This is a genomic window from Mesorhizobium vachelliae, from assembly GCF_033977325.1.
Lineage (GTDB): Bacteria > Pseudomonadota > Alphaproteobacteria > Rhizobiales > Rhizobiaceae > Mesorhizobium > Mesorhizobium vachelliae.
Genome location: NZ_JAVIIR010000007.1, coordinates 113,231 through 226,380 on the forward strand (window position 1 = coordinate 113,231; position 113,150 = coordinate 226,380).

General features: G+C 64.0%; 108 protein-coding genes and 1 riboswitch (2 of these 109 running past the window's edge). Of the genes, 46 read left to right on the plus strand and 62 right to left on the minus strand.

What is annotated here, in order from left to right:
- The 3 genes from RFM41_RS16435 to RFM41_RS16445 all read right to left on the minus strand — a co-directional run.
- Positions 1 to 1,392, minus strand: partial view of a prolyl oligopeptidase family serine peptidase gene (locus RFM41_RS16435; protein WP_320248407.1) — the 5' portion only. The gene continues 678 nt to the left of window position 1, outside the view; 1,392 of the gene's 2,070 nt are visible here — the first part of the coding sequence; its start codon is at positions 1,390 to 1,392; the stop codon falls past the left edge of the window.
- A gap of 73 nt (positions 1,393 to 1,465) precedes the next feature.
- The gene (locus RFM41_RS16440; protein WP_320248405.1) at positions 1,466 to 2,620 is read right to left on the minus strand and encodes an MFS transporter; all 1,155 of its coding nucleotides are present in this window, start codon (positions 2,618 to 2,620) and stop codon (positions 1,466 to 1,468) included.
- 93 nt (positions 2,621 to 2,713) lie between these two features.
- A complete protein-coding gene (locus RFM41_RS16445) occupies positions 2,714 to 3,886 on the minus strand; it encodes an MFS transporter (protein WP_320248404.1) in 1,173 nt (390 codons plus the stop codon).
- A gap of 201 nt (positions 3,887 to 4,087) precedes the next feature.
- On the opposite strand from RFM41_RS16445, the gene RFM41_RS16450 reads away from it, so the two are divergent.
- The 5 genes from RFM41_RS16450 (at position 4,088) to RFM41_RS16470 (ending at position 12,060) form a co-directional block, all read left to right on the plus strand.
- Complete coding sequence (locus RFM41_RS16450; protein WP_320248403.1) at positions 4,088 to 5,665, plus strand: trimethylamine methyltransferase family protein; 1,578 nt, start codon at positions 4,088 to 4,090, stop codon at positions 5,663 to 5,665.
- Between the two features lie 387 nt (positions 5,666 to 6,052).
- A complete protein-coding gene (locus RFM41_RS16455) occupies positions 6,053 to 6,493 on the plus strand; it encodes an endonuclease domain-containing protein (protein WP_320248402.1) in 441 nt (146 codons plus the stop codon).
- 32 nt (positions 6,494 to 6,525) lie between these two features.
- Positions 6,526 to 9,108 (plus strand): GcvT family protein, encoded by a 2,583-nt coding sequence (locus RFM41_RS16460; protein WP_320248400.1) that lies wholly within the window; start codon positions 6,526 to 6,528, stop codon positions 9,106 to 9,108.
- 66 nt (positions 9,109 to 9,174) lie between these two features.
- Complete coding sequence (locus RFM41_RS16465) at positions 9,175 to 10,704, plus strand: ArnT family glycosyltransferase (RefSeq protein ID WP_320248398.1); 1,530 nt, start codon at positions 9,175 to 9,177, stop codon at positions 10,702 to 10,704.
- Between the two features lie 15 nt (positions 10,705 to 10,719).
- Positions 10,720 to 12,060: a M24 family metallopeptidase gene (locus tag RFM41_RS16470; protein WP_320248397.1), complete on the plus strand. Its 1,341-nt coding sequence runs from the start codon at positions 10,720 to 10,722 to the stop codon at positions 12,058 to 12,060.
- On the opposite strand, the gene RFM41_RS16475 is transcribed toward RFM41_RS16470, so the two are convergent.
- Entirely contained in the window at positions 12,028 to 12,864 is an 837-nt protein-coding gene (locus RFM41_RS16475; protein WP_320248396.1) for a phosphate/phosphite/phosphonate ABC transporter substrate-binding protein, read from the minus strand. The genes RFM41_RS16470 and RFM41_RS16475 overlap by 33 nt on opposite strands.
- 77 nt (positions 12,865 to 12,941) lie before the next feature.
- Positions 12,942 to 13,943, minus strand: coding sequence for a fatty acid desaturase (locus RFM41_RS16480; protein ID WP_320248395.1), 1,002 nt, complete (start codon positions 13,941 to 13,943; stop codon positions 12,942 to 12,944).
- A gap of 248 nt (positions 13,944 to 14,191) precedes the next feature.
- On the opposite strand from RFM41_RS16480, the gene RFM41_RS16485 reads away from it, so the two are divergent.
- From RFM41_RS16485 to bmt, 3 genes are all read left to right on the plus strand, one after another.
- Positions 14,192 to 15,049, plus strand: coding sequence for a helix-turn-helix domain-containing protein (locus RFM41_RS16485; RefSeq protein WP_320248393.1), 858 nt, complete (start codon positions 14,192 to 14,194; stop codon positions 15,047 to 15,049).
- Between the two features lie 63 nt (positions 15,050 to 15,112).
- Positions 15,113 to 15,715 carry a DUF1989 domain-containing protein gene (locus RFM41_RS16490; protein WP_320248391.1) on the plus strand — a complete coding sequence of 201 codons (603 nt, stop codon included), beginning with the start codon at positions 15,113 to 15,115 and terminating at the stop codon, positions 15,713 to 15,715.
- Between the two features lie 82 nt (positions 15,716 to 15,797).
- Positions 15,798 to 16,814 carry a betaine--homocysteine S-methyltransferase gene (bmt, locus tag RFM41_RS16495; RefSeq protein ID WP_320248389.1) on the plus strand — a complete coding sequence of 339 codons (1,017 nt, stop codon included), beginning with the start codon at positions 15,798 to 15,800 and terminating at the stop codon, positions 16,812 to 16,814.
- A gap of 10 nt (positions 16,815 to 16,824) precedes the next feature.
- Here bmt and RFM41_RS16500 read toward each other — a convergent pair whose 3' ends face one another.
- From RFM41_RS16500 to RFM41_RS16525, 6 genes are all read right to left on the minus strand, one after another.
- On the minus strand, positions 16,825 to 17,103 hold the full coding sequence (locus RFM41_RS16500) for a hypothetical protein (protein ID WP_320248387.1): 279 nt from the start codon (positions 17,101 to 17,103) through the stop codon (positions 16,825 to 16,827).
- 142 nt (positions 17,104 to 17,245) lie between these two features.
- Positions 17,246 to 19,432, minus strand: coding sequence for a vWA domain-containing protein (locus RFM41_RS16505; RefSeq protein WP_320248385.1), 2,187 nt, complete (start codon positions 19,430 to 19,432; stop codon positions 17,246 to 17,248).
- Positions 19,433 to 19,434: 2 nt separating this feature from the next.
- A complete protein-coding gene (locus tag RFM41_RS16510; RefSeq protein ID WP_320248383.1) occupies positions 19,435 to 19,998 on the minus strand; it encodes an RNA polymerase sigma factor in 564 nt (187 codons plus the stop codon).
- Positions 19,999 to 20,177: 179 nt separating this feature from the next.
- A complete protein-coding gene (locus RFM41_RS16515) occupies positions 20,178 to 20,909 on the minus strand; it encodes a dienelactone hydrolase family protein (protein WP_320248381.1) in 732 nt (243 codons plus the stop codon).
- A gap of 105 nt (positions 20,910 to 21,014) precedes the next feature.
- Positions 21,015 to 21,704, minus strand: coding sequence for a 4Fe-4S dicluster domain-containing protein (locus RFM41_RS16520; protein ID WP_320248379.1), 690 nt, complete (start codon positions 21,702 to 21,704; stop codon positions 21,015 to 21,017).
- An 89-nt stretch (positions 21,705 to 21,793) separates the two neighbouring features.
- The gene (locus RFM41_RS16525) at positions 21,794 to 23,368 is read right to left on the minus strand and encodes a trimethylamine methyltransferase family protein (protein WP_320248378.1); all 1,575 of its coding nucleotides are present in this window, start codon (positions 23,366 to 23,368) and stop codon (positions 21,794 to 21,796) included.
- Positions 23,369 to 23,638: 270 nt separating this feature from the next.
- On the opposite strand from RFM41_RS16525, the gene RFM41_RS16530 reads away from it, so the two are divergent.
- Positions 23,639 to 24,337 carry a cobalamin B12-binding domain-containing protein gene (locus RFM41_RS16530; protein WP_320248376.1) on the plus strand — a complete coding sequence of 233 codons (699 nt, stop codon included), beginning with the start codon at positions 23,639 to 23,641 and terminating at the stop codon, positions 24,335 to 24,337.
- Between the two features lie 102 nt (positions 24,338 to 24,439).
- Here RFM41_RS16530 and RFM41_RS16535 read toward each other — a convergent pair whose 3' ends face one another.
- Positions 24,440 to 24,574 (minus strand): entericidin A/B family lipoprotein, encoded by a 135-nt coding sequence (locus RFM41_RS16535; RefSeq protein ID WP_041003961.1) that lies wholly within the window; start codon positions 24,572 to 24,574, stop codon positions 24,440 to 24,442.
- A 53-nt stretch (positions 24,575 to 24,627) separates the two neighbouring features.
- On the opposite strand from RFM41_RS16535, the gene RFM41_RS16540 reads away from it, so the two are divergent.
- Positions 24,628 to 25,260, plus strand: coding sequence for a DUF1638 domain-containing protein (locus RFM41_RS16540; protein ID WP_320248373.1), 633 nt, complete (start codon positions 24,628 to 24,630; stop codon positions 25,258 to 25,260).
- Positions 25,261 to 25,272: 12 nt separating this feature from the next.
- Here the strand turns inward: RFM41_RS16540 and RFM41_RS16545 are convergent, their stop codons facing one another.
- Positions 25,273 to 26,181, minus strand: coding sequence for an NAD-dependent epimerase/dehydratase family protein (locus RFM41_RS16545; protein WP_320248372.1), 909 nt, complete (start codon positions 26,179 to 26,181; stop codon positions 25,273 to 25,275).
- A 123-nt stretch (positions 26,182 to 26,304) separates the two neighbouring features.
- Between RFM41_RS16545 and RFM41_RS16550 the strand changes: the two genes are divergently transcribed.
- The 6 genes from RFM41_RS16550 (at position 26,305) to RFM41_RS16575 (ending at position 31,298) form a co-directional block, all read left to right on the plus strand.
- The gene (locus RFM41_RS16550) at positions 26,305 to 26,880 is read left to right on the plus strand and encodes a DUF4893 domain-containing protein (protein ID WP_320248370.1); all 576 of its coding nucleotides are present in this window, start codon (positions 26,305 to 26,307) and stop codon (positions 26,878 to 26,880) included.
- 88 nt (positions 26,881 to 26,968) lie between these two features.
- Positions 26,969 to 27,751, plus strand: a complete 783-nt coding sequence (locus RFM41_RS16555; protein WP_320248368.1) for a formyl transferase — start codon at positions 26,969 to 26,971, stop codon at positions 27,749 to 27,751.
- A gap of 453 nt (positions 27,752 to 28,204) precedes the next feature.
- The gene (locus tag RFM41_RS16560) at positions 28,205 to 28,507 is read left to right on the plus strand and encodes a virulence factor (RefSeq protein WP_041003951.1); all 303 of its coding nucleotides are present in this window, start codon (positions 28,205 to 28,207) and stop codon (positions 28,505 to 28,507) included.
- Entirely contained in the window at positions 28,500 to 29,090 is a 591-nt protein-coding gene (locus tag RFM41_RS16565) for a methylenetetrahydrofolate reductase C-terminal domain-containing protein (protein ID WP_189343108.1), read from the plus strand. Before RFM41_RS16560 ends, RFM41_RS16565 begins: the two co-directional genes overlap by 8 nt.
- On the plus strand, positions 29,087 to 30,178 hold the full coding sequence (locus RFM41_RS16570; protein ID WP_320248363.1) for a methylenetetrahydrofolate reductase: 1,092 nt from the start codon (positions 29,087 to 29,089) through the stop codon (positions 30,176 to 30,178). The genes RFM41_RS16565 and RFM41_RS16570 overlap by 4 nt, the downstream gene beginning before the upstream one ends.
- Positions 30,179 to 30,320: 142 nt before the next feature.
- A complete protein-coding gene (locus RFM41_RS16575; protein ID WP_320248361.1) occupies positions 30,321 to 31,298 on the plus strand; it encodes a methyltetrahydrofolate cobalamin methyltransferase in 978 nt (325 codons plus the stop codon).
- 79 nt (positions 31,299 to 31,377) lie between these two features.
- On the opposite strand, the gene RFM41_RS16580 is transcribed toward RFM41_RS16575, so the two are convergent.
- Complete coding sequence (locus tag RFM41_RS16580) at positions 31,378 to 31,620, minus strand: hypothetical protein (protein ID WP_320248360.1); 243 nt, start codon at positions 31,618 to 31,620, stop codon at positions 31,378 to 31,380.
- A gap of 89 nt (positions 31,621 to 31,709) precedes the next feature.
- Here RFM41_RS16580 and RFM41_RS16585 point away from each other — a divergent pair, with 89 nt between their 5' ends.
- Positions 31,710 to 33,779 carry an ASKHA domain-containing protein gene (locus RFM41_RS16585; protein ID WP_320248358.1) on the plus strand — a complete coding sequence of 690 codons (2,070 nt, stop codon included), beginning with the start codon at positions 31,710 to 31,712 and terminating at the stop codon, positions 33,777 to 33,779.
- Positions 33,780 to 33,806: 27 nt separating this feature from the next.
- On the opposite strand, the gene RFM41_RS16590 is transcribed toward RFM41_RS16585, so the two are convergent.
- Positions 33,807 to 34,829 carry an acyltransferase family protein gene (locus tag RFM41_RS16590; RefSeq protein ID WP_320248356.1) on the minus strand — a complete coding sequence of 341 codons (1,023 nt, stop codon included), beginning with the start codon at positions 34,827 to 34,829 and terminating at the stop codon, positions 33,807 to 33,809.
- Between the two features lie 294 nt (positions 34,830 to 35,123).
- Here RFM41_RS16590 and RFM41_RS16595 point away from each other — a divergent pair, with 294 nt between their 5' ends.
- Both RFM41_RS16595 and RFM41_RS16600 read left to right on the plus strand, forming a co-directional pair.
- Positions 35,124 to 35,309 (plus strand): hypothetical protein, encoded by a 186-nt coding sequence (locus RFM41_RS16595; RefSeq protein ID WP_320248355.1) that lies wholly within the window; start codon positions 35,124 to 35,126, stop codon positions 35,307 to 35,309.
- A gap of 310 nt (positions 35,310 to 35,619) precedes the next feature.
- Positions 35,620 to 36,582 (plus strand): alpha/beta hydrolase, encoded by a 963-nt coding sequence (locus RFM41_RS16600; RefSeq protein ID WP_320248354.1) that lies wholly within the window; start codon positions 35,620 to 35,622, stop codon positions 36,580 to 36,582.
- Between the two features lies 1 nt (position 36,583).
- Here the strand turns inward: RFM41_RS16600 and RFM41_RS16605 are convergent, their stop codons facing one another.
- Positions 36,584 to 37,483: a LysR substrate-binding domain-containing protein gene (locus tag RFM41_RS16605; RefSeq protein ID WP_320248351.1), complete on the minus strand. Its 900-nt coding sequence runs from the start codon at positions 37,481 to 37,483 to the stop codon at positions 36,584 to 36,586.
- Between the two features lie 219 nt (positions 37,484 to 37,702).
- Here RFM41_RS16605 and RFM41_RS16610 point away from each other — a divergent pair, with 219 nt between their 5' ends.
- The 3 genes from RFM41_RS16610 to RFM41_RS16620 all read left to right on the plus strand — a co-directional run bounded on the left by RFM41_RS16610 (position 37,703) and on the right by RFM41_RS16620 (position 39,611).
- Complete coding sequence (locus tag RFM41_RS16610) at positions 37,703 to 37,888, plus strand: hypothetical protein (RefSeq protein ID WP_217569058.1); 186 nt, start codon at positions 37,703 to 37,705, stop codon at positions 37,886 to 37,888.
- 347 nt (positions 37,889 to 38,235) lie between these two features.
- Positions 38,236 to 38,370 (plus strand): hypothetical protein, encoded by a 135-nt coding sequence (locus tag RFM41_RS16615; RefSeq protein WP_112099240.1) that lies wholly within the window; start codon positions 38,236 to 38,238, stop codon positions 38,368 to 38,370.
- 302 nt (positions 38,371 to 38,672) lie between these two features.
- The gene (locus tag RFM41_RS16620) at positions 38,673 to 39,611 is read left to right on the plus strand and encodes a GlxA family transcriptional regulator (RefSeq protein ID WP_412177120.1); all 939 of its coding nucleotides are present in this window, start codon (positions 38,673 to 38,675) and stop codon (positions 39,609 to 39,611) included.
- Positions 39,612 to 39,640: 29 nt separating this feature from the next.
- On the opposite strand, the gene RFM41_RS16625 is transcribed toward RFM41_RS16620, so the two are convergent.
- The 13 genes from RFM41_RS16625 to thiC form a co-directional block, all read right to left on the minus strand.
- A complete protein-coding gene (locus RFM41_RS16625; protein ID WP_320248348.1) occupies positions 39,641 to 40,423 on the minus strand; it encodes an ABC transporter ATP-binding protein in 783 nt (260 codons plus the stop codon).
- On the minus strand, positions 40,420 to 41,196 hold the full coding sequence (locus RFM41_RS16630) for an ABC transporter permease (RefSeq protein ID WP_320248347.1): 777 nt from the start codon (positions 41,194 to 41,196) through the stop codon (positions 40,420 to 40,422). The genes RFM41_RS16625 and RFM41_RS16630 overlap by 4 nt, the downstream gene beginning before the upstream one ends.
- 165 nt (positions 41,197 to 41,361) lie before the next feature.
- On the minus strand, positions 41,362 to 42,312 hold the full coding sequence (locus RFM41_RS16635; protein WP_320248346.1) for an ABC transporter substrate-binding protein: 951 nt from the start codon (positions 42,310 to 42,312) through the stop codon (positions 41,362 to 41,364).
- Positions 42,313 to 42,540: 228 nt separating this feature from the next.
- Positions 42,541 to 43,383 carry a DUF1194 domain-containing protein gene (locus tag RFM41_RS16640; RefSeq protein WP_320248345.1) on the minus strand — a complete coding sequence of 281 codons (843 nt, stop codon included), beginning with the start codon at positions 43,381 to 43,383 and terminating at the stop codon, positions 42,541 to 42,543.
- A 79-nt stretch (positions 43,384 to 43,462) separates the two neighbouring features.
- Positions 43,463 to 44,404 (minus strand): phosphoribosylaminoimidazolesuccinocarboxamide synthase, encoded by a 942-nt coding sequence (locus tag RFM41_RS16645; protein WP_320248343.1) that lies wholly within the window; start codon positions 44,402 to 44,404, stop codon positions 43,463 to 43,465.
- Between the two features lie 58 nt (positions 44,405 to 44,462).
- Positions 44,463 to 45,230: a site-2 protease family protein gene (locus RFM41_RS16650; protein WP_320248342.1), complete on the minus strand. Its 768-nt coding sequence runs from the start codon at positions 45,228 to 45,230 to the stop codon at positions 44,463 to 44,465.
- 104 nt (positions 45,231 to 45,334) lie between these two features.
- Positions 45,335 to 47,896, minus strand: coding sequence for a GcvT family protein (locus tag RFM41_RS16655; protein ID WP_320248341.1), 2,562 nt, complete (start codon positions 47,894 to 47,896; stop codon positions 45,335 to 45,337).
- Between the two features lie 145 nt (positions 47,897 to 48,041).
- Positions 48,042 to 48,821, minus strand: a complete 780-nt coding sequence (locus RFM41_RS16660; RefSeq protein WP_320248339.1) for a hydroxymethylpyrimidine/phosphomethylpyrimidine kinase — start codon at positions 48,819 to 48,821, stop codon at positions 48,042 to 48,044.
- Positions 48,812 to 49,417, minus strand: coding sequence for a thiamine phosphate synthase (locus RFM41_RS16665; RefSeq protein ID WP_320248338.1), 606 nt, complete (start codon positions 49,415 to 49,417; stop codon positions 48,812 to 48,814). Before RFM41_RS16665 ends, RFM41_RS16660 begins: the two co-directional genes overlap by 10 nt.
- The gene (locus tag RFM41_RS16670) at positions 49,414 to 50,187 is read right to left on the minus strand and encodes a thiazole synthase (RefSeq protein ID WP_320248337.1); all 774 of its coding nucleotides are present in this window, start codon (positions 50,185 to 50,187) and stop codon (positions 49,414 to 49,416) included. The genes RFM41_RS16665 and RFM41_RS16670 overlap by 4 nt, the downstream gene beginning before the upstream one ends.
- A 3-nt stretch (positions 50,188 to 50,190) precedes the next feature.
- Positions 50,191 to 50,388 carry a sulfur carrier protein ThiS gene (gene thiS, locus RFM41_RS16675; RefSeq protein ID WP_320248336.1) on the minus strand — a complete coding sequence of 66 codons (198 nt, stop codon included), beginning with the start codon at positions 50,386 to 50,388 and terminating at the stop codon, positions 50,191 to 50,193.
- Entirely contained in the window at positions 50,357 to 51,364 is a 1,008-nt protein-coding gene (thiO, locus tag RFM41_RS16680; protein ID WP_320248335.1) for a glycine oxidase ThiO, read from the minus strand. Before thiO ends, thiS begins: the two co-directional genes overlap by 32 nt.
- A 3-nt stretch (positions 51,365 to 51,367) precedes the next feature.
- Positions 51,368 to 53,212, minus strand: a complete 1,845-nt coding sequence (gene thiC, locus RFM41_RS16685) for a phosphomethylpyrimidine synthase ThiC (RefSeq protein ID WP_320248334.1) — start codon at positions 53,210 to 53,212, stop codon at positions 51,368 to 51,370.
- 104 nt (positions 53,213 to 53,316) lie between these two features.
- Positions 53,317 to 53,433, minus strand: a riboswitch (TPP riboswitch).
- Here thiC and RFM41_RS16690 point away from each other — a divergent pair.
- Positions 53,429 to 53,611 (plus strand): hypothetical protein, encoded by a 183-nt coding sequence (locus tag RFM41_RS16690; RefSeq protein WP_320248333.1) that lies wholly within the window; start codon positions 53,429 to 53,431, stop codon positions 53,609 to 53,611. (Overlaps the previous riboswitch by 5 nt.)
- 6 nt (positions 53,612 to 53,617) lie before the next feature.
- Here RFM41_RS16690 and RFM41_RS16695 read toward each other — a convergent pair whose 3' ends face one another.
- The 8 genes from RFM41_RS16695 to RFM41_RS16730 all read right to left on the minus strand — a co-directional run bounded on the left by RFM41_RS16695 (position 53,618) and on the right by RFM41_RS16730 (position 61,996).
- A complete protein-coding gene (locus tag RFM41_RS16695; protein WP_320248332.1) occupies positions 53,618 to 54,376 on the minus strand; it encodes an FkbM family methyltransferase in 759 nt (252 codons plus the stop codon).
- Positions 54,373 to 55,605 (minus strand): hypothetical protein, encoded by a 1,233-nt coding sequence (locus RFM41_RS16700; protein ID WP_320248331.1) that lies wholly within the window; start codon positions 55,603 to 55,605, stop codon positions 54,373 to 54,375. The genes RFM41_RS16695 and RFM41_RS16700 overlap by 4 nt, the downstream gene beginning before the upstream one ends.
- An 11-nt stretch (positions 55,606 to 55,616) precedes the next feature.
- The gene (locus RFM41_RS16705; protein ID WP_430691525.1) at positions 55,617 to 57,092 is read right to left on the minus strand and encodes an aspartate aminotransferase family protein; all 1,476 of its coding nucleotides are present in this window, start codon (positions 57,090 to 57,092) and stop codon (positions 55,617 to 55,619) included.
- A 22-nt stretch (positions 57,093 to 57,114) separates the two neighbouring features.
- Complete coding sequence (locus RFM41_RS16710; RefSeq protein WP_320248330.1) at positions 57,115 to 58,122, minus strand: NAD-dependent epimerase/dehydratase family protein; 1,008 nt, start codon at positions 58,120 to 58,122, stop codon at positions 57,115 to 57,117.
- Positions 58,119 to 58,568 (minus strand): EamA family transporter, encoded by a 450-nt coding sequence (locus tag RFM41_RS16715; protein ID WP_320248329.1) that lies wholly within the window; start codon positions 58,566 to 58,568, stop codon positions 58,119 to 58,121. Before RFM41_RS16715 ends, RFM41_RS16710 begins: the two co-directional genes overlap by 4 nt.
- A 122-nt stretch (positions 58,569 to 58,690) precedes the next feature.
- Positions 58,691 to 60,043, minus strand: a complete 1,353-nt coding sequence (locus RFM41_RS16720; RefSeq protein WP_320248327.1) for an FAD-binding oxidoreductase — start codon at positions 60,041 to 60,043, stop codon at positions 58,691 to 58,693.
- Positions 60,043 to 61,476, minus strand: coding sequence for a UbiA family prenyltransferase (locus tag RFM41_RS16725; RefSeq protein ID WP_320248326.1), 1,434 nt, complete (start codon positions 61,474 to 61,476; stop codon positions 60,043 to 60,045). The genes RFM41_RS16720 and RFM41_RS16725 overlap by 1 nt, the downstream gene beginning before the upstream one ends.
- A 256-nt stretch (positions 61,477 to 61,732) precedes the next feature.
- Complete coding sequence (locus RFM41_RS16730) at positions 61,733 to 61,996, minus strand: hypothetical protein (RefSeq protein ID WP_027167119.1); 264 nt, start codon at positions 61,994 to 61,996, stop codon at positions 61,733 to 61,735.
- Between the two features lie 201 nt (positions 61,997 to 62,197).
- On the opposite strand from RFM41_RS16730, the gene RFM41_RS16735 reads away from it, so the two are divergent.
- Both RFM41_RS16735 and RFM41_RS16740 read left to right on the plus strand, forming a co-directional pair.
- Complete coding sequence (locus tag RFM41_RS16735) at positions 62,198 to 63,016, plus strand: helix-turn-helix domain-containing protein (RefSeq protein WP_320248325.1); 819 nt, start codon at positions 62,198 to 62,200, stop codon at positions 63,014 to 63,016.
- A gap of 100 nt (positions 63,017 to 63,116) precedes the next feature.
- Positions 63,117 to 64,013: an NmrA family NAD(P)-binding protein gene (locus RFM41_RS16740; protein WP_320248324.1), complete on the plus strand. Its 897-nt coding sequence runs from the start codon at positions 63,117 to 63,119 to the stop codon at positions 64,011 to 64,013.
- A gap of 58 nt (positions 64,014 to 64,071) precedes the next feature.
- On the opposite strand, the gene RFM41_RS16745 is transcribed toward RFM41_RS16740, so the two are convergent.
- Positions 64,072 to 66,561 (minus strand): mechanosensitive ion channel family protein, encoded by a 2,490-nt coding sequence (locus RFM41_RS16745; RefSeq protein ID WP_320248323.1) that lies wholly within the window; start codon positions 66,559 to 66,561, stop codon positions 64,072 to 64,074.
- Positions 66,562 to 66,755: 194 nt separating this feature from the next.
- Between RFM41_RS16745 and RFM41_RS16750 the strand changes: the two genes are divergently transcribed.
- The 5 genes from RFM41_RS16750 (at position 66,756) to RFM41_RS16770 (ending at position 73,552) form a co-directional block, all read left to right on the plus strand.
- Positions 66,756 to 68,015 carry a sarcosine oxidase subunit beta gene (locus RFM41_RS16750; RefSeq protein WP_320248322.1) on the plus strand — a complete coding sequence of 420 codons (1,260 nt, stop codon included), beginning with the start codon at positions 66,756 to 66,758 and terminating at the stop codon, positions 68,013 to 68,015.
- Positions 68,016 to 68,083: 68 nt separating this feature from the next.
- A complete protein-coding gene (locus RFM41_RS16755; RefSeq protein WP_320248321.1) occupies positions 68,084 to 68,362 on the plus strand; it encodes a sarcosine oxidase subunit delta in 279 nt (92 codons plus the stop codon).
- Positions 68,359 to 71,352 (plus strand): sarcosine oxidase subunit alpha, encoded by a 2,994-nt coding sequence (locus RFM41_RS16760; RefSeq protein ID WP_320248319.1) that lies wholly within the window; start codon positions 68,359 to 68,361, stop codon positions 71,350 to 71,352. The genes RFM41_RS16755 and RFM41_RS16760 overlap by 4 nt, the downstream gene beginning before the upstream one ends.
- 7 nt (positions 71,353 to 71,359) lie before the next feature.
- A complete protein-coding gene (soxG, locus tag RFM41_RS16765) occupies positions 71,360 to 71,947 on the plus strand; it encodes a sarcosine oxidase subunit gamma family protein (protein WP_320248779.1) in 588 nt (195 codons plus the stop codon).
- A gap of 222 nt (positions 71,948 to 72,169) precedes the next feature.
- On the plus strand, positions 72,170 to 73,552 hold the full coding sequence (locus RFM41_RS16770) for an MFS transporter (protein WP_320248316.1): 1,383 nt from the start codon (positions 72,170 to 72,172) through the stop codon (positions 73,550 to 73,552).
- 22 nt (positions 73,553 to 73,574) lie between these two features.
- On the opposite strand, the gene RFM41_RS16775 is transcribed toward RFM41_RS16770, so the two are convergent.
- Complete coding sequence (locus RFM41_RS16775; protein ID WP_320248314.1) at positions 73,575 to 74,279, minus strand: nitroreductase; 705 nt, start codon at positions 74,277 to 74,279, stop codon at positions 73,575 to 73,577.
- Between the two features lie 235 nt (positions 74,280 to 74,514).
- On the opposite strand from RFM41_RS16775, the gene RFM41_RS16780 reads away from it, so the two are divergent.
- The 4 genes from RFM41_RS16780 to RFM41_RS16795 all read left to right on the plus strand — a co-directional run bounded on the left by RFM41_RS16780 (position 74,515) and on the right by RFM41_RS16795 (position 81,441).
- Positions 74,515 to 75,102, plus strand: coding sequence for a helix-turn-helix domain-containing protein (locus tag RFM41_RS16780; protein WP_320248312.1), 588 nt, complete (start codon positions 74,515 to 74,517; stop codon positions 75,100 to 75,102).
- A 95-nt stretch (positions 75,103 to 75,197) separates the two neighbouring features.
- A complete protein-coding gene (locus RFM41_RS16785) occupies positions 75,198 to 77,651 on the plus strand; it encodes a GcvT family protein (protein WP_320248310.1) in 2,454 nt (817 codons plus the stop codon).
- Between the two features lie 164 nt (positions 77,652 to 77,815).
- Entirely contained in the window at positions 77,816 to 78,997 is a 1,182-nt protein-coding gene (locus tag RFM41_RS16790; protein ID WP_320248308.1) for a pyridoxal phosphate-dependent aminotransferase, read from the plus strand.
- The gene (locus tag RFM41_RS16795) at positions 78,994 to 81,441 is read left to right on the plus strand and encodes a GcvT family protein (protein ID WP_320248306.1); all 2,448 of its coding nucleotides are present in this window, start codon (positions 78,994 to 78,996) and stop codon (positions 81,439 to 81,441) included. The genes RFM41_RS16790 and RFM41_RS16795 overlap by 4 nt, the downstream gene beginning before the upstream one ends.
- Positions 81,442 to 81,482: 41 nt before the next feature.
- Here RFM41_RS16795 and RFM41_RS16800 read toward each other — a convergent pair whose 3' ends face one another.
- The 8 genes from RFM41_RS16800 to RFM41_RS16835 all read right to left on the minus strand — a co-directional run bounded on the left by RFM41_RS16800 (position 81,483) and on the right by RFM41_RS16835 (position 88,382).
- Positions 81,483 to 81,716: a hypothetical protein gene (locus RFM41_RS16800; RefSeq protein WP_320248304.1), complete on the minus strand. Its 234-nt coding sequence runs from the start codon at positions 81,714 to 81,716 to the stop codon at positions 81,483 to 81,485.
- Between the two features lie 77 nt (positions 81,717 to 81,793).
- On the minus strand, positions 81,794 to 82,381 hold the full coding sequence (locus tag RFM41_RS16805; RefSeq protein ID WP_320248302.1) for an NAD(P)H-dependent oxidoreductase: 588 nt from the start codon (positions 82,379 to 82,381) through the stop codon (positions 81,794 to 81,796).
- On the minus strand, positions 82,381 to 82,962 hold the full coding sequence (locus RFM41_RS16810; protein ID WP_320248300.1) for an NAD(P)H-dependent oxidoreductase: 582 nt from the start codon (positions 82,960 to 82,962) through the stop codon (positions 82,381 to 82,383). Before RFM41_RS16810 ends, RFM41_RS16805 begins: the two co-directional genes overlap by 1 nt.
- Entirely contained in the window at positions 82,962 to 84,365 is a 1,404-nt protein-coding gene (locus RFM41_RS16815) for an FAD-binding oxidoreductase (protein WP_320248778.1), read from the minus strand. The genes RFM41_RS16810 and RFM41_RS16815 overlap by 1 nt, the downstream gene beginning before the upstream one ends.
- Positions 84,365 to 85,666, minus strand: a complete 1,302-nt coding sequence (locus tag RFM41_RS16820; protein ID WP_320248298.1) for a cytosine deaminase — start codon at positions 85,664 to 85,666, stop codon at positions 84,365 to 84,367. The genes RFM41_RS16815 and RFM41_RS16820 overlap by 1 nt, the downstream gene beginning before the upstream one ends.
- Before the next feature lie 36 nt (positions 85,667 to 85,702).
- Complete coding sequence (locus RFM41_RS16825; protein ID WP_320248296.1) at positions 85,703 to 86,554, minus strand: ABC transporter permease; 852 nt, start codon at positions 86,552 to 86,554, stop codon at positions 85,703 to 85,705.
- Positions 86,541 to 87,362 (minus strand): ABC transporter ATP-binding protein, encoded by an 822-nt coding sequence (locus RFM41_RS16830; protein ID WP_320248294.1) that lies wholly within the window; start codon positions 87,360 to 87,362, stop codon positions 86,541 to 86,543. Before RFM41_RS16830 ends, RFM41_RS16825 begins: the two co-directional genes overlap by 14 nt.
- A 15-nt stretch (positions 87,363 to 87,377) precedes the next feature.
- Positions 87,378 to 88,382, minus strand: a complete 1,005-nt coding sequence (locus RFM41_RS16835; RefSeq protein WP_320248293.1) for an ABC transporter substrate-binding protein — start codon at positions 88,380 to 88,382, stop codon at positions 87,378 to 87,380.
- A gap of 252 nt (positions 88,383 to 88,634) precedes the next feature.
- Here RFM41_RS16835 and RFM41_RS16840 point away from each other — a divergent pair, with 252 nt between their 5' ends.
- Together RFM41_RS16840 and RFM41_RS16845 are read left to right on the plus strand one after the other, a co-directional pair.
- Positions 88,635 to 89,018, plus strand: a complete 384-nt coding sequence (locus RFM41_RS16840) for a RidA family protein (RefSeq protein ID WP_320248292.1) — start codon at positions 88,635 to 88,637, stop codon at positions 89,016 to 89,018.
- A 61-nt stretch (positions 89,019 to 89,079) separates the two neighbouring features.
- Complete coding sequence (locus RFM41_RS16845; protein WP_320248291.1) at positions 89,080 to 89,877, plus strand: creatininase family protein; 798 nt, start codon at positions 89,080 to 89,082, stop codon at positions 89,875 to 89,877.
- A 9-nt stretch (positions 89,878 to 89,886) separates the two neighbouring features.
- Here RFM41_RS16845 and RFM41_RS16850 read toward each other — a convergent pair whose 3' ends face one another.
- Together RFM41_RS16850 and cobD are read right to left on the minus strand one after the other, a co-directional pair.
- Positions 89,887 to 90,396: a tyrosine phosphatase family protein gene (locus RFM41_RS16850; protein WP_320248290.1), complete on the minus strand. Its 510-nt coding sequence runs from the start codon at positions 90,394 to 90,396 to the stop codon at positions 89,887 to 89,889.
- Positions 90,393 to 91,448, minus strand: coding sequence for a threonine-phosphate decarboxylase CobD (gene cobD / locus RFM41_RS16855; RefSeq protein WP_320248289.1), 1,056 nt, complete (start codon positions 91,446 to 91,448; stop codon positions 90,393 to 90,395). The genes RFM41_RS16850 and cobD overlap by 4 nt, the downstream gene beginning before the upstream one ends.
- Here cobD and cbiB point away from each other — a divergent pair.
- Complete coding sequence (gene cbiB, locus RFM41_RS16860; RefSeq protein WP_320248288.1) at positions 91,447 to 92,454, plus strand: adenosylcobinamide-phosphate synthase CbiB; 1,008 nt, start codon at positions 91,447 to 91,449, stop codon at positions 92,452 to 92,454. The genes cobD and cbiB overlap by 2 nt on opposite strands.
- Here the strand turns inward: cbiB and cobO are convergent.
- The 3 genes from cobO to RFM41_RS16875 form a co-directional block, all read right to left on the minus strand.
- A complete protein-coding gene (gene cobO, locus RFM41_RS16865; RefSeq protein WP_320248287.1) occupies positions 92,451 to 93,065 on the minus strand; it encodes a cob(I)yrinic acid a,c-diamide adenosyltransferase in 615 nt (204 codons plus the stop codon). The two genes, cbiB and cobO, sit on opposite strands and share 4 nt — an antisense overlap.
- A gap of 1 nt (position 93,066) precedes the next feature.
- Positions 93,067 to 93,612: a bifunctional adenosylcobinamide kinase/adenosylcobinamide-phosphate guanylyltransferase gene (cobU, locus tag RFM41_RS16870; RefSeq protein ID WP_320248286.1), complete on the minus strand. Its 546-nt coding sequence runs from the start codon at positions 93,610 to 93,612 to the stop codon at positions 93,067 to 93,069.
- Positions 93,613 to 93,744: 132 nt separating this feature from the next.
- The gene (locus RFM41_RS16875) at positions 93,745 to 94,431 is read right to left on the minus strand and encodes a gamma-glutamylcyclotransferase (RefSeq protein WP_320248285.1); all 687 of its coding nucleotides are present in this window, start codon (positions 94,429 to 94,431) and stop codon (positions 93,745 to 93,747) included.
- Positions 94,432 to 94,637: 206 nt separating this feature from the next.
- Here RFM41_RS16875 and RFM41_RS16880 point away from each other — a divergent pair, with 206 nt between their 5' ends.
- Complete coding sequence (locus RFM41_RS16880) at positions 94,638 to 95,816, plus strand: aromatic ring-hydroxylating oxygenase subunit alpha (RefSeq protein ID WP_320248284.1); 1,179 nt, start codon at positions 94,638 to 94,640, stop codon at positions 95,814 to 95,816.
- A gap of 138 nt (positions 95,817 to 95,954) precedes the next feature.
- Complete coding sequence (locus tag RFM41_RS16885; RefSeq protein ID WP_320248283.1) at positions 95,955 to 96,560, plus strand: TetR/AcrR family transcriptional regulator; 606 nt, start codon at positions 95,955 to 95,957, stop codon at positions 96,558 to 96,560.
- 14 nt (positions 96,561 to 96,574) lie between these two features.
- Here the strand turns inward: RFM41_RS16885 and RFM41_RS16890 are convergent, their stop codons facing one another.
- The 8 genes from RFM41_RS16890 to RFM41_RS16925 form a co-directional block, all read right to left on the minus strand.
- A complete protein-coding gene (locus RFM41_RS16890) occupies positions 96,575 to 97,147 on the minus strand; it encodes a cysteine hydrolase family protein (protein ID WP_320248282.1) in 573 nt (190 codons plus the stop codon).
- Positions 97,148 to 97,178: 31 nt separating this feature from the next.
- The gene (locus RFM41_RS16895) at positions 97,179 to 98,069 is read right to left on the minus strand and encodes an MBL fold metallo-hydrolase (protein WP_320248281.1); all 891 of its coding nucleotides are present in this window, start codon (positions 98,067 to 98,069) and stop codon (positions 97,179 to 97,181) included.
- Positions 98,066 to 99,139 carry a branched-chain amino acid ABC transporter permease gene (locus RFM41_RS16900; RefSeq protein ID WP_320248280.1) on the minus strand — a complete coding sequence of 358 codons (1,074 nt, stop codon included), beginning with the start codon at positions 99,137 to 99,139 and terminating at the stop codon, positions 98,066 to 98,068. Before RFM41_RS16900 ends, RFM41_RS16895 begins: the two co-directional genes overlap by 4 nt.
- Positions 99,139 to 100,026 (minus strand): branched-chain amino acid ABC transporter permease, encoded by an 888-nt coding sequence (locus tag RFM41_RS16905; protein WP_320248279.1) that lies wholly within the window; start codon positions 100,024 to 100,026, stop codon positions 99,139 to 99,141. Before RFM41_RS16905 ends, RFM41_RS16900 begins: the two co-directional genes overlap by 1 nt.
- Positions 100,023 to 100,787 (minus strand): ABC transporter ATP-binding protein, encoded by a 765-nt coding sequence (locus RFM41_RS16910; protein WP_320248278.1) that lies wholly within the window; start codon positions 100,785 to 100,787, stop codon positions 100,023 to 100,025. The genes RFM41_RS16905 and RFM41_RS16910 overlap by 4 nt, the downstream gene beginning before the upstream one ends.
- Complete coding sequence (locus RFM41_RS16915) at positions 100,784 to 101,503, minus strand: ABC transporter ATP-binding protein (protein ID WP_320248277.1); 720 nt, start codon at positions 101,501 to 101,503, stop codon at positions 100,784 to 100,786. Before RFM41_RS16915 ends, RFM41_RS16910 begins: the two co-directional genes overlap by 4 nt.
- A gap of 30 nt (positions 101,504 to 101,533) precedes the next feature.
- Positions 101,534 to 102,709, minus strand: coding sequence for an ABC transporter substrate-binding protein (locus tag RFM41_RS16920; RefSeq protein WP_320248276.1), 1,176 nt, complete (start codon positions 102,707 to 102,709; stop codon positions 101,534 to 101,536).
- Positions 102,710 to 102,840: 131 nt separating this feature from the next.
- Positions 102,841 to 104,040 (minus strand): MFS transporter, encoded by a 1,200-nt coding sequence (locus tag RFM41_RS16925; RefSeq protein ID WP_320248275.1) that lies wholly within the window; start codon positions 104,038 to 104,040, stop codon positions 102,841 to 102,843.
- A gap of 227 nt (positions 104,041 to 104,267) precedes the next feature.
- Here RFM41_RS16925 and RFM41_RS16930 point away from each other — a divergent pair, with 227 nt between their 5' ends.
- Both RFM41_RS16930 and RFM41_RS16935 read left to right on the plus strand, forming a co-directional pair.
- A complete protein-coding gene (locus RFM41_RS16930) occupies positions 104,268 to 105,269 on the plus strand; it encodes a heparan-alpha-glucosaminide N-acetyltransferase (protein ID WP_320248274.1) in 1,002 nt (333 codons plus the stop codon).
- Positions 105,266 to 105,745, plus strand: a complete 480-nt coding sequence (locus tag RFM41_RS16935) for a methyltransferase family protein (RefSeq protein WP_320248273.1) — start codon at positions 105,266 to 105,268, stop codon at positions 105,743 to 105,745. The genes RFM41_RS16930 and RFM41_RS16935 overlap by 4 nt, the downstream gene beginning before the upstream one ends.
- Positions 105,746 to 105,754: 9 nt before the next feature.
- Here RFM41_RS16935 and RFM41_RS16940 read toward each other — a convergent pair whose 3' ends face one another.
- Together RFM41_RS16940 and mgtE are read right to left on the minus strand one after the other, a co-directional pair.
- Positions 105,755 to 106,141 carry a MerR family transcriptional regulator gene (locus RFM41_RS16940; protein ID WP_027168973.1) on the minus strand — a complete coding sequence of 129 codons (387 nt, stop codon included), beginning with the start codon at positions 106,139 to 106,141 and terminating at the stop codon, positions 105,755 to 105,757.
- Positions 106,142 to 106,294: 153 nt separating this feature from the next.
- Positions 106,295 to 107,713, minus strand: coding sequence for a magnesium transporter (gene mgtE, locus RFM41_RS16945; RefSeq protein ID WP_320248271.1), 1,419 nt, complete (start codon positions 107,711 to 107,713; stop codon positions 106,295 to 106,297).
- Between the two features lie 463 nt (positions 107,714 to 108,176).
- On the opposite strand from mgtE, the gene RFM41_RS16950 reads away from it, so the two are divergent.
- From RFM41_RS16950 to sucD, 5 genes are all read left to right on the plus strand, one after another.
- On the plus strand, positions 108,177 to 108,848 hold the full coding sequence (locus RFM41_RS16950; RefSeq protein WP_320248270.1) for a LuxR C-terminal-related transcriptional regulator: 672 nt from the start codon (positions 108,177 to 108,179) through the stop codon (positions 108,846 to 108,848).
- Positions 108,849 to 108,983: 135 nt separating this feature from the next.
- On the plus strand, positions 108,984 to 110,174 hold the full coding sequence (locus tag RFM41_RS16955; protein ID WP_320248269.1) for an aminotransferase class V-fold PLP-dependent enzyme: 1,191 nt from the start codon (positions 108,984 to 108,986) through the stop codon (positions 110,172 to 110,174).
- Between the two features lie 10 nt (positions 110,175 to 110,184).
- Positions 110,185 to 111,150 (plus strand): HpcH/HpaI aldolase/citrate lyase family protein, encoded by a 966-nt coding sequence (locus tag RFM41_RS16960; protein ID WP_320248268.1) that lies wholly within the window; start codon positions 110,185 to 110,187, stop codon positions 111,148 to 111,150.
- Between the two features lie 20 nt (positions 111,151 to 111,170).
- A complete protein-coding gene (locus RFM41_RS16965) occupies positions 111,171 to 112,358 on the plus strand; it encodes a malate--CoA ligase subunit beta (protein ID WP_320248267.1) in 1,188 nt (395 codons plus the stop codon).
- A 13-nt stretch (positions 112,359 to 112,371) separates the two neighbouring features.
- Positions 112,372 to 113,150 carry the 5' portion of a succinate--CoA ligase subunit alpha gene (sucD, locus tag RFM41_RS16970; protein WP_320248266.1) on the plus strand. It continues 121 nt past the right edge of the window, so 779 of the gene's 900 nt are visible here — the first part of the coding sequence; its start codon is at positions 112,372 to 112,374; its stop codon lies beyond the right edge, outside the window.

The window sequence follows — 113,150 nt, forward strand, 5'->3', positions numbered from 1 at the left end:
ATAGCCGTAGAGCAGCGCCGGCACCGGCCCTTTCTGGTCGCGGCGCCGCACGACGAAATACGGGATCATCGTCCCGTCCTTCGACCGCGCCTCGAACTGCTCCGAAACATAGGGCGAGGCGTTGAAGCGCGCCGGCTGCGATTTCACCGTCTGCAGCGTCTCGCCATTGTCATCCGACCAGATGATAGAGCTCGGCGTCAGGAAATCGGTGAAGGAGAAGGAGACGCTCGAACCGAAATGCTCGACATGGCTGATGCCGACATTACCATTGTCGGGCAGCGCGATCTTTTTCAGCGACCAACCATCGGCGGTGCGGTCGCAGGCGATGACCTTGCCGCGCACATTGTCCATCAGGTTGATGAACAGCCGGTCCTTGGTCCTGGCGAGCCCGGCGATCGAGACGCGACGTGCCGGCGCAAGCACGGTCTGGAACGGACCGAACGCGCCGCTCTCGATCCAGCGGTCGAAATCGAGGGAGTAAAGCCCATCGGGCAGGCATTGCGTGCCGTCTGGCGCCGTCCAGGGGCTGCGCACACCGAAGATCAGTTGGCCCTTGAAGACCGCCGTGTCGGTAGCGTCGTCCGGCAGCGGAATGCGCCGGTTCTCGCCCGAAGTCAGCCGCAGGAAGCTATGCGAGGTGAAGAAGTCGAGCGTCTTGCCGAGCAGCACATGCCGCTTGTCGCCGTCATATTCCACGCCACCGCCGACCGCGAGATGCTGCTTCTCGCCTTCGAAGATCGGCGTCGCATCCTCCAGCTTCGTGCCGCGCCGCCAGAGTTTTATGATGCGCGGATAGCCGGACTGAGTCTTGTCGTCTTCCGCGAAAGCTGCCGAGACGATGACGGTATCCTTGTCCAGCCATGAAAACCCAGACTTGGAGGCCGGCGCTCGGAAACCGTCCTCGACAAAGGACTTCGTCGCGATGTCGAATTCGCGCATCTCGCTGGCATCGCCGCCATCGGGCGACATGTAGAGCAGGCAGCGGTTGAAATCCGGATAGAGCCGGCTGGCACCGCCAAACACCCATTTGATGCCTTCCTTCACCGAGAGCTGGTCGAAATCGATGATCGTCTCCCATTCCGGCTTGTCGGTCTTGTAGGAAGCGACAGGCGTGCGCCGCCACAGGCCCAGCGCATTGGTCTTGTCCTGCCAGAAATTATAGACGTAACCGGCAAGTGCGGCCCCGACCGCGATATTGTCCTCGGCCGTCATCAGGTCGAGCGCGGTCTCGAAGGTTGCCTGATAGGAAGGATCGCCCTGCAGTTCGGCGGCCGTCAGCGCATTCTGGCGATGAACCCAGTCCAGCGCCTCCTTGCCGTTGCGATCTTCCAGCCACAGGAACGGATCGTCAGCCGTCAATTCGGGCTGGGTTTTGGTCATCGTGCTGGTCATGCGGATCTCCATCTGACGGCTCCGCCTACATCGCGTTCGCTGCGTCTATATTCAAGAGCCGTGGCGGGATCGATTACAAAACCCGCCTGCGCGCGACGGTGGCCGCCGCCAGCGCCGCGCAGATCGCACCCAACGTCAGCGGGAGGCCGGCGGCGCCGATGACATCCATCACGCTGCCGGTCAGCGGCGGCACGATGATGCCGCCAAGGCCCCACATCAGCGAGAAGGCCGCATTGCCGGCGACCAGCGCCGAGCCGGTGAAGCGCTCGCCGAGCTCGATGATCGACATTGTGTAGATGCCGTAGGAAACCGCGCCCCAGACAAAGACACAGACCCAGATCAGCGGCGTCTCGATCAGCGCCGGCAAAAGCACGCAGCCGAGGATGGTCACGGCCACACAGCCGAAGCGCACCAGGCGCGCCGTCAGCCTTTCGGCAAGCAGGCCGAGCGGCATCTGCATGGCGATGTTGCCGGCGATCATCACCGACAACAGCGCCGACATGCGCGCCTCGGCAATGCCGTGGTGCGTTCCATAGACCGGCAGCAGCGCCAGGATCGCCTGCTCGAAACCTGCCGCGACGATCACCGCCGACATGAGCAGCCAGGCCATCGGTATGAAGCCCAGCACCGAAACCTTGTTTTCGGCCTCGTCGACCTTCGGCAGCCGCTTCAGCACCACGGCCAGGCAGGCCCCGCAGAAGACAAAAGCAAGGATGCCGACCAAGAAAGGCGGCCAGCCTTCGGTGCCGACGGCAAGCAGGCAGAGCGGCCCGGCCGCGAAGCCGGCCGAGATGATGGTCGAATAGATGCCCATGACGCGGCCGCGGCGCGACGGCGGCGCAAGCGCGATCACCCAGATTTCGCTCAACACATAAAGCGGGTTGGTGACCACGCCGATCAGGAAGCGCAGCGGAAACCACAGATAGACATCCTGCGTCCAGCCGATCAGCGCCAGCACCAACGCCGAGAGCGCGGCGCAGGTCAGCGCGGTGCGCCCTGCCCCGAAGCGGCGCGCCAGTCCCGGGATCAGCGGCGAGGACATGATGAAGCCGACCGGCGTCATAGCCGCCGACAGCCCGATCACCGCCGGCGAAACGCCTTGCCGCTGCAGGATGAAGCTGAGCAGCGGATAGGAAAGCCCTTGCGCGATAGCGAACACCGAAACGGTCGCGATCACGCCGGTGATCGCGGCCCATTGCACCGTCTCGTCGCGCTCAGCCAGAGCCATCGGTCCTCCTCCAACCGCCCGGAGGCTTAGCCGTTGTGGCCGGGTGTCGTAAGGCCCACTGGAGACGAAAGCGGATATTCCAGCCAAACCCTGTCAGGTACGCTTGCGTTGCAGGGAGCGATACAAGGCGAACGCCACCAGCAGCACATCGAGCCCGATGATAACGGCGGGCAGCCCGAGCGGCCCGATCGCCTGCATCAGGGCTCCGGCGCCGGGCGGGCCGACGATGCCGCCTACGCCCCACAGCAGCGCGAAGGCCGCATTGCCGGTGACCAGCAGCGAGCCCTTGAAGCGGCTGCCGAGCTCGACCAGCGCCATCGTATAGACGCCGTAGCCGACCGCGCCCATCACCAGAAGCACGCCCCAGATCAGCGGCGTGGTGATCAAGAGCGGCAACAGGATCGCGCAAACCGTCGTCGCCATTGCGCAGAAGAGGATCATCGGCCGTCCGCCGAAGCGTTCGGCGAGCAGGCCGAGCGGGATCTGCAGCACGATGTTGCCCAAGGAGAGCATCATCACCAGGGCGGCAAGCATCGCCTCGGGCAATCCATAGCCAGCACCGAAGACGGGCACCAATGCGTAGGTGCTTTGTTGCACGGCGGCAGACACCAGCACGGCCAGAAGCAGCGCCGGCGCCAGCCTGGCGAAACCGAAAAAGCTTCCGGCGGGCTGCCCGTCATCCTCGAAACCGGTGAGCTTCGAGGAGACGAGCCGCAGAATGATCGCGCAAAGGGTGAAGCCGGCAATCCCGACGCTGAACGGAGCCCAGCCGGTGGTTCCGACCAGGGTCAGGGTAAACGGCCCGGCCGCGTAGCCGGCGCCCATCAGCGTGTTGAACACGCCCATCACGCGCCCGCGCCGCGATGGCGGCGCCAGCGACAGCGCCCAGACCTCGCCAAGCACATAGAGCGGGTTGATGACCACGCCGATGATGAAGCGGACGACGTACCAAGCCACCCAGTTCTGCAGGTAGAAGATGGCCAGGAAGCACAGGGCGCCGATCAGCGAGCAGCCGACCGCCAGGTTCCGCGCGCCGGCCAGCCGCACGGCCGCCGGCACGAAGGAAGCCGACAGGATCAACCCGACCGGCATCATGGCCGCGGAAAGACCGATCAGCCCCGGCGAGAAACCCTGCTTTTGCATCAGCAAGGTGAAGAGGGGCGAGCTCAAACCCTGCGCGGCACCGAACATGGCGAGCGCGGCCGTGACGCCGGCAAGGGCCGCCCATTGCGTTCGATCTCCAGCGGTCTGGGCGGAAGCGGTCATTGTAGCTCGCGGTTGAACAATCACAGCACCCATATCAGCGGCGAAAGCCGCTCTGATGCCTCAGCGGAAGCAATTCGGCGAGCCAGCAAGCTCCCCTTCCGTCATGTCGCTTCCCTCGCCCTAGTGGTCGCCGCCTCCTCACCGGCGGCATTGCCGGCGGTCCATTATGCCGGCCAATTTCGCATTTTCACGAGGCTCCTCATGACCGCTGCCCTTCATCCTGCCGAGCCCGCACTGGCAACCGATCGCGCCCGCCGTGGCGGCCGCGCGGGCAAGCGCGCCGGCGGCTCGGCCGCCTTCGAGCAGCCTGCCTTCCGGCAGTTGAAGAACCCGCTGACGCCGACCAAGCTGGTGTCCGACGACGAACTGGAATCGATCCACCTCGCCTCGCTGCGCGTGCTGAAGGAGATCGGCGTCGACGTCCTGCACGAGGAAGCCCGCCGCATCATGAAGGCGCATGGCGCTGATGTGCGCGAAGGCTCGGAGCGCGTGCGCTTCGACAGCGACGTGATCCTCGAGCTTGTCTCGCACTGCCCGTCGGAATTTACCCTGCATGCCCGCAACCCGGCGCACAATCTGCGTTTCGGCGGCAACAACGTCATCCTGTCGATGATGGCTTCGGCGCCGAACTGCTCCGACCTCGATCGCGGCCGCCGACCCGGCAACCAGGCCGACTACCGCAATTTCCTGCGCCTGGCGCAGATGCACAACATCCTGCACTGCACCGGCGGCTATCCGGTCGAGCCGATCGACATCCACCCGTCGGTCCGGCACCTGGAATGCATCCGCGACCTCGCCATGCTGACCGACAAGGTCTTCCACATCTATTCGCTCGGCAAGGAGCGCAATGTCGACGGCATCGAGATCACCCGCATCGCCCGCGGCATCAGCCGCGAGCAGCTGATGGCCGAACCCTCGGTCTTCACCATCATCAACACCAACTCGCCGCTCAAGCTCGACGTGCCGATGATGGAAGGCATCATCCAGATGGCGAGCATGGGCCAGGCGGTGATCGTCACGCCGTTCACCTTATCGGGCGCCATGGCGCCTGTCACCGTCGCCGGCGCGCTGGTGCAGCAGAACGCCGAGGCGCTTTCCGGCATCGCCTTCGCGCAGATGGTGAAGAAGGGTGCGCCGGTCGGCTATGGCGGTTTCACCTCGAATGTCGACATGAAATCCGGTGCGCCGGCCTTCGGCACGCCCGAATATATGAAGGCGCAGCTCGTCGGTGGCCAGCTTGCCCGCCGCTATAATATCCCTTACCGCACCTCCAACACCTGCGCCGCCAACACGGTCGACGCGCAGGCCGCCTATGAAAGCGTGTTCTCGCTCTGGGGCGCCATCCAGGGCGGCGGCAATCTGATGATGCACGGCGCCGGCTGGCTGGAAGGCGGCCTGCGCTGCTCCTACGAGAAGACCATCCTCGACATCGACCTTCTGCAGATGGTGGCCGAATTCCTCACCCCGCTCGATCTTTCCGAGGATGCGCTCGGCTTCGACGCCATCCAGTCGGTAGGCCCCGGCGGCCATTTCTTCGGCACCCAGCACACGCAGGAGCGCTACAAGACCGCCTTCTATTCTCCGATCGTCTCCGACTGGCGCAACTTCGAGACCTGGACCGAGGCAGGCTCTCCGACGGCGATGGAACGCACCAACAAGGTCTGGAAGGAGCGCCTTGCCTCCTACGAGGAGCCGTATATGGATCCGGCCATCCGCGAGGAGCTCAACGACTTCGTCGAGAAGCGCCGCGCCGAAGGCGGCGCGCCAACGGATTTCTGATCATCTGTGTTGAGGATGAATAGTCGACCCCCACTCCGTCGAGCTTCGCTCGACACCTCTCCCCCGATCGACGGGGGAGAGGAAAGGCGCGAGGCGATTCCAGCCAGCTCCCTTCCTCTCCCTCCGGAGGGGGGAGAGGTGGCGCCGCAAAGCGGCGACGGAGTGGGGGAAGCCCTCCGCGAGACGCGTAGTCGCTGCAAACCGGACGCGACCCAGCAAGTAGAAAATCAAGCGGCTTTGGTACACAGTCGACCCCCACTCCGTCGAGCTTTGCTCGACACCTCTCCCCCGATCGACGGGGGAGAGGAAAGGCGCGAGGCGATTCCAGCCAGCTCCCTTCCTCTCCCTCCGGAGGGGGGAGAGGTGGCGCCGCGAAGCGGCGACGGAGTGGGGGAAGCCCTCCGCGACACGCGAAGCCGCCGCAAACAAGGCACGACTGAGCGAGCAAGAAATCTCAGGCAAGCCGGCAATCAGGCGGAAGCATTGCTTTGGCTTGAACTGAAGGCTCGCAAGCTCGGCGGCTACCGCTTCACTCGACAGTTTTCCATCGGACCGTTCTTCGCAGACTTCGCTTGCCGCGAGCGTTGGCTCGTCGTGGAGGTCGATGGATCCCAACACGCCGACAGCTCATACGACCGGCGCCGCGACGACTTCATGCAGGCTCAGGGTTACTCGATCTTGCGGTTCTGGAACCACGATGTCCTGAAATACCGCGCTTCCGTCTGTGAAACGATCCTTGCGGCGCTTGATGGCAAACTGGCCGAGAACATCGCAGTGGCCGATCTGCGCTTTGTTTTTACGCCTCGTCCACTTAATTCAGCCTCTTAAAACCCAGTCTCTGTAAAAACGGACCTATCTTCATGAAATCCCACGTAAAAGCGGTTGTCATCGGCGGCGGTGTCGTCGGCTGTTCGGTGCTCTACCACCTCGCCAAGGCCGGCTGGACCGACATCATGCTGATCGAGCGCTCGGAGCTCACCTCTGGCTCGTCCTGGCACGCGGCGGGCGGCTTCCATACGCTCAACGGCGACCCGAACGTCGCCAAGCTGCAGGCCTATACGGTGCAGCTCTACAAGGAGATCGAGGAACTCTCGGGCCAATCCTGCTCGCTGCATCTCACCGGCGGCGTCATGATGGCCGATACCCCCGAGCGCATGGACTTCCTGCGCCTCGCGCATGCCAAGGGCCGCTATCTCGGCATGGACACCGAGCTCATCACGCCTTCGGAAGCGAAGGCCATGTTCCCGCTGATGGACGAGAAGAATTTCGTCGGCGCCATGTGGGATCCGGTCGAAGGCCATCTCGATCCGTCCGGCACGACCATCGCCTATTCGAAGGCTGCCAAGAAGCTCGGCGCCGAGATCGTGCTGCGCAACCGCGTCGTCGACCTGACGCAGCAGCCCGACGGCACCTGGAACGTCGTCACCGAGCAGGGCACCGTTCACGCCGAGCATGTCGTCAACTGCGGCGGCCTGTGGGCGCGCGAGATCGGCCGCATGGTCGGCGTCGAGCTGCCGGTGCTGGCCATGGAGCATATGTACCTGCTCACCGAGCCGATGCCGGAGGTCGAGGAATTCAACAAGTCGACCGGCCGCGAGATGATCGGCGTGCTCGACTTCAAGGGCGAGATCTACACCCGCCAGGAGCGCAACGGCATCCTGCTCGGCACCTATGAGAAGGCCTGCAAGCCGTGGTCGCCGGTCAACACGCCGTGGGATTTCGGTCATGAGCTTCTGCAGCCCGACATCGACCGCATCGCGCCGTCGCTGGAGATCGGCTTCAAGCATTTCCCCGGCATCGAGAAGGCCGGGATCAAGCAGATCATCAACGGCCCCTTCACCTTCGCGCTCGACGGCAACCCGCTGGTCGGCCCGGTCCAGGGCCTGACCAATTTCTGGTGCGCCTGCGCCGTCATGGCCGGTTTCAGCCAGGGCGGTGGCGTCGGCCTCGCGCTGTCGAACTGGATGGTGCATGGCGATCCGGGCTTCGACGTCTGGGGCATGGACGTCGCCCGCTTCGGCGAATGGGCGACGCTGCGCTACACCAACGCCAAGGTGCGCGAGAATTATTCGCGCCGTTTCTCGATCCGCTTCCCGAACGAAGAGCTTCCGGCCGCACGCCCGGCGCAGACGACGCCGCTCTACGACACCATGCTAGCCAACAACGCCGTCATGGGCGATTCGTGGGGCCTCGAGACGCCGCTCTGGTTCGCGCCGAAGGGTACGGAACCCAAGGACATCGTTTCCTTCCACCGCTCCAACGACTTCGGCCCGGTCGGCGAGGAAGTGCGCGCTACCCGTGACAAGGTCGGCGTCACCGAGATCGCCAACTTCGCCAAATACGAAGTGTCCGGTCCGGGTGCGGAGGATTTCCTCAACCGGCTGATGACCAACCGCATGCCTAAAGTTGGCCGCATCGTGCTCACCCCGATGGTCAACGAGTTCGGCAAGCTGATCGGCGACTTCACCATCGCCAAGACCGGCGAGGACCGCTTCATGATCTGGGGCTCGTCGGCCGCGCAGAAATATCATATGCGCTGGTTCGAGAAGCACCTGCCGAAGGACGGCCCAAGGGCATCGGAGGTGCGCATCCACCGGTTCGACCAGACGCTGGTCGGCCTCTCCATCGCCGGGCCGAAATCGCGCGATCTCCTGCAAAAACTGGTCGATGTCGACGTCTCCACCAAGGCGTTCCGCTTCATGGATTTCCGCGAGATGGCCGTCGGCGGCGCGCCCTGTATGGTCAACCGCATCACCTATACCGGCGACCTCGGCTACGAGATCTGGATGGCGCCCGCCTATCAGCGCCTCGTCTACAAGGCGATCAAGGACGCCGGTGCCGAGTTCGGCATCGTCGATTTCGGCATGCGCGCGCTGCTCTCCATGCGCCTGGAAAAGAACTTCCCGACCTGGTTCCGTGAGCTGCGTCCCATCTACGGACCGTTCGAAGGCTCGATGGATCGCTTCATCAAGCTTGAGAAGAACGACTTCATCGGCCGCGAGGCCTCGGCCAAGGAGCATGCCGAGGGTCCGAAGCTGCGCCGCGTTTCCTTCATCGTCGATGCCATCGATGCCGACGTGATGGGCGACGAGCCGATCTGGGCCAAGGTCGGCAAGGACTACGGCACGGTCGAGAAGCCGCATGGCTACGGCGCGCCGCGTTTCGACGAGACGGGCAAGGAAGTGCGCGGATCGAAGGCCGCCGAAGGCGCTTCCGCCGTGCGCGGCATCGTCGATGGCGAATGGCGCGTCGTCGGCTGGGTCACCTCGGGCGGCTATGCCCATTACGTGCAGAAGTCGATGGCGCAGGGCTATGTGCCGGCCGCGCTTGCCGAGGACGAAAGCGCCGGCCTGTTCGAGATCGAGATCCTCGGTCATCGCCGCCCGGCACGCATCAATGTCGAGCCGCCCTTCGACCCAAGCGGTGAAAAGATGCGGACCTGACCACCCGGATTTGTTGGATTGCGCCGGTCGCCATGGCATGGTTAAGCCCGCTACCGGCGCATCAGCATGAGAAGACCACCCCCCTTGCGGCAGCTTGAGAAATGGACCGATTGGCTCTGCGATGAACGGGTCGGTTCCTTCAGCGCCGCGGTCGCGCTCGCCCTCCTCTACTGCCTGACCCAGATCGTCGTGATGGCGCTGCTGTCCCATTTTGCGGGCACCGGCGTCGGCGTCGACGATTCCGAGCAGTTGATGGAAATGCGCTTCCTCGCCGCCGGCTACGGCAGTTCGCAGCCGCCTCTATACACATGGCTGGCGATGCTTGCGGCCTCGGTGGTCGGAACCAGCGTCCTTGCCCTCAAGATCGTCAAATACGGCTTGCTGGCCGCGGGGCTGGCCGCATATTTCACCGCCATACGCCGCCTCGGCTACTCGAACCGCGCCGCTGCCGCCGGCATGTTCGGATTGCTTCTGTTTCCCCAGATCTTCTGGGAGATGCAGCACGCGCTCACCCACTCGGTCGCCATATTCTGCTTCACCTCGGTGTTGCTTCTGGCGCTGGTCGAGGTGGAGAAGCGGCGATCGGCAATTGCCTATGCGTTCTTCGGCTTGGCGACGGCAGCCGCGATGCTGTCGAAATACAACATCGTCATCTTCCTTGCCGCCTTGTTCCTGGCATCCCTCTCGGTTCGCGAGACGCGTGAGGCGATCTTCGACCGCCGTTTCGCAATCAGCGTGATAGTAGCGGTCCTTGCCTGCCTGCCGACGCTTTATTGGAGCCTGACGCATCTGGAAGATCTGCTCGCGCACCAAGGCGGCTTGGGCGTCGCCGAAGGCGGCAGCGTCGCAAAGACGGCACTTCTCGGCATCCGCAGGTTGGCCAATGCGATCGTCAATTTCGCCGGATTGCCGGTCGTGATTTTTGCCCTCGCCTATGTCCTGGCGAGGAGAAAACGGACGGAGCCGTCAGAAGCTGTAAGGTGGCCGGAGAAGCTGTTGTGGCGGACGATCGTCCTTGGTCTTGTGGTCACGGTCGTCATCGTGCTGGCGGCCGGCATCACCCAGTTTCGCGACCGCTGGATGCTGCCCATCTTCGTCCTGTTGCCCGCGGCCCTTGCCATGCGCTTCGACGCCATGGGCCAGAGGGGCCGAGAGATGCAAGCCACCATCGTCTTCGTCGGCGCTCTCCTTGCCGTCCTTGTGCTGCCGCTGAGCTGGTACATGCACCTTGAGGGCGGCGACGGCCGCGGCAGTATCGTGCGCATGGATTACCGGTCGCTTTACGACCAGATCAACGCCGACGGACCGGTCAAGACCGTGGTCTCGAGCTGGTTCTGGGTCGGCAATCTGCGCCTGGTCGATGCCGATCTCATCGCGCTCGATGACGAGACACCCGACTTCGCCCGGTCGATCCGCGAGCCGGCGGTGCTTGTCCTGACCGACGACAGGGAATCGTCCTCGGATGTCTTCGAAGAGCTGGCGAGGGCCGGTTACGCAATGGACACCGTGCACCGCACGATCGAAGTGCCGCAGGCGCTCGGCTTCCCGCCGCGCAAGGTGACCATCACCAAACTTCTCAAGAAGGCCGTGCAGTAGGTTTCAGGGGGACGAATGGACAAGCTAGGCTTTGGCCGCCATCGCAAGATCATGCCCTTCGAACCCGGCTCCATCGAAGCGCTGCGCGAGGCCTCCCGCGAGAAAGCGGCCGCGCTCAACCAGCATGTGCTGGGCTATGGCGCGACAGCCGAAGCGGAATGGGCGGCGGCAGGCATCGCCGCGCCCGACCTGGCCGAAATGCGCAGATACCGGCTGGAGCGCATCCGCGCCGAGCTGAAGCGCCGCGACTATGCCGGCGCCCTGCTCTACGACCCGGTCAACATCCGTTACGCGACAGACTCGACCAACATGCAGCTCTGGGTCGCACACAATCCGACCCGCCACTGCTTCGTCGCCACCGAGGGTCCCGTGGTGCTGTTCGATTATTTCTCCTGCGAGCACCTGTCCGACCATTCGGGTGTCGTCGACGAGGTGCGCCCCGCGGTGTCGTGGATGTATCTCTACAGCGGCGAGCTCACCGAGCAGAAGGTCCGGCGCTGGGGCGCCGGTATCGCCGAGCTCGTTGCCGCGCATGGCGGCGACAATCGCCGCATTGCCGTCGACCACATCAATCCGGAAGGCGTCGAGGAACTCGCCCGCCGCAGCATTTCCGTCGGCAATGGCGAGGCGGTGATGGAGAGTGCGCGGCTCATCAAATCGCCGGACGAGATCCTCGCCATGCGCCGCGCCATTGTCGCTTGCGAGGCGGCGATGAGCGAGATGGAAGCTGTGCTCAAGCCCGGCATCTCCGAAAACGAGCTCTGGGCGGAACTCCATCGCGGCAACATCGCGCGCGGCGGCGAGTGGATCGAAACGCGGCTTCTGTCGTCCGGCCCGCGCACCAATCCCTGGTTCCAGGAGTGCTCCTCGCGCGTCATCGAGAATGGCGACCTCGTCGCTTTCGACACGGACCTGATCGGTCCCTACGGTTTCTGCGCCGATCTTTCGCGCACATGGCTTTGCGGCGACAGGCAACCGTCGAACGAGCAGCGCGATCTTTTCCGCATCGCCGCCGATCAGATCGCCCACAACACGGATCTGATGCGGCCGGGCATCTCCTTCCGCGATCTCGTCGAGCGCTCGGCGGTGCCGCCGGGCGATTGCTATCCGACGCGCTACGGCGTGCTCTATCATGGTGTCGGGCTGGCCGACGAATATCCGACGTTGCCGCATGCCGGCGATTGGACCGATGATACGCCGGATGGCACGCTCGAGCCAGGCATGGTGCTTTGCGTCGAAAGCTATATCGGCAGGCTTGGTGGGCGCGAGGGTGTCAAGATCGAGGAGCAGATCCTGATCACCGAGACCGGCAACGAGAAGCTTTCAGCCTACCCGCTGGACGAGCGGCTGCTCTGACCCGCGTTCGACAGCCACGACGGCGTCGCGCATCGCGGCAATGATTTTTTCCGGCGTCGTCCTTGCGGTGATGTAAGGCAGGCCCTTGCGCCGTGCCGTCCAGCCAACCACCTTCACGCCTTTCGCGGCCGGCTCGAAATGCTGCGCCAGCGCCCAGCTTTCGCAGTCGATTGCCGCGATATCGGCCCTGCCTTCCGCGACCGCCACGATCGACGACCGGTGGCCGCCGCTCTCGCCGCGTGAAGCGAAGATATCAAGGCTTTCGCCCATCGCCTCGAGGTCGCGCGTCAGCCCGATCAGTCCGGACATCGAGTCCGGATTGTTGAAGGTGAAGCGCTTGGCGCGAATGAGATCGATCGGGATGAGGGCCTTGCCGTCCGCCGGCGAGGCGACCGACGGTCCGCCGTCCACAGCCATCACCAGCGCGCTGGAATAGAGCTCGCCCTGCCCGCCTTCATAGGCGTCGTAATTTGGCTGGGCGACCACCTGCACATGCTTCGCCAAGCCAAGTTCCATCGGCCCCCAACAGGTCTGGGCGAAGAGCAGCGCCGGGCTCAGCCAGAGCTGGTGAAAATCAAGTTCGTTCGGGGGCAGCGTCGCCGGATCGGGCGCGACCGGTTTTCCGGCGCCATCGCGAATGCCGCCGGGCACAGCCGGCAGTTCGCGATTGCTGCGTATGACTGCATCCGGCGCATCGATGCCCCTTTGCCGGAAGGCGTCACGCAACCGCGCCCATTGCGCGTCGATCTCACCACGGGCCTCAGGCCAGTCATACATCGGCAGAGCCGCAACGAACTTGCTCATGTCGAATAGCTTTCAAAGGCAGGCGATCTTCGGCGCCTGCGTTCCGCCGCGAAAAAAGCGGTCGCGGAAAGTCGAAATTACTCTTTCGGCGGCTCGGCCGGAACCGGCGCTGTGCCGAGCCCGCTGACATTGCGCGCCCTGACGCGCGGCTTGAAGGCGCGGCCCGGCTCCGGCGTGCGACGCAGCACCGGATGGATGACCGGCTCCTTGGCCTTGAAGGCATAGGATTTGATCAGCGCCAGATAGTTCGGATAGACATAGCCATTGTTCATCCGCAGCCATTCTTCGCGTCGGTCGCGAAACAGCTTGGGCAATCTGTACCAGGCAACCGTCGGGCTCTTGTGGTGCACGAAATGCAGGTTGTTGTTGAGGAACAGGAAGGACAGCGGCGAGCGTTCGACGATGATGGTGCGCCCTTCCGGATGCTCGGACCACTGATGCTCGGCATAGGTGCGCACCGAAATCAGCGACTGTCCGAGCCAGACCGGCACCAGCACATAGAGCCAGAGCGGAATGCCGAAGCCGAAGGTCACGATCGGCGCCACGACGGCAATGCCGATGGCATGCAGAAACCAGGCCCTGCGGATCGCCTTGTCGCCGGCGGCGATCTGCCTGGCGTCGTCGATGAAGAAGCCGACCGACGACAGCCACGGCCCGAGGATGAAGCGGCCGAGCATGGTGTTGTTGACCTTGAGCAGGAACTTCATCGCCGGCGGCAGTTCCTCATGCATCCAGAGCGCCTGGTAATAGCTCTCGGGGTCGTCCAGCGGATCGGTCAGCCGCTCATCGGCATGGTGGCGAAGGTGGATGGCCTTGAAGCGCCGGAACGGCCAGACCAGACCGATCGGCAGGAAGACGAAGGCTTCGTTGATCCTGGCGCTGCGGGTCGGGTGGCCATGCAGCACCTCATGCATCAGCGACGATTGCAGGGCGAGGATCAGCGCCAGGGCGATCAAAGCGATCAAGGGGTAGGATGGCCAGAGCAACAAGCCGATCGCGAACCATGCGCCGTAGCAGAAGAGTGCGAGGAATACCGTCGGCCATTCGATTGCCGGCGCGTTGCTGCGTCTCTTGTTCATGCCGGTATTCATGCTTGCCATGCTATCGACCACTGCCTTCCAGTCGCCGGAACCCCTCGATTCCTGACAGCATTGTGTCAGGAGCCTGCCGTTACATCAACGCGACAAAGCGCACAAACTGTTGCGAATGCGCATTTTTGGCGGCAGATGTTATACATTGTAAACAAATATGGGGATTCATTTCCGCCTGAGCCACGTTCACATCGGCTCCGGCGCAAATTTATCCTCTCGCACGCAGGAGCGGTCTGATGGACAAGCGAGATCTGTCGACGATCTTCCGGGAGCGGCTGAAATTGCTCTTGACACGGTCCGACCTGAACCAGTCGGCCTTCGCGACGGCGGTCGGTATCGACCGTTCGGCGCTGTCGCAACTGCTGTCCGGCGCCTCGACGCGCCTGCCGCGCGCCGAGACGCTGCTCAACATCGCCGCCGAGTTCAAGGTGTCGCTCGACTGGCTGCTGGGCTTGAGCCACGACGAAGGCGTGACCGGCGAAATCCGCGAGAGCCTGGAGATCGAGGAAGCGCCGGACGGCTTCGACCGCACGCTGCTCGCCAAATGGCATGCCGAGGCCGCCGGCACCAAGATCCGCTATGTGCCCGCCGGCATTCCCGACCTTCTGCGCACCGAGGCGCTGATCGACTATGAGGCCGGCATCTCCAACAAGAACCGTGAGGCGCAGGCCGGCGAAACGCAGTACCGCATCGACTACACAAGGCGGCCGGAGACCGACATGGAGGTCTGCATGCCGCGCCACACGCTGGAGATCTTCGCGCGCGGCCTGGGCGTCTGGGATCGCTTTCCGGAGGCCGAACGGCGCAAGCAATTGCTGCACATGGCGGCGCTGCTCGACGACCTTTACCCGACCTTCCGCCTGTTCCTCTATGACGGGCGCATGCGCTACTCGATCCCTTACACGATCTTCGGCCCCTATCGCGCCGCGATCTATGTCGGCGACATGTATATCGTGCTGAGCGCGACCCAGCCGATCCGCACGCTCACCAGCCATTTCGACAATCTGATCCGCGCCGCCGACATCAACGCGCATGAGGCGGCAAGCTTCACGCAGAAACTGGCCGCAATGACTTTCCCATCAGGCTCTGTCTGATCGCCTGCCTCCATATCACCTTGGCGGCCGGCCTAGGCGCCGCCCATCATTCCAGGGAAACCCATGCAAGAACCGCGTCACATCGTTGTCCCTCCCCAGTCGGGCCGTTCTATGCGCGTCAGGCGCGGCGATCTCATCCGCATCATCGATCCCAAGGGTCAGCAGGTTTCCGACCTCTGGGCCTTCTCGACCGAAGACAGGCTCGACTGGCTGAGCACGTCGCAGACCCGCGACATCACCGAGCGGCTGTTCCCGAAACCCGGTGACCATTTCTACAGCGCCGCCGGCAAGGTCATGCTGACGCTGGTCGAGGATGCCTCGCCCGGACCGCACGACATGCTCTACCCGGCCTGCGACAGCGCGCTCTACGAACGCGCCGGCCTGCCCGGCCACCCGAACTGCCGCGACAATCTGATGAGCGCGCTTGCCGCGGAAGGCATCGACCTGCCCTTCGCGCCCGACCCGGTCGACCTGTTCCAGAACTCCTTGCCGCAGCCTGACGGGACTTTGGTGGTGGAAGCCTCGATCAATCCGCCGGGCGGTTACGTCACGTTGCGCGCCGAACAGGACCTCCTGCTTGTCGTCACCGCTTGCTCCGTCGATCACCATCCGACCAATGGCGGCGTCTGCACCGAGATCGAGGTCGAGATCGCTCCGGTTTCGTGAAGCCTTCCAGCTGCAAGCTCGTTGACTGGATATAAAGACTTCTTTATATCGTTATTTGAATTCGAACACGAAAGCTAAAGCCATGACCGCGACCAATCCCATTGACGCATTGCTTGCCGAAAAGGGCGTGCTTTTGGCCGACGGCGCCACCGGCACCAATCTGTTCGCGATGGGTCTGCCCGCCGGCGAAGCGCCGGAGCTGCTCAACGAGACGGCGCCCGAGACCATTGCCAGCCTGCATCAGAACTTCGTCGACGCCGGCGCCGATATCATCCTCACCAACTCCTTCGGCGGCACCCGTCACCGGCTCAAGCTGCATCACGCGCAGGACCGCGTGCACGAGCTGAACAAGCGTGCCGCCGAGATTGCCCGATCCGTCGCCGACAAGGCCGGCCGCGAGGTCATCGTCGCCGGCTCCGTCGGCCCGACCGGCGAATTGCTGGTGCCGCTCGGCGCGCTGACCTATGACGACGCCGTAAATGCCTTTGCCGAGCAGATCGAGGGTCTCAAGGCCGGCGGCGCCGAAGTCGCCTGGATCGAGACGATGTCGGCGCCCGACGAGATCCGCGCCGCGGCCGAGGCCGCCATCCGCGTCGGTCTGCCCTATACCTATACCGGGTCCTTCGACACGGCCGGCCGCACCATGATGGGCCTGCTGCCGAAGGACATCCACGCCGTCGCCGACGGCCTGTCGCAGGCACCGCTGGGCGTCGGCGCCAATTGCGGCGTCGGCGCTTCCGATATCCTCGCTTCGCTGCTTGACATGACCGAGGCGAAGCCGGGGGCCACCGTGATCGTCAAGGGCAATTGCGGCATCCCGGAATTCCGCGGCAGCGAGATCCACTATTCCGGCACACCGGAACTGATGTCCGATTATGTGCGGCTGGCGGTCGATGCCGGCGCCAAGATCGTCGGCGGCTGCTGCGGCACGTCGTTCGCCCATCTCGCCGCCATGCGCAAGGCGCTCGACGCGCACACCAAGTCGACGCGCCCGACCGTCGAGACGATCGTCGAGCGCATTGGCCCGATGCGCAACAAGACGGCAAGCTCCGGTGATGCGGGCGAAGGCCGTCGCGAGCGCAGGCGCAGCCGCGTCTGACAGGCCCCGGTTAATTGCTGTTTTCGGCGTAGCGCGACTGCGCCGTATTGAAATCGACGACGTTCTGGCTGTCGGAGTTCATCGTCGCCAGCGCGCCCGATGCGCCCGGATCGCTGATCTGTTCCAGCATCACGCGAAACCGGTCGTTGTTGAGCGCCGAACGCGCCGTGTTGCGGGCCGCATCGACATCGCTCCTGATCCGCGCGGATTCCGCCGAAGCCGCGGACGATCCCCGCACCGGTGCATTGGCCACCGTGGCGTTCGCACTGCCGATTGTCGTGATATGCACTGCTGATCCCTCAAAACGCTATCAGCACGAACTAACAAAAGTTAATTGCGACGAGGTTCCGGAAAAGCCACGCAATTTAACAATCGGAAGGCCGGCGGGATTTGTCCCGCCGGCCTTCGCCATTCGATCCCGCCCTTCAGCTCTACTTGTTGCTATCCAACGATGAGGCCAGGCGCACCAAGGACAGGAATTCCGCCCTGTAGCCGAACGGATCGGCGCCGCGCGCGGCATTGGCAATCTCCGCGATCCGGTCATAGCCGAAATTCGCCGTCTGGTCCTCGTCGCGCAGCTTCTGCCCGAAGGCCGCGACCGCGACCGAGAAGCGCTGGTCGGCGCCGGCCTCGTCGAAGGACTTGACCTCGTTGGCCGGTGTCACCGGCGTGGTGATCAGCTTCGAGACGTTCTCGTTCGGCAGCTTGTAGCGGATCTTGACGAAGGCATATTCGTCGGCATTGGCGACGCCGCCATTGTCGACCTTGGCCTGGCCGTAGCGCAGCGGATCGACCTGCTCGCCGCCGCTCCCTTTCGGCGTGATCTCGTAGACCGCCGTCACCGAATGGCCCGAGCCGATATCGCCGGCATCGACGCGGTCATTGTTGAAATCCTCGCGTTTCAAGGCCCGGGTCTCGTAGCCGACCAGCCGATATTCCGAAACTGTGGCTGGGTTGAACTCGACCTGGATCTTGACGTCCTTGGCAATGGGGAACAGCGTCGAGGAAGCATCGTCGACCAGCACCTTCTGCGCCTCGGCGAGCGTATCGATATAGGCGGCCGTGCCGTTGCCGTTCTGGGCGATGGTCTGCATCATCTGGTCGTTGAGATTGTCGTGCCCGAAGCCGAACACCGACAGGAACACGCCGGTCTTGCGCTCCTTCTCGATCAGTTGCTTGAGATCGTCATCGCTGGTCTGGCCGACATTGAAGTCGCCATCGGTGGCAAGCATGACCCGGTTGACGCCATCCTTGACGAAGGATTGTTGGGCAAGCTTGTAGGCTTCGCGAATGCCTTCCTCGCCGGCCGTCGAGCCGCCGGGCTCAAGATTGTCTATGGCTGCAAGGATCTTCTGCTTTTCCACCGCCTTGGTCGGCATCAGCACCGTGCCGGCATTGCCCGCATAGGTGACGATCGAGACCGTGTCGTCCGCCTTCAACTTGCCGACCAGCATCCGGAAGGCCGATTTGAGCAGCGGCAGCTTGTCCGGCTCGTCCATCGAGCCCGAGACGTCGATCAGGAAAACCAGATTGGCCTTGGGCTGCTCGGCCGGCTTCACGTCGAAACCCTTGATCGCGACATGCATGAGCTTGGTGTGCTCGTTCCACGGCGTCGGCATCACGGTGACGGTCGAGTTGAATGGCGTTGACGCCGAATCCGGACCCTTCCAGTCGTAAGGGAAGTAGTTGATCATCTCCTCGACGCGCACCGTATCCGGCTCGGGCAGAGTGCCTTCCTTCAGCGAGCGCCGCACGAAGGAATAGGATGCCGTGTCGACATCGATCGAGAAGGTTGAGACTGGATCCTGCGCCGTCTCATGCACCGGGTTGGTCTTGAAGGCCTCGATGCGATCGCGGTTTTCCTCCTGCGGACGCATCTGGTCGGCCGGCATGGGCGCGGGCTGCACCATCAGCTTGGAATCGGCAACGGCGGGCGGAGGCGCCGGAATGGCGGCCGCGCTGCCTGCCGGCGCCTGGTCGGCCCTCGCGGCCTCATCTTTTGACGGCGGCGAAAACTGCATCATCACCCGGCCCGGCGAACCAGCCTTGCCGCCGGCGGCGAGCCGGCCGCTCTCGGCGGGCGCGGGCCTGGCCTCCGGCGCAGCTTCCTGCTTGAGCAGGCTGTCGACCTCGGCTGCCGGCTTGGTCGGCGTTGCCGGTGCCATCTGTGAATTGGCCCGGGTCTCGGCGTCCGCGTCGGTCTTCTTCTCTTTCGCTGGCGCAGCCGCCAGCGGCTCGTTGATCGCCGGCTGCTCCGGCGCGGGCTTTTGCGCCACCGGCTTGTCGGCCACCGTCTCGGTGACCTTGCCGTTATTGCCGCCAGTTAACGGCGGCTGTTCCTTCAGCATCTCGAAAGCGGCATAGCCGGCGATAGGCAGCGCGACCAGCGCGGTGATGGCCGGCGTGGCGATGAGTTTCTTTTGCATGATGTCTCTCCAGAGCTTTCTTGCTCGCTCCGTGAGACGAAGGCCTGCGGGCGTTCCTTGGGGGATCGGCGAAATTTTTTCGTCCATGTCGAAGGCCTGCATCGCGGCGGCGAGCGCGCGCGCCTTCGCCTCGCGGTCAGGCGCCGGTATCGCGAGATCGCGCAGCCTTTCGAGTTCGTTGTCGTCGACCATGGTCACACTTCCCCGGCTGAACGCATCAGCACCTTCAGCCGTTTCTTCGCTTCATGGATGTGCCAGGAAACCGTCGCCTCCGAGATCGCCATCACCTCCGCCGCCGCCGCGTGGTTGAGACCTTCACCATAGACGAGCAACACCGCGTCGCGCTGCTTGTCCGGCAGCATCCGCACCGCCGCCCACAGCGCTTCGGCCGGATCGCCGGCCTCGACCGGTGCTTCGCCCGCGATCAGCGCATAGGCGCCATAGGCATCGGTCTTGGCGGTGTCGCGGGCGCGCTTGCGCAGCATGTCGCGGGCCGCGTTCAGCGTCATGGCATAGAGCCATGTCGTGAAGGCGCCACTGCCTTGGTAATCACGGATCGCGCGGCCGAGCCGCACGCAGACATCCTGGGCGATGTCCTCGGCGTCGGCCTTGCGGCCGCACCAGCGATAGGCGGCGCGATAGACGAAGCCATAGTGCCTTTCGAGCAGTTTGCCGAAAGCCCCCCTGTCTCCGCCCCTCGCCCACCCGATCAATTCGGCATCGGAGGCTTCGCTGTCGTCCAGCATCATCGCCGTCATTTGCCTGTTGGACGAAGGCTAATGACCAATCCTTGGGGCGATGAAAAGATTTTTTTGCAGCAGCGCCTTTTCCTTCTCCCCGTTCAACGGGGAGAAGGTGCCCGAAGGGCGGATGAGGGGCCGCGCAGGCATTCGAAGGCTCGTACTAGGCCACGCGCATTACAATCCGAGACCGAAACTCAGCCCAACGTCTCTTTGAAGAACGTCGTCAACCGCTTCCAATGCCTCTCGGCACCCGCCTCGTCATAGACGCTGTGATCCTTGATGCACCAGCCATGGCCGACGCCGACATAATTCTCGATCGTGTGGTCGACTTCGGCCACGCGCAGGGCTTCCGCCAGCCGCGCCGACTGCTCCGGCGGGAAGCTGCGGTCGACGCCGGCAACCCCGACATAGACGCGCGCCTTGATCGAGGCAGCCTTGCGGTGCGGACTGTCGGGCGCATCGCTGGCCAGATTGCCGCCGTGGAAGCTCGCCGCCGCGACGATGCGGTCGGGATGGGTCGCCGCCGCGTTCAGCGCCCGCGCGCCGCCCATGCAATAGCCGACGACGCCGACCGGCCCGTCAATGCCTTCGGCCGTGAGCGCGTCGAGGAAGGCGCTGCCGTCGCGGATGGTCATGCCCTGCGTCGTGCCGCCGCTCAGCATCAACAGCAGGGCCTTGGTCTTTTCCTCGGCGAAGGCGGTTTTGGGATCGAACGGGCCGTAGGGCGCATAGCGGTAAAAGAGATCAGGCACCAGCACGGCATAGCCATGCTCCGCGAGGCGCTCGGCCATCTGGTCGAGCACTGGACGCGGACCGAAAATGTCCATGTAGAGGATGACGCCGGCCTTGGCCGGCGCGGCTGGACGAAACAGCCGAGCCTTCGCCGTGCCGTCCTGGGTCTTGATCTCGAGGTCCTGCTTCGTCACTTGCACGCTCCGCCGGTTGTCAGGCGATAGATATCTGCGCCGCCCGTCCGGGCAAGCCACGACATCTCAATCGTGGTCAAGTTTCCGTGCGGTTCGGAAGAATGCTTACGCCCCGGCGAACGCAGCCATATGGAAAGCCTGAACATCGGCCGCATAGCGATATTCAGCGCCATACGGACAGGCGTTACGGTCGAGGCAGCCGCCGTTCCGGCAGGCCTTGCCATCCGCCCCCCGCACATGCGCCAAGCAAGCCTGGTACGCGAAACCTTCCGTCGAGTAGGCATCGACCGGACAGGATTTCAGGCAGGGTTTTTCGACACAGGTGTCGCAATGATGAATCGCTTCATGAACTTCGGGAAGAGAGAGCTCGTCCTCGAACAGCAATGCGCCGCGATAGGCATGCCAAAGTCCATAGGTTGGATGCATGAGGATGCCGAGCGGCGACGGCTTCAGCCCCTCCGCCCGCATCGCCCATTGCTGGAACGGCAGATAGGGCCGGTCGGAAGGCGACACGGCGCGGGCGCCGAATTCCTGGGCGACTGCGCCGATCACCTCGCGCGACCAGCTGTCGAGCGGATTGGCGATGTCCCTCGCCTGCCGTTCCAGCCAGCGCTGGAAATGCGGCCAGGGCGCCGCGCCGGCCTGCCCGACCAGCAGCACCGATCTGGTTGGAGCGCCAGAAGGTCCGGCTGGCGCCACTTCGTCGTCGCCGAAGCTGAAACCGCCGCGAAGGATCAGGCCATTGGCCGCGAGCGCGGCCGCGATCTCCTCGACCGCGTCGCGGGAAAAAGTCATCCCTTCCGGTCCGGGTCGGAGAACGCGCTCCGCCAGACTTCCTTGTGAATGATGTTGGCGACTTTAGCCCGGCCTGATTCGGGCTCCTTTCACGTGAAGGCGTCGGCCATCGAGCCCTTCTTCTTGGCGATGAAGTCCTTTAGCGCCTCGTCAATGGCCGGATCGAGATGCGGCGCCTCGTAGCTCTCCAGCCAGCGGCGGGCAAGCTCGTTGGCGCGCTGCGGCGCGGTCTTCTCGCCTTCGGCCAGCCACTGCTCGTAGGAATTGTTGTCGGCGATGTTGGAGCGGTAGAAGGCCGTCTGGAAATTCGCCTGGGTGTGGTCGCAGCCGAGATAATGGCTGCCCGGACCGACCTGGCGGATCGCATCCATCGCCTGGCTGTTTTCCGACAAGTCGACGCCTTCGCAGAACTTCTGCTGCATGCCGAGCTGGTCGATGTCCATCATGAATTTTTCATAGCAGGAGGCGAGACCGCCCTCGAGCCAGCCCGCCGAATGCAGCACGAAATTGGTGCCGGCAAGGATCGTCGAGTTGAGCGTGTTGGCGCTCTCATAGGCCGCCTGCGCATCCGGGATCTTCGAGGCGCAGAGCGAGCCGCCGGTGCGGAACGGCAGGCCGAGCCGCCGGGCGAGCTGCGCGGCACCATAGGAGACCAGCGACGGCTCGGGCGTGCCGAAGGTCGGCGCGCCGGACTGCATCGAGATCGACGAGGCGAAGGTGCCGAACAGCACCGGCGCGCCTGGCTTGATCAACTGCGTGAACGAGGCGCCGGCGAGCACCTCGGCCAGCACCTGCGTCAACGTGCCGGCGACCGTCACCGGGCTCATCGCGCCGGCCAGGATGAAGGGCGTGACGATGCAGGCCTGGTTGTGACGCGAATAGACTTTCAGCGCGCCAAGCATGGTCTCGTCGAACACCATCGGCGAGTTGGCGTTGATCAAGCTGGTCAGCACCGTGTTGTTCTCGACGAAGTCGTCGCCGAACACGAGCTTGGCCATAGCCACCGTGTCCTCGGCCCGCTCCGGCGCCGTCACCGAACCCATGAACGGCTTATCCGAGTAGCGGATATGCGCGTAGATCATGTCGAGGTGGCGCTTGTTGACCGGCACGTCGACCGGTTCGCACACCGTGCCGCCCGAGTGGTGGATCGACGGCGCCATATAGGCGAGCTTCACGAAATTCTGGAAATCCTCGATGGTCGCGTAGCGGCGGTTACCGTCGAGATCACGCACGAAGGGCGGGCCGTAGACCGGCGCGAACACGGTCGCATTGCCGCCGATCTGCACCGAGCGCTCCGGGTTGCGCGCATGCTGGGTGTAGATGGAAGGCGCGGTCTTGAGCAGCGAGCGGCAGAGCCCCTTGGGGAAATGCACGCGCTCGCCCTTGACGTCGGCGCCTGCCTCTTTCCACAGCGCCAGCGCCTCGGCGTCGTCGCGGAAGATGATGCCGGTTTCTTCCAGCACCGTGTCGGTGTTCTTCTCGATCAGCGCCAGGCCTTCCTCGTTGAGGACCTCGTACACATTGATCTTACGCTTGATGTAGGTGAGCTGCGTGCCCGGACCGCCGCCCGAACGGGCCGCCCGGCGCGCCGCCGCGCCGCCGCTCGCGCCGCGTCCACGCCGTCCGCCTGACGCTTCCTGCTCGACTGCCGCGTTATCGCTCATGATCGTTCTTCCTATAAATCTGGCCTGAACTGGCTTGCGGCCCGTCGCTGCCGCTTCTCGCCTGGATCGTAGCCATGCACCCTATTGGAAACGGCCAGCCAGCGCCAACGCCTGTCGCAAAATCGACAAGAAAAGCGCTAATTTTTCAGTCGCTTTCCTTTTGCGGGAAGTCGCAAATCAGCTATGGCTAGCTTGCCCTCGCGGGTTAGGTATTGGCGCATCGATTTTTAGGCTGCCGCAGTCACTCCGAGCAGCAAGGAGCCCGAGAAAATGTCCGACGACGAGATCATCCTTTCCGAGCTTTCCGACGACGAGCTCGTGCAGCAGATGCATGACGACCTCTATGATGGTCTGAAGGAAGAGATCGAGGAAGGCACTCATATCCTTCTGGAGCGCAATTGGGCGCCTTACAAGGTGCTGACCGAAGCGCTGGTCGAAGGCATGCGCATCGTCGGCGAGGACTTCCGCGACGGCATCCTGTTCGTGCCGGAAGTGCTGCTCTCGGCCAACGCCATGAAGGCCGGCATGGCCATCCTGCGTCCGCTGCTCGCCGCCACCGGCGCGCCGAAGCAGGGCAAGATGGTGATCGGCACCGTCAAGGGCGACATCCACGACATCGGCAAGAACCTCGTCGGCATGATGATGGAAGGCGCCGGCTTCGACGTCATCGACCTCGGCATCAACAACGCGGTCGAGAAATATCTCGATGCGATCGAGCAGCACCAGCCCGACATCATCGGCATGTCAGCACTGCTGACCACCACCATGCCCTATATGAAGGTCGTCATCGACACGATGAAGGAAAAGGGCATCCGCGACGATTATGTCGTGCTGGTCGGCGGCGCGCCGCTCAACGAGGAATTCGGCAAGGCCGTCGGCGCCGACGCCTATTGCCGCGACGCCGCGGTTGCGGTCGAGACGGCCAAGGATTTCATGAAGCGCAAGCACAACGTTCGCGCTTCCGCCTGACCCCGCTTCAGCCTGGCACAGGGCATCAGGATGGACCGAGAAGAAAAAGCCGCGCCTTGCAGCGCGGCTTTTTTGTTCCCAGATGAGAGGTGAGGCTGTCGATCAGTTGACAGTATCTTTGACCGCTCGTGCCGTCGATTTGACGTCCTTGCCGACGCCCCGGATGGTGTTGGCGCAGGCGGTGAGTGCAAGCGCGCAGGCCAGGATGGCGATCGGCGCGATGCGTAGCAGTTTCATGGACGGTGTCTCCCTCGACAGATATTAAGCCCCGCAGCGAAAGCCGGCCCGACTTGGTCAAGACGCAAAAAACGGAACCGAATCAAACAGACAGGCTGCTCGTCATCGCCTGCGGGATGATTGCGCGCGAAGTTTTGGCCGTCAAGCAACAGCTAAAGCTCGACCATCTCGAGCTGACCTGTCTGCCGGCCGAGTTCCATTTCTATCCGGACCGCATCGCGCCCGCGATGGACAAGGCGATCGAGAAAGCCAAGGCGGAAGGCTACCAGCACATCTTCGTCGGCTATGCCGACTGCGGCACCGGCGGCCTGCTCGACCGCGTCATCGAGAAGCATGGTGTCGAGCGCATGGCCGGCCCGCATTGCTTTGCCTTCTACCAGGGCATGGACGCCTACGCGAAGGTCGCTGACGACGACATGATGTCGTTCTACATGACCGACTTCCTCTGCCGTCAGTTCGACTCCTTCTTCATCAAGCCGCTCGGCCTCGACCGGCATCCCGAGCTGATCAAGGATTATTTCGGCAACTACGAGAAGCTGATCTATCTCGCCCAGACCGACGATCCGGAGCTCGACAAGGTCGCCGAGAAAGCCGCTGCCATGCTCGGCCTCGTCTATGAGCGCCGCTCGACCGGCTATGGCGACCTGACCAGCGAACTGGCGCAGGCGGCACAGAGCACTGCCTGAGAAGACCGGCCTTCAGGCCTCCAGCGCGGCAAGCACATCGGCGAAGCTGGTCCTGCAGCCGAAGCCCAGCTTCTCCCTTGCCCGCGACGGATCGTAGACGCGGTCGATCGACGAAAACATCGTCCAACCTTTCCTGGTATAAAGGCGCGGATAATCCGGGAAATAGCGTGCGACGACGGACGGCGCGTCGGCGATCAATTCGATGCAATCCTCCGGTCTGAACAGCGTCGGCGCCGAGACGATGAAAACGTCGAAGCCCAGGCTCGGCGCCTTCTCCAACGCCGCGACATGGGCCTCGGCCGCATCCTCCACCGTCAGCCGCCGGAACAGCAATTCGTTGGCCTTGGTGTTGGCGTCCGATTGCTCGATCGCATGCGCCATGTCGTCGGCCTCGGGAAAGAAGCGCGCGGTGCGCAGCACCACCACCGGCAGTCCATGCTGAAGGTTGTAAAGACGGCACAGATGCTCGGCGGAAAGCTTCGTCACGCCATAGATGTTGCGAGGCTCCGGCGACATCTCTTCCGTCAGCCAGGCGGCCTTGCGCGCGCCGCCCCGGAAACCGGCGCGGATCGCCTGCGAGATCATCAGCGACGTCGTCGAGGTGAAGACGAAGCGCGACACGCCGCAACCCACGGCCGCGTCGAGTAGGTTCAGCGTCCCTTGCACATTGGTTGCGATGAAATCCGTATTCTCGAAATGCTCGATGTTCGGTTTGTGCAGCGCGCCGCTGTGAATGACGGCCTCGATTCGATTGTCGCGGACAGTTCCGAAGACCAGCTCGCGGTCCGCGATCGAGCCGACGATCTGCGTGCGCGCCGAGGCAACCGGATCAAGGCCGATAACTTGATGGCCGAGCGCTTCGAGCCTTGGCTGAAGCGCGCTGCCCAGCCATCCGGACGATCCTGTGAGCAATATCCGCATCGATCAACCGACATTTTCCAAGCTCACGCTGTAAAGCACGGATGACAGGCGAGCGCGAACCGGTAAGTTGTGCGCCAGTGACGAAAAGAACTGTTCCAGCCATCGATTTGAGGAAACGATTTGATGACCCCTCGCCTGCTTTTTGCCGTCATCGGCCTCATTGCCCTTACTTTGCCTGCCCATGCCGACGGCGAGGTGCAAAAGCTGATCACCGCCGCCGACAAGGGACGACTGGATAAGTATGGCGAAACGCGCAAGGCGGCTCTCGAGGAGGCAAAGGCCGGCAATCCGTCGGAGGTCAAGCAACTGGACGAATTGCTCGCCAAGCCGCTTGTCGCCTTTTCCGACAAGGACCTCACCGGCAACTGGAAGTGCCGCACCATCAAGGCAGGCGGCATCAGCCCGCTCGTCATCTATGGCTGGTTCAAGTGCAAGGTGACCGACGACGGCTCCGGCTGGCGGCTCGCCAAGATCAGCGGCTCGCAACGTACCACCGGCCGCTTCTTCGACGATGGCAAGAAACGCGCCATCTATCTCGGCTCGTTCTCGGTCAATGACGACAAGGCCAAGCCCTATGGCAGCGGCCCCGAAAGCGACCAGGTGGGCTACGCCTTCCGCAACAGCGCCACCGAATGGCGGATCGAATTCCCCGCGCCCTATTACGAATCGAAGCTCGACATCATGGAATTCAAGCGCTGAACCGAACCGGCCGACGCCTGACGGCAGGCCACACCAAGGATTAACCCGCACCGCATAGCATGCGCCCGTTTTCAGAGTGGGTGCTGCCATGGCGACGTCGGAATCGAGCACGCGACCGATCGTGGTCGTCACCGAAGGTGGCCCGCATATCTGGGCCATCGTCAACGCCGTCGCCGATCGCGTCGGCCCCGTCAGCGTCGTCCTTGAAAACCCTGAATCCAAAAAGCGTTTGCTGATCGGCCGTGCGCGGCGCCAGGGCTGGGTCTCGGCCATCGGCCAGCTCGGCACGATGGTGCTGACCAGGCTCGGCAAGCGCTTCCTGGCCAGCCACGCCGAGCGGCTGATCGCCGAGGAGAAGCTCGACACCGATCCGCGGCAAGGCCAGACGATCCTCCATGTGCCTTCAGCCAACGGGCCGGAATGCCTGAAGGAAATCGCGAGCATCGAACCGGGCGTTGTCCTGCTGGCCGGCTGCAGGCTGCTGTCGAAGGATACGCTGGCCAAGATGCCGTGCCCGGTGCTCAACTACCATGCAGGCGTCGCGCCAAAATATCGCGGCATGAATGGCGGCTACTGGGCGCTGGCCTCCGGCGATCAAGGGAATTTCGGCACAACCGTCCATCTGGTCGATGCCGGCGTCGACACCGGCGGCGTGCTGAAGCAGGCGCGCGGCAGGCCCAAGACGGGCGACACGATCGCCAGCTATGCGCTGCGCCAGGCAGCCTTTTCGCGTGATATCTGCGCCGAAGCTGTCGGCAATGCGCTGGCCGGCAAACTGGAAACGATCGATCCCGGCCTGCCGTCGAAGCAGTGGTATCACCCGACGATCTGGTTCTATCTCTGGACCGGCCTGACCAAGCGCGTCTGGTAGATACCGTTCCCTGCACATAGATATTCAGCTATTCCATCTGTCAAAAGCGGGATTTGCAGATGTCCAACGAAGTTCCTTCAACGCCCATCGCATTTGACGCCGCCGAAACAGAGCCACAGAACGGACGCATGATAACAATTCCCGTGGCGGATTGGGACAGGTTCATGGAATGGGCGAAATCCCCACCGAAGGCATTGCGTAGGCTGAGCCGGCTTGCCGCGTCACAACGCTTTTGGCACGACTGATTCCTTCAAGCCTATTCCAGAACATCGTCGTGTCTCGGCTTCTACACACCAAGCCTTGGTGCGCCGCATCCACGTACGATCCGGAATTGCCCGTCCTCCCGTTTGCGACCTCCGCCAGCGTCGCTTTTGAAGGCGCGCGCGTCGTCCCATAACAAGCGGCCCCATGGCGCTTGCGGCAATGCTCGCAGCATCAAGGAGCAAGAGTTTCATGGCCGATCTGATCGTCGTCTATTGGCGCGACATCCCTGCCCAGGTCATCGTCAAGAAGGGCCGGCAGAACGCCAAGCGCGAGCTGCCGCTGCGCTTCACCGAGGCGATCGACATGTGCGCCATGCGTACCGGCGCCGGCGGCACCGATGATTATCTGGCGGAATGGCGCAAGGCCGACCCCGTTCCGGTCGGCGACGACATCGAGGCCGAGGTCGAGAAGGCCTATCAGGAACTCGACGCGAAATATGACCGCGAGCGGCTGGTCGCTCTGGTCAAGGCTGGCGGGAAAGAAAATGTCTGAGAAGCAGCCGGCTGTTACCCAGGCCACATTGGTCAAGAAGGCAGCACCGAAATCCGACTACAAGCCTGCCGACGTGTCGCCGCAGCGCCGCGTCCAGCGCACTTTTGCCGTCCGACTCTGGTCCATCCGGCACTCGCGATTGCTCGAATGGTTCTATAGCCGGTTCGCCGACGCCTTCCTGCTCCTGCACCCTCTGTGGAAGGGCATCGGCTACGGCCGTGTCGAAGCCCCGGTGAAATTCGTCGAGAAGCGCGTCAAGGGCTTCATGTTCGACTGCCGCATGTGCGGTCAGTGCGTGCTCTCCTCCACCGGCATGTCGTGCCCGATGAACTGCCCCAAGCAATTGCGCAATGGCCCGTGCGGCGGCGTGCGCGCCAACGGCAATTGCGAGGTCGAGCCGGATATGCCCTGCGTCTGGGTCAAGGCCTGGGAAGGTTCGCGCAACATGGTGCATGGCGACAAGATCCTGACCGTGCAGAAGCCGGTCGATCAGTCGCTGCGCGAAACCTCGGCATGGCTGAGAGTGACCGCGCAGGCCGCCGCCGCGCGTGAAACGGCACAGAACCCTGGAGCTTCGGCATGACCGCGCTTCAGCGTGACGAGAACCCGGCCGGCATCCACCTGCCGCTCGATCCCCTGCCCGGCCACACCTCGCGCGGCCGGCTGGAGCGCGTGCTGCGCCGCGGCGAGTTCGCCGTGACCACCGAGCTTAACCCGCCAGACAGCGCCGATCCCGAAGACGTCTACAACCGCGCCAAGATCTTCGACGGCTGGGTCGACGCCATCAACGCGGTCGACGCCTCGGGCGCCAACTGCCACATGTCCTCGGTCGGCATCTGCGCGCTGCTCACCCGCATGGGCTATGCACCGATCATGCAGATCGCCTGCCGCGACAAGAACCGCATCGCCATCCAGGGCGACGTTCTGGGGGGCGCCGCGATGGGCGTCGCCAACATGCTGTGCCTCACCGGCGACGGCGTGCAGGCCGGCGACCAGCCCGGCGCCAAGCCGGTGTTCGACCTCGATTCCATGTCGCTGCTCGAAACCATCCGCATCATGCGCGACAACGGCAAGTTCCTGTCCGGCCGCAAGCTGACGACGCCGCCGCAGGTTTTCCTCGGTTGCGCGGTCAATCCCTTCGCGCCGCCCTACGACTTCCGCCCGATCCATCTCGGCAAGAAGATCGCCGCGGGCGCGCAATTCGCGCAGACTCAGTACTGCTTCGACGTGCCGATGTTCAAAACCTTCATGCAGAAGGCTCGCGACCTCGGCCACACCGAAAAGCTCTTCCTGCTCTGCGGCGTTGGCCCGCTCGCCTCCGCCAAGACGGCGAAGTGGATCCGCTCCAACGTGCCGGGTATCCACATCCCCGATGCGGTGATCAAGCGGCTGGAAGGCGCGCAGGACCAGAAGAAGGAAGGCAAGCAGCTCTGCATCGACATCATCAACGAGGTGAAGGAAATCCCGGGCGTCGCCGGCATCCATGTGATGGCCTACCGCCAGGAAGAATATGTCGCCGAGATCGTCGATGAATCCGGCGTGCTGAAAGGCCGCCAGCCCTGGAAACGGGAGATCCGCCGCGACGACCAGATCGTTGCGCAGCGGCTCGACCACATACTGCACGACGAGATTACCGAAACCCAGGTGGATATGGTGAAGACCGCGCACTGATGTATGTCACCCAAAACCGGGAACCAGTTTTGGGACAACGACATGCATTTACTGAGAGTCCAGGGCGCGACCGGCACGCATTCGCTTGAACCAAATCAGATAACGATATAAAGAACTCTTTATATCCCGACGGAGAGATCGCATGACCCGCACCATCGTCGCCTCGGCGACCCGAGAAATCGTCATCGGCTTCGATCAGCCCTTCTGCGTGATCGGCGAACGCATCAACCCGACCGGCCGCAAGAAGCTTGCCGCCGAGATGGTGGCCGGCAACTTCGAGACCGTCATCAAGGACGCTCTGGAGCAGGCCGCCTGCGGCGCCACCATGCTCGACGTCAATGCCGGCGTGACTTCGGTCAATCCGAATGAGACGGAGCCGGGCCTGCTGATTCAGACGCTGGAGATCGTGCAGGGACTGGTCGATCTGCCGCTGTCGATCGACTCTTCCGTCACCGCCGCGATCGAGGCCGGACTGAGGGTCGCCAAGGGCCGCCCGCTGGTCAACTCCGTCACCGGCGAGGAAGAAAAGCTCGAGGCCATCCTGCCGCTGGTCAAGAAATACAACGTCCCGGTCGTCGCCATCTCCAACGACGAGACCGGCATCTCGATGGACCCGGACGTCCGCTTCGCCGTGGCCAAGAAGATCGTCGAGCGCTGCGCCGACCACGGCATTCCTTCCCATGACGTCGTCGTCGACCCGCTGGTGATGCCGATCGGCGCGCTGGGCGATGCCGGACGCCAGGTGTTCGCGCTGCTGCGGCGACTCCGCGAGGAGCTCAAGGTCAACACCACCTGCGGCCTCTCCAACATCTCCTTCGGCCTGCCGCACCGTCACGGCATCAACGCCGCCTTCATCCCGATGGTGATCGGCGCCGGCATGACGAGCGCCATCATGAACCCGGTCCGTCCGCAGGAAATGGAAGCCGTGCGCGGCGCCAATGTGCTCAACGGCACCGACGAGAACTGCACCAACTGGATCCGCACCTATAAGGATTACAAGCCGGCCGAAGGCGGCCATGCTGTCGCGGCCCCGGCGGCTGTAACCACTCCCGGTGACGGCGCCGCTGCTGCCGGCGGCCGTCGCCGCGGCGGCCGTGAAGCCCGGATGGCCAGGGGGTAAGCGCGCAATCGTGAGCCGCACCGCAAACAAGGCTGGTCCGATCGCATCGCGGATGCGTTCGGACAGCTCTGCTTTGCGTTCAGGCCACGCCCAATATGGCGTCGAACAGCGCCATTCCCGCCCACGATCCGAAGATGCCCGTCACGCCGCCGACGATGAAATCATCGTCATAGGCGGGCCAGTACGCGTGCAGCAGCAGCGCGCCGACGATCGCGCCGACAATCCCGGTGGCGAGGTATTGCGGATTGCGCAGCCACGAGCCCTTGATCACGCGCACCATGGTGAACGCGGTGAAGATGGCGGAGAGCAGCAGATCCGACATGGTTGGCCCCTGGACCAACGGACTCTCCGCCCAATAGTAAAACGATCCGTTAAACGGCATCGGCAATTGCCATCGAGACACGTGCCAGCATGAATCCTCCTCCCAACATCACCGATCCGCTCGTCCTGTTCATGCCGTCGGGCAAGCGCGGCCGGTTCCCCGTCGGAACGCCGGTGCTCGATGCCGCGCGCCAGCTCGGCGTCTATGTCGAAAGCGTGTGCGGCGGCCGTGCCACTTGCGGGCGCTGCCAGATCGAGGTGCAGGAAGGCAATTTCGCCAAGCACAAGATCGTCTCGTCCAACGACCACATCTCGCCCAAGGGCGCCAAGGAAGAGCGCTACGAGCGCGTGCGCGGCCTGCCCGAGCGGCGTCGCCTCTCCTGCTCGGCGCAGATCCTCGGCGACCTCGTCGTCGACGTGCCGCAGGATACGGTCATCAACGCCCAGACCATCCGCAAGGAAGCCGACACCAGGGTGATCGCCCGCGATACGGCGATCCGCATGTGCTATGTCGAGATCGAAGAGCCCGACATGCACAAGCCGCTCGGCGACCTCGACCGGCTCAAGATCGCCCTGATGAAGGACTGGGGCCTCAAGAACCTCGAATTCGACTTCTATCTGCTGCCGCAGGTGCAGGGCATCCTGCGCAAGGGCAACTGGACGGCCACCGCCGCCATCCATAAGGATGCCGACAGCGACATCGCGCGTGTCATCGCGCTGTGGCCTGGCCTGAAGAACGAAGCCTATGGCCTTGCCTGCGACATCGGCTCGACCACGATCGCCATGCATCTGGTGTCGCTGCTCTCGGGCCGCGTCGCCGCATCATCCGGCACGTCCAATCCGCAGATCCGCTTCGGCGAGGATCTGATGAGCCGCGTCTCCTATGTGATGATGAATCCGGACGGCCGCGAGGGCATGACGGTTGCCGTGCGCGAGGCGGTTTCCGGCCTCGTCGACAAGGTCTGTGCCGAAGGCAATGTCCAGCGCGCCGACATCCTGGATTCCGTCTTCGTCGGCAATCCGATCATGCACCATCTGTTCCTCGGCATCGATCCGACCGAGCTCGGCGGCGCGCCCTTCGCGCTCGCCGTCTCCGGCGCGGTGCGCATCAAGGCTTCCGACATCGGCCTGAAGCTCAACCAGGGCGCCCGCCTCTACATGCTGCCCTGCATCGCCGGCCATGTCGGCGCTGATGCTGCCGCCGTCACCTTGTCGGAAGGCCCGCATCGCCAGGACGAGATGATGCTGATCGTCGATGTCGGCACCAATGCCGAGATCGTGCTCGGCAATTCTACGCGCGTGGTGGCGGCCTCCTCCCCCACCGGCCCGGCCTTCGAGGGCGCGGAAATCTCCGGCGGCCAGCGCGCGGCGCCTGGCGCCATCGAGCGCGTGCGCATCGACCCGGACTCGTTGGAACCACGCTATCGCGTCATCGGCTCGGAACTGTGGTCCGATCAGCCGGGCTTCGCCGAAAGCGTGCAGGCGACCGGCGTCACCGGCATTTGCGGTTCGGGCATCATCGAAGTGATCGCCGAGATGTATTTGTCGGGCATCATTTCCGAGGACGGCGTCGTCGACGGATCGCTCAGCATGCGCTCGCCACGCATCGTGCCCAACGGCCGCACCTTCTCTTACGTGCTGAAGGAGGGCGAGCCAAAGATCACGATCACCCAGAACGACGTCCGCGCCATCCAGCTTGCCAAGGCGGCGCTTTATGCCGGCACCAAGCTTCTGATGGAAAAGCAGCACACCGAGCATGTCGACCGCATCCATTTCGCCGGCGCCTTCGGCTCCTTCATCGATCCGAAATACGCCATGGTGCTCGGCCTGATCCCGGACTGCGACCTCGACAAGGTCTCGGCCGTCGGCAACGCCGCCGGCGCCGGTGCGCGCATGGCGCTGCTCAATCGCGGCTACCGCCGCGAGATCGAGGATACCGTGAGCAGGATCGAGAAGATCGAGACGGCGCTGGAGCCGAAGTTCCAGGAGCACTTCGTCTATGCCATGGCGCTGCCGAACAAGGTCGATCCCTTCCCCAAGCTGGCAGCGGCCGTAAAGCTGCCGCCGCGCAAGGCGATGAGCGAGGATGGCGCCGCAGGCGATGCCACCCCGCGCCGGCGTTCGCGCGAGGAACGCGCGGCACGGCGTGGCCGCGACTAGCCTAGGGCAAGTTCAAGTTTTTCGGCCTTATTCCGCGGCCCCTGCGGCCGCGGCGCTTCTTGCCTTCACGGCGCTCTTGGGACGTTGCGGGTGCAACAGCGTGATCAATGGCTTTTCGACGATCAGATAGAGCATCGCCGAGAGCGCAAGCGTGGCGACCAGGATCGTCGCCGGCTGCAAGGCCGCGGGGATTCCGATTCTCAAGACGACGCCAGTCGTCAGGACGCCGACCACGACATGCCACAGATAGATCGAATAGGACGCGTCGCCGAGAAAGTTAGGCAAGGCCGCCGGCTTGAACGGCCGCGCCCGCTCGGCAAAAACCGCGCCCGCCACGATCAATGCGGCCGGAAGACCCCAGCGTAAGGCCCGAGGCAAATCGGCATCGAACAGCGGGCCAGCCGCAAGCAGAAGGAATCCCGCGCCGACCATCGCCAGCGCCACCAGGAGCGGCAGCCTGGCGCCCTGCAACCACAAGCGACCCACAGCGACACCGGCCGCGAACTCGATCACGACCGGATCGGTGAAGGCATGCGCATATCCGGCGGGAAAGACGAAATGCAGCGCAACGATGGCGACAAGCGCGCCCACGAGAACGCCGAACCGCCAACGCTCGCCCAGGAACAGGACCAGCGTGAAAACGAGATAGAACATCATCTCATAGCAGAGCGTCCAACCCTGTATGACGATGGGATGCAGCGCGCCCTCCTGCAGGACCGGTACGAAGAACAGTGAGCCCAGAAAATTCGGGACACTGAAGAAATGGCCGTAGAAGAATTGCGGCTTGAGCAGGATGCCCGCCGCAGTCAGCAGCGTGACGATCCAGTAGAGAGGCACGATGCGGGTGATCCGGCGCCCCATGAAACGCCAGGGATCAGCCGGTCGGCCGGCCGTCGTCACCCACATGATGAAGCCGCTGATGACGAAGAAGACGTCGACGCCGGCTGCTCCGACGTCGAACGGACCGCCGAACTGCTCGCTGATATGAAAGCAAACGACCGCGCACGCGGCGAGGCCGCGCAGATATTGAATACTATGTATGCTCGTCACGATGCCCTGACCCGTATCGCATCATGCTGCGGTGCACATACCCCCACGCCGCATTGCACAATAACAATGCAGCCGCCCGCCTCTGTCAACCGCCGATAACAGCTATTCGGGCCGGAGCCGACACGTCGGCCCGCTCAATTCATTTGTATGCAAATGTTTCCGGATCCGCGCGATCCGGATACCGAAACGCTGTTTTCGCGAAATCGATCCGATACATGCGTGAGCGATTTAGCCGGCATCGAACGGCGGCCGCGGACGATCCTCGGCCGCCGCCGCTCTTCAAGGGAGAAGAAAATGTCGATGTTCGGAAATCTCAGCCGCTTCGGTGTCACCATCAGGCAGGCCCATTCACGCAACAAGGCGATCCGCGAACTGAACAGCCTGCTGGCGCATGTCCAGAAGGATATCGGCTGGCCGGCCTCGCCGCCGAGCGACCCGCAGGCTGCCCTTCACAAGCTGCTTCTGGGCACGCCGCGCTGATGACCTTCGCCGACAAGTGCAAGCTGCTCGGCAAGCGCCGGGGCCCGAACACGGCCTCGGCGACCGCCGACAACAAATTGCGCGCGGCGCTGCTGCCGAAGCGGCGCTAGAGCAATTCCAGGAAAAGTGTGACGCGGTTAGGCTCGGCCACTTGCCGTAGCCTTCCGTCCGGAATTGCTCAAACAAGAAACTGGCGCCATCGGATCACGCCGATGTGCCGGCGTGATTCCTTGACATTTCAAACTGAGGTACAATCTTCGCAGAGCGGGGGAATTCTCTTAGTCGGCTCTGCCGAAGTCCGTGTATCCGCATGCCCAGTTTGAAAAGCCATCTCGTTTCGTTCGTTCTGCGGCACAGTCGCAAGAAGGCGTTTTCCAGTCCCGAGAACCTGCAGCGTTGGATCGCCTACGCCCGCAAGACCGAGGACTATCATCCGCCAGCCTTGCACATGGCACGGCTGGACATCACCGAGACCGAAATCGACGGCTTTCCCGTCTATGAGATCGCCCCGAAGGCGGGCGAACGCCGGCGCATCCTCTACATGCATGGCGGCGCCTATGTTTTTCAGATCACCTCCTATCACTGGGGGCTGATCGCCGAGATGGCCGAGCGTCTCGGTTTCGGCGTCACCGTGCCGATCTATCCCATCGCGCCCGAGCACGATTTCCATGACATGTTCGGCATGGTCGGCGACGTCTACCGGCGCATGCTCGAGGGGACCGACGCCGAGGACATCGTCTTCATGGGCGATTCCGCCGGCGGCAACATGGCGGTCGTGCTGACCATGATGGCTGCCGAGGATGGCCTGCCCTCGCCGTCGCGTCACGTGCTCATCTCGCCCGGCCTCGACATGTCGCTGTCCAATCCGGAAGTGTTCGAGGCCGAGCGCGACGATCCCTGGCTCGGCATTCCGGGCGGGCTGGAGGCGATCCGCCTCTACAGCGCCGGCTTCGAACGCTCCGATTGGCACATCAGCCCGCTCTACGGCGACCTCTCGGTGCTGCCGAAGACGCTGTTGCTCACCGGCTCGCGCGATCTGCTCAGCCCCGACAATCTGATCTTCGCCGAACGCGCACGCGCCGCCGGGGTCGAGGTCGACGTCGTCTATGAGGAGGGTATGTTCCATGTCTGGCCGCTGATCGAGATGCCTGAGGCGCGCCGCGCGCGCGACAGCATCGTCGACTTTCTCAGCCTGCCGGCACCGCGGCGTGCTCGGGCGCGACGCAGGACAAGGGCTGCCCTCGCAGCCCGCCCTGCGCCCGCGGCCGAATAGCTCAGAACTTGCCGGTCTCGCGGAACAGTTCGAACGTCGCCCGAATATGGTCGGCCACGGCCTTCACCGGCGCGCTAGCGTCGGGCGCCACCACCATGGCGAGATTGTAGGTGCCGATCTCGGGCATGCCGTCCTTGGCGCCCAGCGAGACCATCTCGTCGCCGAGGAAAGACTTCGGCAGCGGCGCCACCGCAAGGTCCGCCATGATAGCGGCGCGCTGGCCGGCCGTGTGGGCGCTCATATAGGCGATGCGGTAATTGCGGCCCTCGCGTCCAAGCGCTTCCAGGGCCCCGGCCCGCCAGGCGCAGCCCTCCTCCCACAAAGATACCGGCAAGGGTTCGCGCAGATGCGCGCAGCCGCCCTTGGCGCCCGCCCATACGATCGGCTCGGTCAAGAGCACCTCCGCGCCGATCGCGCTGGCCTTGTAGGAATTGGTGAGCAGCGTGATGTCGAGCGCGCGGTCGTCCATGCGCCGGCGCAGATTGATGCTCTGGTCGATGGTGACGTCGACGGCGATCGAAGGATGCGATTGCGCGAAGCGCTTCAGCACATGCGGCAGCACGCGCTCGCCATAATCGTCGGGGGAGCCGAGCCGCACCACGCCGACGATGTCGGGGATGATGAACTTCGACACCACCTCGCGGTTGATCGACAACAGCCGGCGCGCATAGCCGAGCAGCATCTCGCCATCCGTGGTCAGCGTCACCGAACGCGCGTCGCGCGCGAAGACGGACCGGCCGAGGATGTCCTCCAGCTTCTTGATCTGCATGGAGACGGCAGAGGGCGTGCGGAACACCGCATTGGCGGCCGTGGTGAAGCTGCCGGTCTCGGCGATCGCCACGAAGGTGCGCAACACATCGAGATCAAGCAGCGGCAAGGGATGATTGAGCGGGGCGTTCATGGGAGCCTGCCTTCAATTTTTCTGATGCAATCCATCATTCCATTTCGTTTGATTGAACATCAGTCAAGGCGCATAGTCAACTCAATCGATGCGGGATGCTGCCAAAAGCAGCCATGAAACGACCCTGACACAGTCCTGCAATCGACATGAAATGAAGCTGAAACAGACCTGATTTAACGCAATGACGGGCGCCTCCCTGCCCGCATAGAGGAGAGAGAAATGTCTATCCTGTCGTCCATCGGTCGGCTTGCGACCGAATTCAGCGCGGCCCGTGCCCGCTACCAGACCGAACGCGCCATCCATGCGCTGCCGATCGAACTGCAGAAGGATATCGGCTGGCCGGAAGCCGCGGATGCCAAGAGTGGCTTGCGCCTCGGTGTCGGAAGCTGGGCCGGAGCGAAGTAATCAAGTGTGTATGGAGTTCTGAAGGCCTGCCGCGTCAGCTCGGCAGGCCTTTTGTTTGTTTACGGCCTTTGTTTGCATTCAAACGACTTTTCCAGCCATGCAACTGCCGCATGACGCATATGAACCACTCGCATAGCGGGTTAACAGGTCAGCTAAAGCACTGTAAGTAATATGAAATTGTGGGCACATTGCCCAAAAATGCCGCAAATCATGTCGCTTTTCATATCAAGCGCTTCGTTTTTGCGATTTAGTTTTTGCTGAAGCGAGCTTATATCACCCACAGCAAAAACGAGCTGCCCCACTCCTTAAGCGAAGGCGACCCGTCTGAGCAACCAATGGAGATGATGATGAAGCTCTTTGCCCGCCTGTTTGCCCGCCGCGAAATGAACCTGACGACCGCTTTGGAGCGTCAGCGCCTCGCCAAGACCATGCCTGGCCAGACCGGTGCCGTGGCCGCTGCCCGTCTCGGCTTTATCGCCTGAGACAATTCGGCATACTGAATTCAACGCCGCCCGGCTTGCCGAGGCGGCGTTTTCATTTGGGCGTTGTCCTGACGTCGGCGAAGGGACGCCCTGCGGTTGCACGGATTGCCCATTTGCGACCCGTGTCGCAAATTAAATCTTCACCTAACCGCCTACCCGATTGACAGGAATGGTTTTTCCTGTTGTCGCTATGCTGTTCGCGACATCCTGTTCGCGTCATGGCCGCGTGAGGTTTCCCCGTGAATGCCGTAAAGCACCCGATCAAGAGATCGTTTGTATTCTTCCTCATTCCCGACTTCACCATGATCGCCTTCGCGACGGCGCTCGATCCGCTGCGTTCGGCCAACCGGATGCTCGGTTACGAGGCCTATAGCTGGCGCCTGGCAAGCATCGACGGCAAGCCGGTCCGCGCCTCGAACGGTGTCGAGTGCGCCGTCAACACCTCGCTCGAGGAAGAGCGCAGGAAGATGGCCGGGCCGGACCGGCCGAACATGGCGATCGTCTGCAGCGGCATCAATGTCGAGCGCTACCAGAACAAGTCCGCCTTCGCCTGGTTGCGCGAAGAGTATAATCGCGGCGTCGCCGTCGGCGGCCTGTGCACCGGCGCGCACATCCTGGCCGCCGCCGGCCTGCTCTCCAACAAGCGCTGCGCCATCCATTGGGAGAACCTGCCGGGCTTTTCCGAGGCCTTCCCGAAAGCCAATGTCTTTGCCGATCTCTTTGAGGTCGACCAGAACATCTATACCTGCGCCGGCGGCACCGCCGCGCTCGACATGATGCTGAAGCTGATCGGCGACGACTTCGACGAGAGCCTCGTCAACCGTGTCTGCGAGCAGGTGCTGACCGACCGCGTGCGCAGCCCGACCGACCGCCAGCGCCTGCCGCTGCGCGCCCGCCTCGGCGTCCAGAACTCGAAGGTGCTCACCATCATCGAGCTGATGGAGGCCAACCTTGCCGAGCCGCTGTCGCTGATCGAGATCGCCGACCATGTCGATCTTTCCCGCCGGCAGATCGAGCGCCTGTTCCGCACCGAGATGGGTCGGTCCCCTGCCCGCTACTATCTGGAGATCCGGCTCGACCGCGCCCGGCACCTGCTCATCCAGTCGTCGATGCCGGTGGTCGAGGTGGCGGTCGCCTGCGGCTTCGTCTCCGCCTCGCATTTCTCCAAATGTTACCGCGAGCTCTACGCCCGCTCGCCGCAGCAGGAACGCGTCGACCGCAAGCAATTGCTGGCGGCTTGATCCGAAGGTTCCGATCAAGCCCCTGTTGATTACGTCTGTGCCGTCCGCATCGCCTCGATGCGGATGTCCTCGGTGAGCTGCGCCTTGAGCGAGGAGAATTCCGGGCTGGTCTTCAGCGTGTAGTGGCGCGGATGCGGCAGGTCGACCGGCACGTCCGACTTGATGCGGCCGGGCCGGGCGCTCATCACGATCACCCGCGACGCCATGAAGATCGCCTCCTCGATGTCGTGGGTGACGAACAGCACCGTTTTCTTGCGCCGCTCCCAGATGCCGAGCAGCAGTTCCTGCATCAGCCCGCGCGTCTGGTTGTCCAGTGCGCCGAACGGCTCGTCGAGCAGCAGGATTTCCGGGTCGTTGGCGAGAGCGCGGGCGATCGCCGTGCGCTGCTGCATGCCGCCCGAAAGCTGCTTCGGCCAATGGTTCTCGAAACCCTTCAGCCCGACGAGATCGATGTAGGACGCGACGACCTCGTTGCGCTCGCGCTCGGGCCGGCCTTGCTCGCGCAGACCGAAGCCGATGTTTTCGGCGACCGTCAGCCAGGGAAACAGCGTGTAGGACTGGAACACCATGCCGCGGTCCGGTCCCGGCCTTGTGACCGCCGTGCCGTCGAGCAGCACGCGGCCTGTGCTCGGCGCTTCCAGCCCGGCGACGATCCTGAGCAAAGTCGACTTGCCGCAGCCGGACGGTCCCAGGATGGTGATGAAGTCATTGGCCGCGACCGCGAGGTCGACCGGCTGCAGCGCCTGCACCGGCTGCCCGCCCCCGACCCCGGCAAAGGTTCGAGAGACCCCCTCGATCTGAAGCTTGCTCATGCCAGGCTCCATGGATAGAGCCAGCGGTTCAGCGCCTTGAAGGCGAAGTCGGACAGAAGCCCGATCAGCCCGATGACGATGATGCCGAAGATGATCTGGCCCGTCGCCAGCCGCGACTGGCTGTTGATGATCATGTAGCCGATGCCCGACGACGAGCCGATCAGCTCGGCGACGATCACATAAGTCCAGGCCCAGCCCAGCACCAGCCGCAGCGTCTCGGCGATCTCCGGCGCGTTGGCCGGCATGATGACGCGTTTGACGATGCCGTTGTCGGTCGCCCCCAGCGTATAAGCGGCCTCGACGAGGTCTCGCCTCGTGCTGCCCACCTTGACCGCCACGATCAGGATGATCTGGAACACCGAGCCGACAAAGATCACCAGCAACTTTTCCAGCTCGCCGATGCCGGCCCACAGGATAAGCAGCGGAATGAAGGCGGACGCCGGCAGGTAGCGCGCAAAGGACACGAAGGGCTCGAGGAAGGCTTCGACAGGTTTCCAGGCGCCCATGGCAATGCCGATCGGCACCGCGACGATCGAAGCCAGCACGAAGCCGCCGAAGACGCGCCAGATCGTGATCAGGATATCCAGCCAGAAACGATCCTCGGTAAGCAGCCGCCAGCCGTCCTTCAGCATCGACAGCGGATCGGCAAGGAAGATCCGGTTCACATGGCCGCCGAGCGTGATCCACGCCCAGAAGGCCACGAACAGCACGAAGAAGGCGATGCCGAGCACAGTTCGCGTGCCCGGCTGAACGGGGTGCAAGGGACGCAGCATCAGGCCCTGTCCTTTAGAGCAATTCCAGGAAAAGCGTGACGCGGTTTTCCGTCCGGAATTGCGAACAAACGAGAGAGGGAGCAGTTCGCCGTTTCGGTGAAACGGTGAACCGCTCCAGGAGAGATGACGGCGGCCGATCGCAGCCGCCGACAGATGGACTGGCGATCAGTTGGCCACCGCGCTGGTGTCGGCAAGCGTCGTCACATCCGGCGCTTCCTTGATCAGCCCCATCTGCAGCAAGAGCTCGGCGGCCGTCTTGGAAAAGTCTTGGAAATCCTTGGTGAAGAACTGCTTGTTCTCTGCCTTGTCCGCCCATTTCAGGTACTTGGCCGAGTCCTCGAACTCCTTGGCCGACTGCTTCACGTCGGCGCCCATGATCTCGTAGGATTTCTGCGGGTCCTTCTTGATCATGTCGAGCGCATCGAAATAGCTGTCGGCCAGCGCCTTGGCGGCGTCGGGATTGGCCTTGAGGAAGTCCGGCGTGCAGCCGACCGTATCCATCACCATCGGATAGTCGAGCGTGGTCGCCAGGATATGGCCCTGGTCGGCCTTGTCGCGCACCGCCGAAATGAACGGCTCATAGGTGACGGCGGCGTCGTTCTGGCCAGCGAGGAAGGCCTGCGCCGCCGCATCCGGCTCCAGATTGACGACAGTGACGTCCTTGGTCGACATGCCGTTCTTGTTGAGCACCCACGCGAGCAGGAAGTAGGGTGAGGTTCCGGGCGCGGACGAGGCGACGTTCTTGCCCTTGAGATCGGCGACGGTCTTGATGTCGTTGCGCACGACGATGCCGTCGGCGCCGTAGGATTTGTCGAGCTGGAAGATCTGCTTGGTTGTGACGCCGCTGGCGTTCCACACCATCCAGGTCTCGACCGTGGTCGCCGCGCATTGCAGATCGCCGCTGGCGATGGCCAGCGGGCGGCTCGCCTGCGGCACCTTCTTGAGCGTGACGTCGAGCCCGTGCTTTTCGAAAAGCCCGGCCTGCTTGGCCAGAGTCAGCGGCGCAAAGCCTGTCCAGCCGCTGATGCCGATCGTGAGCGACGTGGCGGCCATCGCCGGCGCGCCGAACATCGCGGCCGCCGTCAGCGCCGCCGCGAAAATGGTGGTTCTTTTCATTGTGGTTCCCCTTTTTGTGTTGTGAGCGCAAATTGTCTCACAGACGCCAAAAGGCTTGTCAATGAAGCAGAAGCCGCACCGGACAATGGTCCAAGCCAGAGCATGATTCCGAAAGGTGGATCCGACTTTTCGGAAGAGGTCAGGCTCAAACAAAGAGTTGGATCAGGACGACGATTCGTTATTCTGATCTAATGCCGGGCGGCGGGCTTGGAGGGGCTTTTCGATCCGTTACGGCATCCCCCAGCCGCGGTTGCGCCACATCTTCTCGCCCACCAGGCAGTCCGCTGCCGGCTTGTCGTCGGCGAGCACGACCCGCGGATGCGCGGCCTCTTCGGCCGCCCATTGTGGCGAGGCCAGACCGGCAAGCTCGAGCACCAGCTTGCGGCGGATCGCTTCGGGAAACTGCGTCCAGTCATTGACCGGGATCATGAAGGCGCCTGGTCCGCCGATGACGCAGTCGCTGTAATAGCGGTCGAGATTTTGGACGTCGAAGGCGCCGCTGAAACCGCCGCGCGTCATCAGTGGCAAGCCGTTGATGGTGATGCCTTGCTTGACCACCTCGTCGCGCGTGAGATTGACCGGCGCGCCTTGGTTGTTGGGCCCGTCGCCCGAAACGTCGATGACGCGCTTGGTCCCCTGGAAACCGCTCTCGGCGAACAGATCGCTGCCGAAGCTCAGCGCGCCGGAGATCGAGGTCCGCCGCGCGCTGTCCGGCGGACGCGCATTCAACTGAGCCACAACCCTCTCGGCGTCGGCGCGGTTGGCGATCACCGTCCACGGCACGATGACGCGCTGCCAGGTCGTGCCTGCCCATTCGACATAGGTGACGGCGATTTTGCCATAGGCGCCGTCGGCGATGGCTTTCAGCACATTGTCATGCGTCAGCGCCGCCGCGTAGCCGTGCCGTTGGATCTCCAGCTCCATCGGGGACATCGAAAGCGAGACATCGACCGCCAGCACCAGCTCGACATCGACCGGTTCGGCGGGAGATGCTGCCGGCGTCAGCCAAAGCGCCAACGCCAGGACGGCACCGGTTGAAACGATATGCCTTGCACGGGCATAAGCAGACATGAGGGAAGGTTAGGCGAAAATCGCCGAGCGCAAAAGCCGGGAAACCGGGACATCGGATTCTGCCGGCGGCGGGACCTTCCTAAAAATACCGCGCGAGATTTGATCGGATGCGCTCCAGCACCGTATCTCCTGAAAGGTCGGGCACGAATTTCGCGCCGGTGATAGCCTCGTAGGCCTGGATATAGACCGCCGAAGCCTGGTTGATGATCTCGTCCGGAATTTGCGGAATCGGGTCCTTGTAGGGATCGCAGCGCGCCGACACCCACGAACGGATAAAATCCTTGTCAAAACTCTGTGGCCGCCCGCCACTTTCGAAGGCCTCGTTATAGCTCTGCGCGATCCAGTAGCGGCTGCTGTCGGGCGTGTGGATTTCGTCCGCCAGCACAATAGTGCCGTCCGGCGCGGTGCCGAATTCATATTTGGTGTCGGCCAGGATCAGGCCGCGTTCGGCGGCGCGCTGCTGGCCGCGGGCGAACAGCTGCAGCGCATAGCGCGATACCGTGTCCCACTGCGCCTGCGTAAGCAGCCCCTGGTCGATGATCTCGGCTTCCGATAGCGGCTCGTCATGGCCGCCGCTCGCGGCCTTGCTGGTCGGGGTGATGATCGCTTGCGGCAGCTTTTCATTGTCGCGCAGCCCGTCGGGAAAGCTGTGGCCATAGAAGCTCCGTTCCCCTTTCCGGTATTTGGTCAGGATCGAGGTGCTGGTGGTCCCCGCCAGATAGCCGCGCACTACGATCTCGACCGGCAACATGTCGAGCCGCCTGCCGACGACGACATTGGGGTCGGGATATTCCAGCACGTGATTGGGGCAGATGTCGGCGGTTTCCTCGAACCAGTAGCGCGCCGTCTGGGTGAGGACCTGCCCCTTGAACGGGATCGAGGCCAGGATCGTGTCGAACGCGCTCAGGCGATCGGTGGCGATGATGATGCGGCGCCCGTCCGGCAGATCGTAATTTTCACGCACCTTGCCATTGTAGCGATTGGGCAGTTCGGGAATGAAGGCGTCGGACAGGATGCGCATGGGGCGTATGGCTTTCGCGGACTCTGATGGGCCACATAAGCCGCTGGCCTCCCGCACATCAAGCCGGATGCTGCGGAACGGGCTTCTTATTGCCGGCAGCGCGAAAGGCTCGCCAGTTCGGCCTGAAGGAAGGCGGAATCCATAAAAGAATTCCCGCTATTGCCGCTGGCACGATGACCGCGAAACGCAGGATCGAAAGCACGACGCCGCAGAAGCCGACGATCCGCGTGGCGGTATCCGCGCCGAAGCGCGGCACAAGCAGATGCCTGGCGATCGCCCCGCCATCGAGCGGAAAGGCCGGGAGGAGGTTGAGGATGGCCAAAACCGCATTCACCAAAGCGCCAAGCCAAAGCGCCCACTCAAGAAGCGTGTCCGGTCTCGGAGGCGGCGAACTGAAAAGCCCGTCCGGATCGGCAGGCAACAATGACCGGGCAAAAAGGTAGTAGGCGACGGCAAAGCCTGCCGCCAGGACGACATTCACCAATGGCCCGGCGAACGCGATCCACGCCCAGCCATGGGGCGAAGCCGCCGCGCCGGGTTTGAACCAGGCAATTCCGCCGAAGAGGTACAGGTCTATCCGCTGGGTGCTGATGCCTTGCCGTCGCGCCGCCCAGACATGGGCAAGCTCATGCAGAAACACCGACAGGAACAGCACCGCGGCAAGGATGAGGGTATGGGTCAGCGCGGCCTGCGGACGCCTCGACCACTCATGCAGGAACGGCAGGGCGGCGGGAATGGCAAAGGTCCAGCTGACATGGACGGGAATGTTCCCCGTCATCGTGAAGACGAACGCGTCGTTCTTCCTGTCCCAGCCGAACCGTTGCAAGCTACCCACTCCGCCTGGTGCAGACGCTATGCGAGAATCCTGCCGCGCAAAAGAAAAAAGCCCGACCGAAGCCGGGCTTTTGCATCTTTCTGGGTCCGCGATCCTCAGCTTCTCGGCTTGAGGTTCTCCGGGTCGTAGAGCGGTTTGTAGCCGACACCCGCCACCTCGACCGGATAGGTCTCGCCAAAATACTCGACCTGCAGCTTGCGGCCTTCTTGGGCATAGGCCCAGGGCAGATAGGCGAGCGCGATGTTCTTGCCGATCGTCGGGCCGTAGGCGACTGAGGTGGTGAAGGAGCGGCGGCCGAGCGCGTCGACCAGCGTCTCGCCGGTCGCGGGATCCTGCACCGGCATAATGCCGACCGGATAGCGCGCGACACCTTTGGCATCGGTGTTCTCGGTCATCACCAGCGTGCACAGCATCGCCGGCTGGTGCTCGCGGGCGCGATATTCCAGGTGCTTGGCCTTGCCGCAGAAGTCGTTGTCCTTGACCTTCGGACGGGCAAGGTCGGCCTCGAGCAGATTGTACTCGGTCAGAAGATCGGCGTTCTGCAGGCGCAGGCTCTTTTCCATGCGACGCGTGTTGGCATAGGTCTCGACGCCGAACGGCATCACGCCTGTCGAGCGCAGCGCGTCCCAGACGGCAAGGCCGTCCTCGTAGCGCATATGCAGTTCCCAGCCCTGCTCGCCGACATAGGAGATGCGGAAGGCGGTGACGTCCTTGCCGCCGATGCGGATCGGCTTGATCGCCGCGAACGGGAAATTCTCCGGCGTCAGGCCTTCGGGGTTCTCGACCACCTTCTGCAAGGTCGTGCGCGCATTCGGCCCCCAGATGCCGATGGTGACGTATTTTTCGGTGACGTCGGTGACGGTGGCGTCAAAACCTTTGTCCTGCGCGGTGCGCTGCATGTAGCGGAAGTCGCGCGGGCCGGCGTCGGCGCCGTCGATCACCCGGCAGCGGTCTGCCATGCGGATGACGGTGAAGTCGGCGCGCACCATGCCTTCCTCATCGAGGAAGTGGGTGTAGATGCCCTTGCCGATATTGTTGTCGCCGCCGATCTTGGCCGCGCACAGCCATTCCAGCAACGCGACATGGTCGGGGCCTTCGACGTCATACATCGAGAAATGCGACAGGTTGACGATGCCGCAATCCTCGCTCATCGCCAGATGCTCGGCATTCGAGACGCGCCAGAAATGGCGGTTGTCCCATTCGTTCTCGCGCACCGGCACGCGGTTGCCATACTTCTCCAGCAGGTGCTCGTTGGCGGCATAGCCGTGCGCGCGCTCCCAGCCGCCCAGCTCCATGAAATAGCCGCCGAGCTCCTTCTCGCGCTCCCAGAACGGCGAACGGCGGACGTTGCGGCCCTTGGAGAAGGGCTCGCGCGGATGCACCGCCGGATTGTAGACCTTCATCGCCGTCTCGGTGCAGCGATCCCAGATGAACTGCTCCTGCGTCTGATGCGGGTAGAAGCGCGAATAGTCGATCTGGTGATGGTCGATCGAGGTGCGACCGTCGGTCATCCAGTCGGCGATCAGCTTGCCCATGCCCGGGCCGTCCTTGACCCAGATGGCGACGGCGTACCAGAGGCCCCTCACCTTCTGGCTTTCGCCCATGGAAGGGCCGCCATCGGTGGTCACCTGCAGCAGGCCATTGAAGGAGTGGCCCTCATTGTAGCCGAGCTCGCCAAGGATCGGCGTCAGCTCCATGGCGCGCTCCAGTGGCGCCATGATCTGCTCCATGTCGAGGTCGCGCTGCGACGGCGAGAGCCGTGCCTGGTCCTTCTCGAGCAGATCGCGCGGATGACACAGACGCGGATTGGTCTCCTCGTAATAGCCCCATTCGATCTGCCCGCCCTCGGCGGTCTTGGGATCGCCGGTGTCGCGCATATAGGCCGAGTTGCCCTGGTCGCGCAGCAGCGGCCAGCCGATCTCCTTGCCGGTGCCGGCGAACTCGTTGTAGGGGCCGAAGAAGGTGAGCGGATGGTCGATCGGCATGACCGGCAGGTCCTCGCCGACCAGCGCCGCGGTGAGCCGGCCCCAGATGCCGGTGCAGACCACGACATAGTCGGCCTCGATCGTGCCGCGCTCGGTCACCACGCCCTTGATGCGACCGTTCTCGACGATCAGTTCCTTGGCCGAAGTGTTGGCGAAAGCCTGCAGCTTGCCGGAAGCGACGCCCTGGTCGACCAGCTTGCCCGCCACCGTCTGCGAGCGCGGGATAACGAGCCCGGCATCCGGGTCCCACAGGCCGCCCTGCACCAGATGCTCCTCGATCAGCGGGAATTTCTGCTTGATCTCGGCCGGCTCGATCAGCCGCGCGCGGGTGCCGAAAGCCTTGGCGGAGGCCACCTTGCGCTTGATCTCGTCCATGCGGCCGTCGTCGCCGACACGCGCCACTTCGAGACCGCCGACACGCGCGTAATGCCCCATCTTCTCGTAGAAATCGATGGAATAGAGCGTCGTCCAGCAGGAGAGAAAGTCATGGCTGGTCGTGTAGCAGAAGTCCGAGGCATGCGCCGTCGAGCCGATATCGGTCGGGATGCCCGACTTGTCGATGCCGACGATGTCGTCCCAACCGCGCTCGATCAGGTGATGGGCGACGGACGCGCCGACGATACCGCCCAGGCCGACGATGACGACCTTCGCCTTTTTCGGAAACTCTGCCATTGCCCGCGACTCCAAAGTGGTAAAGCCGGCGGACTATAGGGCCGAGCGGTAGGGTGATTGAAGCCTGTTTGCGACATTAGGAAAATGCCGAGCGACCCTGACGACCGAACGGGCTTGCCTAGGCTGCGACAGAGTGGTGAATTCCTCATGCCTCGGGACTTGCGTCGCGCTCAACACACTGCAGGAGCTTCTCGAAGACAAGCCGCTTGCCTTCCCGCACGCTGTCCTCGAGCGGCTTCGCGCCGGCCAGATGCGCCGCGATCGCGCTCGCCAGCATGCAGCCGGTTCCGCGCATCGATCCGGCAAGCCTGGGCATGTCGAGGCGGACAAGCTCTTGTCCGCCACTCAACAGGATATCCGTCGATCTGGGTCCCACGGCATGGCCGCCCTTGATGAGCAGCGCCTGCGCCCCTTCCGTAAGCAATTGCCTCCCCTGCCGCAGCGCATCATCGTCGTCCGAAGCCAAATCGGATCCGGTCAGCACCGCCAGCTCGACGAGATTCGGCGTGACGAGACGGCAAAGCGGCATGAGATCGCGCTTCAAGACCACGATCGCGCCCGGTTCCAGCAGCGCCCTGCCCGACGAGGACGCCAGCACCGGGTCCAGCACTGCCGGAATGCGTGAATTTTCGCTGAGCACGGCAGCAACCGCCGCGATGACACGTCCCGTCGAAAGCATGCCGATCTTTATCGCCGACACTTTGTTGGCCCGCAGCGCCGCGCGCATCTGATCGGCGACCAGACCGGCTTGCATATGGTGGATTGCCGTGACGGATTGGTGTGTCTGCACCGTCACCGCGGTGACGGCAACGCAAGCGCGCAAGCCGATGGCGGTGATCGTCTCGATGTCGCGCGCAATCCCGGCGCCGCCGCTGGAATCCGATCCGCCGACGACGAGTACATGCGGGTCCCGGTTCAGCGCCATTGTTCCGTCTTTTCGATCCATTCCCTGGTGCGCGCCTCGGGATCGGGATTCAACGTTATGTCGGTGACCACCGCGGCGCTGTCGGCGCCGGCCTCGAAAATGCCGTCGAGCCGCTCGGGATTGAGGCCGCCGATGGCGACCAGCGGAATTGGTGCGACAGCGTCCTTCCAAGCGCGAACCCTTTCGAGCCCCTGCGGCGCCCATTTCATCTTCTTCAGGATGGTCGGGTAGACGGGACCCAGCGCGACGTAGTCGGGCTTGGCTGACATGGCCGTTTCCAGTTCGGCATGATCGTGGGTGCTCAGTCCGAGCCTGATGCCGGCCGCCCGTATCTCCGGGAGTTCGGCGGTTTGCAGATCCTCCTGGCCGAGATGGATGAAGTCGCAGCCCTCCTCGATCGCCAGGCGCCAATGATCGTTGATGATGAGCTGGCAATGGTGCCGGGCGCACAAGGCTTTTGCCTTGCGGATTTCCATACGCAGCCTGCCCTCGTCCATGTCCTTGATGCGGAGCTGCACCAGCCTGACGCCGAGCGGCACCAGCCGCTCGATCCAGGCAGCGCTGTCGACGATCAGGTAGAACGGATCGAGCTTCATGAAAAAATCGCCCTGCCGATCGTTGGCGTCGACGGAACGGCGACGTCGCGCGGCTCAAGCAGGCCCGAACCATACGCTTCGCGGCCGGCATCGACCGCCTTGCTGAAAGCCCGCGCCATGCACACCGGATCGGCGGCCTTTGCGACCGCTGTGTTGAGGAGCACGGCGTCGAAGCCGAGCTCCATCACCGTTGCGGCATGCGACGGCCGTCCGAGCCCCGCATCGACGATCAACGGAACGTCGGGAAAGTGCCCGCGCATCGAACGCAGCGCCATGATGTTGACCGGCCCGAGCGCCGAGCCGATCGGCGCGCACCACGGCATCAGGACCTTGCAGCCTGCCCCCAGCAGCCGCTCGGCGACGACGAGGTCGTCGGTGGTATAGGGGAACACGCTGAAGCCGTCCTCGCAAAGGATGCGCGCGGCCTCGACCAGGCCGAACACGTCCGGCTGCAGCGTGTCGTGGTTGCCGATCACTTCGAGCTTGATCCAGGACGTGCCGAAGACCTCGCGCGCCATCTTCGCGGTCGTCACGGCTTCCTTGACCGAATGGCAGCCGGCGGTGTTGGGCAGGATCCTCACACCGAGCGAGTTGACCAGCGACCAGAATTTCTCGCCGGCCCTGCCGCCGGCCATTTCACGACGCAGCGAGACCGTCACCACCGAGGTGCCCGACGCCTTGACAGCTTCGGCAAGAATCGCCGGCGATGGATATTGGGCGGTGCCCAGCAGCAGCCGGGAGGCAAGCTTCGTTCCGAGCAGATCGAACATCGGCTAGCCTCCCTGCATGGGAGAAAGGATTTCGATCCGGTCGCCGTCGGCCAATCGAAATTCCGCCCGGTTGGCCGCGGGCACGACATCCCCGTTCAGCGCCGTGGCGAGCCAGTTGCCCTCATAGTCGAGCTCCTTCAAAAGGGCGTCGAGCGTCGCCGCCTTGGCCTCAAGCGCTTCGCCGTTGACGATCAGCTTCATTGTCAGACTCCAGGTCGGTGGTTGAATTGAAGAGAAGGCCGGCAGCCTGTTCCGCCATGGCCGGCGAAAGCAGGAAACCGTGCCGGTAGAGGCCGTTGACCGTGATCGTGCCGTCCTTCCGACGCTTCACCCGTGGCAGATTGTCTGGATAGGCAGGGCGAACGCCCACGCCTGTCTCGACGATTTCGGCCTCACCGAACGCCGGATGAAGTGCGTAGGCCGCGTTGAGGAGCTCCATCAGCGAACGGGCGGTGATCGGTCCGCTATGGTCGCTTTCGATCATGGTCGCGCCGACCATGACGTGATGATCGGCCCGCGGCACGATGTAGATCGGATGACGCGGATGGAGCAGGCGCACGGGCCGAGCGAGCGAGACCTCGCGCGTGCGCAGGATCAGCATTTCCCCGCGCACACCGCGCAAATCGTCCTCGGCCTGCGCGATCCCCGTGCAATCGATCACCTGATCAAAGCCGGAAGGAGCGATCTCGCCCGCCTCGAAGAGGAAGGCGACACCCATGGCGCGCAGTTTGCCGGCGAGCGCCTCGAGAACCCGGCGGGGATCGAGATGAGCTTCGCCGGCAAAGAACATGCCCTTGCGGAACCGACCGGCAAGGTCTGGTTCAAGGGCGGCAATCGCGTCTTCGTCGACGGCCTCATAGTCACGCGTACGGGTCGCAAAGCGGGCAAGCTCCAAGGCGTCTCGCGCATGGGCGACGACGAGCGTGCCGGCCCTCGTCACGACCCCGGGCAGTGTCCTGTCCCACCACTCGGCCGAAGTTTTGCCGAGCGTGACAACCGCCTCTTCGGCGCTTTCGCGCTCGCACCAGGGGGCCAGCATGCCACCGGCTAGCCAGGAGGCCTTGCCGCCTATCTGGCTCCGAATTTCGGCAACCGTGACCGACGCACCCCGCGCGGCCAATTCGTGGGCGACGGTGAGACCTGCCACACCGGCGCCTTTGACAAGGACACGGCGCATGGCTCAGCGCGTCTCCCGATCATCTCGCGCCAAAGCCTGTTCTTCCACTCCGGGCGTTTCGACGGGCATATAGAGATCGCCGCCCGCGCGATATTTCTCCGCCATAGCCGCCATCCCCTCCTTTTGCGCTTCCGCGCGAATGTCGTGGGAGATGCGCATGGAGCAGAATTTCGGCCCGCACATCGAACAGAAATGCGCGACCTTGTGCGCTTCCTTGGGCAAGGTCTCGTCGTGGAACGAGCGCGCCGTCTCGGGATCGAGCGACAGGTTGAACTGGTCTTCCCAGCGGAACTCGAACCGTGCCCGCGAAAGCGCGTCGTCGCGGACCTTCGCTGCTGGGTGTCCCTTGGCGAGATCGGCTGCATGCGCGGCGATCTTGTAGGTGATCACCCCGGTCTTGACGTCATTGCGGTCCGGTAGCCCGAGATGTTCCTTCGGCGTCACATAGCAGAGCATGGCCGTGCCGAACCAGCCGATCATGGCGGCGCCGATGCCGGAGGTGATGTGATCGTAGCCCGGTGCGATGTCCGTGGTCAGCGGCCCAAGCGTGTAGAAAGGCGCCTCGCCGCAGACGGCAAGCTGCTTGTCCATGTTCTGCTTGATCTTGTGCATGGGAACATGGCCGGGACCCTCGATCATCACCTGGCAGTCCTTGGCCCAGGCGATCTTCGTCAGCTCGCCGAGCGTCTCCAGCTCCGCGAACTGCGCCTTGTCGTTGGCATCGGCGATCGAACCGGGGCGAAGGCCGTCGCCGAGGGAGAAGGAGACGTCATAGGCTCTGGCGATGTCGCAGATTTCCTCGAAATGCTCGTAGAGAAAACTCTCGCGGTGATGGTGAAGGCACCATTTGGCCATGATCGAGCCGCCGCGGGAAACGATGCCCGTGACCCGGTCGACGGTCAGCGGGATGTAATGCAGCCGCACGCCAGCGTGGATGGTGAAATAGTCGACGCCCTGCTCGGCCTGTTCGATCAGCGTGTCTCGATAGACCTCCCAGCTGAGGTCCTCGGCGATGCCGCTCACCTTCTCCAACGCCTGGTAGAGCGGCACGGTGCCGATCGGCACCGGCGCGTTGCGCACGATCCATTCGCGGATGTTGTGGATGTTGCGGCCGGTCGACAGGTCCATCACGGTATCGGCGCCCCAGCGGATCGCCCAGACCATCTTTTCGACCTCTTCAGCCATCGAGGAGGTGACGGCGGAATTGCCGATATTGGCGTTGATCTTCACCAGGAAGTTGCGGCCGATGATCATCGGCTCGCTCTCGGGATGGTTGATATTGGCTGGGATGATCGCGCGGCCGCGCGCCACCTCGTCGCGCACGAATTCCGGCGTGACGAAGTCCGGTATCGACGCGCCGAACGCTTCGCCATCCTGTTGCAGCCTGCCTCGCAGCATCTCGCGGCCAAGGTTCTCGCGGATGGCCACGAATTCCATCTCGGGCGTGACGATCCCGGCGCGCGCATAGGCAAGCTGTGTCACCGCCTTGCCGGCCTTCGCCCGCACCGGACGATTGCGGACTGGAAATTCCGGCGTCAGCCGTTCGCCGGTCGCAAATCCGTTGTCCTCGGGCCTGACGTGGCGGCCGTCATAGGCTTCGACATCGCCGCGCGCGGCGATCCAGTCCTGCCGAAGGCGGGCAAGACCCTTTTCGATATCCGTTTCGACCGCGGGGTCGGTATAGGGGCCTGACGGATCGTAGACCGTCACCGGCGGTTCCCCGGCTGTCGGGTGCACGCTGATCTCGCGCATCGGCACCCTGATCTGCGGATGGATAATGCCGGTCCTGTGGATTTTCCGCGAGGCGGGCAATGGTCCCGTCGAAACGGTGGGGGTCAAGGCATTCATTTGAGGCTCCTTTGCTCATCTGCATTGGAGACCCAGTTCTGTGCCGGAAGGATGAAAAGCCGCCTTGGTGAACCTGCTAAGACAGGTCTTCGGGCATGGATTCCCGCAAAGCGCTTGCACCGTCCCTACGCCAGTATGAACTGGATCAGGTTCAACGGGTCACTGCGCCGCGAAAGCCAGCAGTATCTCAGCCCCTTGCCGGGACTCCCCTGGTGAATGGCTCAAGTTGAGCGAGCCGCCGCCGTTTTGTCAAGCGCATCCGGCCAGGACGACAATTGGGTTTCGATTGCCGTTGCAGGGAAACTAGAGCAATTTCAGGAAAAGTGTGAAACGGTTTTCCGTCCGGAATTGCGTAAAAACAAAGGCTTAGGGCGGTTCGGCGATTCCGTGAAAGGCTGAACCGCTCTAGGCGAAGGCCCAGATGTCCTCGGCCTGGAAGCCGACCTGGTAGCCGGCGGTCTTGAGCTTGACCACGACCTGGCCGATCTCGGCGGCAGGCAGCGCGCCGACCTCGATCTTGATCATGCCGGGACGGTAACGCTCGAGGTCGAGCTGCTCGAACACCATCCAGTCGGCGCCTTCACAGTCGACCAGGAAAGCGTCGATATGGGCAATGCCGTTGCGGTCGAGCAGCGTCTGCAAGGTCTCCGACTGCACCTCGATGTCCTTCAGATGCGGCGCGAACTTGTTGAAGTTGGCATCGGCCTCGCCCCAGGCGTTCTTGCCCGACATCAGATTGGTGTCGGTGACCGACGAGCAGCCGATGAACTCGATCGGCAGTGTGCCGGATTCGAGCGCGGCGGCGTCGAACGTATGGACGGTGATCGTTCCCTTGGCCCTGGTCACCGCCACCGGCTCGATGATGAAGCGATCGGTATCAGGATAGTTGGCGCGCAGCCGCTTCTGATTGTAGGGGATCGGCTCGACCAGCATGGCGCGAGCGCCGCGGATGCTGTGCAGCCACGGCGTCACGTCGTCGAACAGCGCGCCGTCGCATGCGCCGACATTGACCATCTGGAACGGCCGGCCATTGCCGCCGAAACGTGCCTTGAGCGCCGCCTTGGCAAGGAACTTCGTGCCGCGCAACGCCGGCCCGCGATCGAGCAGGCCCACAGGCAGGCCGAGCGACAGAAGAACGCGCGCGAAGCTGGACACCGAGCTCATGACTTGTCTCCGGAAATGACCTGCAGCGCGGCGCGGCGCCCGCCTTTGCTCGCCGCTCCCCAGAGCGCCATCAGCGGCGCGGCGAGCAGCAGGAAGGGCGGGAGAAGATTTGGGAAATAGATGCGGGTGTCGTGGATCGGGAAGACGGCGAATTTCGCCAGCACGCCGAGCGCGAGCGCCGCCAGCAGGACGCCGGCGCGGCGGTCGAGCCGGAAGCCGACGCGGCTCAAGCCGAACCAGCCGGCCAGCGCCAGGACCGCGACGCCGACCCAGCTGTTGACGCTGATGGCGCGCACCACCGACGCTGCAAAGGCCTTCAGATAGGCGGCCACGGAGAACGGCGGTTCGAACCCGTCCATGTTGTAATGCTGCTCGATGCTGGAAAACCAAAGATGCGGCCACCAGCCGGGATGCTGCGCCCAATGGGAAATGGCGAAATAGGCAACGAAAGAGGCGGCAAAGCCCACCAGCGCGCCCCATGCCCTCTCGCGGAAAGCGATAAGCAGCACCGCGAAAATGGCGAGGAAGACGATGTTGTCGGGCCTGGCCATGAAAGCCAGGAAAAGCAGGACCGCCGTCGCTGCCTCGCGCTTGCGCACATAGGCAAAGGTCCCGCCAAGGAACAGCGCCGAGCACAAAAGGTCGGGCGTCGAGGCGCGCGCCGCATCGCCGAAATCGGCCATGATCAGCACCGCGCCGACGACCGGCGCCAGCGCCAGCGCGCCTTCCGCGCGCAGCCAGGCCAGCGTGATGGCGCCGAACAGCAGCACGGAGAACACCTGCACCAGCCGCATCGCCTCGACCGGCGACACGACATGACTGAGGCTGGACAGGATCTCGGCATAGAGGAACTTGATCCGGTACATGCCGAGCAGCGAATGGAAATCGGCGGCGTTCTCCGCCATGTGGCTGCGGAAGCCGCCGCTGTCGTCGGTCAGCGTCTTGTAATCGCCGGCTGACACGCCGGCTTTGACTGTGCTGTAGGCATAGTCATGCAGCACCTGCGGATCGGGATAGGCGCCCTCCTCGGCGATCGCCAGATAGGGCAGCATGTCCCAGTTGGCGTCGGGCATGAACCAGGCGGTCGCAGCGGTCAGCAGGACATAGAGCGAGAAGGCGATCGCCCCGATCGATGCCGCCCATCTCGCGTAAGCCCCCTCGCCCCACGCCAGGCCGGCGCCGGTCAACCGTTCCAGCGGATTGGTCGGAGCGGACGGCCTGGTCAGCATGCCGGCGGCCCCTACTTGCCGACCTGGCTTTTCACGAAATCCTTCACGATCGCCACGATGCCGCGCGACAACAGGCTGTCGAAGGCGTCAACGAAGCGGTCGACATGCTCTGGCTGGCAGATCAGCGGCGGCTCGAGCCGGATGACGTTGCGGTTGTATTCGGTGAAGGCGACGAGCACGTCATAGTCGCGCAACAGCAGCGAGCCGACGAAACCGGACAGCGAGCCTTTCAGCTTGTCGTCGAGCACGCTCACCACCGGTCTGAGCACCATCGGCAGGGTCTGCGAGAAATCGTGGAACTCGAGCCCGATCATGAAACCCTTGCCGCGCAGATCCTTGATGATCTTCGGATATTTCTCCTTGAGCGCCCGCAGCCGCTGCAGAAGGTACCCGCCGGTCGAGGCCGCGTTGTCGATCAGCCCCTCGTCATAGAGCACGTTGATGCCCTCGATCGCGGTGACGCAGGCCTCGCCCATGCCGCCGAAGGTCGCCATGGCGTGGATCATCGCCGTCTTCGGCGTGCCATAAGCCTTCATGTAGACGTCGCGCCTGGCGATCATCGCGCCGACCGCCGCCTTGCCGGCGCCCAGCGACTTCGCCAGCGCCGTCACGTCCGGCACCACGCCATAGTGTTCGAAGGCATAGAAGCGGCCGGAGCGGCCATAGCCGCACTGAACTTCGTCAGCGACCCACAGCACGCCATACTGGTCGCAAAGCGCGCGCAATTTCTGCCAATATTGCGTGGGCGCCTGGATGATGCCGCCGCCGCCCTGGATGGTTTCCAGCACGATCACGCCGATCTCGGGATCGCTCTTGAACAGCCGCTCGACGGCGTCGATGTCGGCGAAGGGAACGCGCACGACATTATCCGCCACCTTGAAGTCGGCGCGGTAGAGCTGGCCGTCGGTGATCGCCAGCACGCCCTTGGTCTTGCCGTGGAAGGAATTCTCGGCATAGACGATCTTCGGCCGCTTCGGGCCGGCGGCGCGCTCGGCGAGCTTCACCGCCGCTTCCATGGCCTCCGAACCGGACGAGCCGAGGAACACCATGTCGAGGTCGCCCGGCGAGCACTTGGCGATATTGTGCGCAAGGGCCGCCGCATATTGCGACATGAAGGCAATCGCAATCTCCTGGCGCTTCTCCTCCTGGAATTTCTTGCGGGCTTCCAGGATGCGCGGATGGTTGTGGCCGAAGGCGAGCGAACCGAAGCCGCCGAAGAAGTCGAGGATCTTGCGGCCGTTCTGGTCGATGTAGAACATGCCCTCGGCGCGCTCGATCTTGATCTTGTGGAAGCCGAGCAGCTTCATGAAATGCAGCTGCCCAGGGTTGAGATGCGCCTTGAACAGGTCGGTGATGCGGGCGACGTCCATCGCCTTGGCCTGCTCGACGCTGATCAGCTCGGGCTTGGCGATTGCTGCGGGCGAAAGCGCCGGCGCGTCGACCAGCGTGCGCGTGCCTGTCTGTTCCGGCTTGGCCATGACGGTCATCTGAAAATCTCCCCTTCGCGCTTTATTCGGCAGGCACGTGTTCGGTGGCGACGGCGTGGCCGTCCTTCTTGGCGCGGTATTCGCTGTAGGCGGCGATCAGCATGTCCTCGTCGCGATATTGCGGCACCCAGCCCAGCTGGCGTTCGGCCTTGGAGACGTCGAGCACGCATTCCTCGTCGGCGATCAGATACTGCTCCGGATCCATGATCGGCATGTTCATGAGGTCGAGCAGGTCGAGCGTGCGCTTGACCGCCCAGCCGGGCGTCGGCAGCAGGATCGACTTCGAGCCGGCATGGCGGATCAGGTCGCCGAGCAGTTTCTTGACCGGTGGCGGATTGAGCGAGCCGAGATTATAGGCCTCGTTCGGCACGCCGGCTTTCCAGGCCGCGCGGGCGGCCTCGGCGCAATCGAACACCGATATGAACTGATAAGGGTTCCTGCCCGAGCCTATCATCGGCACCGGAAGATTCCAGTCGATCAGCTTGAACAGCTTTTCCAGTATGCCGAGGCGTCCGGGGCCGATGATCAGGCGCGGCCGGAACAGCGAGATCGACATGCCGCGCTGGCGCCATTCGGCGGCGAGCTCCTCGGTCTTGAGCTTCGACAGCCCGTATTCGCCCAGCGGCGAGACCGGATGGTCCTCGGTCATCGGCAGCACCACCGTGTGGCCGTAGATCATGTCGGTCGTGTAGTGGACCAGCTTCGAGGCGCCGGCCTTGTCCATCGCCTGCATGATGTTCTCGGTGCCGTGGAAATTCACCGGGAAGAAGAAATCGTGCCGCTTGGCGCGCACCTGGATCGGCGACAGCATCTTGGCCGAGAGATTGTAGACCACGTCGTCGGCCTTGAGCCCCACCGCCGCGACCGACGCCGGATCGGTCACGTCGCAGGTGATGAAGCGCATGGAGCGGTAATGCGGCAGGTCGCTCTTGACGATGTCGGCGACGACGACGGTCTCGCCATCGGCGGCGAGCTTGGGGGCAAGGCGACGGCCGACGAAGCCGTCGCCGCCGAAAATCACATGTCTCATCGAACGATCTCGCTTGTGCTGATCTTGTCGGGAGTGATGGAAGCGGTCTGGTCCTCATGCCCGCGGCCGCCCATCTCCCGGCCGCTCTGCGCGATCAGGATCGTGCCGACGCAGATGCAAGCGATGCCGGCGATGCGCCAGCCATTGAGGTCCTCGCGGAAGACGAAATAGGCGAAGATCGCCACGGCGACATAGGCGAGGCTGAGGAACGGATAGGCGAAGCTGAGCTCGACCTTGGACAGCACATAAAGATGCGATGCCATCGAGATGACGAAGGTGCAGAGGCCGAGGAACACCCACGGGCTGAACACGATCTGCAAGAGCTTGACGAGCGGATTGACGCCTTCGAAGGAGATCGGCCCCATCGACATCATGCCCTGCTTCAGCATCAGCTGTGCCGCGGCATTGGTCATGACCGTGAAGAGAATGAAGATTATATATTTCATTGTTGCCACCCGCCCCTTGGGCGGTCCTATTACAAACCTGCAAATATTTCGTGAAGCCGGACCGGTATTTTGAGTAAACCATGGCGTAACACTTAATTTACCATGATTTATTCGATTTTTATCTATTCCGCAGCTTCAGCTCTCCCTTCTCCGATCTCCAGTCTCTTTGCGGTACGCGCCCAGAAGCTCGATATGAAAGCCGGGTCGCGAAGCGCCTCCAGCCGCTGCCATTGCGGGAACGACGCGGCAAATGTCTCAGGCCCCATCCGGGCGTCCTTGTAGGGGTTCACCGCGCCGCCCGCCTCGACGACGATGCGGTCGAGCTCGGCGAGCAGCCGCAATGTCCTTTCGCCCCGGTTGGGGAAATCGAGCGTCAGCGTGTAGCCGGGCCGCGGGAACGACAGCAGCGCCGGCGAGCGGACATCGCCGAAGCGCTTGAGCACCGTGAGGAACGACCCCTGCCCTGCCCGCCGCCCCGCCTCGAGCAGCGCAGGCACGATGTGGCGCGCATTTGCCTCCGGCACCACGCTCTGGTGCTGGAAAAGCCCGCGCGGCCCATAGAGCCGGTTCCAGTCGCGGACGCCGTCGAGCGGAAAGAAGAAGCCCTGATAGCCTGTTTGGTGCGGAGCCGCGGACTTGCCCTTCTTCCAGCGATAGGCCGTGTTGAAGACGGTGAGGAAGGGCCGGTTGAGAACATTGAATGGCGGCTGCAGCGGCACGGAAAGCCGGCTGCCGGCACGTGCGGCGGCGTGCGAGCCGTGCTCGGCATGATTGCCGGTGAACAGGAGCCCGCGCCCGCGTCCATGGCCGCCAGCAAGCTGATCGATCCAGGCGACGGCATATTCGTTGGCCCGGTCGGCAGCCTCGGCAAGATCGAAGAATTCGCCGAGATCGCGGAACCGCGTCGCCTTTTCCGTTGTGTCGAGCGAGGGCACGCGCATCAGCTTGATCGATGCCGACAGGATCAGCCCGGTCAGCCCCATGCCGCCGATCGTCGCCGCGAACAGGCGGACATTGTCGGTCGCCGAGCAGCGATAGGTTCGGCCATCGGACCGAAGCAGCGTCAAGGCCTCGACATGGCAACCGAAGGTGCCGCGCCTATGGTGGTTCTTGCCATGGACGTCGTTGGCGATCGCACCGCCCAGCGTGACGAACTGCGTGCCTGGAACCACGGCCGGAAAGAAGCCATAGGGTGCGCCATGCGCGATGATGTCGCAAAGCAGCGTGCCGGCATCGGCTTCCAGCACGCCGGTCTCGGCGTTGAAGGAACGGATGCGGTTGAGCGGCCGCATGTCGACCACCATGCCGGTATCGTTCTGGCAGCTGTCGCCATAGGAGCGGCCATTGCCGTAGCCGAGCAGCGATCCGGCTTTCGCCTCGCCGCGCTTCAGCAAGGCTATCGCCTCGTCCGCCGGGATCGCCTTGCGCGCCGGCGGGGTCGCCAATCCGAAGCTGCCGAGGCGCTCCTGCCCCATCACCAGCCTCCGGCGACGAGGAAGACCGCGCCGATGGCGACGACGATCTGGCTGCGCCAATCGCGGATGATGAAGACGACCGGGTCGTCATGCATCTCGTCGCGCCGGGCGAGGATCCAGACGCGCATCGTGAGGTAAAGCACGATCGGCGCCAGCGGCCATATCAGCCACGGATGCGGATAGAGCTCGCGCACCGCTGGACTGTCCATATAGAGCGCCAGGACCAGCGCCGAGGAGAAGGCCGACGCCATGCCGGCCTGGGCGACGATTTCCTGGTCCTCGGTGCGATAACCACGGCCGGCAATGCGCTCGCCCGGAGGAATGGCCGTGGTGCGCAGCTCGACGAAGCGCTTCACCAGTGCCAGCGACAGGAAGAAGAAGATCGAGAAGGCGAGCAGCCAGAAGGAGACGTCGACGCCGGTGGCTGCCGCGCCCGCCAGCACGCGGATCGTGTAGAGGCCCGCAAGCGTCAGCACGTCCACCAGAAGCATGCGCTTGAACGACAGCGAATAGGCGGTGGTGACGGCCATATAGCCCAAAAGCACGCCAAGGAATTCGATCGGCAGGAACAGGCTGGCGGCGATGCCGATCGCGAGCAGCGCGGCGATCGCGCCGAGGCCGAACGGGATGGACAGCGCGCCGCTGGCGAAAGGCCGATTGCGCTTCGTCGGATGCTTGCGGTCAAGCGCCAGGTCGAAGAAGTCGTTGAGGATATAGATGGCGGACGCCACGGCGCTGAAGGAGACAAACGCCAGCAGGCACTGCCAGATCATGTTCGGGTTGAAATATTCGTGCGACAGCACCATCGGCACGGCGATCAGCGAATTCTTCAGCCACTGATGCATGCGCAGCATCTTGACGTAGGTCCTCAGTGTCGGCTTCGGCGCGGGCATGGCTTCGGCTTGATGCGCCGCCTGCCAGCGCCGGGCGCTGCGGTCGGGCGCCACCACGAGCGCGTTGCGCGCGGCGTCGAACACTTTGAGGTCGTGGCGGCTGTTGCCGGCATAGTCGAAGCCCGCGTCGCCATAGGCGGCGACAAGTGCGGCGCATTTCTTAGCCGACGTCATGTTGTGCGGACCGTCGGTCGCCAGCACATGATCGAAAATGCCGAGATGCGCCGCGATCGCCTCCGCGAACTTACGCGGCGTTCCCGTCGCCAGCACGATCCTGCGGCCCTCCCGATGCTCGGCGCGCAGGCGGTCAAGCAGGCCCTGGCGGTAAGGCAGCGAGGCCGGATCGATGTCGACGCGCCTGGCTATCTCCTGCTTCAGCCGGGCCGGTCCGCCGGTCAGCCAGAACGGCAGGAGAAAGACATAGAGCGGGTTCTTCTTGAGGAGGATGAACAGGCCTTCCCATAGAAGGTCCGTTGCAATCAGCGTGCCGTCGAGATCGACCGCAAGCGGAATTGCGTTCCTGTCCGACCTCGCGTCCATTGTCCCGCCCCGATCGAGCGCAGGATCCCGGAACTCTCGGAAGGGACCATGCGCCAACTCAACCCACGCCGTGTTCCGGCGTCCTCGGGGTCAGATATAGCCGGGGATGACGCAGCGAACGTTAAACGCCCGGTTGCAGCGCGCGGTCATACCGGTTTTTCGGGCGTCGTCGTTAAGCGACGGCTACTGGAAACGATAAAAGGCCGGACATCGGTCCGGCCTTTGCCAATCTTGCGGCGCCAACTCGTGGCGAGAGTTACTTGATGCGGGCCGCCCCGCCCGAGATCTCGACCGTCTCCGACCCGGTCAGGGCTTCGAGGTCGCCATTGGGCAGGGTGACGAAGCAGCCGTTCGAGCAGAACTCCACCGTCTCGCCGGCGGCAAGCGTCAGCTCGCTCTTGGCGCCGCCTTCGGTCACGACCAGGGTCCGCGTCTGAGCGTCCCTGTTGATCGCGCTGGCGGCGAAAGCCGAACCGCCCAGGGCCAGCAAAGCGATGGCGGCAACGACAGACTTCCACATTGCAATTCCGGTGTTCACACACCGCCTCTGTTCAAATTTGCAAGGCATTCTCGCCCTTTGCATCGAAGCTTATATGAGATGTTACCTGAACCGCAACTGAATGCCGCATTCATGCCACAATCGGTTTCGGCCTCCGCGTCCTGTTAATTCGGCCCCTCGATCCGATATGATATTGGTCGAAGAGAAGGCGAGGCCAGGACAATGCCGGGCACATGGCTCCAAACGATCGGCGTCGAAGTCGAACATCGAAGAATCACAGCTGGCCTGAACTACTATGTGCCGGCCTCTCCCTATCATCGCCTCGGCATCCATGTCGGGCCACCCGTCAACGCCTCGTGCCGCTGCGACGGCAGGCAGCACCGGCGCGTCCAGGCGCATGGCGACATCGATATCGTGCCCGCCGGATTGGATGGCGACTGGGAAGACGACGCGGACTGCACCATCCTGCGCTTGTGGATCAATCCGGGGTTGGTCCGCCAGGCTGCACGCGACCTGGAGATCGATCCGGACCGGCTGGTCGTCGAACCGCAATTCCAGCGCCGTGATCCGAAGATCGAACACATCGCCTGGGCGCTGGCCAGCGGGTTCAGCCCCGACGGGCCATCGGACCGGCTCTATTCCGAAAGCCTGGCAAGGGCGCTGGCCGTGCAACTGGTTCAAGGTGCCTCCATAAGGCAGGTTCCGTCGGGACAGACGCTATCATCTGGCCAGAAGCGCAGATTGCAGGACTTCATCGAAGCCAATCTCGACCAGGATCTCTCTCTGGATGAGCTGGCTCAGGTGGCGGCGATCAGCGTCTCGCATCTCAAGGCGCTGTTTCGCCGCAGCTTCGGAATGCCTGCCCACCAATATGTCATTCACCGGCGTGTCGAACGCGCCCGCCAGTTGCTCGACCAGGGCAAGATACCGCTCAGCCAGATCGCGCTGGAGGCCGGCTTCGCGCACCAAAGCCATATGGCTCGCAGCATGAAGCGCGTTCTAGGCATCACCCCGGCGGCGCTTGCCCGCCTCCGGCGTTAAACACCATCCTATCGTCCTTTTGTGCGCTCCGTCGTCCCTATCGGGGCGACTGACCCTCTCCGATCCGGCATCCAGTACTCGATGACAAAAGGAGATGCAGATGTTCGTGATTCTCGGCGCCACGGGGAAAATTGGGCGGGCAACGATCGGCGTGCTTCGTCAACATGGCCTCCCGGTCAGGGCGGTTGTTCGCAACCTGGCCAAGGCCGATGACCTTCGCGCTCTGGGTTGCGAAATAGCCGTCGCCGACGTCTCGGATGGACCGGCACTTGTCGAAGCAACAAAAGGAGCCTCGGCGGTCCAGGTGATCTGCCCCACCCTCGTCCAGGCGGAAGATGCTCTGGCCGGGATGAAGGCCACTATCGACACGGTTGCCAGGGCGCTTGCACAAACCCGCCCCGCGCACCTGCTCGCGATCTCCGACTACGGCGCGCAGCTGCCCACCGGCACCGGCATCACGCTCGCCTTCCACCATCTGGAAGCGAGATTGAGAACGCTCCCCGCGTCGCTGACCTTCCTGCGCTCGGCCGAGCATATGCAGAACTGGAGCCGCATCATCGGCCGGGCATTGCAGACCGGTATCCTTGGCAGCCTGCATCATCCTCTATCCAAGTCGTTTCCCACCGTCGCGGCAGGCGATGTGGGGCTGATTGCGGCCGACTTGCTTATGTCGTGCGGCGGCGATGCGCCACGGATTGTCCACGCTGAAGGCCCCCGGTGCTACAGCGTCCTTGACGTAGCCGAGGCACTGAGCGCGACGGCAGGCCGTGAAATCGTCGCCCAGGAAATGCCAAGGCAGGACTGGATCCCGATCCTGACGGCGGGCGGCTTGAGCCTAAGTTACGCAAGGCTCGTCGCCGATCTCTTCGATGCGCACAACGCCGGCCGCATCGACGTCGAGCAAGGTGCTGGTGAAACAAGGAAAGGCAAGACCGAGCTTCATGCGGTTCTGTCGGCGCTCGTGCCGCTGGCGCAAAAGACGGCCGGTCGATCCTAGAGCAACTCCAAAACCGGGACATGGAACGTTTGCCGTTTCCGCGGAACGATGAAGCGCTTTAGGTCGGGTCGGGCTTGCGACCCCTGCGCTTCATCTTGGCCAGCCGTTCCCGCTCGGCCGCGGCTTCTGCTTCCAGCCTCTGGCGTTCGGCGAATTCGGCCTCGATCTTGTCGTCGTCGATCGGCCAGGCCTCGTGCTTCTTGCTCTCGACGACCGCGCGCGGCGTCGACGGTATCTCGATCTGCTCCTCCCCGAAGATATCGAAGATGGCGAAGCGGATATCGTTCTGCACGACGCTGCCGTTCATGATGTCGGCGACGAACACCCGGACTTCGAATTCGAGCGCGGCAGGGCCGAAATTGGCGAAAAGGACGAACGGTTCGGGATTCTTCAGCACCATCGGATGGGCGCGTGCAATGTCCGTCAATATGGCATGGACGCGCTTGACGTCGCTGCCATAGGCGACGCCGATCTTGATGTCGATGCGCCCGAGCTTGTTGCGATGTGTCCAGTTGCCGACCGCATTGTTGATGAGATTCGAGTTGGGCAGGATCACCGCCTGCCGCTGGAAGGTCTCGATCTCGGTAGCGCGCACGCTGATCTTCCGCACTGTGCCGCTGACGTCGCCCGCGACGATCCAGTCGCCGACCTTGAACGGCCGCTCGGCAAGCAGGATCAGGCCTGAAACGAAATTCGACACGACGTTCTGCAGGCCGAAGCCGATACCCAGCGAGAGCGCGCCGGCAACCAGCGCCAGATTGGAGAGATCGATGCCCGCCGCCGAGATACCGACCAGGCCGGCGACCGCCACGCCGGCATAGCCGACGCCCAGCCGGATCGAGTTGCGCACGCCGGCATCGACCTTGCCGCGCGCCATCACCGAGCCGTCCAGCCAACCCTGGAACCAGCGTGTCAGGAAATAACCGATGACGAAGACGACGATGCCGCTGAGGATGCCGAGGAAGGAGATGGTCACCGAACCGATCGTGACCCCTGTCGCCAGCTTGTAGGCCCAGGCCTCGATATCGCCGGGCTGGAAGCCCCACATCAAGAGGATCAGCGGCAGGAACACCACCACGATCATCAGGTTGATGGCGATGCTGACCACCAGGCCGAGCTGGTCGAGAGCGGTATCCTCGTAGCTGGAGTTTTCCGAAAGCCATCGCCCTACCGAAGTATCGGCGAAGCCGCCCTCCTCCCCGATCGCCCGGGCCGACAGGAAGCCGATATAGGCCGTCACCAGCACGGTGCCGGTCACCACGACCTGGAACGAGACGAAAAGCGCCAGGCCGATATAGCCGAGCAGCGCCGTCGCCATGGTGAACAGGCCGAGCCCGATGGCAATGAAGCGAAGCCATGCCGGCCAGGGGCGCCACGAGCCGTCTGCGGCCTTGAAAGGCCGCAGCAGTCCCATCAGGATCAGGATGACGCCGACGATGATGGTGGCGACAAAGCCCCTCCCGATCGTCAGCGAAAGCGGCGAACCCATCTTCTCGTTGACGACCGACAGGAAGTAATTGAAGCCGAGCACCAGCGCCATGGCGGTCGTCAGCCCGACGAGCCAGCGCGCCGGGCCGGTCTCGACCGGGATCAGGCGCCAATGGGGCAGGCGCGGCTCGAGCGCCGCGTTGGTCAGCCGGTTGACGCAGAACACCATGCCGATCACCGTCAGCAAGGCGTTGAGGAAGGTGCCGATATCGCCACGCAGCACATTGTAATAGTTGAAGAAGAACACGGCCGAGGCGAAGAAGACGCCGAGCGCCAGCGTCGGCAGCAGCGTCGACCAGAAGGCCACCGACAGCCGGCTGAGATAGGACGGGTCCTCGACCGTCGGGTCGGCCTCGAATATGCGGCCGAACAGGCGCCTGCCCCCAATCAGCAGCACGGCCGCCAGCGCCAGCGCCATGAGCGTCGCGGCGAGGATCGCCTGGAACTTGAACCTGACGGCGAAACTCGCCCAGGACGACACCGCATTGTAGAGGCCCGTGAATTGGTCATGCGCGTCGGAAACGGCCTGCGGGCTCAACGCCTCGGTCAGGTCATAGTGCTTGGTGATGACGCTGCGGAAAAGCTCGCTGCGCATGACGGCGATCTTGTCGACCAGCCCGTTGACGCGGATCGACAGGTTTTGCGCGCTGGCGACGACCGCGTTGATCTGAGCCTTTTCCGAGGCGAGCGCGCTGCGCTCGTTGCTGACGATCACCGGCTCGGGGGGCTGCCCCTGCGCCGGTGGCGCGCCGAGCACCTGAATCCGGTTATTGATGTCGGTGAGACGCTGCCGGAATGCCAGCGCGCTGGTCAGCGCCGCGCGCGAAATGTCCTCAAGCTGCAACCGGATGTCGACAAGCCCCGCATCGTCCTGGTCTGGCTCGCTCAATTTCTTTTCCAGGCCGTCGGTCTTGGTTGTCAGATCCTGGATGGCCTTGGTCTGATCGGCGATGAGCTGCGACGAACCATGGCCGATCGCCTGCGCCGACGCCTCCAGCGCCGGCTGCCCGAAGACAGCGACAATGACGACCAGGATCAGGCGCAGCAGGCGGAAGAACATGACTGTGTTGGCGATTCGCGGCCGAAAAATCCTCGAAATTTCCGCCTTTGATAAAGACCGGCATATCGGGCGGCAAGCCGTCCCGATCGCATCGGCGAGAGTCGGCCTGGCGAAAAGCGATGGCGTAATCTTGGCTTTGCGCTCCCCGCCTGCTCTATAGTCTGCCGCCTCGCATCAAAAGGACGACAGGAAGAATGGCGGAATATTCAGCCTTTTCGCTGCTCAAGAACGCGCTGACCGGCAATAAGGATTGGAAGCCCGCCTGGCGCAAGCCGGACCCCAAGGCTTCCTATGACGTGATCGTCATCGGTGGCGGCGGCCACGGTCTTTCGACCGCCTATTACCTTGCCAAGGAGCACGGCATTACCAATGTTGCGGTGCTCGAAAAAGGCTGGCTCGGCTCCGGCAATGTCGGCCGCAACACCACCGCGGTGCGCTCCAACTATCTTTTGCCGCAGAACACCCGCTTCTACGAACATTCGATGAAGCTGTGGGAGAACCTGTCGCACGACCTCAACTACAACGTCATGTTCTCGCAGCGCGGCTGCCTGAACCTCGCGCACACACCCGCCCAGCTCGACGACTACGCCCGGCGCGGCAACGCCATGCGCCATCTCGGCGTCGATGCCGAGCTGATGAACCTCGACCAGATCAAGCGGCTTGTGCCGGCGCTGGATCTGTCCGGTTCGGCGCGCTTTCCGGTCCTTGGCGGGCTGATGCAGCCGCGCGCCGGCACCGCCCGTCACGACGCGGTCGCCTGGGGCTATGCGCGCGGCGCCGACCGGCGCGGCGTCGACATCATCGAGAATTGCGAGGTCACCGGCTTCCTGCGCGACGGCGGGCGCATCACCGGCGTCTCGACGACGCGCGGCGAGATCCGCGCCAAGAAGGTCGCGCTTGCGGTTGCCGGCAGCACCGGTCATGTCATGCAGCTTGCCGGCATTTCGCATATGCCGATCGAAAGCCATGTGCTGCAGGCCTTCGTCTCGGAATCGCTAAAACCCATCGTCGACACCGTTCTCACCTTCGGCATGGGCCATTTCTACATTTCGCAATCCGACAAGGGCGGTCTCGTCTATGGCGGCGACCTCGACGGCTACAACAGCTATGCCCAGCGCGGCAGCCTGCCGATCGTCGATGAGGTGATGAGCGAGATGCTGGCGCTGTTTCCAGGCCTGGCCCGCGTGCGCATGCTGCGCTCCTGGGGCGGGCTGTGCGACATGACGATGGACGGCTCGCCGATCATCACCACCGGCCCGCTGCCGGGCATGTATCTCAATTGCGGCTGGTGCTACGGCGGCTTCAAGGCGACGCCGGCCTCCGGCTGGTGCTTTGCCTACACCATCGCCAAGGACGAGCCGCACGAATTCAACGCGCCCTTCACGCTCGACCGCTTTTATCGTGGCTTGATCATCGACGACAAAGGCCAGGGCGCGAACCCGCGGCTGCACTAGACCATGATCCCAAAAAGTGGACGCCGGTTTTTGGAAAAGATCATGGTCAAACAAGAAGATAAATAAGAATGCTTATCACCTGTCCCTATTGCGGCCCGCGCGACGTCATCGAATTCACCTACCAGGGCGACGGCAACCGCGAGCGGCCGCAGCCCGCCTCGCAGAATATCGACGCCTGGAACGCCTATGTCTACGACCGGCTGAACCCGGCTGGCGACCACAACGAGATCTGGCAACATTCCGGCGGTTGCCGGTCCCATCTGCGCGTCGTTCGCAACACCGTGACGCATGAGATTTTGAACACCGAATTCGCCCACGGCGCGCGTAAGGCCGGAGGCCGCCCGTGAGCCCGCGCCGTACCGAGACCGGCGGCCGGATCGACCGGCTGCACACCATCCGCTTCACTTTCGACGGCGCGCCCTATACCGGCCATGCCGGCGACACGCTGGCCTCGGCGCTGCTTGCCAATGGCGTGACGCTGTTCGGCCGCTCGTTCAAATATCACCGCCCGCGCGGCCTGCTTGCCGCCGGCGTCGAGGAGCCCAACGCACTGGTGACGGTGCTGCGCGGCGAGGTGCGCGAGCCCAACATTCCGGCCACCATGGTCGAGATCTATGACGGGCTCGTCGCCGTCAGCCAGAACCGCTCGCCTTCGCTTGCCTGGGACGTCGGCGCCCTCAACCAGCTCGGCGGCAAGATCCTGTCGGCCGGCTTCTACTACAAGACCTTCATGGGGCCGGTGATCGGCCCACTGCAGGGCACGCGCTTCTGGATGTTCTGCGAGCATTTCATCCGTCGCGCCGCCGGCCTCGGCAAGGCCGGCACCGCTCCCGACCCAGCGCGCTACGAGCGCATGAACGCATTTTGCGACGTGCTGGTCGTCGGCTCCGGCCCCGCTGGCCTGATGGCGGCGAAGGCTGCTGCCGACCAGGGCGCCCGCGTCATCCTTGCCGATCTCGAAGCCCATTTCGGCGGCTCCGCCAACTGGTCGGGCGAAACCATCGACGGCATGCCGGCCGCCGACTGGGCCCAGCGCATGGTGAGCCAGCTCGAAGGCAACGACAATGTGCGGCTTTTGCCGCGCACGACGGTGTGGGGCTATTACGACGGCAACACGCTTGCCGCGCTTGAACGGGTGACCGACCACAAGGAAGCGGCCGCCAAGGGCGAGCCGCGTCAGCGCTACTGGGCGATCCGCGCAGGCACGGTGGTTCTCGCCACCGGCTCTTTCGAACGGCCGCTGGTGTTTCCGGGCAACGACCGTCCTGGCGTCATGCTGGCGCATGCGGCCGAACGCTATGCAATTGAATATGGCGTATTGCCTGGACAGCGCATCGCGCTCTTCACCAACAATGACAGCGCCTACCGCTCGGCCGTTGCCTTGAAGAAGGCCGGGGCCGCGGTGGTCGCCATCATCGATGTCCGCGCCGACATCTCGAACGAGATGCGCCGGCTGGCGAGCGATGCGGAGGCTGAGCTGCTTGCCGGTCACGCCGTGGTTGCAACGGAGGGCGGCAAGGTGCCCGCCGGTCTCAAGGTGCAGCGCTTCGACGCCATGAGCGGTGCGCTGAGCGGCGACGAGCGCAGCATCCATGCCGACAGCCTTCTGATGTCGGGCGGCTGGTCGCCGACCATCCACCTTGCCAGCCAGGCCGGCGCGAAGGCCGAGTGGGATCCGGCGAGACAAGCCTTCCTGCCGCCGAAGCCGACGCAGCGTTGGATCGGCGCCGGCGCCTTCACCGGCAGTTTTTCGACTGCCGAAGCCATTGCTGAAGGTCGCGCGGCTGGCCTTCAGGCCGCCGGCGGCGCAGCGTCATCCGCCCCCCTGCCCGTTGTCGAGGCAGCCCCCGGCGATCCCGACCCAGCGCCGGTCTTCGAGATCAAGGCCAAGGGCAAGAGTTTCGTCGACTTCCAGCACGATGTCACCGCCGAGGACGTGCGCCTTGCGCATCGCGAAGGCTTCGTCTCGGTCGAGCATCTGAAGCGCTACACCACGCTCGGCATGGCGACCGACCAGGGCAAAAACTCCAACGTGCCGGGCCTGGCCATCATGGCCGAGGCGCTCGGCAAGCCGATCCCCGAAGTCGGCACGACGCGCTTTCGCCCGCCCTACACGGCGGTGTCGATCGGCTCGCTCGCGGCTGAACGCTTCGGCGACCTCAAGCCCGAGCGTTTGACGCCGATGCATGACTGGCACCTCGCCAATGGCGCGAGGATGTATTCGGCCGGCCTGTGGTACCGCCCGATGATCTACGGCCTTCCGGGCGAGACCGTCGAGCAGGCCTATGTGCGGGAGGCAAGAGCTACGCGCGACAGCGCCGGCATCGTCGATGTCTCTACGCTGGGCAAGATCGCGGTGCAGGGACCGGACGCGGCGGAGTTCCTCGACCGCGTCTACACCAACATGTTTTCCACCTTGGCTGTCGGCAAGGCCCGCTACGGCCTGATGCTGCGCGAGGACGGGCTTGCCTTCGACGACGGCACCACCTGGCGGCTCGGCGAGCAGGAATTCCTGATGACCACCACCACCGCCAATGCCGGCAAGGTGATGCAGCATCTGGAATATTTCCTCGACGTCATCTGGCCGGAGCTGAAGGTCACCGTCACCTCGGTCACCGACGAATGGGCGGGCGCTGCGATCGGCGGACCGAACGCGCGCGCCATCCTTGCTTCCTGCGTCACCGGTACCGCCGTCGACAACGCCGCGCTACCCTTCATGGGCATCGTCCATGGCCGGATCGCCGGGGTGCCGGTGATGATCTGCCGGCTGTCCTTCTCCGGCGAGATGGCGTTCGAGGTCTATTCCGGCGCCGGCTACGGCACCCGCGTCTGGGAAGCCCTGATAGAGGCCGGCAAGCCATTCGGCCTGGTCACCTACGGGCTCGAGGCGCTGGGCACGATGCGCATCGAGAAGGGCCATGTCACCGGCGCCGAGATCGACGGTCGCACCACGGCGCGCGACCTCCATCTCGACTGGATGCTGTCGAAGAAGAAGCCCTTCATCGGCTCGGCCATGATGGACCGCGAAGGCCTGATCGCCCCCGACCGGCTCGAGCTGGTCGGCCTGATCGCCCTGGACAACCGGCCGCTCAACGGCGGCGGACATATCGTCGAGGAACTGGACGAGGCCAATCCGCACGACTCGCTCGGCCACATCACCGCCTGCTGCTATTCGCCGGCGCTCGGCAAATATATCGCACTGGCGCTGGTCGCCGGCGGCAAGGCAAGGCATGGGACCCGAGCGTTCGTCTCCGACCCGCTGCGCAACCGGTTCGGGCCGGTCGAGATCGTCTCCAACCATTTCTACGATCCGGACGGGAGCCGCATGCATGGCTGAGCACCAGTTGCCCGAACGCCAATCGCCGCTCGAGCCGGACTATCATCCGGGCTCGCATGGCAATTTCGAGCATGGCGTCGATGTCATCCTGTCCGAGACGCGGCCAGGCTCGATCCTGCAGCTCGCTGCGTGGCCGGGTGAAGAGAAGCGGCTGATCGAGATTATCCGCAAGGTCACCGGTCTCGCTTTGCCTGACGGCGCCGGTGGCGGCGTGAGCGGCGGCGCCCGCGCCGCCTTCGGCTTCGCGCCGGGAAAGTTCACCCTGGTGGATGAGGCCGAAGGGCTGGCGCAGGCCTTTGCCGGATCGATCACGCCGGCCGTCGGCACGCTGACGGACCTTTCACATGGCCGCACCGCGATCCGCATCGCCGGCCCGAAAGCTGAATGGGTGATGGCGAAGTTCTTCGCCATCGACTTCGCCTTGCCGGCCTTCCCGCTCGGCGCCGGCCGTTCGACCAACCATCACGACATCTTCGCCCAGATCCAGCGCAGCGGCGCCGATCAGTTCGACATTTATGTCTTCCGCTCTTTCGCTCGCTCGTTCTGGAAGGCCTTGTGCCACGCCAGCGAAGAAGTTGGCTACGAGGTGCAGTAGCCCGTCGTTGCAGAGCAGGAATTGGTCCAGCTGATTTGTCTGGCACTATTGACGGCTACAACTGCTGCTTGAGCGTTGGGCCAGCAGGGACGATAGATAGGAAACATCGGCGTTTGCCACGGCAAACGCCCGCTCAGGCAACCAGTTCGACCATACCCTTCCATGACTGTTGAGACTTCGGCGACGGCCACGACCCGCTTTGCTCCGGCGGAGGGTCCGTCGATGCTCTTGCCGGCAACCGTCGCTTGCGGCGTGTTCATGACCAGTCTCGACCAGAACGTCGTGGTCACCGCGCTGCCCGGCATCGGCGAGAGCCTCGATCGCCCGCCAAGCCAGCTTGGCCTTTTGATCACCGTCTATGTCGCGAGCCTCATCATCACCATGCCGCTCGGCGGCTGGCTGGCCGACCGTTTTGGGCTACGCAACGTCTATTGCTTCGCCCTGCTCGTTTTTGCCAGCGCCTCGGCCTTGTGCGGCCTTTCGGAAAACATCTGGATGTTGGTCGGCTCGCGCGCCTTGCAGGGCTGCGGCGGCGCGCTGATGGGCACGCTTGGCCAGGTCGTGATCCTGTCGAGCTTCCCGCGCGACCGCACGCTGAAGATCAACATGTATATCTCGCTGGCGGGCCAATCCGGGCCGCTGGTCGGGCCGCTCGTCGGCGGCGCGCTGACCACCTACGTCTCCTGGCGCTGGATCTTCTACATCAACATCCCGATCGCGCTGACCGCAGCGCTTCTGGCTGCCTCCCTGTTTCCGACGACGACCAAGCCGGTGCGCACGCCATTCGATTTTCCGGGCTTCCTGCTCGTCGGCAGCGGCATGGGATTGCTGGTCTTCGGCATGGACTCGCTTGCCGCCAAGGATGCCGCGAGCAGCCTCATCGGCATCGAGCTCGGCCTGGCGATCGTCATCCTGGCGGTCGCCGCTTTCTATTGCCTGCGCGCGCGCAACCCGCTGCTCGATCTCAACCTGCTGCGCATCCGCACCTTCCGCATCTCCTTCCTCACCGGCGGCGGCCTCGACACGATCGGCCTGAGCTCGGTGGTTTTCCTGTTGCCGCTGATGTTCCAGCTCGGCTTCGGCATGAGCGCGGTGCAGGCGGGGTCGCTGACCTTCGTCGCCGCGATCGGATCCCTGCTCATGCGCTTCTTCATGCCGCGCCTGTTGAACCGCTTCGGTTTCAAGCGCGTGCTGGTCACCAATACGCCGATCGTCGCCCTATTGGTCGCCGGCTTCGCCCTGATGCAGGAGAGCCTGCCGGCCTGGATCGTGCTGGCCTACATCTTCACCTTCGGCGTCTTCCGCTCGGTGCAATGGGCCTCCACCGGCAATCTTTCCTATTCGGATATCGCGCCGGAGCAGCTCGCCCGCTTCAGCGCGCTCTATTACATCCTGTGGCAGCTTGCGGTGGCGATCAGCGTCGGCCTCGCGTCGGCGCTCCTGTCGCTGCTTGCCGGTGGCGGCAAGGCCAGCATCAACGACTATCGTATCCTGTTCGTCGTCGAAGGCCTGATCACGCTTTGCGCGCTATCGGCCTATCTGAGGCTGACGCCGCAGGACGGCGCGCATGTCAGCGGCCATGGCGCACATATGAGCACGGACTGACAGGCCGAAGAATTCGGCGCCCCTATTCCGCGAACGTCACCCAGTCCTCGAGCGGCGCGCGGTCGGTGCGGAACTCGTTCTCGGGCTTGGACGTGTCCTCGTAGCCGAGCGCCATGCCGCAGACGACGATCTCCTCGTCGGGAATGTTGAGAACCGGCCTGATCTGGCGGTGATAGGGCGCGAAGGCCGCCTGGGGGCATGTATGCAATCCCCTGCCCCGCGCGCCCACCATGATGTTCTGCAGGAACATGCCGTAGTCGATCCAGGAGCCCTGGTTCAGTCGCCGGTCGATCGTGAAGATCATGCCGACGGGGGCGTCGAAGAAGATGAAGTTGCGATCGTGCTGCGCCCTCATCTTATCGACCTCGCGCCGGCCGATGCCCAGCGCGCCGTAAAGCCCGAAGCCGTTGGCGCGCCGGCGGGTCAGATACGGTTCGAAGAACTGATCGGGATAGTAGCGGTACTCGTCCCACTCCGCCTTTTCGGCTCGAATGCCTGAGTTGAGGATGGCGTCGCTGATACGCTGCTTGACCTCGCCCTTGGTCACATAGACGCGCCAGGGCTGCATGTTGGTGCCGGACGGCGCGCGCGCCGCGACCGCAAGGATCGCGCGGATCGTCTCGTCGTCAACCATGTCGGGCAGGAAAGCGCGCACCGACCGGCGCGAGATGATCGCCTCGTCGACGATCGCCGCTTCCGATGCGGTCCGGATGTTCTTCTCAAGCATGGGCCGTCCCTTTGCGCATGGCCGGAAACCGCAAACACGGTTTTCCTGACGACCATCCGCAGACTCTAAGCTAAACTGGTCCCCGACCGGACGCCCCACTCGCCGCTCGTGCGCGAGCCTTTGCATCAACGGCCGAAATCGCGCAAGCAAATCTTGTGGCCTATGAAAATCCCCTTGATTTTTTCATGAATTTACCGCTTCATGAAATTTATCCGGATTTTTTCACGAGAAGCCTTTGAGCTCGACCACGGCCAGATCGGAGCAGGAAAATGGCGACCGGCTGTTGGCCGGCGACATCCGCGCGCTGCGCAAGGCGCGTGGCCTCACCCTGGCCGAGATCGCCCTCAAGCTTGGCCGGTCGGTCGGCTGGGTCAGTCAGGTCGAGCGTGGCCTCTCGGTGCCCTCGGTCGGCGACTTGCGGGCGTTCGCCGACCTCTTCGATGTTCCGATCAGCCTCTTCTTCAGTCATGACGTGCCGGTCGAAGAGGAGCGTGGCGTGATCGTGCGCGCCGGCAGCCGCCGTTCGCTTGGCACAAATGAATCCGGCCTCGTGGAGGAGCTTCTGTCGCCCGACCTGGGCGGTAGCTTCGAGATGCTGCGCTCGGTCTTCGCGCCGGGCGCGGAGCTGAAGACGGAAGCGCGCCGTCCGACGGAAGAAGCGGGCTATGTCGCTTCGGGCGCGTTCGAGATCGAGATCGACGGCGTCTGGCATCGTCTCGGCGAAGGCGACTCGTTCCGCTTCGAGGGCAAGCCGTTCCGCTGGCGCAACCCTGGCATCGAGCCGGCGGTTGTCATTTGGGTGGTTTCACCGCCTGTCTATTGATCAATGCATGTCGCCCAAAGTGCGAAGCGTTTTGGGATGACGACATGCATCAAACAAAAATCGAAGCGCGAAGCGCTTAGCTTGGAGGAAGAAACATGGCGGGTTTGCCGACCACGGCACGTGTGGTGATCATCGGAGGTGGTGTCGTCGGCTGCTCCTCGCTCTACCACCTTTGCAAGGCAGGCTGGACCGACTGCGTGCTCCTGGAGAAGAACGAGCTGACTTCCGGTTCGACCTGGCATGCCGCCGGCAACGTGCCGACCTTCTCCTCGTCCTGGTCGCTGATGAACATGCAGCGCTACTCGACCGAGCTCTACCGGGGGCTCGCCGAAGCGGTCGACTATCCGATGAACTACCATGTCACAGGATCGCTGCGGCTCGCCCACACCAATGAGCGCATGCAGGAATTCCAGCGCGCCAAGGGTATGGGCCGCTACCAGGGCATGGATATCGACGTCGTCGGTCTCGACGAGATCAAGCGCCGTTACCCCTTCATCGAGACGCATGAGCTGAAGGGCGCGCTCTATGATCCGAGCGACGGCGACATCGACCCGGCGCAGCTGACCCAGGCGCTCGCCAAGGGCGCGCGCGACATGGGCGCCAGGATCATCCGCTTCTGCCCGGTCACCGGCGTACGCCGCGAGAACGGCGAATGGGTAGTCGCCACCCCGCATGGCGAGATCCGCTGCGAGATCGTCATCAACGCGGCCGGCTACCGCGCCGCCGAGGTCGGCAAAATGTTCGGCCGCGACGTGCCGATGATGGTGATGAGCCATCAGTACATATTGTTCGAGGAGATCCCCGAGCTGGCCGCCTGGACGAAGGAGCAGGGTCACAAGCTGCCGCTGCTGCGTGACGTCGACACGTCCTACTATCTGCGCCAGGAAAAGAGCGGCATGAATCTCGGCCCCTATGAGCGCAATTGCCGCGCGCATTGGGCGACCCACAACGATCCGATGCCGGAGGATTTTTCCTTCCAGCTCTTCCCCGACGATCTCGATCGCCTCGAGCATTATCTCGCCGACGCAGTCGCCCGCGTGCCGATCCTCGGCACCGCAGGCCTCTCCAAGGTGATCAACGGACCGATCCCTTACGCGCCGGACGGCAACCCGCTGATCGGGCCGATGCCCGGCGTGCCGAACGCCTTCGAGGCCTGCATCTTCACCTTCGGCATCGCGCAAGGCGGCGGCGCAGGCAAGGTGCTGGCCGAATGGGTCACCGAAGGCCAGACCGAATGGGATATGTGGTCTTGCGATCCGCGCCGTTTCACCAGCTTCGCCTCGGCGCCCGATTATTGCGTCGCCAAGGGCATGGAGATCTACGGCAACGAATACGCCATCCAGTTCCCTCGCCATGCCTGGCCGGAGGGCCGAAACCGTAAGCTGTCGCCGCTGCATGAGCGCATCAAGGCGCTGGGCGGCCAGTTCGATGCCTATAATGGCTGGGAGCGCGCCACCTGGTATGCGAAGCCCGGCGACGATACGTCCGAGGAGTCCACGCTCACCTTCCGCCGCGATGGGCCCTGGCAGCAGCGCGTGCGCGAGGAATGCCTGGCCGTGCGCGACGCAGCCGGCATCCTCGACCTGCCCGGTTTCTCGCGCTTCAACCTCGAAGGCCCGGGCGCCGCTGACTGGCTGTCGCTCCAGGTCACCGGCTTGGTGCCGAAGCCCGGCCGCATCGGCCTCGTCTATTTTTCCGACGACAAGGGACGCATCGTCACCGAAATGTCGGTCATGTGCCATGGCGAGGACCGGATGACGCTGATCACGGCGGCTGTCGCGCAGTGGCACGACTTCGAATGGCTGAAGTCGCGCATGCCCGCCGACGCGGCCTTCACGCTCACCGACCATACCGAAGAATACTCGACGCAAATCCTCGCCGGCCCGAATTCGCGCGACATCCTTGCCGAGATATGCGCCGCCGACCTGACACTTCCCTGGCTGACGCATCAGGACACGATCATCGCCGGACGCCGGGCAAAGCTGGTGCGCGTTTCCTTCGCCGGCGAGCTTGGCTGGGAGATCCACACCAGGGTTACAGACACCACTACCGTCTTCGAGGCCGTCTGGGCCGCTGGCGTGAGACATGGCCTGAAACCATTCGGCATGTATGCGCTGGATTCGCTGCGGCTGGAGAAAGGCTACCGCGCCTGGAAGGGCGATCTGTCGACCGACTATTCGATCCTGCAGGGCGGGCTGGAGCGCTTCGTCAAATGGGACAAGCCGGACTTCCGCGGCAAGGCGGCCTTGCTCAATGAGAAGCAGCAGGGCGTGAAGAAGCGCTTCGTCACTTTGGTCGTCGAAAATCCTGGCGACTGCGACGCGCCCTATATGTCGACGCTCTGGCATGACGGCAGGATCGTCGGCGAGACGACGTCGGGCGGTTGGGGCCACCGCGTCGGCAAGTCGATCGCGCTCGGCATGCTGCGCGCCGATCTGACCGAACCGGGCACGGCTGTCGAGGTCGAGATTTTTGGCGATCGTTTCAAAGCCGTCGTCCAGAAGGACGAGCCGCTGTGGGATCCGAAGAATGAAAGGTTGAGGGCTTAGAATCTTTCCCGCTTATAGCGGTCCATTTTGACGGAGGAATTTTGTGACAAGATCAAGCGAAGAACCGCAGGGCGTACCGGCGGTACGCACAAGGGGCTTTGCGCCGGAATTGGCGCAAAATAACCCGTCGGAATGCGGCCGATATGAGCGGGAAAGGTTCTAAAATGCCAAAGCCGTCAAAGCGCATTGCCGGCATCGTGCCTTCGGGCAAGGATGGCTGGGAAGTCCACTTCGCCGCCTGGAACCGCAAGCAGGCCGGCGAGGACATCATCGTGCTGTCCGTCGGCGACCATGATTTCGACACGCCGTCGGAGACGATCGAGGCCTGCGTGACCGCCGTACGCGGCAGCAACCATCACTACACGCCGCTCCCCGGCCTGCCGCGCCTGCGCAAAGCGATGGCGGCGGCCTCCACCGCCTGCAGCGGCATGCTGACAGAACCCGACGAGGTCATCGCCACGGCCGGTGGCCAGGGCGCGCTTTATGCCGCCGTGCAGGGCGTGCTCGACCCGGGCGACCACGCCATCGTCGTCGCGCCCTATTACGCGACCTATCCCAATACCTTCAGCGCCGCGGGCGCCAGCTTCACCGTGGTCGAGACGCCGGCCGAAGATGGGTTTCAACCCCGCGCGGACATGATCCAGGCCGCGCTCAAGCCCAACACGCGCGCCATCCTGATCAACACGCCGAACAATCCGACGGGCGCCGTTTATTCCCGCGAACGGCTCGAGCAACTGGCCAATATCTGCAAGGAGCATGATCTCTGGCTGCTGTCGGACGAGGTCTACTGGACGCTTGGCGGCGGCGAGCACATCTCGCCGCGTTCGCTGCCCGGCATGGCCGAACGCACGCTGGTCATCAACTCCATGTCGAAGAGCCACGGCATGACCGGCTGGCGCATGGGCTGGCTGACCGGGCCGAAGGCGATGATCGCGCTGATGGTCGACCTCAATCTGGTCACAACCTACGGCCTGCCGGCCTTCATCTCGATCGCCTGCGCCGAGGCGCTCGAGAACCACTATGGCGTGAAGGACATCGCCGAGCGCTACGCCGCGCGACGCACCGTCTTCCTCGACGCCCTGCGCGGCGCCAATGAAGTCACGGTGCGCGGCTCCGAAGGCGGCATGTACATCATGCTCGACGTCTCCGCAGTCGAGCCCGACGACGAGAAATTCGCCTGGACGCTACTCGACAAGGAGAAGGTCGGCGTCATGCCCGGATCGAGCTTCGGCGAAGCCGCCGCCGGGCACATCCGCATCAGCCTCTGCCAGTCCGAACCAATCCTCAAGGAAGCAGCGCTTCGCGTGCGCCGCTTCGCTTCCAACTACCGCCGCGAGGCCGCATGACCAAGACCATTCCCACCAAAGCCCGCGCCGTGATCATCGGCGGCGGCGTCTCCGGCTGCTCGGTCGCCTATCATTTGGCCAAGCTCGGCTGGACCGACATCGTGCTGCTCGAACGCAAGCAGCTCACCTGCGGCACCACCTGGCATGCGGCCGGCCTGATCGGCCAGTTGCGCGGCTCGCAGAACATGACTCGCCTGGCAAAGTACTCGGCCGACCTCTACGTCAAGCTCGAGGCCGAGACCGATGTAGGCACCGGCATGCGCCAGGTCGGCTCGATCACCGTGGCGCTGACGGAAGAGCGCAAGCACGAAATCTACCGGCAGGCCTCTCTGGCCCGCGCCTTCGATGTCGACGTGCGCGAAATCTCGCCTAGCGAGGTCAAGGAGATGTACTCGCACCTCAATGTGTCCGACGTGGTCGGCGCCGTGCACCTGCCGCTCGACGGCCAGTGCGATCCCGCCAACATCGCGATGGCTTTGGCCAAGGGCGCGCGCCAGCGGGGTGCTGCAATCATCGAGAACGTCAAGGTCACCAAGGTCCACACGAAGAATGGCCGCGTCTCCGGCGTCTCCTGGGCACAGGGCGAGGACCAGGGCACGATCGAAACCGACATCGTCGTCAACTGCGCCGGCATGTGGGCGCGCGAGCTTGGCCGGCAGAACGGCGTCACCATCCCGCTCCATGCCTGCGAGCATTTCTATCTCGTCACCGAGCCGATCCCCGGCCTCTCCCGCCTGCCGGTGCTGCGCGTGCCGGACGAGTGCGCCTACTACAAGGAGGATGCCGGCAAGATGATGCTCGGCGCCTTCGAGCCGGTGGCAAAACCCTGGGGCATGGACGGCATCCGCGAGGACTTCTGCTTCGACCAGTTGCCCGAGGACATGGACCATTTCGAGCCGATCCTCGAAATGGGCGTCAACCGCATGCCGATGCTCGGCACCGCCGGCATCCATACCTTCTTCAATGGCCCCGAGAGTTTTACCCCGGACGACCGCTATTATCTCGGCGAAGCACCGGAACTCGCCGGCTACTGGATGGCGACCGGCTACAATTCGATCGGCATCGTCTCCTCCGGCGGCGCCGGCATGGCGCTGGCGCAATGGATCAACGACGGCGAGGCGCCCTTCGACCTATGGGAGGTCGATATCCGCCGAGCCCAGCCCTTCCAGAAGAACCGCCGCTATCTGAAAGAGCGGGTGTCGGAAACGCTCGGCCTGCTCTACGCCGATCATTTCCCCTACCGCCAGATGGCGACCTCGCGCGGCGTGCGCCGCTCGCCTCTGCACGAGTATCTGAAAGGGCGCGGCGCAGTCTTCGGCGAGGTGGCGGGCTGGGAGCGCGCCAACTGGTTCGCGCGCGAGGGCCAGGAGCGCGAATACCGCTATTCCTGGAAGCGGCAGAACTGGTTCGAGAACCAGCGCGACGAGCATCTGGCCGTCCGCAACGGCGTCGGCCTGTTCGACATGACCTCCTTCGGCAAGATCCGCGTCGAGGGCCGCGATGCTCAGCAGTTCCTGCAGAGGCTTTGCGCCAACGACATGGATGTCGCGCCAGGCAAGATCGTCTACACGCAGATGCTCAACCAGCGCGGCGGCATCGAGAGCGACCTCACCGTGACGCGGCTGTCGGAAACCGCCTACTTCCTCGTCGTTCCGGGCGCCACCCTGCAGCGCGATCTTGCCTGGCTGCGCAGGCATGTCGCCGACGAATTCGTCGTCATCACCGACGTCACCGCCGCCGAAGCCGTGATCTGCGTCATGGGTCCGGAGGCGCGAAAACTGATCCAGAAGGTCAGCCCGAACGATTTCTCCAACGAGACCAATCCGTTCGGCACGTTCCAGGAGATCGAGATCGGCATGGGCCTCGCCCGCGCCCACCGCGTCACCTATGTCGGCGAGCTGGGCTGGGAGCTCTATGTCTCGACCGAGCAGGCCGCTCATGTCTTCGAAGCGATCGCTGAGGCCGGCGCCGATGTCGGCCTGAAGCTTTGCGGCCTGCATACGCTGGATTCCTGCCGCATCGAAAAGGCCTTCCGCCATTTCGGCCACGACATCACCGACGAAGACAATGTGCTGGAGGCCGGCCTGGGTTTCGCGGTGAAGACCGCCAAGCCCGGCTTTATCGGCCGCGACGCGGTGCTCAGGAAGAAGGAAGCCGGCCTGACACGCCGGCTGGTGCAATTCCGCCTGAAGGACGCCGAGCCGCTGCTCTTCCATAACGAGGCGATCCTGCGCGACGGCAAGATCGTCGGCCCGATCACATCCGGCAATTACGGCCACCATCTCGGCGGCGCGATCGGCCTCGGCTATGTGCCGTGCGAGGGCGAGAGCGAGGCCGATGTGCTGGGTTCATCCTATGAGGTGGAGATCGCCGGCGAGCGCTTTGCCGCGGAAGCCTCGCTGAAGCCGATGTATGATCCAAAGGCCGAGCGGGTGAAGATGTAACCCTTCCTCTCGCGGCTTGGAGCAGGATTGCCCGCGAAGCTTCACAGGCCGTGCTTCGCCCAAACAGCACGGACTTCCTCGTCGGTTGCAAATTCACCGCGTGCAGCCTGCGCCCGAGACACTGCGAGCGAGGCTTTTTCCTCTCGGCTCAGTTGATGAACAGGTTCGTCTCCGTCATCACCCGCGAGGCGCAAGAGGACACGTGCGTACTCGTCCTGCAATTCAGGAGGCAAGGTGCGCACACGTTGGACGGCATGTTCGAAGAGCTTGGTCATGCCTTCATTATGCGCTTCATTTCCGCATAAAAAAGGCAAACGCGTTTGGCGCTATTCCGCAGGGTAGCTGAAGTCCCTCAAAACCGCTCCAGCCTCGCCCTCACCTTGCCGAAAAACGCCTCCCTGCTCTTCGGCGTCGACGAATCCATCAAATAGTGCGCCAGGAAGAACGTCTTGCAGCGCGTGGCGCACAGCGCCCGCATGCCGCGCAGGATCGTCTTGCGGCCCGGCTGGCCGACGACCACGCTCCACCAGGTCGGCGCGCCGCAGGTGGTGATGACGCCGACCTTGGTCACATGCCGCATCAGCGACGTGATCCGCCCCTTGCCGGCCGGCAGCTTGAAGGCGATGTCGGTGGCCCAGACCCGGTCGAACCAGCCCTTCAGCATCGCCGGCAGGCCGTACCACCAGGTAGGGTAGATGAAGAGGATCGCCTGCGCCCATTCCAGATGCTCGAAATGCGGCTTGAGCGCCGGGTCCTCTGGCGCGCGGTCGTTGTAGAAGCGCCGCTCCTCGCAGCTCATCACCGGATCGAAATTCTCGGCATAGAGGTCGAGCAGCCGCACGTCCCAGCCTCGCCCCCTCAGCACCTCGACCGCCATGTCGCGGATCGCCGCGCAATAGCTTTCCGGCACCGGATGGCAATAGACCACCAGCACGCGCATCAGAAGGCGTCCATCGTCGCCGCGACCTTCGCCATGAAGGCATTGCGCGTCTCGTCGGTCGACAGGTTCATCGAGTAATGCGCGAGATAGGAGACGGGAGCGCCGGGCTTGATCGTCGCCCGCAGCATGCGCTTGACGATCTTGCGCGGCGGATCGCCCATCAGCATGGCGCGAAAACGGCTGCCGCCGTAGGTGGTGATGGCCGCCATCTTGCGGATGTTGTGCAGCGTCGGCCGCACCTTGCCGTCGACCAGCTTGAACGACACGCCGGGCAGGAAGACGCGATCGAAAAACCCTTTCAGGATCGCCGGATAGCCATAGTTCCAGACCGGGAAAGACAGCACCAGCGCTTCGGCTCTCTGAAGCCTCTCCACGTAGCCGGCGACAGCGTCGTCCGGCCCGCGCGGGTCATGATAGCCGAGCCGCTCGGCGCGTGTCAGCCGCGGATCGAAATCCTCGGCATAGAGGTCGCAGTCGTCGACCGCATGGCCCGCCACAGAGAGACGCTCGACGATCGTCCTGTGCAGGCCGGCATTGAAGCTGGTCTCCACCGGATGAGCGAAGAGCACGAGGATGTTCATCAGCCCGCCTTTTGCAGGCCCTTGAACAGGAAGGTCCGGCCGGAGCGGTAGTCGTAGTCCGGGTTCTCCCAGGCGATCATCTTGCCGGGATTGAGCAGCCCTTGCGGATCGGTCTGGCGCTTGAAGGCGAGTTGGATCTCGTCGGTCTGCTTCATGCCGCCCTCTTCCAGCGTGTAGCGGTGCGGGTTGAAGATTGGGCAGCCATTCTCCTCATGCAGCCGGATGATCTCGTTGAGCCGCGCCTCACTGGTGAACTTGACCAGCGGCAGGCCGAAGCAGGTGATGTTGCCGTCGAGCCGCACGAATTCCAGATGCGAGAACACCTCGCCCGGGAACATCGCGTCCATCTTCTCGACCAGCGCCAGCTGGTTGGGAAACGGATAGAGCGACTGCAGATAGGTGATCGACGGATCGACGCGCAGCGCCCTCAGCGTCGTGTGGTTCCAGGCAAGCTCATAGGCAGGCGGGACGCCCTTCTTGTCCTCCTCCGTCGCGGTCGCCGCATTGAAGATGACTTCACCGCCGGCGCGCCGGGTGAAGGCGAGGAAGGCGTCCAGCCCATGCTTCGCGACCATCACGACGCAGATGCTCTGCCCCTCGCGCAGGAACTTCTGATGTCGCTTGAAATAGAGCTGAGGCACCGGTGCCGCGATCGGCGTGATCAGCTTGGTCAGGATGCCGTCCTGGCAGGCCAGCGCGTTGCCGTAGCGGGCCGCGCCCATGAAACTGTCGAAGCCGACGATGACGTCGACCCAGTCATAAGCTGCGGTCAGCGGCATCTCGACCTCGGTGATGATGCCGTTGGTGCCATAGGCATGTGTGACCTTGTGCAGGTCCTCGCCGGTCAGCTCGAGCGCCTTCGGTTCGGCCTCCATGGTCACGACGCGCAGCCGCAGCACATTGCCGAAATCGCGCAGGCCGCCGAAATTGATCGAGCCGACGCCGCCCGAGCCGCCGGCGATGAAGCCGCCGATCGAGGCCGTGTTGTAGGTCGACGGCGAGAGCCTCAACTCCTGTCCGGAATGCGCCCGCGTCGCCTTGTCGATCTCGGCCAAAATAGCGCCCGGCCCGGTCACCACACGCCCTGGCGCGATCGTCTTGACCTCATTCATCTCGGCAAGGTTGAGCACCACGCCGCCCGACAACGGCATCGCCTGCCCGTAATTGCCGGTTCCGCTGCCGCGCGGCGTCACCGGAACGCTATGCCGGTGGCAGGCGGCCAAAACGCGGATAACCTCGTCCTCGTTCTTCGGCGTGACGATCAGGTCGCCCTTGATGTGATCGAGCTGCGCCTTCAGCACCGGGCTGTACCAGTAGAAGTCGCGGCTCTTCTGCTGGACGATGGCCGGATGATCGTCGACCTTGATCCCGTCGAGATCGCGCTTCAGCGCTGCGATATCCATCATTCCACCATCAATTCATCGAGTTCGGCATAGTCAGGCAGTTGGCGTTCGATCGCCCTGCCCTCGCGCACCACGATGCGATCCGATTCGGGCCGCGACAGCAATTCGGTCCAGCTGCGTCCCTTGAAGACGATGAAGTCGGCATTGCCGCCGGCGGCAAGGGTGCCGGCGCCGTCGAGCCGCATCACCTCGGCCGGCGTTGCCGCCACCGCCCTAGGCCAGTCGCCGACCGGATGGTCGAAATGCAGGATACGCGTCGCCATGCGGTAGACTTCCAGCATGTCGAGATCGCCATAGGCGTAGAACGGATCGCGCGTGTTATCGGAAGCGACCGCCACCTTGATGCCGCGCGCCTTCATCTCATGCAGCAGCGTCACGCCGCGCCAGCGCGGGGTGGTGCCGTTGTTGCGGCGGTCCTGCAGATAGAGGTTGCACATCGGCAGCGACACCACAGCGAGCCGCGCCTTCGCCACCTTGTCCAGCGTGTCGAGCACCTCGAGGTCAGGCTGGCGCGCCAGAGAGCAGCAATGGCCGACCAGGATGTTGCCCTCGAAACCGTTCCACAGCGACGCCTCGGCGATCTTTTTTAGCGAGACGGCCGCGAGATCGTCGGTTTCGTCGGCATGGAAATCGAGATCGAGCCCGTGCTCGATCGCCTGGGCGAAAACCTGGTCGAGCAGTTCCTCGAGGTCCGGCACCATATAGGTCACGACGCCGAGCACCCCCTTGGCGGCGGCGACGCGCTTGGCCAGCCGCTCGAACCAAGCCTTGTCGCGCACCCCTTCGATGCCGAGCAGGCAGGCCGCCTGCAGGTCGATGCGCCCGCGCCATTTCTCCCGCATCGCCTCGAACACAGGCCAAGAGATCTCCTCCTGCGGCGGCACGCTGTCGAGATGCGTGCGCACGGCCTTGGTGCCGTGCGCGTAGGCCGAGCGCAGCGAGAAATCCATGCGCCGCGCGACATCCTCGGCGCTCCAGCGCGCGGCGCGGTCGGCGCCAGCGGCATTGAGCGCGCCCATGAAGGTGCCGTCCGGATTGGGCTTGCGCGGCCAGATATGGCCCTTGTCGATATGGGTGTGGCAGTCGACGAAGCATGGCAGCACGATCCGGCCGGCAAGGTCGACCGCCTCGGCCTGCGCCTTCGACCCGGCATGGGCGACGACGCTCGCGATCTTGCCGTCGGCGACGGTCAGCTCGACAAGCGCGAAGCCGTCCGCGTCGAACGGTGCTGCAAGGCCGGGCGTCAGCGACCGATGAACACGGGCATTGGCAAGCCGGTAGGAACCAGAGGCAGGTATCAAGATCTGGTCCTCTTCGCGATTTTCCCTGATGCCACCCTACCGCTCCTGCTTCAGCGCGCTCTCGTGCCAGCGGCGCAGGATGAGATGCGACACCAGCGACAGCACCAAGAAGATCAGGATGCCGGTGAGCGAGATCAGGATCAGCGCCGCGAACAGGCGCGGCGCGTTGAGCCGGTAGCCGGCCTCGATGATGCGCGAGGCAAGCCCCGACGACTGCCCCTGCGCGCCGGCGACGAATTCGGCCACCACCGCGCCGATCAGCGACAGGCCCCCGGCGATCTTCAATCCGCCGAGGAAATAGGGCATCGCCGCCGGCAGCCGCAGATAGCGCAATTGCTGCCAGCGCGTCGCGCCGTTGAGCTTGAACAGGTCGCGCAGGTTGCGGTCGACTGAATTCAGGCCGAGGGTCGTGTTGGAGAGGATCGGGAAGAAGGCGACGATCCAGGCGCAGAGCAGCAGTTTGACGGTCTGGTTGTCCACATAGATGTTGATCAGCGGGAAGATGGCGACGATCGGCGTCACCTGCAGCACGATGGCGAAGGGGAAGAACGACATCTCCACCCATTTCGACTGCGCGAACAGCACCGCCAGCCCAACGCCGCCGATGACGGCGAGAGCCAAGCTGAGGAAGGTGATCCTGAGCGTCACCAACAGCGAGGAGAACAGCAGGCCGGCGTCGTTGTGAAGCGTCTGCAGCACCACGCCCGGGCGCGGCAGGATATATTGCGGGATCTCGTTCCAGACGCAGATGCGGTCCCACAGCACGATCGCCAGCACCATGATCGCCAGCGGCAGCGCCCATCTGCCGATGCGCTCCAGCCGCTCCTGGCGGGCGCGCCGCGCCTCCTCCGGGTCGAGCTTCAGCGCGGTGTCGTCAATGGCCGTCATGGCGGGATCCAGCGGTTGAGTTGATGGCGTCGACCAGCGCATCCGAGGCCTGCCGGCAAAGCGCGGCATAATCGGGCGAGGTGCGGAACGCCTCGTCGCGCGGATAAGGCGCGTCGATGGCAAGCTCGCCATGGACGCGGCCCGGACGCGCGGCCATGACGACGACGCGGCTGGACAGGAACACGCTCTCGAAGACGCTGTGGGTGACGAAGACGACCGTGAAGCGCTCGTCCCGCCACAGCTCCAGAAGATCGTTGTTGAGCTTGAAGCGGGTGATCTCGTCGAGCGCGGCGAAGGGCTCGTCCATCAGAAGGATGCGCGGCTTGGTGACCATGGCCCGCGCGATCGAGACGCGCATCTTCATGCCGCCGGAAAGCTCGCGCGGCACGGCATTCTCGAAGCCGGTGAGATGGACGCGCGACAGCATCTCCATCACCGCCGGCTCCGCCTTGGCGCGCGACACGCCCTTGAGCCTCAGCGGCAGCCAGACATTGTCGAAGACGCTGGCCCAGGGCAGCAGCGTCGGCTCCTGGAACACGAAGCCGGTGTTCGAGCGGTCGATCGAGCCGCGCCAGTCGAGCTGGCCTGAGGTCGGCGTCGACAGGCCGGCGATCAACCGGAGCGCCGTCGACTTGCCGCAACCCGACGGGCCGAGCAGGCTCAGGAAATCGCCCTCGCGGATCGCGAGATCCACTTTGCTCAGCGCCGTCACGCCATTGGAAAAGACCTTGCCGACATTGCGCAGCGAAAGCAGCATCGGAGCCTCGCCCGATGCCGCCCGCGTCTCAGCCACTTTCTCCTGGATCATCTCAGGCAGGCCGCCTTACTTCTTCAGCTCCAGCCCGACACCCTTGTTGATGAAGGCCAGCGTATAGGCCTTCTTGATGTCGATGCCAGGCTGCGCGACCTTGGCCTTGACCATCTTGTCGTAAAAACTCTGGATGCGGGCTTCGTTCATGGTGCCGATGCCGAGCTTTTCCGAATCGCCCGAATCGACCACGCCGAACTTCTTCATCTGCTGGATCGAGAAGGCGATCTGCTCATCCGTCATGTCCGGATTGTCCTTCTTGATCATCTCGTTGGCGGCCTTGTTGTCGCCATAGAGGTACTTGTACCAGCCCTTGGCCGAGCCATCGACGAAGCACTGCACCACCTCCGGCCGCTTGTCGATCGTATCCTGCATCACCTCGATGGTGGTCGAATAGGTATCCCAACCATAGTCGGCGAGCAGGAACTGGTTCGGCGTGAAGCCGCCCTGCTTCTGCACGGCAAACGGCTCGGACGTCACATAGCCCTGCTGGATCGACTTCTTGTTGGCGATGAAGGGCGCCGGATTGAACGTATAGGGCACGCGCTTGGCGGCGTCGAAGCCGAGATCGGTGACCATCCATTGGAAGAAGGTTTGCGCGCCTTCGTCGCCCATGATGTACTGGTCGGCGTTCTTCAGGTCCTCCCACTTGTCCAGCCCCTCTCCCGGATGGGACATGATGACCTGCGGATCCTTCTGGAAGTCGGACGCGACGACGCGCATCGGGATCCCTTGCTGCACGGCATCGAAAGCCGAAAGCAGATTGCCGCCCATGTAGAAATCGATCTTGCCGGCCAGCAGCATCGGCCGGCCGCTGACCTGCGGGCCGCCCTGCATGATGGTGACGTCGAGGCCGCAGGCGGCATAGGTGCCGTCGGCGACGGCCTGGTAGTAGCCGCCATGCTCCGGCTCGGCCAGCCAGTTGGTGCCGAACGTCACCTTCTCGTTTGCGGCAGCAGTCAGCGTGCCCGCCGCCAGCAAGGCGATCGAGCCCGCCAGGATCTTCCCATTTCCGATCATAAACTCACCCTCTCTTGGCTCCGGCGCGCAACGCGCTGGGCTCGACACCATTGGTTCAAGAAGCAAGACACATGCCACCGCCCGGGCCGCCCGCTCGCGCGGCAGTCAATGCCGAGACCGGAAGGGTCATGCTGTACGCAAGGCATCGTGCCTATTTTTTGAACGCCTGTCCATAATCGCCCGGGCGGCATGCACCGCATCTTGAAGGTTTCATGAATCGAGCCTTAGTCTTAAGCCGCACAGGAGAATGCCATGCTGAAATACCTAGCCCCCAAGACGATCAAGCCGCCCTTCGCCCGCTACAGCCACGGCGTTGAAATACCCGCCGGAAAACGGCTTGTGCTGTGCTCCGGTCAGCTGGGCATCGGGGCCGACGACCATGTCCCCGAGGACGCCGGCGCGCAGACCGAACTCTGCTTCAAGAACATCGCCGCTATTCTGAGCGAAGCCGGGCTGACCTTGAACGATACCGTGCGCATCAACGCCTTCGTCACCGGCCGCGAACATCTGCAGGCCTATATGGATGTCCGCAACCGGCTCTTTTCCGATCCCGCGCCGGCCTCCACGCTGATGATCGTTTCCGGCTTCGCCCGTCCGGAATTCAAGGTCGAGGTCGAGGTGCTGGCGGCGGGCTGACGATTGCCTGCAGCCGCCAAGCACACTAGACCGCGCAGCAGACCACTGGGAGAATAATGAAGTGACGACAAGACGTGTATGGTGGGGCGACTACCGGACGACGGAATACGCCTCGATCGATGCCGAAGCGACCATCGCCGTGCTACCGGTGGCCGCAATTGAGCAGCATGGCCCGCATCTGCCGGTCTCGACCGACACCTCGATCATGGCGGGCATGCTGGAGACGGTGATCGCGCGCCTGCCCGACGATCTCGACATCCGCATCCTGCCGGTGCAAGCAGTCGGCAAGTCGAACGAGCACCTGCATGCGCCGGGAACGCTCACCTTGCCCGCCACCACCTTGGTCGACGCCTGGACCGAACTCGGCCTGTCGGTCGCCCGCGCCGGGGTCAGGAAACTGATCATCGTCAACTCGCATGGCGGCAATGAAGAGATCATGGGCATCATCTCACGCGAATTGCGCGTACGCGCCAAGATGCTGTCGGTGAAGACGAGCTGGCAGCGTTTCGGCCGCCCGGCGGGAATGTATACCGAGCTCGAGGACCGTCACGGCATCCATGGCGGCGATGTCGAGACCTCGCTGATGCTGCACTTCCGGCCCGACCTCGTCGATATGAGCAAGGCGGAGAATTTCGTCTCCAATGTCGGCCGCGCCGAGAAGGAATTCGCCCTGCTGCGCCACACCGGAACGCACGCCTTCGCCTGGATCGCCAGCGACCTCAATCCCAACGGTGTGGTCGGCGACGCCTCGATCGCCACGGCCGAGAAAGGTCGTTTGACGGCGGAAATGCAGGCCGACGGTTTTATCAGCCTGGTCAAGGATGTGCGTAAGGCGAAGCTTGCCGAGTGGCTGCTTTAGGCCAACGGACTAGGCCTTGATATCGAGTTCAAAGGGAATCCCCTCGAACGCGTCGGCGCCGCGGCCGATTTCCTCGATCGCCGCGATCATGCGGCCGTCGCGCTGAAGCAGCATGTCGGCGACGGCGATCAGCCGTGGATTGGGGGTCGCCGTCGGCGAGAGAAAACGCAGCGTCTTGGCCAGTTCCATCTCGTCGCGCTTCGGCGCCAGCGCCGCTGCGATGATGTAGGCCGATGCCGTCGAGCGGCTGACACCGGCATAGCAATGCACGACCAGCGGCTTTACCCGATCCCAGCGATAGCCGAAATCGAGCAAGGCGCGTACATGCTCCTCGCCGGGCATGGTCATGCCCTCCTGCGCCACGGCGATATCGTGCATGACGAGATGCAGGTGGTTTTCCGCCAGGATCGAGGCTGGGCGGACCACTTCGGTGCCGGCGGCAAGCAGGGACAGCAACCGCTGCGCACCGGTCCTTGCGACAGTTTCGTCGACCTTCGACAGCGAACAGACATGGATCATCGTTCGATCTCCTTCGGCGCATCCTCGCGCTGAGCTGCCCAGCTGACAAGCGCGCCTTCAAGGCGCTGCCATTCCGCCTCGCTGCCCGGCAGACCGATGCGCAGAACCTGCGGCCGCTCGGCGAAGTGACGGACCAGCACGCCGCTTGAGCCAAGTGCCGAAAATAGGCTCGGAGCCTCGGGAAACGACAGATAGCGGAACAGGCTGGTGCCGCCGGCGACTGCAACGTTGAATCGACCAAGCAGTGTGTCGAGCCGCCCGGCATCCTGTGCCAGGCGTTGCCGCATATCGGTCTGCCATTTCATATCCGACAAGGCGCGGATGCCATATTCGAGCGCCGGGCCGGCCACCGCCCAAGGTCCCAGTTGCGCATCCAGCCGCTCGGCCGTCAGCGGATCCGCCAATGCGAAGCCGAGCCTTACACCCGCGAGGCCGAAGAACTTGCCGAACGAGCGCAGCACGATAATGCCGCCCTCGTCTACATTGCCGGCAAGGCTATGTTCGATCGGGCCGACATCCATGAAGGCCTCGTCGACGACGAGCAACCCGCCCTTGGCGCGAAGCCGCGCGGCAAGCTCGAGCAGCCGGGCCTTTTCGATCAACCGCCCGTCCGGATTGTTGGGATTTACCAGCACCGCGAGGTCCGCCTCGGCCAGCGCGTCGAAATCGCCGACTTCCGCGACCGCATGGCCGGCGATGGCTGCAGCCCGGGCGTGTTCGGCATAGGTCGGGCCGAGCACAAGCGCCTTGCCCGGCCGCAGCAGCGAGGCGACGCGCGGCAGGAGAATCTGCGTGCCGGGCGCCGCCGCGACATGGGCGGCAGACGGCGCGCCATAAGCCGCAGCCGCAATTTCGGCCAATTCGCGCAGTTGTCCTGCCTCCGGCAATCGGGACAGGGCGGTGGCGGGCAATTCAAAAAGCGGGTAGGAGTGCGGATTGATACCTGTCGAAAGGTCGACGAAAGGCCGTGGCGCGTGGGGGAAGAGCGCGCTCGCCCGGCCTAGGGATCCGCCGTGATCCACTGCAGCAACCGCTCCACCAAGAAGCTTCATGTCGATCCTGATCGCTTTCCTGTCACTGGCCGTTGAACGTACCCTTGGCTATCCGGACTGGCTGTTCAACGCCATCGGCCATCCGGTAACCTGGATCGGCAGGCTGATATCCTTTCTCGATCGCCGGCTCAACCGCGCGACGGATTCCGACGAATTGCGTCGCCGCCGCGGCGTCCAGGCCTTGCTCGTCATTCTGCTGGTGCCCGGGCTCATCGGCCTGGCGCTGCATGTCCTGCTTTGGATGATGTTCCCAACGGGTCTCGTCATCGCCGCCATCCTCGGTTCCTCGCTGCTGTCGCAAAAAAGCCTCGCCGAGCATGTCGAGGAGGTCGCCGACGCGCTGGAGACTGGCGGCCTAACGCTCGGCCGCATCGCCGTCTCGCGCATCGTCGGCCGCGATCCCGAAAAGCTCGACAAGGCGGGCGTCGCGCGCGCCGCGATTGAAAGCCTGGCTGAGAATTTCTCCGACGGCATCGTGGCGCCCGCCTTCTGGACCGGCATCGGCGGCCTTGGCGGCGGTGCTGCCTACAAGGCCGCCAACACCGCCGATTCGATGATCGGCCACCGCACGCCGAAATACGAGGCGTTCGGCCGGGCGGCCGCCCGCTTCGACGATCTGGTCAACCTGCCGGCGTCGCGACTGACCGGCCTGCTCATCGTGCTGGCGGCCTTTCTTGTGCCTGGCGCCCATCCGCGCAAAGCCTGGCTGGTCATGCGGCGTGATGCCAAAAAACACCGCTCGCCCAATGCCGGTTGGCCGGAAGCGGCGATGGCCGGCGCGCTGGGCCTGTCCCTCGCCGGCCCGCGCAGCTATGGCGGCGAGGTCGTCGACGACGCCTTCATGGGCGAAGGCGGCCGCCGCGAGGCCGAAAGCACCGACATCCGCCAGGCGCTGAAGCTCTATCGCATGGCGGACTGGCTGCTGCTCGGCCTGTTCGCGGTCGTCTCGGCGATCATGATCTTCCTGACCCTTTTGATCAGCGGCCAGGGCGCCAGCGCGCTTTAGAATTCGATCCCTTGCTGGGCCTTCACGCCGGCCGAGAAATGGTGCTTCGTCAGCCCCATTTCGGTGACGAGGTCAGCCGCCTCGACGAGCAGCGGCTTGGCGTTGCGACCGGTGACGATCACATGCAGATCGTCCCGCCGCGCCTTCAGCGCCGCGACCACTTTCTCCAGGTCGAGATAGTCGTAGCGCAGCGCAATGTTGAGCTCGTCGAGCACCACGAGGCTGATCGAGGAATCGGCCATCAGCTCCAGCGCCTTGGCCCAGGCGGCTTCGGCGGCGGCAATGTCGCGCTTCAAGTCCTGCGTCTCCCAGGTGAAACCCTCGCCCATCGCATGCCAGACGACACGGTCGCCGAAGGCCGCGAAAGCGTCCTTCTCACCGGTATGCCATTTGCCCTTGATGAACTGGACGACACCGACGCGCTTGCCGTAACCCAGCATCCTCAGCGCCAGGCCGAAGGCGGCGGTGGTCTTGCCCTTGCCCGGCCCGGTGTTGACGATCAGCAGCCCCTTCTCGATCGTCTTGCCGGCAACCTCGGCATCCTGCACCGCCTTGCGCTTGGCCATCTTGGCGCGATGGCGCTCGGCGTCCTTTTCCTCAACTCCAGCCATGTCATTTCACCTTGAGCGGCAGCCCCGCCACCATCATGAGAACGCTGTCGGCAGCGGCCGCGACCTGCTGGTTGAGCCGGCCGGCGGCGTCGCGGAACCGGCGTGCCAGCGCATTGTCGGGGACGATGCCGAGCCCGACTTCGTTCGAGACCACGAACCACGGACCGCGCGGCCGCGACAGCGCCTCCTTGAGCCGCCGGCATTCGGCCTCGACATCATGTTCGGCCAGCATGTGGTTGGTGAGCCATAGCGTCAGGCAATCGATCAGCACCGGCTGGTGATCCGGCAAGGCTTCGATCGCGCCAACCAGGTCGAGCGGCGCATCGACGGTGACCCAGCCTTCGCCGCGCCGCGACCGATGCAACGCGATACGCTCGCGCATCTCGTCGTCATAAGCCTGTGCCGTGGCGATATAGGTCCACGGCGACGGACAGGCTGTCGTCAGGGTCTCGGCGTGCGAGCTCTTCCCCGAGCGCGCGCCGCCGAGGACGAAAGTCAGTTTCCGATCGGAAGCTCTGTTGCCGCTCGCGGCTGTCGCGCCGGTCATTTCCTGCCTTGCTTACGGGTGATTCTTGTTGCGGCCACATGGCCGACAACGCGTGACTTTAGGCAGATGCTTCACAACCGGCAAACCAAATTCCGGCACCGCGCGGCGCGATTGCGCCACAGCTTGCGGGTGCTACGAAGCAGCGATCCGGGCCGCGACCAGCTGCTGCAGCCGCCAAAGATGCGCGTCATGGATGCCGCGCTGCTCGAGATTCTTCACCGTGTTGTAGAGATAATCGGCGCCCGACCCCCAATGGCCGCAGGAGGTCGCAAGCCTTTCGACAACCGCCTCCTCGCTGAGCGGACCGGCATAGGTGGTCCCCTGCCGGTTGATGACGAAGGCCAGCGCCCGCAGTGGGCCGGCATCGCTCGTCATGTTGAGCAGGCGCGGATGGTAGCTGGTCGGCTTCAGCGTCACCTCTCGCCGCAGCAGCTTGTCGAGTTGCTCGCGCCTGTCGCCGTCGCCGAGCCGAAAGGCGACGCCCTTGCATTGTCCACCGCGGTCCAGCGCCATCATAAGGCCCGGACTTTCCTTCGTGCCGCGCCAGCGCGTCATCTTCATGCAGAAGGACCTGTGCCAGCCGCGAAGCAGGGCCACCCGCTCCTCGAGATGCTCGATCTCGGGCTTCCAGATCAGGGAACCGTAGCCAAACAGCCAGAGCGGTTCGTTGGCCGGAAGTTGAGCCTCCAGCGCGCGCACCATTGCCTCATAGTCAGCGTCATCCAGATGCGCCGCATCGGGATCGGGCCCGCTATCCTCGACAACGCGAAAGCAGCGGGCGACCAGTTCCTCGGTAAGCGACATGGTTCTTGGCAGCATGCGCGCGACCTTAGGGTCCCTGCGCTGGCGCCACAATCCGGGAGGACCGGCAATTGACAACAGCTTTTCCCGGGTGTCGGCTGTCGCTAGAGCAATTCCAGGAAAAGCGCGCAGCGGTTTTCCGTCCGGAATTGCGTAAAAACAAAGAGTTAGAGTAGTTCAGCGCTTCTATCAAACGCTGAACTGCTCTGGCCAGGGAGAGGCCGATGCAGCCCAATCCGAGCGAACGCGATCCTTACAATGGCCTGACCAGCCTCCAGCCGACCTTGCCGTCGGCTGCCTATTGGGATGCCGAGGCCTACCGGCGCGACCTGGATGCCATCTGGTGCCGAAGCTGGCTGATGGTGTGCCGCGAGGCAGATCTTGCCGAGCCCCTCGCCTTCCGCACCTTCCGCACCGGCTCACAGGAGATCGTCGTGCTGCGCGACGAGACCGGCGCCTTGCGCGCCTTCCACAACACCTGCCGGCATCGCGGCTCGCAGCTTTGCCAGGAAAGCGCCGGGCGGCTGAAGGCCAGGCTGCTGACGTGCCCTTACCACGCCTGGTCCTATTCGCTGCGCGGCGATCTGGTGCGCGTGCCCTCGAAATCTTTGCCCGACGGCTTCGACAAGGCCAATTATCCGCTCTACCGCGTGGCGCTCTCGGTCTGGCGCGGCTTCGTCTTCATCAACCTCGCGGAGGAGCCCGAGGGCACGGCGCAAACCTCCTTCGACCGCGCCTCCGGCGACCTTTCGAACTGGCCGCTGGAGACGCTCGTCACCGGCCATCGGCTGACCAAGGTGATGAACTGCAACTGGAAGATCTTTTGGGAAAACTTCAACGAATGCCTGCACTGCCCGGGGGTGCACAAGGACCTGTCGAGGCTGGTGCCGATCTACGGCCGCGGCCTGATGGCGAGGCATGACGATCCCGAATGGTCGCGCCACGCCGACAATGACGATCCGGAGTTTTCCGGCCGCCTGCGCGCCGGGGCCGAGACGTGGTCGCGGGACGGCCATGTCCACGGTCCGGTCTTTTCCGGCCTGACCCCGGCCGAGCGTGCCGCCGGCCAGACCTACGCCACCTCGCTGCCCTCGATGTTCCTCGTCGGCCATGTCGATTACATGCGCACCGTGCGGCTCGCCCCGCTCGGCCCCGAGCAGACCGAGCTCACCGCCGAATGGCTGTTCGCGCCGGATGCGCTGGGAAAGACCGATATCGACAACATCGTCGCTTTCGGCACCCAGGTGCTCGAGGAAGACGCCGCGATCTGCGAAGTCAACCAGAAGGGGCTCCGCTCGATGCGCCACGAGGCCGGCGTGCTGATGCCCGAGGAATACGACCTGCACCGCTTTCACGATTGGGTGCGCGGCCGTCACGCAGCGTTCCAGCCCAAATCAAAATGACATTGGCGGATAGGGCCAAAATGAAAAAGCTACAGAAGCGGGCGTCGCTATGATGGGGCGGTTTTGACAGACAAGGCTGCACCTTGATCAGGATTTGGCAAGCAGCTAGGGCAGGATGTCGAATGTCTGAGGTGCTACATGGTGCAGGTGAAGAAGGCGGAGGTGCGCGGGGCGATCCTCGAAGCCGCGACGCAGCTCTTCTTCGAGAACGGCTATGCCGGCACCTCGGCGAGCGAGATCGGTCAGCGCGCGGGCGTCGCGCCCTCGGCCATCTACACATATTTCGACTCGAAGCTCGATCTCTTCTTCCAGGTCTACAGTCCCTGGCTGAAGGCCAGGCTTGACCAGCTCGAACGGGAGCTGAAATCGATCGATGGCCATAGGGCAAAGGTGCAGCACATCGTCGCGACGATCTGGCGTGAGATCCCGAACGAACAGAACTTCTTTGCCAACAATCTGATGCAGGCCGTGTCGACTGCCACCCCCGACGATCACTACAGCGGCAATCTGCTTGAATGGTGCGAGCAACACGTGGCGCGGATGCTGAAGGCGGCCGAACCAAAGCCGCTGCATGGCATCGCGCATTACTCCAGCATGGCGCATGTGCTCTTCATGTCGTTCAACGGCTTCGTCGTTGGCGCCTATCTCGGGGTGCGCGGCGAGAAAACCGTGCCGGCCATCGAAGCGATGACGGACCTGATCGTCGGCGCGTCGGCGCCCGACCTGAAGCCGATCAAGGGCTGATCGCAGCCAGGGCGTCAGAATTCGATCTCGTCGAGCGTGACGATGCGGGCGAGCATGGCCATCGCCGCAAAGGAAGCCTGCGCCGCCGCCTCGTTGGCCGATCCGCAGCAGTCACGCACCATGGTGACGACATAACCAAGATCGGCGGCATGCCTGACGGTGTGCTCGACCGAGTATTGCGTGGCCAGGCCTGCGACGGCGACATGGCTGACCGCGCGCTCGCGCAGGATGCCCTCAAGACCGGTGCCCTGGAAAGCATTGTTGCAGCTATGGATCAGCGTCACGTCGCCCGGCGCCGGCTCGAAGCCGTGCATGGGCGCCGCGCCCCACGTGCCGCGCTTGAGCGCACCGAACTCGCCCGCCGCCCTGAACAGCGGGGCGTTGCGCAGCAGATCCGAATAGTCCAGCTGGAAGGCGATGTGCACATGGGCCACCAGCCAGCCCGCGTCGCGGGCGCGGGAGATCAGGGTGCGTGACCTGTCGAGGAACAGATCGGGGGCCGGCCCCGAGCGATCGACGGCGAAGGGGATCAACCCGTCCGGGTGACAGATGTCGTTCTGGAAGTGCAAGGCGATCAGCGCCTTCATGACCCGGTCCTCGTCGTCGGCGAAGCCCGCCTCAAGCCTTCGCGGCGAAATAGCGTATGGCGAAATCGATCCATTCGGGTGCCTCCCAGGCTGGATGCTCGGCGCGCACTCGAGGACCGAGGCTGGCGACGATCTCGTCGGCGCTCTTGCCGGCCTTCACCTCGGCCGTCACGCGCGATCCGAGGTCGAGCATGTAGCCGCGCACCGCCGACAGGATCTCCACCGCGCCGACCGAGCCATGGCCTGGAACGACGATTTTCGGCCTCGCCGCTTCGAGCGCGGCGAGCACGGATGCCCAGTTGTCGGCGTCGATGTCCGCATCGTCAGGGGGGAACCACGGGAAGATCGGGAAAATGCGCTCCTCGGCGAGATCGCCGACGAAGACGACGCCTGCGTCGCCAACGCTGACGACCTGGTCGCCCTTGGTATGCGCGAGGCCATAGGTGGCAAGCTCCACCACCCGGCCGCCAAGATCGATCGTCCTTGATGCGCCCTCATAGACTTCGTCCGGCATGACCAGCTCGGCGCCTTCGAGAGCGGCGGCGACGCCTGGGCCGAAGCCGCGGAACATGCCGAGATAGGCAGCCCCTTTCGCGGCCAGCTCGTCGCGCTGGGCGCTGTTGTACAGGATGGTCGCCGCGCCTTTGAAGGCCTGGGCGCCGAACCCATGCTCGGGATGGAAATGCGTGAGCGTCAGGATGAGTTTCCGGTCGCCTGCAAGGCGCCTCGCGACATCCAGGACCTTGCGGCCATTCTCCGGCCCCATGCCGGTGTCGACGACGAGCGCCGCGTCCCTGCCGAGCACGATGCCTATGTTGGGCACCAGCGGCACGCGACGGTCGCCGATGACGTAGACGCCCGGCGCGACCTCTGTCGTCTCGTTGGGGTCGACCGCGGGTGGCGGAGGCAGGTTGTCGGTCATTGCGGTTTCCTCGACTGAATTTCCGGAGCGGCGACAGTTGACCGGAACGGCCACGAAATCTCCCGGCCGCCGGCTATGCCGTCCGGGCGGAAGAGAATGATGAGGAGCATCAGCAGCGCGAGCAGCACGTCGCCGAGGCCGCCTGGCGCGGCGAAGGTCGTCGTCCCGATCGTGACGCCGACCTCGGCCTGGCGCATCAGCTCGGTGAGCGCGGTGATGACGATCGCGCCGGCAACCGCGCCGGTCAGGCTGCGCATGCCGCCGATCACCAGCATGGCAATGATGAGGAAGGTGAGGTCGAGATAGAAGGTCTCGACCCTGACCGTGCCAAGGAAATGAGCGAGCAGCACGCCGGCGATGCCGGAGAGAAAAGCGCTGACGACGAAGGCCATGAGCCGGTGCAAAACCATGTGGACGCCGGAGGCTACGGCGGCCACTTCGTCCTCCCGCGAGGCCCTGAGCAGCAGGCCCGACCGCGACTCCTGATGCAGGAAGGCGACGACGATCGCGGCGACCGCCCAGCCGGCGGCGGTCCACAGGCCGACATAGATCGGCAATCCCATCAGCGAGTTCTGGCCGCCGGTCACCGAGGTCCAGTTGCCGAGCACAACATAGGTGACGACCAGGATGGCGAAAGTAGCGATGCTGGCCGAAATGCCGGAAAGGCGCATCAGCGGAAAGCCGGCGACCAGCGCGACCAGCGCGGCGGATGCGCCGCCTGCCAGCGCGCCGGCCAGCACGGGCCATTCGGCGGCGGCGAGGAAGGCGGGCAGGTCGGGCAGGAAGACACCTTTCGCGGCGGCCGGCATGGTCAGCAATGCGGAGACATAGGCGCCGATCGCCATGAACGCGACATTGCCGAAGGAGAGCACGCCGGAATTGCCGACGAAGACATAGAGCCCAACCACCGCGACGAGGTTGATGAGCCCCTGGGTGATGCGCCGCTGCATGACGACCGGCGCGAATTCGGCCGCGCCGGCAAGCGCAAGCACCACGATGATCAGGGCGACCAGCGGAAGCCAGCGCCGGCCGGCGCCCTCGTCTGCGGGAATGGCGGGAAGCGTCGCCATCAGATGCGCCCCGCGAGGCCGCGCGCCGGGATCAGGCCTTGCGGCCGGAAGATCAGCACGACGGCGACGGCCAGGAACAGGAAGGCTTCGCGGAAGACGCGAAGCTCGGCTGGCAGCAGCGCCTCCAACAGGATCGTGGCGACGCCGACGAGAAATCCGCCGAAGGCCGCGCCCGGAAGGCTGCCCAGTCCGCCAATGACGGTGCCGACGAAAGCGATGATGACCAGTTGGAGACCCATGCGCGGCTGCACCAGGCCGGTCTGGGCGACGAACAGGCAGGCGACCGCCGCGGCGAGCAGGCCGCTGATGGCGAAAGCGGAGGCGATGACGCGGTTGGCGCGGATGCCGAGCACCTCGGCCATGCGGAAGTTCTCGGCCGCCGCGCGCATTTCGAGGCCGAGCCGGGTCGATTTAAGGAACCAGGTCGTCGCCACCAGAAGCACGACGCTGACAAGGATGGTGACAAGTTGGAGAAGCTGCAGCCTGACGCCCGCGATCTCGACCTGACCCGCGAGCATCGGCAGGAAGTCCACGCCCTTCGGCCGGGACCCGACCAGCATGATCATCACCTTCTCGATAAGGAAATTGACCGCAAAGGAGGCAATCAGCAGTGTCGCCGGGTCGGCGCCGCGCAGGGGGCGGAAGGCCATGCGCTCGACGAGAAGGGCCAGCAGCACCGCGCCGGCGACGGCGCCGAGCACGGCAAGCACCGCCGATTGGGCGAAGAAGAGCAGCACGGCGTAGCCCGCGATCATGATGAGCTGCGCATGTGCGAAGTTGATGAGCCGCATCACCCCGAAGATGAGGCCGATGCCGAGCGCGGTGAGCGCATAAAGCCCGCCGACACTGACCGCGTCGACAAGAACCTGGACAGCCTGCCCGATCATGCCGTTCCTGCTTTCGCCATGGCGACGCCGAAATAGGCGGCATCGAAGGCCTCGTGGCGCTCGATCTCCGCCGGTGTGCCGGTAAGGGTGAAGACGCCACGGCTCATGACGCAGGCGCGGTCGGCGAGCGCAAAGGCACGCGCCGCGTTCTGCTCGACCAGAAGCAGCGACACGCCCTGGCCGCGTATCTGACGCAGGATGTCGTACACCTTGTCGACGATGTTGGGCGCAAGCCCGAGCGAGGGTTCATCGAGCATCAGGAGACGCGGTCTGGAAAGCATCGCGCGGGCTATGGCCAACATCTGCTGCTCGCCGCCGGAAAGCTGGCCCGCCGGCTGATCGCGGCGTTCGCCGAGGATCGGGAAATCGGCGAACACACGGTCGATGTCGGCGGGGACCGAGGCGTCGCGCCTTGGCGTTGTGCCGAGGCGGAGGTTTTCCATCACGGTCAGGCTGCCGAAGATATTGCGCCCCTCGGGAACCAGCGCGACGCCCTCGCGCACGACATCGGAAAGCGCGATGCCGGCGAGCGGTTTGCCGGCGATGCGGATCGAGCCGGCCGAGGGGCGCGCGACACCGGCGATTGCCGACAGCAGCGAGGTCTTGCCAGCGCCGTTCGGTCCGACGATGGCGACGGCTTCACCGGCATCGATGGCCAGGTCGACGCCTTGCACGGCGGCGATGGCGCCATAGCGGATGACCAGCCCGCCGAGTTCGACCAGGCGTCCGCCCTGCGACGTGGGATCGGACCTGACCGTCATGCCGCCGCGCGGCCCAGATAAGCGGTGCGCACGGCGGGATCGGCCATGATCTCGTCGGGCCGTCCGGACGCGATCGTCTTGCCGCCGCCGAGCACATGGATGCGATCGCACAGGCTCATGACCAGGGCCATGTTGTGCTCGATGACAAGGATGCCGCAGCCATAGCGGTCGCGGATCGAAAGGATCGCGCGCTTGAGGTCTTCGGCTTCCGCCGCCGCCAGCCCGGCCGCGGGTTCGTCGAGCAGCAGGAAACGCGGTTCGAGCGCCAGTGCCCGCGCCAGGCCGGCGCGGCGCTCCTCGCCGTAGCTGAGCGCGCTCGCCGGCTGTGCCGCGCGATGGAGGAGGTCGAAATCGGCGAGCAGGGTGCGCACCCGCCGTCTCGCCTCCGCGCGGCCGAGGCCGCATGCGACAAGCCCGACCTCGACATTCTCGGAAACGGTGAGCCCCCTGAAGAGCCGCACCGCCTGAAAGCTGCGCGCGATGCCGGCACGGGCGAAGGCCCGTGGCCTGCGCCCCGTCATGTCGCTGCCCGCCAGCGTTACCGCACCCGAATGCGGCCGCTGGAAGCCTGACAACATATTGACCAGCGTGGTCTTGCCCGCGCCATTCGGCCCTATCAGGCCAAGCACCTCGCCGGGCGCGATGGCGAGCGACACATCGTCATTCGCCACCAGCCCGCCAAAGCGCACGGACACGCGTTCGGCCGCGAGTTTCAAGGCTCTCGCCTCCCAATCCGGGCAATATTGTCAGAACTGCGGGAACTTCTCGACCGAGAAACGACCCTCGGCGGCGAACTTGCCGTTTTGCACGCCGATTATCGCCATTGGACGCGTCGTCTCGATATGGCGGTCGGCGGTCCAGGTCGTCGGGCCGAGAACCAGTGGCTCCTTGTCGAAGGTATTCAGCACCGCGGCCACCTCGTCGCCATCGAGCGAGCCCGCCTTGTTGGCCGCCTTCGCCCAGGCCTGGACGGCGGAGTAGCCGCGCAAACCATAGGAGACATCGGCCTTCTTGCCATATTTCTTCTCGAAGCGCTCGAAGAAGGCGTTCACCGCGGGATCGGGATCATCGCCATATTTGGAGCCGTAGTTCACGACGTAGAAGTTGCTGAGACCGGGAACGCTGCCGATCCAGTAGTCACCGTCCATGGATTCGCCGGTCAGGACGGCCGCTTCGATGCCGGCCGCCCGCATCTGGCGGATCGCGCTCGGTCCGCCCGGCGCATAGGAACAGAGGAAGACGAGGTCCGGTTTCTGCGCAAGACCGGTAATGCGGGTCACCTGGGCGGCGATCGAGGCGTCGCCATTGAGGAAGGTATCCTGACCGAGCAATCCTTCAGCGCCGGCTATTTCCTTCCAGCGCTCGGCGAAGCTCCCGCAAAGCGACTTGGTGTAGGAAATGGTGTTGTCGAGCAGCACATAGGCCTTCTTCCAGCCCTTCTTGTTGTAAGCCCATTCTGCCATCAGCGCGCCCTGCGCCTGGCCGGCATTGGAAACGGAGTAGGCAAGCGGGCCGATGCCTTGCACGCCGAACTTCGGGTCCGACGCCGCCGAGAAGGCGACGACATTCTTCTGCTGCGCAACGAACGCGCCAGGAGCGCCGAAATCGAAATCCGACGGAAAAAGGATCGCCTTGGCGCCTTTGTCGATGACGTCGATCGCCCCGTCAGCGCCGAGTTGCGGCTCCGACTTGTTGTCGAATTCGACGGTCTCGATCGGCTGCCCCAGCACGCCGCCGGCCGCATTGATGTCATCGACCGCCAGCTTGGCGCCGGCAATGGTGTCCGCGTCGATCGGCTGGAACCAGCCGCTGAAGGACATCACCAAACCGAAGACCGGTTTGTCCTGCGCTCCGGCGGATGACGACACGACAGATAGAGCAGTCGCAACGCACGCTGCTGTCAGCAATGCACGCCTGGTCATATGAAGCTCCTGTGTTCCCCATTCATTGTTAGATGCGGTTGCGAAAACGCCCCCTGGCATCAAAACAGAATGCTATTCACTTTTGCGTGGACTGCAAGAGGGGTGGATTAGGGGGCCGGGCCGAGCGCCGATCAAAACGCCTTAGGCAGATAGCGCCAGGTGACGAAGCCGCAGAAGGTGGCCAGGATGCCGAGCGTGACGAAGACCGAGCCGAGGCCGAAGAAGGTGAGCACGACCGAATAGACGAGCGGCGGCGTCAGCTCGGAGAAATCGAGATAGGTGCGGTAGACCGCCGCCATCTGCGCCTTCTCGTATGAGCGCACCGAGCGCATGAAGGCGGTCGAGCCGAGCGCGTCGAGCGCGATGGTGAAGAGCGCGCCGCACAACAGCAGCGCGCCGGTGAGCAGCGGCGCGGCCTCGCCGATGCCGCCTGCCGCGAACAACACCGCCGACATGGCGAAATAGGCAAAGGTCATGACGCGCCGTCCACCGAAGCGCTTGCCCGCCCTGCCCCAGAAGATCGCCATGAACAGAAGCGCGTTGCCAGCGGAAACCAGCAATCCGCCGGCGAGCTCGCCTTGGCCGGTGATCACCATGAACAGCGGGCCATAGACGAAGAACGTCGTCCAGAAGCAGGAGCGGCCGAAGGCAATCAGCCAGGCCAGCCTGAGCCTCGGCTGCTTGACGAAGCGGCCGATATTGGCAAGCGGGTTGGCGGGGCGCGACCTGCCGGGCCGGATCGACTGGTTGTCGGTCAGCCGGTAGAACCAGAACAGGCAAAGCAGCGCGAACGCAAACACCACGACCGCGCCATGCGCGGCATAGATGCCGAAATGCGTGTAGAGGAAGATGCCGAGCGTCGGCCCGCCCGTCCAGGCAAACATCGACCACGCCATGCGCAGCGATTCCGCCTGCATGAAGTCGGTCTTGCGGATGTGGTCCATGATGTAGAGGTTGAGCGTGATCGACAGCGCGCTCGCCCCCATGACGCGGCACAGCATGCCGGCAATCTGTCCGGGCAGCGTGTGGGTGACGAAGAAGGCGGAGCCGATCGCCAGCAGCACGCAGCCCGCCGTGTAGACCCAGCGCCGCGCGAAGCGGCGGATCAGCATCGGCATGAACAGCGTGACCGAAAGACCCATCAGGGACACGATGGTGTAGAGGATCGAGACGATCCGCTCGTTGTGCAGGATCTCGTATGCCTGGATCGGGATCACGCTGGAGATCGTGGCGCGGGCGAAGGATTCGACCGCATAGAGCGAGGCGAAGGTACGCGCATCCGCCGGCCGCAGGGCCGGAAGCCAGATCGGATGGCGCACATGGGTGGACATCGGCCCTCCGGAACGTGAATCACAAGTCAAATCTGGCTGGACCAACTGCCGGCGAGTAGCAGGAAACCGACCCGGAGAGGCCGAAAAGCGAAGCCTGCCAAAGGCTTTCCGCCTCTGGCCTAAAGCGGAATTTCATGGCTGCCATGAAACGGATTGATGCCGCCTGCTTCTGTCATCCACTTGAACCGTGATAGTCGTTGGGCACGACTGAATCGGATTGCGTGACGATGAGCCTGCAAACGACGAGCGACCCTGTTCAGGAAGCGCCCAAGCAGGGCCGCATCCAGGCCATCGACATCCTGCGCGGCGTCGCGCTGATCGCGATGGCGAGCTACCACTTCACCTGGGACCTCGAAAACTTCGGCTACACGACGCCCGCCCTCACCGCCTTCGGCTGGTGGAAATTCTACGCGCGCTCCATCGCCTCGACCTTCCTGTTCCTGGTCGGCGTCAGCCTGTTCCTCGCCCATGGCAAGCAAATTCGCTGGCCGGGCTTCTGGAAGCGCTTCGCCATGGTAGCCGTGGCGGCGATCGCCATTTCCGCCGTCACTTATTTCGTCACCCCGGACGGTTTCATCTTCTTCGGCATCCTGCACGAGATCGCGCTGGCAAGCCTGCTCGGCCTCGCCTTTCTCAGGCTGCCCTGGCTGCTGACGGCAATCATCGCGGCAGCGGTCATTGCCGCCCCTTACTATCTGCGGTCGGAGTTCTTCGATCATCCGGCGCTGTGGTGGGTCGGCCTTTCAGAGACCAACCCGCGCTCCAACGACTATGTGCCGCTCTTCCCCTGGTTCGGCGCCGTGCTTGCGGGCATCGCCGCCGTCAAGCTCGCTTCCGCCACAGGCCTGCTTGCCCGTCTGGGAACATGGCTGCCCGGCCGCTGGTCGAACCCGCTGACCTTCATCGGCCGCCACAGCCTCGCCTTCTACCTGATCCACCAGCCGCTTCTGTTCGGCTCGGTATGGCTGTTCTCGCAGGTCATGCCCGCCGCCCCTCAGGACAAGGAGGCCGGCTTCCTGCCGGCCTGCCAGACGCAGTGCGAACAGCAGCGGGACAGCAAGTTCTGTACGAGCTATTGTGGCTGCATGCTGGACACGCTGAAGGGCGAAGGGTCTCTCGACAAGCTCTACGCCAACGACCAGTCCGGCGTCTGGAAATCGCATCTGGCCGACCTGGCGGAAACCTGCACCGCCGCGACCGAGGACCAGATGCAGGGAGGACAGCAATGACGGGCATCGCAAAGCCCAGACACGGGATCATTCCCTGGCCGCCGGTGATCTATGTCGTGGCGATTGCGGCGAGCGTCGTCCTCGGCATGCTCTACCCGCTGCCCTGGATCGGCGACATCTTCGGCGATCTCCTGTTCGGCATCGGCTGGGTGGCGCTGTTCGGCGTCGCCATGCTCTGGATCACGGCCATCCGCGTCATGATGCGGGCGAAGACGACATTCGATCCGAATGCCGAGCCCGATCATCTGGTGACGTCTGGCCCCTTCGGCATCACCCGCAACCCGATGTATCTTGCCAACACACTGCTTCTGATCGGCGTCGCCTTCATCACCGGCATCGCCTGGTTCCTGCTCTTCGCCTTCCTCGCCGCCTTCGCGACGCAGAAGCTGGCGATCGAGAAAGAGGAAAAGATCCTGGCGGCGAAGTTCGGCAAGAAATACCGCGACTACGCAAAAAGGGTGCGCCGCTGGATTTGAGGCGTTTGCCTAGGTATTCACGCCAAGCTCTGCCAGTCGCTCGACGCAGGACTCTTCGGCCTGGTCGAGCTCAGCCAGCGTCTCCTCCAGGTCGCGCCGCTTCTGGCGCAGGTCCTCGCGCTTTTCCTCGATGCGCTTGATCATCAGCTTGAGCTGGCCGACCTCGCCCGGCGGCTCCTTGTACATCTGGATGATCTCGCGGATCTCGTTGATCGAGAAGCCGAGCCTTTTCCCCCGCATGATCTGGCGAATGAGATGCCGGTCGGACGGCCGGAAGAGCCGCGTGCGGCCACGCCTTACCGGCTGCACCAGCCCCTCGTCCTCGTAAAAACGCAAAGTCCGCGTCGACACGTCGAATTCGCGTGTCAGCTCGGTGATCGTATAATATTCCCGCATTCCCACTCCCAAGCCCCAGAGTCCAGGTATCGCCGCTTTTCAAGCGTCGCCCTTCCCTCAAATCAGACCCATCCCGCGCCGGAATCGGCGCAGTACCCCGAGGCAACCTCGCACGGCATTTACGTAAAAGTCAATTAACGGCGGCCTATTGATTTAGGGAACGCTAAACCACCACGTCGCCAAGCCGAGGAAGGCGAAAAAGCCGACGCAGTCGGTAACCGTCGTGACGAACACCGCCGAGGCCACCGCCGGATCGATCTTGAAGCGGTCGAGCACCAGCGGGATCAGGATGCCGGCCAAGGCCGCGGCGAACATGTTGATGATCATCGCCGCCGCGATGATGCCGCCCAGATTGGGGTCGCGGAACCAGAAGCCGGCGACCGTGCCGATCAGCACCGCGAACACCATGCCGTTGATGAAGCCGACGCCGAGCTCACGGCGGATGATGCGGGCCGCGTTGTAGATATCGAGGTCCCTGGTCGCCAGCGCGCGCACGGTGACGGTCATGGTCTGCGAGCCGGCATTGCCGCCCATGCCGGCGACGATCGGCATCAGCACGGCAAGCGCCACGATATGCTCGATCGTGTGGTCGAACAGGCCGATCACCGAAGCGGCGAGGAAGGCGGTCAACAGATTGACCAGCAGCCAGGGCACACGCGAGCGCGAGGTGGCGAGCACGGTGTCGGACAGCTCTTCGTCGCCGACGCCGCCCATGCGCAGAAGGTCCTCTTCCGCCTCCTCCTGGATGACGTCCACCACGTCGTCGATGGTGAGCACGCCGACCAGCCGCCCGTTCTCGTCGACCACGGCGGCGGAGAGCAGGTTGTACTGCTCGAACTCGCGGGCCGCCTCTTCCTGGTCCATCGTGGCTGGGATCGCATGCAGGGTATCATGCATGGCGTCCTCGACCTTCACCGCGCGCTTGGTGCGCAGGATCTGGTCGAGGTCGATGGCGCCGACCAGCTTGAAGCTCGGGTCGATGACGAAGATCTGGCTGAAGCGCTCGGGCAGGTTCTTGTCCTCGCGCATGTAGTCGATGGTCTGGCCGATCGTCCAGAAGGGCGGCACTGCGACAAACTCGGTCTGCATGCGCCGGCCAGCGGTCTCTTCCGGATAGTCGAGCGCGCGCCTGAGCCTGATGCGCTCGGTGAAAGGCAGTTGCGACAGGATCTCGTCCTGGTCTTCCTTCTCGAGGTCCTCGAGAATGTAGACGGCGTCGTCGGAATCGAGCTCCTGCACCGCTTGCGCGATCTGCTCGTTGGGCAGGTTGTCGACGATGTCGAGGCGGATCGCCTCGTCGACCTCGGTCAGCGCGGAGAAATCGAAATCGGAGCCGAGCAACTCGACCAGCGCGCGGCGCTGTTCGGGATGAAGCGCCTCCAGCACGTCGCCGAGCTCCGACTGGTGCAGGTCGTCGACTTCGCGTTTTAAGGTGATCGTGTCGCGGTCGGCGATCGCCGCGCCGATCTGGGCAAGGAAGGAAGCGCGCACGGCACCGTCCTCGCCATAGATGTCGGCGTGATGCTCCTCGGCGGGCGCGGCGTTGGTCGTCTGTCTGTCCTGGCCTTCCACCAGCGCCTCCTGCAACGAGGAATCCCGAAATGAGGTCTAAGCAGGCTCCGCAAAAGTGTCCCACGGTTTTGCGATCAAAATCTGCGAAAACCCAGGGAATCTAAGCAGATATTCGTGGGGCATTCCCACGAATATCTGCTTAGTGCATCATCCCGAAAAGTGGAAACCGCTTTTCGGGAAATCCAAACCCTGTTCGGCAGATATCGCGGTAATCGGATTCGTCTTGGAAAGATGTCGCTCCAGCGCGCGGAATAGCCAAGGAAATGTGACGTCGTCTTCGCCTGACGACCGCTCAGGAACAGCGCGGCGCGCCCGCGTCGCGGCTGCGACAATCGCTTCAGCCGGCGCGACAGCGCATGTCGCTGGGGAAAGAGCACCACTTCCCCATTGAGGCAGAATTGTCATGATGCATGATCCAGCAGGATCAGCGCATCGCCAAACGCTCCGAGGACAAACGCTGCCCTTGAACATCAAGTCTGGAAAGACGAGCGAAGGAACTGCCGAGCGGCGCGTTCGCGTGGTCGTTGCCGAGCGCAATCCATTCGTGGTTTCGGCGCTGCGCGAGATGCTGGAATGCGACGGCCGCTTCGATTTGCTCAGTGCTGTGCACAGCGGCGCGCAATTCCTGGAACTGGCCGCCGCCACACAGTTCGATGTCGCGGTCGTCGGCTGGAAGCTCGCCGACATGGACGGCGCCGACGTGCTCACGGAAGTTCAGAGCCGCGAGCTTGGCGTGCGCATCACGATCTTTTCCAACGACCACGACATCGGCATCCTCAAGCAATGCGTACGCCTCGGCGTGCAAGGCTATTGCTTCCAGTTCGACGATCCGCCGGTCATCTTCGAGACGATCCTGGCGGTCGCCCATGGGCGCATCTGCATTCCCTATATCGACATCAACAAGGTCAATGACACGCCACTATCCCGGCTCACCGTGCGCGAGCGCGAATTGCTGGCGGTGCTATCCGACGGCTGGACCAATCTGCAGATCGCAACGCGGACCGGCATTTCCGAGAACACGGTGAAGTATCACCTGAAGAATCTCTACGACAAGCTGGACGTCCGCAACCGCGCCATGGCCGTCGCGCTCTATGCGAACGAGAAACGCCGCACCTCAAAATCGCCTCTCGGGTAGGCCGCCCGGGTAGGCCGATCGGGTAGGGGCGGCCCACCCGCAAGGGCCAACAACTTACCCGGCAAGGTGTTGTTGCCGGGCCTCGCCAGGACGAAACTTCCTCCACAATCCCAAACGATCGGAGGAGTTTCGCGCATGGCTGGGTTCACGCATCTTTTCATCCCGGGGCCCACCAATATTCCGGAGCAAGTCCGGCAGGCCATGAACCTGCCGATGGAGGATATGCGCGCAGCCTCCTTCCCCGACCTGACCTTGCCGCTGTTCGAGGACATGAAGAAGGTCTTCAAGAACGAGAGCGGCCGCGTCTTCATCTACCCCTCTTCCGGCACCGGCGCCTGGGAAGCGGCAATGACCAATGTGCTCAGCCCCGGCGATAAGGTGCTGATGTCGCGCTTCGGCCAGTTCTCGCATCTGTGGGTCGACATGGCCGAGCGTCTCGGCTTCGAGGTCGATGTCATCGACTGCGAATGGGGCACCGGCGTTCCGCTCGAAATCTATGCGGAGCGGCTGAAGGCCGACAAGGCGCACCAGATCAAGGCGGTGTTCTGCACGCAGAACGAGACCGCGACCGGCGTCACCAGCGACGTCGCCGGCTGCCGCGCCGCGCTCGATGCCGCCAACCACCCTGCCCTGCTTTTCGTCGATGGCGTGTCCTCGATCGGTTCGATCGACTTCCGCCAGGAGGAATGGGGCGTCGACTGCGCCGTCAGCGGCTCGCAGAAAGGCTTCATGCTGCCGGCCGGCCTCGGCTTCCTGTCGGTCAGCAAGAAGGCGCTGGCCGCCTCGCGGATTGCCACGCACCGGCGCTGCTTCTTCTCCTTCGAGGACATGATCCGCGCCAACGATGCCGGCTATTTCCCCTACACACCGGCGACGCAGCTTCTACGCGGCCTGCGCGCCTCGCTCGACTTGATCGAGGAGGAAGGACTGGACAACATCTTCGCCCGCCATCACCGCCTCGCCGAAGGCGTGCGCAAGGCCGTCGACGCCTGGGGCCTGAAGCTCTGCGCCAAGGCGCCGAAATGGCATTCCGACACGGTCAGCGCGATCCTAGTGCCGGAAGGCATCGACAGCGGCGACGTCGTCAAACGCGCCTACCGCGCCTACCAGACATCGCTCGGCGGTGGCCTCAACAAGGTGTTCGGCAAGGTCTTCCGCATCGGCCATCTCGGCTGGCTGAACGAGGTGATGGTCTGCGCCTCGCTCTCGGCGGCCGAAATGGCGCTGCTCGATTGCGGCGTGCGCCTGGCGCCGGGCTCGGGCGTGGCCGCGGCGATCGAGCATTTCCGCCGCACGGCCGACCTGCCGGTCGCCAAGGCGGCGTGAGGGGCGGACCATGAGCCACACCATCAACCACCTGAAGAAACTGCGGCTGCAGCGCAGCGAGCTCGCGGTTCCAGGCTCCAGCCCGGAAATGATCGACAAGGCGGCCAACAGCACCGCCGACTTCGTCTTCCTCGACATCGAGGATGCGGTGGCGCCGCCCGACAAGGAGCGCGCCCGCAAGAACATCATCCAGGCGCTGAACGACATCGACTGGCGCGCCAAGGGCAAGACCGTCTCGGTGCGCATCAACGGTCTCGACACCCATTACATGTATCGCGACGTCGTCGACGTCATGGAACAGGCCGGCGACCGGCTGGACACGATCCTGGTGCCGAAGGTCGGCGTGCCGGCCGACCTCTATATGGTCGAGGCCATGGTCAACCAGATAGAGATGGCCAAGGGTTTCAAGACCCGCGTCGGCCTCGAGGCCCTGATCGAGACGGCGCTCGGCATGGCCAATGTCGAGGCGATCGCCGCCACGCCCGGCCGGCTGGAGGCGATGCATTTCGGCGTCGCCGATTATGCCGCCTCCAACAAGGCGCGCACCGTCAACATCGGCGGGCTCAACCCCGATTATCCCGGCGACCAGTGGCATTTCGCGCTGTCGCGTATGACGGTTGCCTGCCGCGCCTACGGCCTGCGCGCCATCGACGGACCGTTCGGCGATTTCTCCGATCCCGAAGGCTACAAGGCGGCCGCCAGGCGCGCGGCGGCGCTCGGCATCGAAGGCAAATGGGCGATCCACCCTTCGCAGATCGCCTTGGCCAACGACGTGTTCTCGCCGCCGGAGAAGGAAGTCACGCGCGCCCGCCGCATCCTCGAAGTGCTGAAGGAGGCGGAGGCGCTCGGCAAGGGTGCTGCCGCGCTCGACGGCAAGATGATCGACGCGGCCTCGGAGCGCATGGCGCGCAACGTGCTGGTGGTGAGCGAGGCGATCGAACGCGCCGGCCAGGCGCATGCGGCGGCCGCGCAGTAGAAAAATATCGGGAGGACAAGATGGACATCCACGAATACCAGGCCAAGGAACTGCTTGCCCGCCACGGCGTGCATGTGCCGCGCGGTGGGCTGGCCTACAGCCCCGAACAGGCGACCTACCGGGCGCGCGAGATCGGCGGCTCGAAATGGGTGCTGAAGGCGCAGGTCCATTCCGGCGCCCGCGGCAAGGCTGGCGGGATAAAACTCTGCTCCAACGACGAGGAGATCTCCAATGCGGCCGAAGCCATGCTCGGGCGCAAGCTGGTGACCCAGCAGACCGGCCCGCGAGGCAAGCTGATCTCGCGCCTCTATCTCGAGGAAGCCGTCGACATCGCGCAGGAGCTCTATCTCGGCTTCGTGCTCGACCGTAAGGAAGAGCGCGTCATGATCGTGGCGTCGGCCGCCGGCGGCATGGAGATCGAGGAGATCGCCGAGACGGCGCCGGATTCGATTATCCGTGCCACCGTCGATCCGGGCGTCGGCATGCAGCGCTTCCAGGCGCGCGAGATCGCCTTCGGGCTCGGGCTCGAGGACAATCTGATCGGCAAGGCGACCGAGACCATCCTCGGTTGCTACCGGGTGTTCCGCGACTACGACGCCACGATGCTGGAGATCAATCCGCTGGTGGTGACCCGCGACGGCAATCTCGTCGCGCTCGACGCCAAGATGTCCTTCGACGAGAACGCGCTGTTTCGCCGTCCGGAAATCTCCGAGCTGCGCGACAAGAGCCAGGAAGACCCGCGTGAGACTTTCGCCAGCGACCGCGGCCTCTCCTATGTCGGGCTCGACGGCAATATCGGCTGCATCATCAACGGCGCCGGTCTCGCCATGGCGACGATGGACATGATCAAGATCGCCGGCGGCGAGCCGGCCAACTTCCTCGACATCGGCGGCGGCGCCTCGCCCGAGCGGGTGGCGAAATCCTTCCGCGCCGTGCTTGGCGACAAGAATGTCGAGGCCATCCTGGTCAACATCTTCGCCGGCATCAACCGCTGCGACTGGGTGGCCGAAGGCGTCATCAAGGCGATCCGCGAGGTCGGCGTTGACGTGCCGCTGGTGGTGCGCCTTTCCGGCACCAAGGTCGAGGAAGGACGCAAGATCCTGGCCGATTCAGGCGAGGCTGTGATCGTCGCCGACACGTTGGCCGAAGCCGCCGAAAAGGCTGTCGCCGCCTGGCGCGAAGCCACCAAGAACAAGAAAGCAGCCTGAGGGAGGTCGAGAAATGGCAATCCTGCTCAACCGCAGCACGCGCGTCATCGTGCAAGGGTTCACCGGCAAGATCGGCAGCTTCCATGCCGACGACATGAAGCGCTACGGCACCAAGCTGGTCGGCGGCGTCACCCCCGGCAAGGGCGGCCAGACGCATCTCGGCCTGCCGGTCTTCAACACCGTCAAGGGCGCCGTGCGCGAGACCCGCGCCGAGGCGAGCATCGTCTTCGTGCCGCCGCCCTTCGCCGCCGACTCGATCATGGAGGCCGCGGACGCCGGCATAAAACTCTGCGTCTGCATCACCGACGGCATCCCCTCGCAGGACATGATGCGGGTCAAGCGCTATATGCGCCGCTACCGCTTCGAGGACCGCATGCGGCTGGTCGGCCCGAACTGCGCCGGCGTCATCACGCCTGGACAGGCGCTGATGGGCATCATGCCAGGCAGCATCTATTTGCCCGGACGCGTCGGCATCGTCGGCCGCTCCGGCACGCTGGGCTACGAGGCCGCCTCGCAGATGAAGGCGCTCGGCATCGGCGTGTCGACCAGCGTCGGCATCGGCGGCGATCCCATCAACGGCTCGTCCTTCAAGGACATCCTGCAGCTCTTCGAGCGCGACGACGACACCGACGCCGTGGTGATGATCGGCGAGATCGGCGGCCCGCAGGAAGCCGAAGCCGCGATCTGGGCACGCGACAACATGCGCAAGCCGCTCATTGCCTACATCGCCGGCCTTTCCGCCCCGAAAGGCCGCCGCATGGGCCACGCTGGCGCGATCATCTCCGCCTTCGG

Coding starts and splice junctions, on each gene's coding strand:
- RFM41_RS16440 (WP_320248405.1), bottom strand. CDS start 2,620: ATGGCTCTGGCTGAGCGCGACGAGACGGTGCAATGGGCCGCGATCACC.
- RFM41_RS16445 (WP_320248404.1), bottom strand. CDS start 3,886: ATGACCGCTTCCGCCCAGACCGCTGGAGATCGAACGCAATGGGCGGCC.
- RFM41_RS16450 (WP_320248403.1), top strand. CDS start 4,088: ATGACCGCTGCCCTTCATCCTGCCGAGCCCGCACTGGCAACCGATCGC.
- RFM41_RS16460 (WP_320248400.1), top strand. CDS start 6,526: ATGAAATCCCACGTAAAAGCGGTTGTCATCGGCGGCGGTGTCGTCGGC.
- RFM41_RS16465 (WP_320248398.1), top strand. CDS start 9,175: ATGAGAAGACCACCCCCCTTGCGGCAGCTTGAGAAATGGACCGATTGG.
- RFM41_RS16470 (WP_320248397.1), top strand. CDS start 10,720: ATGGACAAGCTAGGCTTTGGCCGCCATCGCAAGATCATGCCCTTCGAA.
- RFM41_RS16475 (WP_320248396.1), bottom strand. CDS start 12,864: ATGAGCAAGTTCGTTGCGGCTCTGCCGATGTATGACTGGCCTGAGGCC.
- RFM41_RS16480 (WP_320248395.1), bottom strand. CDS start 13,943: ATGAACAAGAGACGCAGCAACGCGCCGGCAATCGAATGGCCGACGGTA.
- RFM41_RS16485 (WP_320248393.1), top strand. CDS start 14,192: ATGGACAAGCGAGATCTGTCGACGATCTTCCGGGAGCGGCTGAAATTG.
- RFM41_RS16490 (WP_320248391.1), top strand. CDS start 15,113: ATGCAAGAACCGCGTCACATCGTTGTCCCTCCCCAGTCGGGCCGTTCT.
- bmt (WP_320248389.1), top strand. CDS start 15,798: ATGACCGCGACCAATCCCATTGACGCATTGCTTGCCGAAAAGGGCGTG.
- RFM41_RS16505 (WP_320248385.1), bottom strand. CDS start 19,432: ATGGTCGACGACAACGAACTCGAAAGGCTGCGCGATCTCGCGATACCG.
- RFM41_RS16510 (WP_320248383.1), bottom strand. CDS start 19,998: ATGACGGCGATGATGCTGGACGACAGCGAAGCCTCCGATGCCGAATTG.
- RFM41_RS16520 (WP_320248379.1), bottom strand. CDS start 21,704: ATGACTTTTTCCCGCGACGCGGTCGAGGAGATCGCGGCCGCGCTCGCG.
- RFM41_RS16525 (WP_320248378.1), bottom strand. CDS start 23,368: ATGAGCGATAACGCGGCAGTCGAGCAGGAAGCGTCAGGCGGACGGCGT.
- RFM41_RS16530 (WP_320248376.1), top strand. CDS start 23,639: ATGTCCGACGACGAGATCATCCTTTCCGAGCTTTCCGACGACGAGCTC.
- RFM41_RS16535 (WP_041003961.1), bottom strand. CDS start 24,574: ATGAAACTGCTACGCATCGCGCCGATCGCCATCCTGGCCTGCGCGCTT.
- RFM41_RS16545 (WP_320248372.1), bottom strand. CDS start 26,181: ATGCGGATATTGCTCACAGGATCGTCCGGATGGCTGGGCAGCGCGCTT.
- RFM41_RS16550 (WP_320248370.1), top strand. CDS start 26,305: ATGACCCCTCGCCTGCTTTTTGCCGTCATCGGCCTCATTGCCCTTACT.
- RFM41_RS16555 (WP_320248368.1), top strand. CDS start 26,969: ATGGCGACGTCGGAATCGAGCACGCGACCGATCGTGGTCGTCACCGAA.
- RFM41_RS16560 (WP_041003951.1), top strand. CDS start 28,205: ATGGCCGATCTGATCGTCGTCTATTGGCGCGACATCCCTGCCCAGGTC.
- RFM41_RS16565 (WP_189343108.1), top strand. CDS start 28,500: ATGTCTGAGAAGCAGCCGGCTGTTACCCAGGCCACATTGGTCAAGAAG.
- RFM41_RS16570 (WP_320248363.1), top strand. CDS start 29,087: ATGACCGCGCTTCAGCGTGACGAGAACCCGGCCGGCATCCACCTGCCG.
- RFM41_RS16575 (WP_320248361.1), top strand. CDS start 30,321: ATGACCCGCACCATCGTCGCCTCGGCGACCCGAGAAATCGTCATCGGC.
- RFM41_RS16580 (WP_320248360.1), bottom strand. CDS start 31,620: ATGTCGGATCTGCTGCTCTCCGCCATCTTCACCGCGTTCACCATGGTG.
- RFM41_RS16585 (WP_320248358.1), top strand. CDS start 31,710: ATGAATCCTCCTCCCAACATCACCGATCCGCTCGTCCTGTTCATGCCG.
- RFM41_RS16595 (WP_320248355.1), top strand. CDS start 35,124: ATGTCGATGTTCGGAAATCTCAGCCGCTTCGGTGTCACCATCAGGCAG.
- RFM41_RS16600 (WP_320248354.1), top strand. CDS start 35,620: ATGCCCAGTTTGAAAAGCCATCTCGTTTCGTTCGTTCTGCGGCACAGT.
- RFM41_RS16605 (WP_320248351.1), bottom strand. CDS start 37,483: ATGAACGCCCCGCTCAATCATCCCTTGCCGCTGCTTGATCTCGATGTG.
- RFM41_RS16610 (WP_217569058.1), top strand. CDS start 37,703: ATGTCTATCCTGTCGTCCATCGGTCGGCTTGCGACCGAATTCAGCGCG.
- RFM41_RS16615 (WP_112099240.1), top strand. CDS start 38,236: ATGAAGCTCTTTGCCCGCCTGTTTGCCCGCCGCGAAATGAACCTGACG.
- RFM41_RS16620 (WP_412177120.1), top strand. CDS start 38,673: ATGATCGCCTTCGCGACGGCGCTCGATCCGCTGCGTTCGGCCAACCGG.
- RFM41_RS16625 (WP_320248348.1), bottom strand. CDS start 40,423: ATGAGCAAGCTTCAGATCGAGGGGGTCTCTCGAACCTTTGCCGGGGTC.
- RFM41_RS16630 (WP_320248347.1), bottom strand. CDS start 41,196: ATGCTGCGTCCCTTGCACCCCGTTCAGCCGGGCACGCGAACTGTGCTC.
- RFM41_RS16635 (WP_320248346.1), bottom strand. CDS start 42,312: ATGAAAAGAACCACCATTTTCGCGGCGGCGCTGACGGCGGCCGCGATG.
- RFM41_RS16640 (WP_320248345.1), bottom strand. CDS start 43,383: ATGTCTGCTTATGCCCGTGCAAGGCATATCGTTTCAACCGGTGCCGTC.
- RFM41_RS16645 (WP_320248343.1), bottom strand. CDS start 44,404: ATGCGCATCCTGTCCGACGCCTTCATTCCCGAACTGCCCAATCGCTAC.
- RFM41_RS16655 (WP_320248341.1), bottom strand. CDS start 47,896: ATGGCAGAGTTTCCGAAAAAGGCGAAGGTCGTCATCGTCGGCCTGGGC.
- RFM41_RS16660 (WP_320248339.1), bottom strand. CDS start 48,821: ATGGCGCTGAACCGGGACCCGCATGTACTCGTCGTCGGCGGATCGGAT.
- RFM41_RS16665 (WP_320248338.1), bottom strand. CDS start 49,417: ATGAAGCTCGATCCGTTCTACCTGATCGTCGACAGCGCTGCCTGGATC.
- RFM41_RS16670 (WP_320248337.1), bottom strand. CDS start 50,187: ATGTTCGATCTGCTCGGAACGAAGCTTGCCTCCCGGCTGCTGCTGGGC.
- thiS (WP_320248336.1), bottom strand. CDS start 50,388: ATGAAGCTGATCGTCAACGGCGAAGCGCTTGAGGCCAAGGCGGCGACG.
- thiO (WP_320248335.1), bottom strand. CDS start 51,364: ATGCGCCGTGTCCTTGTCAAAGGCGCCGGTGTGGCAGGTCTCACCGTC.
- thiC (WP_320248334.1), bottom strand. CDS start 53,212: ATGAATGCCTTGACCCCCACCGTTTCGACGGGACCATTGCCCGCCTCG.
- RFM41_RS16690 (WP_320248333.1), top strand. CDS start 53,429: ATGGCTCAAGTTGAGCGAGCCGCCGCCGTTTTGTCAAGCGCATCCGGC.
- RFM41_RS16695 (WP_320248332.1), bottom strand. CDS start 54,376: ATGAGCTCGGTGTCCAGCTTCGCGCGCGTTCTTCTGTCGCTCGGCCTG.
- RFM41_RS16700 (WP_320248331.1), bottom strand. CDS start 55,605: ATGCTGACCAGGCCGTCCGCTCCGACCAATCCGCTGGAACGGTTGACC.
- RFM41_RS16705 (WP_430691525.1), bottom strand. CDS start 57,092: ATGACCGTCATGGCCAAGCCGGAACAGACAGGCACGCGCACGCTGGTC.
- RFM41_RS16710 (WP_320248330.1), bottom strand. CDS start 58,122: ATGAGACATGTGATTTTCGGCGGCGACGGCTTCGTCGGCCGTCGCCTT.
- RFM41_RS16715 (WP_320248329.1), bottom strand. CDS start 58,568: ATGAAATATATAATCTTCATTCTCTTCACGGTCATGACCAATGCCGCG.
- RFM41_RS16720 (WP_320248327.1), bottom strand. CDS start 60,043: ATGGGGCAGGAGCGCCTCGGCAGCTTCGGATTGGCGACCCCGCCGGCG.
- RFM41_RS16725 (WP_320248326.1), bottom strand. CDS start 61,476: ATGGACGCGAGGTCGGACAGGAACGCAATTCCGCTTGCGGTCGATCTC.
- RFM41_RS16730 (WP_027167119.1), bottom strand. CDS start 61,996: ATGTGGAAGTCTGTCGTTGCCGCCATCGCTTTGCTGGCCCTGGGCGGT.
- RFM41_RS16735 (WP_320248325.1), top strand. CDS start 62,198: ATGCCGGGCACATGGCTCCAAACGATCGGCGTCGAAGTCGAACATCGA.
- RFM41_RS16740 (WP_320248324.1), top strand. CDS start 63,117: ATGTTCGTGATTCTCGGCGCCACGGGGAAAATTGGGCGGGCAACGATC.
- RFM41_RS16745 (WP_320248323.1), bottom strand. CDS start 66,561: ATGTTCTTCCGCCTGCTGCGCCTGATCCTGGTCGTCATTGTCGCTGTC.
- RFM41_RS16750 (WP_320248322.1), top strand. CDS start 66,756: ATGGCGGAATATTCAGCCTTTTCGCTGCTCAAGAACGCGCTGACCGGC.
- RFM41_RS16755 (WP_320248321.1), top strand. CDS start 68,084: ATGCTTATCACCTGTCCCTATTGCGGCCCGCGCGACGTCATCGAATTC.
- RFM41_RS16770 (WP_320248316.1), top strand. CDS start 72,170: ATGCTCTTGCCGGCAACCGTCGCTTGCGGCGTGTTCATGACCAGTCTC.
- RFM41_RS16775 (WP_320248314.1), bottom strand. CDS start 74,279: ATGCTTGAGAAGAACATCCGGACCGCATCGGAAGCGGCGATCGTCGAC.
- RFM41_RS16785 (WP_320248310.1), top strand. CDS start 75,198: ATGGCGGGTTTGCCGACCACGGCACGTGTGGTGATCATCGGAGGTGGT.
- RFM41_RS16790 (WP_320248308.1), top strand. CDS start 77,816: ATGCCAAAGCCGTCAAAGCGCATTGCCGGCATCGTGCCTTCGGGCAAG.
- RFM41_RS16795 (WP_320248306.1), top strand. CDS start 78,994: ATGACCAAGACCATTCCCACCAAAGCCCGCGCCGTGATCATCGGCGGC.
- RFM41_RS16800 (WP_320248304.1), bottom strand. CDS start 81,716: ATGACCAAGCTCTTCGAACATGCCGTCCAACGTGTGCGCACCTTGCCT.
- RFM41_RS16805 (WP_320248302.1), bottom strand. CDS start 82,381: ATGCGCGTGCTGGTGGTCTATTGCCATCCGGTGCCGGAAAGCTATTGC.
- RFM41_RS16810 (WP_320248300.1), bottom strand. CDS start 82,962: ATGAACATCCTCGTGCTCTTCGCTCATCCGGTGGAGACCAGCTTCAAT.
- RFM41_RS16815 (WP_320248778.1), bottom strand. CDS start 84,365: ATGGATATCGCAGCGCTGAAGCGCGATCTCGACGGGATCAAGGTCGAC.
- RFM41_RS16825 (WP_320248296.1), bottom strand. CDS start 86,554: ATGACGGCCATTGACGACACCGCGCTGAAGCTCGACCCGGAGGAGGCG.
- RFM41_RS16830 (WP_320248294.1), bottom strand. CDS start 87,362: ATGATCCAGGAGAAAGTGGCTGAGACGCGGGCGGCATCGGGCGAGGCT.
- RFM41_RS16835 (WP_320248293.1), bottom strand. CDS start 88,382: ATGATCGGAAATGGGAAGATCCTGGCGGGCTCGATCGCCTTGCTGGCG.
- RFM41_RS16840 (WP_320248292.1), top strand. CDS start 88,635: ATGCTGAAATACCTAGCCCCCAAGACGATCAAGCCGCCCTTCGCCCGC.
- RFM41_RS16850 (WP_320248290.1), bottom strand. CDS start 90,396: ATGATCCATGTCTGTTCGCTGTCGAAGGTCGACGAAACTGTCGCAAGG.
- cbiB (WP_320248288.1), top strand. CDS start 91,447: ATGTCGATCCTGATCGCTTTCCTGTCACTGGCCGTTGAACGTACCCTT.
- cobD (WP_320248289.1), bottom strand. CDS start 91,448: ATGAAGCTTCTTGGTGGAGCGGTTGCTGCAGTGGATCACGGCGGATCC.
- cobO (WP_320248287.1), bottom strand. CDS start 93,065: ATGGCTGGAGTTGAGGAAAAGGACGCCGAGCGCCATCGCGCCAAGATG.
- cobU (WP_320248286.1), bottom strand. CDS start 93,612: ATGACCGGCGCGACAGCCGCGAGCGGCAACAGAGCTTCCGATCGGAAA.
- RFM41_RS16875 (WP_320248285.1), bottom strand. CDS start 94,431: ATGCTGCCAAGAACCATGTCGCTTACCGAGGAACTGGTCGCCCGCTGC.
- RFM41_RS16880 (WP_320248284.1), top strand. CDS start 94,638: ATGCAGCCCAATCCGAGCGAACGCGATCCTTACAATGGCCTGACCAGC.
- RFM41_RS16885 (WP_320248283.1), top strand. CDS start 95,955: ATGGTGCAGGTGAAGAAGGCGGAGGTGCGCGGGGCGATCCTCGAAGCC.
- RFM41_RS16890 (WP_320248282.1), bottom strand. CDS start 97,147: ATGAAGGCGCTGATCGCCTTGCACTTCCAGAACGACATCTGTCACCCG.
- RFM41_RS16895 (WP_320248281.1), bottom strand. CDS start 98,069: ATGACCGACAACCTGCCTCCGCCACCCGCGGTCGACCCCAACGAGACG.
- RFM41_RS16900 (WP_320248280.1), bottom strand. CDS start 99,139: ATGGCGACGCTTCCCGCCATTCCCGCAGACGAGGGCGCCGGCCGGCGC.
- RFM41_RS16905 (WP_320248279.1), bottom strand. CDS start 100,026: ATGATCGGGCAGGCTGTCCAGGTTCTTGTCGACGCGGTCAGTGTCGGC.
- RFM41_RS16910 (WP_320248278.1), bottom strand. CDS start 100,787: ATGACGGTCAGGTCCGATCCCACGTCGCAGGGCGGACGCCTGGTCGAA.
- RFM41_RS16920 (WP_320248276.1), bottom strand. CDS start 102,709: ATGACCAGGCGTGCATTGCTGACAGCAGCGTGCGTTGCGACTGCTCTA.
- RFM41_RS16925 (WP_320248275.1), bottom strand. CDS start 104,040: ATGTCCACCCATGTGCGCCATCCGATCTGGCTTCCGGCCCTGCGGCCG.
- RFM41_RS16930 (WP_320248274.1), top strand. CDS start 104,268: ATGAGCCTGCAAACGACGAGCGACCCTGTTCAGGAAGCGCCCAAGCAG.
- RFM41_RS16935 (WP_320248273.1), top strand. CDS start 105,266: ATGACGGGCATCGCAAAGCCCAGACACGGGATCATTCCCTGGCCGCCG.
- RFM41_RS16940 (WP_027168973.1), bottom strand. CDS start 106,141: ATGCGGGAATATTATACGATCACCGAGCTGACACGCGAATTCGACGTG.
- RFM41_RS16955 (WP_320248269.1), top strand. CDS start 108,984: ATGGCTGGGTTCACGCATCTTTTCATCCCGGGGCCCACCAATATTCCG.
- RFM41_RS16960 (WP_320248268.1), top strand. CDS start 110,185: ATGAGCCACACCATCAACCACCTGAAGAAACTGCGGCTGCAGCGCAGC.
- RFM41_RS16965 (WP_320248267.1), top strand. CDS start 111,171: ATGGACATCCACGAATACCAGGCCAAGGAACTGCTTGCCCGCCACGGC.